Source organism: Cupriavidus sp. H19C3 (assembly GCF_049393815.1).
GTDB lineage: Bacteria > Pseudomonadota > Gammaproteobacteria > Burkholderiales > Burkholderiaceae > Cupriavidus.
In genome coordinates this window covers 226,886-341,033 of record NZ_CP184986.1, presented here as the reverse complement: position 1 = coordinate 341,033, position 114,148 = coordinate 226,886, and the positions used below count along the sequence as shown (strand labels likewise).

Below are 114,148 nucleotides of genomic sequence, written 5' to 3'. Positions count from 1 at the left end.
AGCGCGCGCTGAGGAACGTGGCGCCGGTGGAGTTTGCCTGGGCAGATGCACCGTCCGAAGGCTACGTATTACCTTACTACGTCGGACGCGCCCAGCTGAAGAATGGCGTGCCCGACAGCCCCACCTGGGGCCGCGATTTCGATCCCGCGCTGGCCTATCGCAAGACGATTGCGGAAGCCATCGAGCGTCAGGGCTACCGTGAGCCGCGCGGACTTGTCGAAGCCCCTTACGCCGCGCTACCGACGGCGCTGGACCCGCGCAGCGTTGCGCGCTTCAGCGCGGCACAGTATCGGCGCAAGGACTTTCCGCTGACGCCTTTCGATGCGTCCCAGCCCTCGATGTGGGCGAAGGGGGAGCGCGCGACGGATGGCGGCCTGGTGCACATCCTTTCGGACCTTGTCTATTCCGAGAATTCGCTGCGCGTCGCCCTTGGACAGCAGGCGTTCTACTGGCGCAGCAATTCTTCGGGATGCGCGGCGGGCGCGACCATGGCAGACGCCCGTCTGGCTGGCCTGCTCGAGCTGGTCGAGCGCGATGGGTTCATGCGGCACTGGCTGGCGCAGGCGCCTGGCGTAGAACTGATGCTCAACTCGCTTCCGCAATGGCTGGCCCGACGCGTGGCGTCGATCTCCGCGACCGGCTTTACGGTCTCGGTGCAAACCTTGCCGTCCCGATTTGGCCAGGTGGCGTACCTATCCGCCAGTCATGCCGAACGTCGCGTTACGTGCGTCAGTGCGGGAGCAAAACTAACGCTGGAGGGCGCATTGGATTCCGCGCTGGTCGAACTGGAATCGCGCGTGTTTTCGCTACTCAATGGCTATAACGCGGGCAATATGTCCCCGACGGCTGTCATCACTCCCGACGATCATTTCGCACTCTATGCCAATCCGCGTTACTACAAGCGCGCGGACAATCTCGCCAACCCCGTGAAGCGCACGCGCTTCTCAACCGCGGCGCGACACGATGTACACGGTGTACACGGCAGCGACGCGCTGCACGACAGGTTCCTGGATGCGGGCATCATCCCGATCTATGTGGATATCACGCCGGCACAGAGCGGCATTGGCGACGGCGGCGAGAGCTTGGCGGTGGCACGCGCTTTTGCGCCGGGCCTGCTGCCAATTTCCTTTGGCGCCGGGCTGGAACCACGTGGCATGGTCGATGCACCGCATCCGGCGTCCGCCTTCCCTCATCCCTTTGCCTGACCAATAAAAAAGGATCCGACATGAACTTGCCTAATGGCATTACGGTTCACGACGATTGGCTGACCGGACCGCTTCTGGAGAAATTGACGGGTGCGGCAAGCTGGCTACCGATGTACTTCCTCAATCGCGCCAGTCGTTTCGACACACACTCGCTCGATATCCACTGGTACTATCCGGTGGCCGTGACCGAGGAATCGCTGACGGGGCGCGTGGAAGATCAGCTCGACGCCCTCGAGGATCCGCTCGATGTGATTCGTGATGCATGGATGAAGATTGCCGACAAGACTGGCGGTGACCTGGGTGTGTACGAATGCATGGTCAGTGCAAATACGTTCGGCACGGAAGGCAGCCCGCACTACGACATGCTCAACCGTCAGGTTGCGCCCGCCCACCTGACATTCCTCGTCTACTGCAATACGCACTGGGAGAACACCTGGGCGGGCGAGACGCTGTTCTTCGACGAGCACGGCGAGATAAGCGGCGGCGTGATGCCCCGACCAGGCCGGGTAGTGATCATCCGTGGTGATCCCAATCACGTGGGACGCTCGGTTTCGCGCATCTGCCCGTGCGACCGTCGCGTTCTGGTGTTCAAGGCATGGGACGAGGCCATGCTGAAGTCGCTGAGCTAGGCCTCAGAGGAATAAGGTCTTCCGCATGACATTGCGCTGAAGACCCGTGTCTCGTCGATGCGGGCCAATACTTTTTCGGGCCGATGTTACTTACTTGCCCGCGGTCTTGATGGCCGTGCCCGTGTAGCTCAGCGAAAACAACTCTTCCTTGGCTTTCTCGGGCGTTTCGAGTTCGAGCACGACACGTCCCACCATCAGACCCAGCGACGGCGGGCTACGCACGTATTTCGTCTCGCCTGCATCGAGCACGAAGCTCAGCGCCTTTCGAGCAGGTAGGTCAGCACGCTCAGCAATTCGTCGGTAAAGGCCTCGCCAAGACCTGGCGCGGCATCGTCATACCAGTCCTGGGCCGTATCGGCGTCACCGCCGCAGCGGGACGTAGCTTCAGGCGCAACGCCACGGCTTAGCGCTTGCGGCTTTGCAGGCGGGCGCGGAACTCGGCAGCGAACTCGTCAACACGCGCGTACTCGGTCCCTTCGCCGCTGTTGAGCCCTTCCATGATGAGCTCATACAGGCGATGCTCCGCCTCGTTCTGCGGACCAACAGCATCGGCAGCACGCGGCAGCAGGTACTTTTGCGAGGAGGGAGGAGTCAAGCGGCCCATGCCGCATTCTACGAAGGGTGGGGTCAGTCTAGTCATCCTCTTCCTCGTCCAGTGCCAGTGCCTCCCACAGCACTTCATGGGCCTGTGCTGTGGCATCACCCTCCACCGGCTGTGCCCGCCGGGCATTGCCCAGCAGACGCTCGCCCATTTGTTAGCGCCGATGTAAAACTGACCCCCTAGCGCCGAAGTAAAACTGACCCACCTGAGCGAGGATGGCAGCTTTTTCAGGGCTGCCAATGCTGACTCAGGAGCAAGCAGTGGAGATACGAGTATTGGCCCGAAGGGGCGAGAGCGTCAGAGCGATCGCCAAGCAATTGGAGTGCTCTCGCAACACGGTACGCCGGTACCTTCGAGACGACGGGGCACAACGATATGGACCACGTGAGCCCCGTGCCTGTAAGCTCGACGAGTACAAGGGGTACCTGCAGGAGCGGATCGAGCAGGCTCGCCCCCGATGGATTCCGGCAACCGTGCTGCTGCGTGAGATTCGCGAGCGCGGATATACCGGCGGAATCAGCCAGCTCAAGGCATGGGTAGCGCCATTCAAGACGAGCGAGCCCGAACCCTTGGTCCGGTTCGAGACGGCGCCAGGCAAGCAGATGCAGGCCGACTTCACCTATGTCCGCCGTGGCCGTGACGCTCTGCTGGCGTTCGTTGCCACGATGGGCTACAGCCGAGCGAGCTTCGTAAAGTTCGTCGCCGCGTCCGGCGAGGATGCTGGCACGCTCTGCACAGGCTTGCGCGAAGCCTTCGACTACTTCGGTGGCGTGCCCGAGCACGTGTTGTTCGACAACACCAAGGCAGTGGTCATTGAGCGCGATGCATACGGCGAAGGCCTGCACCGATGGAACAGCGACTTGCTAGAGTTGGCCGAAGCCTGCGGCTTCACGCCGAGGCTGTGTCGGCCTTATCGCGCCAAGACCAAGGGCAAGGTGGAGCGCTTCAACGCTTACCTCAAGGGCAGCTTCGTGGTACCACTGGCGGCAACGGTGGAAGCCAGCGGACTTCGTCTGGATGCGAACCTGGCCAATGTGCACGTCCGCCGCTGGCTCGACGAAGTCGCGAACGCCCGCATCCACGCCACCACCAAGGCGGTGCCCGCCGTGATGCTGGAGCAGGAACGAGCGGTCATGCTTGCGGCGCCAGCTCTCAAGGCCGTTCCGCCAGAACGTCAGCGCGTGGCCGTGCCGGTGGAGAGCTTGCAGCACCCGTTGGCGGTGTACGACGCATTGCTGGAGTTGGCCCGATGAGCTTGCAACATGACCGTATCGTCGCGCTGTGCGACCAGCTCAAGTTGGCACGTCTCGCCAGTGACTGGGCAGCGCTGGCGCAGGATGCAGCGCGGCAGGAGAAGAGTTTCGCCGACTTCCTTGAAGCCGTGCTCACCGGCGAAGTGCAGGCACGCGAGGAGCGCAAGCGCACCACGCTGAGTCGGCTGGCAACGATGCCCGCCATCAAGACGCTGGAGCAGTTCGACTGGACGCAGGCCGCGGGAGCACCCAAAGCCCAAATTATGGAGTTGGGCCATCTGACGTTTGTCGAGCGTGCGGAGAACGTCGTGCTCTTAGGCCCCAGTGGCGTGGGCAAGACACACATTGCACTGGCCCTGTGTCAGCGCGCGGTGATGGCGGGACACAAGGCACGGTTCATCTCCGCGGCCGATCTGATGATGCAGTTGGCAGCAGCCAAGGCTCAGGGCCGGCTACGAGAGTACTTCAACCGAGCGGTGCTGGGGCCAAAGCTGTTGGTGATCGACGAGATCGGTTACCTGCCATTCGGGCGTGATGAGGCCAATCTGTTCTTCAACGTAGTGGCAAAGCGCTACGAGCGCGGATCGATGGTCCTGACGAGCAATCTGCCATTCACGCAATGGTCAGGTGCGTTCGCCGACGATCAGACCCTGACCGCTGCCATGCTTGATCGCCTGCTGCATCATGCGCACATCGTTCAGATCATGGGCGAGAGCTTCCGTCTCAAGGACAAGCGCAAGGCGGGTCAAACGACCAGGAGAGCCCCGCTGACTTAATAAACGGGGTCGCACTATGGTGCGGCCAGTGGCCTGGGTGGGTCAGATTTACTTCGGCGATCTCAGCCAAAGTGGGTCAGATTTAGATCGGCGTTGACACCCATTACGAGGGCGGCCGTCTGCGCCTACCCGTAGCTGCGCTTCTCGCTCTCGCCCAGGAGTTGCAGGTCAGCGTCACCGAACTGATCGGCGAAGCCGCCAACCTCCCCCACAAGCCCGGGCCCGTCTCGCGCCTGCAGCAGCAGGTCGAGCAGATCAGCCGATTGCCACGTGCGAAGCAGAAGCTCGCGTCCGATCTGCTCGATACCGTGCTGGCCCAGCACTGTACGCCGCACCTCTCTTTAGCGGCTTATGCAAAGACCCCGCATCGCGGGGTCTGGGGCAGCTATTTTTCTTTTTAAGATAGATTCCACACGCCAGAGCCAATCCGCTCGTAATACGCAGAATCCTTGATTTCATGCGGGTTTCCGGGCCTCGTGTGTTACACAATCGCCCACCGGAAACGCATCGATCAACCGCAAAGCCAAGCCTGGCGCGGGTTTCAGGCTCATCGAACGATGTGCGTATGGTGTGTAGGGAGCTTAGGACCAGGATTTGCGGCGGAATCGGACCGGGCTGAGTGCCTTTGCCAACCCCACCAACGCCGCTAAAGAGCGTATCCCATCCGGTTTACAGGGCCGGCGATGTCCCATGACAGTCCCACAACTGTCCCATTACTGTTACCTTTAAGTTGCCTTTCAGTACCCCTCAGGCCCGGACTGTTCTGCTGATGTTTAGAACAAGTTCTGTTTCTGTTTAGTTTTTGTTCTGTTGCCCCCGCCATGCTGCCACCCAAACCGATTCACCTGCTGTCGGACGACGAGCTGGAAGCCCTCTTCGCCGAGATGTTCAACGACGATGGCGCGGCCGCCCGCGAGCATCTCGCCCGGGGCAACCCCATCTATGTGTCAACGCCGGACACGCCCAAGGGGACCGTCGAGAAGCGCTTCCCGGACGGCACTCGGCAGTTCGTGCGCTTCGACCTCCAGGGCGAGCATGCTGTCAGCGGCATCATGCAGCCCGACGCATAGTCCACAAACGACAGCGCCCGCACAGGGCGGGCGCTAGATTGAGCAAGGTCAGGTCTCCTAGCCCCTTGTAATCGTAACTAACTGAATCGGGCCGTCTCCAATCGAATACTCGACGTGAATCTTAATTTTCCCGAGCCGGAAGCTGTCCCACGCAGGCTTCTTACCAAGTAGAAGGATTTCCCTCTCTTCACCCGATTCCGCTGGAACACCCAAGCATACCCGAGCATCCTTACGATTCATTTCAAACATCAGTTGACCAGGAAGCCGGCTGGCGTAACCCGCAAAGCCCTCATGCTCATTGGAATGCAACTGGACAGCGCCCACTGTCTCATTATCCGGAAGAACAAGCGAGATGCCGAGATCGGGGAAGCTGACGTAACTCTGATCAACAACTGTCTCTCGGAGGGGAATATCTACTCCGGTAAAAACAGGCAACTGTCCTAGATTTTCATATCGAACGCCCAGTAGTGATTCAATGTTTTCCATTTCAGTAAAGTCCGTCTGCCCGATTCATGCGATGTAGCCTCTCAAAGGCTTCATCGATTTGTTGCTGCGTATATCCCTCCTTGAGGAGACGCGGCTCCATCACTGCCTGATCTCGGCGAGCTGCAGCACCTAGATCGGATGCATCTTTAACGATCTGGGCTGGCGTATTCCGACCGCCATAGGTGCGAGATACCTCCTGGTGAGCATCTGTTCCGATAACAAGTGTGTTCGTACGGTTTCGCAACTGAGTCGCCTCTGTGGGCGTCAACGGGCGGCCAAGCTCCCCTTCAACCTTCGTCCTAACTGCGGCAAAGGATGGAATATGGTCTGGGCTGAGACCATCCCCCACGCTACGAGGAGCAAGATCCCCATATTTGCCGACATCTAATGCATTGACAGGACTCCGATTGCCACGCGTTCTAATTCTACTCGCTGCCGCCGCTTGTCCTGGCTGCGGAGCCTTTGGCATCTGGAACCCGCCCACACCACCGGCAATGCCCTCCAGAGCCGCACCCGTCTGCGACGCCGCGTAGATGCGCTCTGGCGATGCACCCGCCAACCGAGCGATACCGGCACCGATGGCGCCGAACGGGCTGCCAACCATATTATTCAGCGTCGCCGCGCCCACGCTCAACTGCGGCTGCATCTGCGCGATGCGCTGCTGCGCGTCCGGCACCGTGTAGTTCGCCAGGTCCCAGGTCCGGCCCAGCTTGGTGCCCAGCGAGTCGTTGGACCGCCAAATCTGTCCGAACTGCGTGCCCCAATCGAAGTTCGACGGCCCATTCAGCGGCTGCCCAAACTGGTCATAGGCCACGCTTTGACCGAAGCAGCCATTCACCGGAAGCGCCTTAGCGCCCACGGTGATTTGCGGCATCTGCCCGTTCTCCTCCCGTGGCCCGACATGCGGGTACGCAGGGTCATATTCAGTCGTTGCCCGCCGCAGAGCTTCCGCATCGGGGCTTGGCATGACATCGCTCATGATGCCACCGCTACTGGCCAGCAGAACTGGCACTGGCGCCTCTTGCGCAACGGTCAGCCCCTCAAACATCCCGCTCGTGGGCGTACTGCTCAGGTAACTCGGCCCATCAGCATTGCCGTACACGCTGCCGAAGCTCATCACGTTGCCCTGAGCCTGGGCAACCCTCTGCTCTTCTGTCAAGCGCAGCCCAAATCTGAGCCACTTCGCGCGCCCGCGCGCAAAGTAAATGTGAACCAGTTGATTAGTTCTTCGTGGCGGGCACGTGGCCGGCCTTGCGTTGCTGTTTCAGCCGATAACTATCTCCTTTGATTTGGACGATGTGCGCGTGATGCAGTATCCGGTCCAACATTGCCGCAGTCAGCGTGGTATTGCCGCCGAAGGTCTGATCCCATTGGGTGAAGGGAAGATTGCTGGTGAGGATCATGGAGCCGCGTTCATATCGCTTGGCGACGATCTGGAAGAAGTGGCTGGCTTGGTCGCCGGACAGGGGTAAGTAGCCGATCTCGTCAACGATTAGCAGGCGTGGGCCGAGGATGTTGTGTCGCAGGACGGCGTCGTATCGCTCCTGACGCCTGGCGGCCTCGAGTTGCAGCATGAGGTCGGCGGCGGTGATGAACTTGGTCTTGATCCCGGCTTGTGTGGCGGCGTATCCGATGGCAATCGCCAGATGAGTCTTGCCGACGCCGGAGGGACCAAGCAACACGGCGTTCTGACTGCGTTCGATGAACCGCAGCGTCGCCAGTTCGTCGATCAACTTCCGAGGCGCTCCCACAGCAAAGCCGTAGTCGTACTCGTCCAGCGTCTTGACCGCTGGGAACCCGGCCATGCGAACCAGCGTCTGGCGTGAGCGGACTTGGCGGGTATCACGCTCATGTTCCAGCACGTGCTCCAGATAGTCCATGAAGCTCCAGTCCTTGTTCACCGCGTCACTGGCCATTGCGCGGTATGCCTGCATCAAGCCCTCGAGCTTGAGCGTCTGGCAATGGGCATCAATTCGCTCCTGTTGCAGGTTCACGCTCGTACCTCAGTCAAAAGTTGCTGATAGACCGACAGGGGGTGTTGCAGCGTGGCGTCCAGCGACGGAGCAGCTTGTGTGACCTTCGTGAGCTGGGAGGGCTGGGAGAATGCTGGCAGCTCACGCAAGAACGCGCGCTCTCGCTGAGTGAACAACTCCGCTGGCGCGTATCCGGTTACCGGATGCACACGCTGGTTCGCCACGTCGCGCAGCCACTTGCCGACTTCGGCGTTAGCTGTATCGACGTCCAGCACCAGGCCCGACTGCTTCAACCAACTGGTCAACGGCACGTAGAAGTTGCCACGCAGGTACCGATGGAAGCGTTCGACTTTGCCTTTGGTTTGGGCACGATACGGACGACAGAGGCGGGGAATGAATCCATAACGCTTGGCAAGGTCCAGGAGGCCGGGATGCCAGCGGTGATGGCCCTCTGCGTAAGCATCGCGCGACGCGACGATAGTCTTGGCGTTGTCGTACAGGATCTCCCGCGGAACCCCGCCCAACGTCTCGAACAGTGCGTGATGGCAGGTCATCAGCGTTTCCGCCCGCTCGTTCGTGGTGAATCTGGCCCAGCGCCAGCGACTGAACCCCAGAGTCGCGGTAAAAGCGTAAAGCGGGTCAGCGCCACGGCGAAAGACGACGAAGTCGCATTGCATCTGATGACCCGGCGCGGTCTCGAACCGCACGATCGGATCAGCCGCTTGCAAAGGCTTATGCGCGTGCATGAAGGCTTGGAGACTGCGCAGCTGTCCCTGATAGCCTCGCGCTCTTAGCTCGCGCAATAGCGCGGGCGCCGCGATCCAATCCGGAAAGGCAGCTTGCATGCGCTCGCGGATGTAATCGTGAAACGGGTCGAGCTTGGTCGGGCGAGCCTCACGCTGCTTGTAACGGGGGACATCGTCCGCAGCCAAGTAGCGAGTTACGGTATTACGAGAGACGCCCAGCCGTCGCGCGATCTCGCGCAGCGACAGCCCTTGGGCCTTGAGCACATGGATCTGCATCCACTGTTCCTTCAAAAGCATCGTCGGCCTTCGCGCGGAAAAGGCAGACTGTACGGAAAAGTGGTTCAGATTTACCTTGCGCGAAGTGGCCCAGTTTTACTCTGCGCGCAACACTTCGGCGTTCATGCCACCGGTCGAGTTTTGGCTCGCGAGGCTCTGACCCAGCGCATTGCCAAACGCATCAGGTCCGAGTCGAAGTCGGACGCATATCGCCCGCCACGCCTTATGGGGCGCGGGTTTCCAGCGCGACGTACGATACCGAGTGGAGGTCTTTTGGGTCGAAGGCCCCGAAGTGCGTTTTTGGAGTCGCAAGGGGAGTGAGTACAGCGATGGTGGCTGACCTGCTCCCCGTGTTTAGTACCGTGACGATGTAGAGTCCGTTCCCAGGAGGAACGGTCATGAAGAAGCGATTCACAGAAGAACAGATTATCGGCGTACTGAAGGAAGCCGAAGCGGGCCTGAGGCCCGCGGAGCTTTGCCGCAAACACGGCATTTCGGAGGCCACCTACTACAATTGGAAGGCAAAATTCGGCGGTATGACTGTCTCCGACGCGCAGCGTCTGAAGGAGCTGGAGCAGGAGAACAACAAGCTCAAACGCCTGCTGGCCGATTCGATGCTCGACAACGCGGCGCTGAAGGATTTGCTGTCGCGAAAATAGTCAGCCCGCAGGCCAGGCGCGAAGCGGTCCGGATGTTGGTGATCGAACGCGCTATGGGTGTCACCCGCGCCTGCGGGCTGGTAGGGATTTCGCGTTCGCTGTTTCACTATGAATCGCGTCGCCGAATCGACGATGAGGTGCTGACCGAGCGGATGACGGCTATTGCCGCGCAGAAGCGCCGGTATGGCTATCGCCGGATTCACGTCCTGTTGAAGCGGGAAGGCTGCCTGGCCAATCACAAGCGCATCTGGCGCCTGTATAGCAAGGCTGGACTGAGCGTGCGCAGGCGTCGCCGCAAGCGTATTGCTGCCGTCGAACGCACGCGATTGCCGATCACAACCGGCCCGAATCAGAGCTGGTCGATGGACTTCGTCTTGGATGGACTGGCGCATGGTCGGCGATTCCGTTGCCTGAACGTGGTGGATGATTACACGCGCGAGTGCTTGGCGATCGAGGTGGACACCTCATTGCCGGGCATGAGAGTAATGCAGGTTCTCGAGCGGTTGAAGGAGGCGCGCGCGGCTTGCCGGCGTCCATCACGGTGGACAACGGTCCGGAGTTCGCTGGTAAGGTGCTGGATGCGTGGGCCTACGAGGCAGGCGTTACGCTCTCGTTCATTCGACCGGGCAAGCCTGTGGAGAATGCTTATATCGAGAGCTTCAACGATCGGTTCCGCGACGAATGCCTGAACGAACACGGACGTGTCAGGAATTTCGTGTGCTGAGGTCGGTTAAAAGATCTCAGCTGATGGCGGCGGTGAATCGCTCGCCGAACAGAATGGCGAACTGATTGACTGCTTGCCGCCAGGTGATAGGCGGCATCTTCCAATCCTTTTCGATGTTGCGCAAGGCCAGAAACAGCAGTTTGCTGGCGGCTTCGTCGCTCGGGAAGTGGCCGCGGTTCTTGACGATCTTGCGCAACTGCATGTGCATGCTCTCGATGGCGTTCGTCGTATATACGATTCGACGCACCTCGGGCGGATAGGCGAAGAAGGGGATCACCTGTTCCCATTGGCGCTGCCACATGGCCGCGACGGTAGGGAATTTGCGCCCCCACTCGCTCTGCGCAAAGGCGTCGAGCGCCGCTGCCGCCGCCTCGGCCGTGGCGGCCTGATAGATCGGCTTGATCGCGGCAGCCAGCGACTTGCGGTCCTTCCAGCTCGCCAGATTCAGCGAATTGCGGATCAGATGCACGATGCAGGTCTGGATTTGGGCGGCCGGATAGACCGCCTCGATCGCTTCGGGGAAGCCGCGCAAACCATCGACCACCGCGATCAGGATGTCGTGCAAGCCGCGGTTCTTCAACTCGTTGAAGACCTTCAGCCAGAACTTGGCGCCTTCCGTTTGCTCGATCCACAAACCCAGCACTTCCTTGCGGCCGTCGGCGCGGATGCCCAACGCCAGATAGACCGCCTTGTTCTTGACCGTGCCTTCGTCGCGGATCTTCAGCCGCAGCGCGTCAAAGTACACGATCGGATACATGGCCTCGAGCGGGCGTTGCTGCCATTGCTCGACGTCGGCCAGCACCTCGTCGGTGACCGTGGAAATCAGATCGGGCGACACCTGCAGCCCGTACAGTTCCAGCAGATGGCCCTGAATCTCGCGCACGCTCATGCCGCGCGCATACATGCTGATGACGTGGTCGTCGAAGCCCGGCAGCCGGCGTTGATACTTGCCGACCAACTGCGGCTCGAACGTCGCCTGCCGATCGCGTGGAATATCCAGCGTCAGTTCGCCGTTGGGCGTGAGGACCGTCTTGCGGCTTGTGCCGTTGCGGTGGTTGCCCGCCTTGCCTTGCTCGGCCTCGGTTTCCAGATGGTGGCTCAACTCGGCCGCGAGCATGCGCTCGGCCAGTTGCTTCTTGAGCTGGCCGGCCAAGCCCGATTCGCCCAGGATCGACTCGGCATCCTTGCTCTGCACCTGGGCAAGCAGTTGATCGATCAGCTCATCGGGGAACAGCTTCGGCGCCTTCGGGTTCTTGCTCTTCTTGGTCACGGTTGCATCGGTCATAGGACGTTATTTCCGTTATCGTCTCATGGCCTCGGCACACTAAAAATCTGACAGGCCCACGAACACTGGTTTGTTTCGATGCGTCACGCCAACACGCTGATTGAAGATTGGCGCAATGAGTACAACACCGAGCGGCCTCATAGCTCGCTCGGCTACCTAACCCCTGCGCAATTCGCTCAGGGGAAGGCAGCGTTTTTAACCCCGGACTCTAATCGCATGCCGTACTAAAACCGGGGGCGGGTCATGGCCCCTTATGCATCATGCCTAAGGGGCCACCATCGCGCCCCGGATCAGGATCACCAGGCGAGTAGCCCTACCCCTTGACGTTTGAAGAATATGGGTCAATGCCTGCCACAGCCAATCTTCTTTGTAATTCAAACAGAACTTTAGTCGCCTCAGCGGACCCAGACATTATCCGCCTAGCTTCTTTTTCAGATATCTCATCCTCGCGCATCGCGACCTGATGGGCGCCGGCATCGTACTTGACATAGTACTTGGCCCCATCCTTGGAGACCATCAAACCATCCCCATCAAAAATAATCTCGCTCATCTCAGCCCTCAAAAAACGGAAGAAACAACATACCTTTCTGGTGATACCGGGTTGATAACCGCCTCCGGTAGACCTCCCGGCCAAGTACGCCCACCCGGACGCCAGTACGAGCTCGCTCCAAATTCATTCCCCGTCGGAATTCTATATCCAGAAGGATTGGGAATATCAACCCGGACCGGGGCGCTTCCAAGATATCCCTCATCCAGTCCTAGCATTTTTTCAAGTACGCGGACATTGCCTTGGGCAGTGGCTATGGCGTCATCGGCCAGCGACTTAGGGAAGACCCAAGTTTCTGTTCTCCCAATGGTGCCAGTAGGTGCGGTAGGTTGGATGCGCACCGCCCCATCTTGGAAGAGCGCGGCATGAGCGTCCTGATAGGCCTGCGTGAGATACGTGGAAGGGTCTGGACGTTCACCCTTAGCGATAGACAAGATATCAGCCTCGGTGATGCCGGAAACGAACTCTGGCGCGAGGCTCTTTGTGCTGGCAACGCCACCAGTCGTTTGGCCCTCGCCGGCACCAAATCTCGGCCCAAACACTGCCGGGTAGCGACCGGCCAGCGCATCAACGGTTGGAGCCAATGCTTCGGCACCAGCCTTAATCGCTTCACCTACACGCGGTGCCACCGCGTCATATACTCCTCTCAGCTCAATCGCTGCTGCTTTCACCGCAGGCCCGGCTCCGGCCACATTCAGCCCCGCCGCAAGGAAACGCCCCGCCGCCATATCGACATTGCGGAGTGACTCCCCAACCGTACCAGCCTTCGACGACCGATCCAGATACTGCATGCCGCTCACAAGATCCGATGGGATGTTCATCATCCCTCGCCCCCCTTCTTCGAGCAGCATCATCGGGGCGATAGCTGTCGCCAACCCTAGCGCACCGGCCCGCTGGCCCAGCGATAGCGAGGGATCCACCATCATGGTCGTCGCCATCCCGTAGCGCTGCGCAAAAAAGCCCGGCGGCACTTCCAAACCATTGCTTGGCGCAGCAGAACGGTTGCCAACCCCAATGATCTCAATGTTCAGCCCAGATGCGATCTCAAAGTCCCCACGTGCGATCGCCGCGCGCTCGTTGCCTGCCGCCTGCTGCATGCGCGCAATTTCAGCTTGGTGGAAGCTTTCGGAGCCCGGAACAGCGTCGGCAATTGCGCTAACTGCGGGAGTATTCGCTACGGGCGAGGTCGCCCCAGCGAAGATCCCGGATGTTTGCGTGCCATCCAGATAGCTCGGTGCATCGGCCATGCCGTAGACGCTGCCGAAGCTCATCACGTTGCCCTGGGCCTGCGCGAGCTTCTGCTCGCCGGGGCTCAGGCCCACGCTCGAATTTTGGCTCGCCAATGCGCTACCCAGCGCATTGCCAAATACATCCGCTGCAATGAGGGCTGCATGAATCCGGCCACCACGTACCACTTGCGATGTGATGCCCGAAGCCGCTCCAGAGATGATCTGGGCCGCCCTCCCAGAATTGCTTCCAAAGGCGTCGGCAAATCCCTCGCTCTTCGAAAGGCGGGAAGAGACTTCCGCGCTCACGCCAGCTGCTGCGGCCGAGGCGGCTACCCCTCTCCAATCAAACTTCTGCTGCAGGCCAGTGACAACCCCAATGCCTTGGGTCAAGGTACTCGCCGACGCTCCACGCAGGACAGCACTGCCCACCTGTCCCAAAGTATCGACCGCCAGGTTCGACAAGCCGCCCGCTACCGCACCGCCTACTGCAGCCAGCGCCACCGCCTTGAAATCGAACCCTTTCTGCGCGCCAATGACGTTCCCTACGACCTGCGAGGCAATCGAACCCGCAGCACCTGCAACTGCGCCAGCCACCAGCGTGCCCATGTATGGCGCAGCCGCACCGTATGTAAGTACGCTGACGACCACTGCGACGATAACCATCACAACGGCGCCGATGATGCCGCAGCCACCCTTCGCCGCAGGCATCGGTAGGTTCGGCGTCGTATCCCCGACGATCTTGCTCGGGTCGTACGGCTTGAACACCCCACCGTCGTTGTGAACTCCCGTTACCTTGTTCGGGATGTTCAGCGTCTGGCCCACCCGCAGGTCACGGTCCGAGCTCAGGCCGTTGGCTTCCGCAATGCGGTACCACAGCGCGGAGTCACCATACGCGCTGCGCGCGATGCTCTGCAGCGAATCCCCGTTCTGCACCGTGTAGCTGCCCGGCGCCGCGTTCGGGTAGTTCGCCACGATCGACTGGTACCCGAAGTCGAAGTCCGCCCGGTACGAGAAGTTCGGGTTGCCCTGACCATCCTTCGGATTCACCGGGTTCAGCCCCACGCCGTGCTGGCCAATCACCTCGCCGTTCACCACAAGCTCGCGGTTCACGTTGCCGCCCTGGTTCACGTACAGCACGTGGCCTTCCAGGTCGTTCACGAAGGTGCGATTGTTCGCCGGCTTGGTCGAGTCGCTGACCGAGATCAGGTTGCCGTTGACGTCGTAGCTGCTGGTCGTCGTGCCTGGGTCGAACTTCGTGCTGGTGCCGGTGACCGAACCCTCCTTGTACCCGTCGAAGCGCTGCATCGCGTAGCGATACGTGTTCGTATAACCACCGTCGTAGTCCGTCATCGAGTACTGCAGCACGTTCCCCGCGGCATCGTAGCTGTCGTAGTTGACGTCGGACTTCAGCGCGCCATTGCTCTTGAGCGTGCGCTGATGCTGCAGGCGGCCGTTGGCGTCGTACTGGTTGACGCGCAACTCCATGCCGTTGGTCTGGTCCTGCGGTACGCCCTCGTTGAGCTTCGTGACATAGTCCACCGGCAGGTTGCTCGCACCGGCCACCGTGACCCGGCCCGCGCCATCGTAGTAGCGATGGTCGATCTGCACGCCATCGCGCACCACACTGGTCAGGCGGTCCAGATCGTCATAGCGGTATACCTCCTGAACCATGCCTTGCGTGCGGACGAACGAGGCCGGAGTCGTGCTGTAGATCGCCTCGCCGGACTCCTGATACCCGACGATGATCGTCTCGCCGCCAGCCGTGACCACCTTGTTGCCGTAGTACGTGTCGCTGACGCGATTGCCATTCAGGTCATAGGTGATCGCATGGCCCTGCGTACCGAGATTGCCATAGGCGTCCACCCCATCGACCACGATCTGGCGGTTCATCGCGTCGTACTGGAAGAACCGGCCGGTGTCCGCGCGATTACTGCCATCCACCGAATGTTGCTCGATATAGGTACGGTTGCCCGCCGCGTCGTACTGGAACGAGATGTGAACCTGCCCGTCGGCCACGTCACGCAAACGGTTCAGCGCGTCGTATGCGAGGAAGTTGTCCTGATACACGACGCCGCCCTGCGTCGTCTTCTCGCGCACGCGGTTGCCCGCCAGATCGTAGGCGTAAGTCGTGACCTGACCGATCGCGTTGTCGTTGACCTGCGTGACCTGCCCGGCGGCGTCGTAGTAATAGCTCAGCGACTGACCGCGCGTGTTTTGCTGCGCCACCAACTGGCGCGCGTTGTCGTACGTATAGGTATAAACCGCGCCACCGATGTCGGTGCGGCTCATTACCTTGCCAAAATAGTCATAGGTCCACTTGGACGCCATGCTGTTCGGGTCGACCTCCGCGATCTTGTTATTCAGCGCGTCATAGGCTGCGCTGGTCACCTGCCCCATCGGCTGCGTGGTCGTCAGCAGATTGCCGCGCATATCATAGCTGTAGCGCGTGATCTCGCCCGCGCCGTTCGACTGGCGAAGCAGTCGGCCGGCCTGATCGTAGGCATAGGTCTCGCTCACGTTCTGCCAGCCGGCACTCTGCAGCGAATAACCGGCGCCAATGTACGTGACTTCCACGAGCGCGTGCGCAACGGTCACCAGACGGTTCGCGCCGTCATAGCCATAACGCGTGGCCTTGCCCATCGCATCGACCATCAGGATCTTGGCTCCGAATGCGTCGTAGCGATAGTTGACGGCGCCGCCATCGGCGTGGAGTTCGGCCGTGACGTTGCCCGCCGCATCGTAAGTCTTGCCATTGACATGACCGTTGGCGTCGGTCACCGACACTTCACGGCCTAGTGCGTCATAGGTGTGGCGCGTGACGGGGCTCAGGCCGCTCTGGTTGCCATCCGCATCCGGTTTGCGCTCCTCGATGACCTGATTGTTGGCGTTGTAGCGGTACGTCGTCTTCCAGTACGGCGAGCGCGGATCGGAGATCTCCAGCACATTGCCCCAGCGGTCGAGCTTCTGCTGAACGTTCGGCCGCGCCCAATAGGCATCGCCATTGGTGATGATCGCCTGGCTTAGCGTCGCGCCAGCCTCGCTGGCGCTCAGGCTGATCGCACTGCTCGAACTGGTCGAGACACCGACGCTGTATTGCGCCGGAATCGCGCTGACAGCGTAGCCCGGCGTATAGGGCGGCGTGGTCGACTGCATCGTGGGCGGCGCCGTCGTGCCTGGCACCCAGACTTGCTGCTGCTGCGTCTGCCACTGGTAGACCGTATAGGGCACCGCCACAGCAACGTTGCCTTGCCATGCATAGTGCTCGCCGAGCGTCTGATTTCCGCTCTCATCGGTGAAGATCACCACCGGGTAGCCATAGGTCGTCCTGGGCGCCGCGGTCATGTAGGCATTCGGATCGGCCGGATAGATCGTCACCCAGCCGTATACCGGAACGGTGCGATAGCGCGTCTCGTTGACCCACACCGTGGTGTAGATGATGTTGCCGTTCTCATCGCGGGCGGGAACGGGGTTGCCCGACTCGTCAGTCGTCATGACCGGCGGACCTTGCGTCGGCACCTGAACCGTGTACGCCTCGGTTGCCCAGTCCACGATCTGGTACTGACCGTATGGAACCGACACGACGATATTGCCCTGCCAGGCGTAGTGCTCGTTCAGGATCTGATTGCCTGCCTCGTCGGTGCCGATGACGACTGGATAGGCGTACTTCGCCTTCGTCGCGCCGGTGACGTACAGCGAAGGATCCGGCGGATATGCTGTCACCGGAACCTGCACCTGCACGTTCTGCATCTCGTAGTGACCCGGACCCTGGGCGTTGAACGTGATCGTGCCAAGGCCCTGGGCAATGCGATTGCCCGATTGGTCGGTCTGTACGAGCTGGTACTCGTACGTGCCCACGGAAAGACCCGACACATCGACAAACTGCATGGCCTGGTTGCCGGCTTCGTCGGCCCAGCCCGAGTATATCTGCAGCGTCGACCACGTACTGCTGCCCTGCGGGCGATACATGAACTGCAGCGCGCCGGCGATAAGCGGCCAGCTCAGCAGTTTCGCCGCGTGACCATTGATGACGTTGCCATCCTCATCGATCGGATAGGTCAGGTAGCCAGCATTGTCGGACACCGGCTGCGTCCCCACCGTGCCGTCGATCAGGCTGACATTGATCGGCGGGTAGTTGACCTGCGGTACCCAGTAGCCAGGAATCTCCGCGATCTTCACGAACTGCCCGGTGGCATGCGCATACGGGCTGGTGTAGCCGTCCTGCGTCCACAGCAGTTCGAATTCGTACGTTCCGGCGCCCAGCGCGGAGGTATCCACGCCGTACAAACCATTCCCCCGCGGCGTGGCGGTCATGGTCTGCCAGCCACCACCGCCTGCCGGACGGTAACGGATGGTCTGCACGATGCCGTCACCCGGACTCTGCCACGACAGCACGCCAGCGCCAGCCACGTTCATAGCCAGCGGCGTGCCAACCGTCTGCAGTGCCGGCGAGGCGATGCTGATGTTGCCCGTGCCGGAAATATGGGTCACGCCGTCACGGCTGACCGTGATCACCTGATAGCGGTAGCTGCCCGGCGGCAGGCCATTGGCGTCATAGCGCAGCGTCTGACCGAACTTCTGCATCGGAAGCGCGCTACCCCACGAGCCGCTGCCGTCCGCCGGAGCGAGCTGCAGATACACCTGCTCCATCGGGTCGGCCGGTGCCTGCACCTCGATAGCATTGCCGCCCACACCGTTGGCGGCCTGGTTCTGGATTAGGATCCACTCGCCCTGCGAGTTCTGCTTGTAGACTCGAACGCTCGTTACCTTGCCGACGCCACCGGCGCCGCCGGGGCCATCCTGCCACGCGAATGTTGCGCCGTAGGCACCCTGCTCGGCCGTGAGGATCTGCGACCGCGTCGCGGCGGTGCCGGGCACGGTCACTGCGAGCGGATCGTCACCGCTTTCGTTGGCGCTCTCGTCCCGGCTCGTCGTGTAGCGATAGGAAGCGGTAACGTAGTCGACCTGCACGAGCACCTGCCCGCCGCCCAGATTCTGCAACCCCGACCATGCCAGGTTGATCTGGTTGGTACCCGCCCATACGGCATAGGCCGATTCATCCGTGGATGCCGTGGCGGACTGGATCGTGGTCGACAGCATCATCGCATTGGTGGCCACGCCACCCTGTGTCTGCAGCCGCTCCGGACCCGATTGCGCGATCTGGCGACCCAGTGCGTCGTACTGTGTGTCGGTGCGACGGACGTCCGTCAGCGAGCGCGCGACATCGGAGCTTCCCACTGCAGCGATGTTGACGTTGCCGCGGCCATTGCCGGCGCTGCGAATGTCCGCGGTGGCGTTGCCATTGACGTCGAACAGCGTGACGCGATCCGTGCCGTCGCCATTGTTGGTGCGCCACAGATGCCCGGCATTATCGTAGTCGAAGTACTCCTGACGTCCACCGTTCACGCCTTTGCGAACGACCTCGCCGAATGCGTTGTATTCCAGCGCTGTATCGGTCAGACCGGCCTGTGCCTGCGAAACCGTGGCCATCCCCGAGCCGGCGGCCTGCGCGGGGCTGCCCTCCCACTTGCTGACCCATTGGCCACCCTCGAGCTGCCACACTCGGATGTAGGTCAGCGACGAGAGACCGCCGTCGTCGGTGCCATTGTCGGTCCACGCAAGGCTGGCCCCACTCGCGACCTGCGCACCGTTGAAGTCCATCGTCCGGCTGGCGGCATGCGCGGCCACGCCACCGGTACCGATCGACTGTCCATCCTCGTCCACGCCGAGCGAATAACGCGTGTCCGCGGTGATGTAGTCAACCTGTACGCGCACCAGTCCGCCCTGTGCATTGATCAGCGACGACCACGTCAGATTGACCTGGTTCGTGCCGTAGAGGCCGATCTTGCCGACCAGATCGATCACGCGGTCCGACGAACCGCTTGCGCTGACATTCAGGCCGCCCTGCAGCACCGTCGTGGAAGCCGGATCGACCGTATGGGTCAGCTGGCCCAGCTTGTCGTATTGATATACCTCAAACTGCGTGTGGGTGACATTGTCATTGCCCGTCACGCCCTGCCACGCCTTGGCTACCTGTCCACGCTCGTTGTAGGAGGTGTACCGGCTCACGCCGGCGGCGTCGGTCGTCTGCGTGGCGTGCCCATGCACGTCGTATTGCGTGAACGCGTAACGATCGCCGGCGACACTAGTCACCGTGTAGCTGTTGACGGTCGCGGACGTCGCGCCGCCGATGTAATCGGCTTGCAGCACCACATTGCCGTAAGCATCGCGCCAGTACTCGGTCAACGGCGTCAGCGCACCCCCGGTACTGGTGCTGTTGCGCGTGGGAGTCGCGATCGCCCGCACGCGGCCGAGCGCGTCGTAATAGTTATAAGTGGTGGCACCGAGCGCGTCTTGCATGCTGGTCTGATTGCCGACCGCGTCGTAGGTGAAATAGGTCGTGAGGCTGCCGCGCGTGCTGCCACCGTTGGACGAAGTGCTATATTCGACTTGGAGCCGCGTCTCGCTGGTCTTGCGATTGGCGCGGTCGAAGACATAGGTCGTCGTGCGGTCATCCGCCGAACTGACAGGCGTATCGTAGCTCGATACCGACCACTTGCCGGCGGCAAGCGCCGTTGCGTACTCGGTGAGCGCCGTCATATTGCCAGCGGCGTCGAAATTCCGCGTCGTGAGGTACCCCAGTGCGTCGACGGTTGCCGACTGCTTGCCGTTGAGGTCGTAGTAGTTGGTAGTCGTGGTCCAGGAATTGGTCACGGCGTTACGCAACTGGCTCACCTGCACGATGTTGCCGAAGGCATCGTACGTGGTACGCGTGGTCTTGCCGGCATTGAAGTACTGGCTGCCCGCCGCCGCGCTGGAGTCGTAGACCAGCGCCTGCGGCTCCACCACCTCGACGGTACGACCCAGCCGGTCATAGCTCGAGGTGATCTGGCGGTCCAGACTATGATCGATGCCCGCGGCGTTGATGGCCGCCTCGATGGTGGCGCGTGTCGGCGCTCCGGACGCGCCGCTGAAGGGCGTACTCGAGAGACCGGTTCGCGTGGCGTAACGCACCAGACGCGTGACGTCGCCAAAGGCGTTGCGCGTGTAGCCCGTGACATAACCTTCGGCATCGAGGTCGTACAGAACCCTGCCAAGCGCGTCGTAGACCTTCGCGCTTGTATTGCCGGCCACATCCCTGCCGCCCACCGCGTTGCCCAGCGTGTCGTACCAGGTTTCGGTGGACAGGACGCGCACCGTGTCCCCACGCGTGGCGACGTCATTCTGCCCATTGGCCGCAACGCTATCGAGCGTTTCGCTGTAGACACCCACCGGCGGGAAGATGGTCTTGATCTGGCGACCCAGCGCATCGTATTCGTAGCGCGTCGTTCGCTCTTCCGTGCGACCGGCCGCTTCGGTGCGCGCCGTGAGATTGCCAAGCGCATCGTACTGGTTGCGCGTAACAATCGACCCATACGTATTCTGGGACAGCGTGAGGCTACCGTTGGCACCGTTCGGCGCCACGCCGGTCAACAGCACCTGAGGTGAAGACTCCTGAATCAGGCGACCGCTGGCGTCATAGTCGTACGACCAGACATTGCCGAGCTTATTGGTATAGGTAAGCTTTTCACCGAGGCCGTTGTACGTATAGCGTTCGGTAGCGCCCAGCGGATCGGTGCTGGCGACCAGATTCCCTGCCGCATCGTACGAGAACGTATTGACCTGATCCATCGTGGGGGTAGCCACGACCGCCGCACCGATCGCATCGGCAGTGCCCGCGACGGTCGACAGAATGGCCAGCCCGTACTGCGTGGTCTTCACCACGTGACCGATGCCGTCGTAGTCGGTCTTCCTGACGTAACCCATGGCGTCGACCGAATAGATCATCCGGTTGGCCGCGTCATAGGCGCGACGTTCAATACGGTCCTGCGCCGTGTTGCTGACCAGCCTGGCGCGCAGCGTGTCGAGCGTCGAGTTGGCCGTGAGGCCGCTGACGTCGACTGGCCTGGCGTAAATATGGACCGAGACGACATTGCCGGCCGCGTCGTAGACGTTCTCGGTGGCGACGTCCTGCGCATTGATGGCGATGACGGCGCGGTTGGCCACGTCATACCCATAGCGTTCCACGCGGTCCGCACTGGCGGGCTGAATCGCCGCGCGGATCGCCGTCAGCGTCGGATTGGCCAGCGCCTGGGTCAGGGCAGTTCCGGTGAGTGCCGTGGCGTAGCGCGTGCTAACCGTCACGTTGCCGTTGGCGTCGTAGCTGCGCTCGGTCACGCCGCCGAGTGCGTCGACCTGGAAGATCTGCCGGTTGGCGGCGTCGTACGCATACGACGTGACGACGTCGCCAGCGCCGGCGACGACCGTGCTGAAGGCGGCGCCCGGCGCAATCGGCCTGGCGTAGCGAACCGAGCGAATGAGGTTCCCGGCCTTGTCGTAGATGAACTGCGTGACGGCACCCACGCCGTCCACCGTCCAGATCGGGCGATTCGCGCCATCGTATTCGGTGCGAACGTGCGCGTCCTTCGCGGCATTGGCCACCAGCGCGACGGCGGCCTTGATCGCGGCCGCGGTCGCCGCGGTGTTGGCAGGTACCGGTGTGGCGTACGTGATCCTCTCGATGACGTTGCCCAACTCATCCCACGTCGTGCCGGTGACGATACCGCTCGCGTCGATCGTGTAGATCGGTCGATTGATATCGTCGTAGACCGTGCGGGTATGCAGGTCGTGCGTGGCGTCCGCCGTCACGACCGGCGTCGCCTTGCCATCCCAGCTGGCCAGATTGATGCGGTTCGCGTACGCGACGCGCTCGATCACGTTGCCATTGGGGTCGTACTTGTACTCGACCACCGCGCCCGTGCCGTCCACGGTGAAGCGCAGGCGACCGGTCGCATCGAACACGCTCGACGTTACGCCATCAGTGGCTGAGGCGACGGCAATCCTGGCCGAGATATCGGCAAGCGTCGGTGTCGCCGGCAGGCTGACCAGCGAAATCGGCGTGGCGTAGGTCACGGCGCGCACGACGTGGCCCTCCGCGTCGTACACCGACTGCTTCACGGTGCCATTGGCGGCGATGGTGTAAACCAGGCGGCCGTTCGCGTCATAGACAAAACTCGTGACATGACCGAGCGGATCGACGCTCGAGACCACGTTGTCGTTATTGTCGTACGTGTACGTGGTGATCAGATTCAGACCCGCGGGGTCCACCCGCTCACGCACGCGTCGACCGGCTTTGTCGTAGCTGTACGCCGTGACCGCACCGTTTGGCGTGGTCATCGTCAGCACGTGGCCGGCAGCGTCGTAGGCATACGTGGTCTGCAGATTGAGGCCGCCCGCGTCCACGGTCTGCTTGAGTACCTTACCCTTCTGGTCGTACTGGTAGCTCGTGATCGTGCCGCGCGGATCCTTGACGGTCAGGCGGTTTCCCTGCGCGTCGTAGGTGTAAGTCGTCGTCAGATTGACGCCGGTCGGGTCCAACTGCTGCGTGAGGACGCGCCCCGCGGCATCGTAGGTGTAGTTGGTCGTGTTGCCATTGCCATCGATCGTCTTGATCAGACGGCCGGCGCGATCGTACGACTGCTTGGTCTGCGTAAGGTTGGTGTCCGTTTGGATCAGGGCACCGTTCGGGTTGTACTTGTAGACCGTATCGAATCCGCGCGCGTCGGTAATCTTCAGCGTCTGGCCATATCGATTGTGCGTTGTCACCATCACCACGTTGCCCGGCAGCGTCACCGTCACCGTGCGGTTCTTGTCGGAATACGCGTATTTGGTGACGTTGCCCAGCTCGTCTGTCTGCGTCAGCACGCGATCGAATGCGTCGTACGAGCTGCCGCGCGTTCCCCCCATCGGATCCTTCGTCGACACCGTACGACCGAGGCGGTCGTAGCTGACTTCGCTGACGTTGCCGTTGCGATCCACCGAACGGATCTGACGACCGAACGCATCGTAGACCGCGCTGCTGATCTGATTCAGGCCAGTACGGTCCAGTACCGTCTGCAGCGCCAGCCCGCGATTGTCGTAGGCCGTCTCCTGCACGACGGTACGCCCGTCGCCCAGCGCGCTGGTACGCGAGATTTCCTCGCCGAACGCATCGTAGGTGAAGCTGGTCTGGTTGCCGGTTGCATCGGTCATGCTCGCCGCGACCCCGTTCGCCGCATAGGTATAGCTGACCCTGCTGTCCTGCGCCGCGTTGCGAACGGCGTCGATGGCGACCGTCAGCGCGCTGTTGGCAATGCCGCCCGCGTTGGCGCCGGTCAGATTGGTCAGATTGATGCGCGTGGCGTAGCGGATCGAGGCGGAAAGCAGCCCTTGCGCGTTGTACTGCTGTTCGGTGACTTCACCCAGCGCATTGACGGTATGGGTCAAGCGGCTGTCGGCATCGTAGAAATACAGCGTACGGAAGCCGTTGGCGTCCGTGCTGCTGGTGCGGCGGCCTGCCGCATCGTAGGTGTAGGTGGTCGCATATTGCGCCCAGACGGCATCGATCTGGGCCTGAGTCTGCCCCGCCACCAGTTTCGACGCGCCTTCGGCCGACAGCTCGGCCGCCACGCGGCCCTGGATGTCGTACCGGACATTGAACGTGCGCAGGTCCGTCGTGCCGGTCGCCACCGCCGTCGCGGTGCGGTTGCCCATCACATCGTAAGTGTAGGCCGTGACCGTGCCTTCCGCATTGGTCTCGCTCAGCACCCGGTTGAACAGATCGTAGGTGCGCTGCGTGGTCTGGTCCGCCGCGTTGGTTGCCGGACGGATCGAAGCAAGATCCGACGCGGACGTCACGGTGCCCACCGCCTTGTTGAGGTATCGCACCGTCTTGGTGAGATTGCCGGCGGCGTCGTAAGTATTCTCAGTGAGGTAGTTCTCCGCATCGACCGTCGCGACAAGCTGTCCCTTGCCGTTGTACAGATAGATCGAGCGGGCGTCGCTTGCGTTCGTGGCAGGCAGCAGTTGTGCCAGCGTACCGGCGGCGCGCAGCGAAACGGCCGTAGCCGTTGCGTACGTAATGCGATCGGTCAATTGTCCGGCCGCGTTGTAACGCAACTCCGACAGGTAGCCTTCACCATCGAGCGTGGCGCGCAGCAATCCATCGGCATCGTAGAAATTGCGCACGACGCGATCGGCCCCAGAGGTGGCCAGCGACACATTGTCCACGCCCGGATTGGCACCCAGCGCCGAAGTGTCGATCTTCGTGGCGTAGCGGACCACGGCAACCACGCGCGATGCTCCGTCGTAACGCGTTTCCGTCACGGCGCCTGCGGCGTCGATCGATTTGAACAACCGGCCGGCGCTGTCATAGATGCGCCAAGACTTGTTGTCTAGCGCGGAAGCCGCCGGACGAATGCTTGCGAGCGACGGATTGGTCGGAGCACCCTGCCCATCCACGAGTTGCGACGTCGCCACTGCAGTGGCATAGACAATGGTCTCAGTCAGCTGACCGGCCTTGTTGTAGACGAACTCGGTCAGCGTCCCGGTGCCATCGATCTCGGCGCTTCTGCGGCCGGCATCGTCATACAGGACCCAGCGACGCACGCCAGTCGGATCCTGGGTCATGACCAGGCGGCCATCGGCATCGTAACGGTAGGTCGACTGGCCAAGCTGCTGCGCCGACGCATTGGCTTGCGATACGCTGACCAGTTGCCCTGCCTTGTCGTAGACGCTCGTCGTCACCAGACCATTGGCCGACAGCACCGACACCTTGTTGCCGGCGTCGTCATAGTGCGTGGCGGTCAGCTGATTGGCCGGATCGAGCGTCGCCACCAGACGGCCGAGGCCGTCGTAGCTGTACTGCGTGACGGCCCCGGTGCCGGAGATGGTCTCGAGCAGCCAGCCATGCTGATCATAGACATACTGGACCGTGGCGGCACCCGTGGTGACGCCATTGCCCGAAGCATCGACCGTTGCATAGGTAACACTCGTCTGCAACTGGCCGCGGAAGTCGTAGGTCATGTCCGTCTGGAGGACCTTCCGCTTGTCCTGCGAGGCCGCCCACGCGGCGCCCTGAGATTCGGTCACCACCGAAGTCTCGGTCAGCGACGTCACGTTATAGGTGCCCGCCGTGTATTCGATGCTGCGGACGCGATTCCCGGCCGCATCGTAGCGATACTCGGTGACCCGGCCTTCCGGCGAGATGACGAAGCGCAGCAGACCCTTGCTGCCGGCATCGTAGATATAACGCGTCGTTTGCGGTGCGCCCGGCTGCCCGGTGCCGGCGCCGTCGGGATCGGCCACCAGGTAGACGGTCTCGCCGATCAGCCGGTTTTGCGCGTCGTAGACGCTGCGTACGGTATTCCCGGCGCTGTCTCGCTGCAGCGAGAGATTGCCTGCGCCGTCGTACTCCATGGTGACTGCGCGGCCTTCCGCGTCCGTCACGCTGACCAGCCGGCCCTGCGCGTTGTAGGCGTACGTCGTCACCAGACGCGTGCCGCCAGTACCCGGGGCGTCCACCACGAGCAACTGGCCATCGGCGTCGAAGGTGTAGCGCGAGACCAGACCCATCGGATCGGTCACCGTGGTACGACGGTTGGCAAAGTCGTAGCTATAGGACGTGGCCTTGCCCAGACCGTCGATAATGGTGGCGATGCGGTACTGGCCAGCTACCTGCACGTAGGTAAAGCTCAGGCTGGTGCCGTCGCTTTGCGTCGCCGAGGCGATACGATTGCTCGTGCCGTCGTAAGTGTAGGTCGTGCGATAGACGTTGCCGTCGGCAACCGATGCGTCATCTGGCGTCAGGTCGACCGTGACGGAAGTCAGTCGGTTGCTTGCGTCATAGCCATAGGTTACGGCGCTGACGGCCTTCAGCGTCCCGTTGACCAGCAGCATGCTGCGCGCGGTGATGACGTTGCCGCTGGCATCGTAGTCCAGTTGCATCGACTCGCCATTCTCGTTGGCGATGGCGGCAACGCCGTGTGGACTCCACGTATAGGTCAGCGTATGTCCCGCCATATCGGCGCTGGACAGCATGCGGCCCGACGCATCGTAGACGTCGCGACGCCCGGTGTCGCCGTCGACCCACGTATATCGGCCGGCGCCGGCGTCGTAGGTGATCGCGTCATTCGCCCCGCCGTTGGCCGACGTGATGTACAGATTGAGCTGGGCGTTGTAGGTGTAGAGCGCGGTCGATCCGTCGCGGTCGGTACGCAGGATGGTGCTGCCGGCCGTCTGCGGCGTACCAGTGATGACCAGCTTCGTATCGAAGCCGCTCCACCAGTTGTCACCGTTGTCGTCGTTGAGCAGGCCCTGGCTGTTATAGGTTCGAAGCAGGCTGGTTGCGCCTCCAACGCCCACGAGCCGGTCGTCGCGGTCCTGGAGCACCAGGTTGCCCGTGGCGATATTGACGAAGGCCTGTTCTCCGCTCCGCCCCTGCGCCGCGTTGCCGAGCACGCCTCGTTGTCCGAGCGTGTTGAGGGACGTGAGGTTCAGACCAAGGCTGTTGCCGCTGACGATCGCTACCATGGTGTTGTACGTGGCTCTGTATATGGTGGGTTCACGAGCAGTCGACCCAGGCAGCGCCCGGCAACATCGACAGTCTTCGAAGCAGTACATCCACAGGATTCGGCAAACGTTTAGCGTCCCGCGCCGCCCGAACGAGGCGGCTAAACCAATCGGATTCGGTGCGGATATACTTGAGATAGCCGTTCTGGCGCCTTGACCAACGCCGCCCGCGCCGGATCCCCGGCCGGGATGGAAGCGAGATAACCGATGCAAGCCAACGATCCCGATACGCTGCTGCGCGAAGCCGTCGCAGCCAGCCAGCGCAATGACACCGATACCGCGCTGAGCCTGCTGGAACGCGTCACCGCTCTGGCCCCCGGGGCGGCCGTCGCGCATCTGCTGATGGCCGGCGAGCTGGCGCAGGCCGGGCGGTACGAGGAGGCGGAGGCCGCCTTTGCGCGCGCTCTGTTGGCGGATCCCGGGCTGCATATCGCACGCTTCCAGCTCGGACTTCTGCAATTCACGTCCGGCAATGCCGCGGTGGCGCTATTGACATGGCAGCCGTTGACCGAGCTGGGCGAACAGCATGCACTATCGCTTTTCGCGAGGGGCTTCGCCGCGCTGGCTGGCGACGACATGCTGGAGGCCACCCGTCTGTTTCAGGCTGGCATTGCCGCCAACACGGAGAATGCGCCGTTGAATACGGACATCCGCATGGTGCTGCAACGCATGGGTGAAGTCGCTGGCACGCAGCCCGCACCCGCCACACCGGCGCCGGCGGCGACCGAGGCACACGGCTCCGATACCCACGTTCTGTTGTCGAACTACGGATCGCTCAATTGAAGCTGGAGGTGGGCAGCCGATGACACAGATCGATCAGGCAAGCCGGCTGGCTGCCATGATTCGCGCGCAGGTCGCCTCGCTGGGCGGCCGCCGTGCGGGTGGATTGACGTCGCGCAAGGAATCGACGAAGAAGGAAGGCACGCCGCACGCGGCGACCGAGCAGGACCTGGCCAGCGTCGTGGCCCGTCGGGTGGCCGCCATCGACCCCAATGCACCGGACCGCCGGCGCAGAGCGTTTCGCGTCTTTCTCGAAACCGTGTTGCTGGCCGAGTTCGGCGAGCCGTTGATGAACGACGCGCGCTTTCAACAACTCGTGGAAGACGTCCACAGGCAAATGGAGGCGGAACCGGAGGTTGCCGCCGCCATGGAAGAAGCCGCCCGCTTACTGGTCTGACCCGATCGTACTTTCGCCCGCGCTACCGGCGATGACGCTGGTGGTCGCTGCCTGAATCCAGTCGGCCATCGGCTCGCCGGTGGGCCCCTGGCGGCGCGCCAGCAATCGTGCCGCGAGACGCTGCATCGTTTCCACGTCACGCACATCGCCGTTCAGTACGGCCCTCGCGTAATGGCTGGCCAGATTGGCTTTGTCGAGGCCGTCCGCGCGCGCGATTTCCTGCTCGGCCTCATCGCGCCTGCCCTGAAACGCGTACGCCACCGCGAGGCCGCCGTGGCTTTCGCCAAAATTGCGGTCCAGCGCGATCGCGCGTTCAAAGGCCTGCTGCGCCGCGACCATATCGCGCCGGACGATATTGGTCCAGCCCAGCCCATTCCACGTCCCCACATGACCCGGCATGAACTGCACTGCGCGATGGAAATCGAACAAGGCATCGTCCAGCCGCTGCGTCAGCAGATGGACGAATCCAAGCGCCGACCACGCACGCCCGTCTTCGCCATGCACGCTCAGCGCGTCGCGCAGCAGCGCTTCTGCGCGCGACGGATCCTGTTCGGCCAGGGCCAGCGTGCCGAGCGTCACCAGTGGCTCCATCTGCGAACGATTCGCCTGCAGCGCGGCCATCGCCCATGGCTTCGCGACAGCGAGGTCGCCCTGATCGAGCGCCGCGAGACTTGCCACGCCCGCGGCCTCGGGTGCCAGCGCCTGCGCGGCGGCACGTTCGCGCGCCCATGCCACGGCGCTGTCGAGGTCGCCCGCGTGATGCAACACGCGTAGCCAGAGCACCTGAAAAGCAGCCGGGGACGAAGCGGAAGCGCCGGTCATGCGGGTCGCAAGAAGATCGCGCGCGCGTGACAGATCCCCGCGCCGGAATGCTGTATACGCGAGATCGTGGTCTACCGCATCGAGCGCTTCGGGCGACAGGCCCTCCATCCCGCGCAACGTCTGTAGCCGCTGCTGCGCATCGGCCCATTGGTGAGTTGCCAGATCCAGCTGGCATTCGCGAAACATCACGGCGGGCCCGGATACCCCTAGGGCCGATGCGTGGCGCAGGTGAAAGCGTGCACGGTTCCATTCGCCAGCAGCACAGGCAGTCTGGAACGCGTCTTCGAGCAGCGTCAGGTTGTTGGGGTCTTCCCGCAGGTACTGCTCGAGCCGGGTCAGACGTTCAACGGCGTTAGTGTCCTTGTTCATGGGTCGGTGATCCGATTGTCTTGTGGCACTACCACGCCACGTCCAATGATTGATGCGACTTCAGCGATTGGCGCAGCTTGTCGAGGGCGGCCCGGTGGATCTGCGCGATACGTCCCTTCGTCACTCCCAGCATCGTGCCGATCTCCTGAAAGGGAACGTCTTGCAGGTAATGCGAGCGGATGACGGTCTGCTCCTGCGCGGTCAGCGTGCCGATGAAATGCCGTAGCCGCTGCTGCAACTGTCTGTACTCGAGACTGCCATAGTAATGGGATGCGGGCGCGGTGGCGAGCGAGTCGTGCTCGACCAGGCCGGTCCCTTCGAGCAGAAAGGTCAGGGCCACGCCTATGCCGACTTCGGCCAGATAGCGAAATGGCTCGTCCGCGGCGAGAGCGTCCCCGTCTTCCGCGGCGACCGTGCGTGCCGCCGCCCTGATCTCCTTCATGCGCTCCTGACGCAGCCGCATGCGCAATGCTATCTGCTGCTGCTTCTCCGTCAGACGTTCCAGCCCATTCAGGATCGCGCCGTGCATGCGCCGCGACGCGAACGTCTTGAACTGTGCGCCGCGATCGTCGGCGAAGCGGTCCACGGATTCCACGAGGCCAACCATTGCAAACTGCAGATACTCGTCGAACTCGATCTCGTCGTGGATGCGACGGCGGTAATAGGTCGCGGCCACCGTTCGTGCATACGGCAGATAGTGACGAATCAAGGCCTCCCGGTCCTCCTGCGTGCCGCACTCGCGAAAGCTGCGCCATAGCGCCGCTTCAGCCTCCCGTGCCGAAGCCTCGGCGGATGGCGGGTCATTGTCCTCGTCCCGGGTGTCGCCCTGGGTGTCGAAATCGTCTGACATGGCGAACGTCAATGGAACGAGCCGACGAGGGCCTTTAACAGAACACTCCACCCATCGACCAGGATGAACATCAGAATCTTGAGCGGCAACGCAATGGTCATCGGCGGCATCATCATCATGCCGAGTGCCATGAGGATGCTCGAAACGATCAGATCGATCAGCAGGAACGGCAAAAAGACCACGAAGCCGATCTGGAACGCCGCGCGCAGCTCCGATAGCATGAACGCGGGAATCAGCTGTACGTTGCTGATGTCGTCCATGGTTTCCGGCTTCTTCGTCTTGGACAGCTCCACCATCAGCGCCAGATCCTGCTCGCGAGTCTGCCGCACCATGAACTCGCGCATCGGGCCGCTCGCCCGCACATAGGCCTGCTCCATCGTGATACGCCCTTGCATGAAGGGCTGCATCGATTCGGTATTGACGGTCTGCAAGACCGGGGACATCGTGAACAGCGTCAGAAACAACGCCAGTCCGATCAATGCGGTATTGGGCGGCGTCTCTGGCATGCCGATGGCATGACGCAGCATGGAGAGCACGATGATGATGCGCAGGAACGCCGTGAGGCAGACCAGCATGGCCGGCAGAACGGCGAGCACCGTGAGGCCGATGACCGCGCGCAGCGCGAACGAGGTCTCGCCCGGTGAGATCCGCACATCCTGCGCGCGTACGGGCTCGCTCGCGCGCACCGGCGCCGTGGAGGTCCGGTTGGGAGACCGTGCGGACGCGGGCTCGCCGTGGCGCTCGAGGCCAATGGATGGCGATGGATATATCGGCGCGGCACGCAGCCCGTCTACCGCATCCGCCGGCGGTATGGCACGCTCGATCGCGATACGGCCGCCCGCTTCGCCGTTGTCGGGCGGCGCGCCGTCGTCGTCGTCGAGCAGCGTGACGACCGTCTTGGGCTCCGCCTGCGGCGCCGATGCAGTCGAGACGCTTTGGCCAGCCGCCTGCCCCGCCGCGAGCGCGGCACACATCATGACGCAGGACGCGATCGACTGAAGCCAGCCGCGCCACCGCCTGAACGATACGATCATGACGCCGTGCCTCCGCCATTCTCATCCGGCTTGTCTGAACATCTGTCCAGCACGGTCACCTGCCCGGCCGCGCTTACCGCGGCCAATACGCGACGTCCCTGCCAGTGGATGACATGCAGCCGGACGCCCGCATTCAAAGGTGTCTGGGCCATCAACTCGATGGCTGCGCCGATCGGGGCAGACGGTGCGCGCTTGCCCGCGATGCGGTCGAGCCACGTGCCGCGCGGCCGCTGGCGTCCCGCGATCCATAGCACGACGATCGCGGCGATCAGTAGTAGCGCGATCGAGATGCCCGCGGGACCCGAGACGAGGTCTTCGTCCTGCCGGAACGGCAGGGGCGCGGCAACGGCGGAAGCCGACATGCTGACGCCGGCTTCCGACGCGGCCGGATAACGTTCTTGCTGCGACATGTCACGCAATCAGCGGCGCCGGTAGCTCGGTCAGCCTCACCGCGAAACTGTCGCCCACGGCAACCAACACGCCGCGCGCGACGACCTTTCCATCGAGCCGCACATCCACGGCCTGATCGACCTGACGATCGAGCTTCAGGACATGCCCTTCCCGTGCCGCCATCAGTTCGCCGACAGTGGTATGCGTCTCGCCGACGCATACTTCCAGACGCGTCTTGACCGCGAGCAGCGGGCTCGTCGAAGCGATGGCGGACGCGCCGGTCGAGGGTTTCAGCTCGGCGAGCGGTTCATAGGACAGCGGCTGGGCTACGGCCGGAGATTGTGAATCCACGCTGGTGGTGGATTCCGAAGATGCAAGGGTCGACATGATGCTTACGATTGACGCGTAGTGGTGTTGGATGAGACGTGCGGCAGCAGCTGGATTGCCTTGGTTGCCTGCACCGCGCCGAGATGGCCCGACAGCAATGGCGCGGGACCGGCGGCACGGTCGACTCCGGATTCGGGGCTGAGCTCGGTATTGAGGTAAAGCGTCACCGGCTGATCGAGCCCGTGTCCGGTCGTCACGACATCGCCCGGCTGCAAGGCCAGTAGTGCGCCGAGATCGAGTTCGATATCGGCAAGACGCGCCGTCAGGCGCAGCGACTGGCGACGCATGGCATGTATGACCGGCGTCAGCGGCGCAGCCGGTCGCGGGGCCCCCGGCTGCCGCGGCGGAATCCAGCCCCGCGCGCGCTCTGGCTCGATATGGCAACCCACGATCGCACGCGTGACGCCCTCGAGCGTGATGACGCAGCGAATGGCGCCAGACCACGGCAATTGCTGGGCAGCGGAAAAGCCGGTTGCGGACGCGAGCGCGTCGCCATGCTCGGGAACACCGGTCAGCGCGATGCAGAATCGCAGCAATGCTTCCGCTGCCACCGTGGCCGCAAGCGACGGCTCGGCATCGTGGTGCGCTCGCGATGCCGCCGTGTGCGTACCGCCAAACAGCGCTTGTGCCACGGTGGTCGGCGGCGTCTCGGCGCTCGAAAGCCAGACGCCCTTGCACGCGGCAACGACCTCGGCGGCATGCCACCATGCTTCGGGCCTGCGCATCGAAGCCGGCATCTCGGCCTCGCTGGCATTCGAGAGCGCGGATAGGCGGACGTCCACCCCCCAGTCCCGCGAGAAGTCGCCCAGCCGCGCTTCCAGGCTCGCGCGCAACGCGCCCAGTTCCGCATCGCTCCACCACGTCAACGCGCGCGCCGCGGGTCCTGTCGCCGCGCGACGCTGCCTCTGCTCTGTCATCATGCCTGGCTCTTCATCGAGAAGAGTTCCTGAATCATGTCGTTGGCGGTGGACACGACTTGCGACGATGCCTGGTAGCCACGCTGCATGATCACCAGTTCACTGAACTGCTGAGACAGGTCGACGTTGGAAATCTCCACGCTCGTCGGCTTGATCGAACCAAACGCCTCGCTGTTGGCGACACCGATGTGCCACAACCTGTCGTCGGTGGAGCGGAACAGATTGTTGCCAACGGATTCGACGGCATCGCTGGACTCGAAACGCCCCAGCAGCAACTGGTCGCCACGCGCGGATTTGCCGTTGGAGTACGTGAGCGCGACAAAGCCATCCTCGTCGAAGGTGATATTGGAGAGCGTCCCGGCGGCCACGCCATCCTGCTTCGTGGCTGCTAGCGTCGAAAGATTGCCCGATGCGAACGACGTCACGTCCTTGCTGAAATCGAGCGCCACCGACATGGGCGACTCGCCCGGCGGCGTATACGCGAACGTCAGAATGGCGGACACCGGGTCGGGCTTGCCATCCTTGAACAGCAGCGTGGCCTTGGCGACCTCGGTCGTGCCATCGAGGATGGTCACGGTCCAGCTACCGGGAACCGTCGCACTGCCGTTAGTGAACTTGGCCGACAGCGTGTGCTGGACACCCGCGACGTCGAACACATTGATATTGCCGACGGTCTGCTCTGTCGCCGTGCTCGACAGATTGCCGGTCATCGAGATCCCGCTCGTCGGCTGTGCCGGCGAAGTCCGATAGCCATCTAGCGACACGACACCCGTCACGCCATCCTTGTCGATGCCCAGGACCTTGTAGCCGCCCGTGCGCGTGATCAGCAGGCCCTGATCGTCGAAGTCGAACTGGCCGGCACGGGTGTACCGGATGTTCCCGTCCGCGTCCTGAACGAGGAACATCCCGAGTCCGTCCACCGCGACATCGAGGGCATTGCCGGTATTACGCAACTCCCCGGTGTTGAAGTTGAGTGTGGTGCCATAGGTAGCGAGACCGAAGCCCTGGCCACGTTGCGCGCCGTAGAGACCGTTGCCCGGCGCGTTCGTGTTCATATAGACGAGGTCGCCGAACTGCAGCGTCGAGCTCTTGAAGCCAGGGGTGTTCATGTTGGCCGTGTTGTCCGCAATGACTTTCAGCGCCTGGGAATATCCCATCAGGCCAGTCATGCCGAGATAGATCGAATCAAGCATCGTCAGCTCCGGAGGCGTTTCGATTAGCGGATCGTCTGGATCTGCGACAGGCTGATGCCCGGCAACGTCGCCCCGGCCGTCGTCGTGATCGTCAGTTGCGGAGACCCGCTCGCGAGGGACAGCGAGGACACCGTGCCGACAGTGGTGCCGGACTGCGTGCTGACCTCGACGGTCTTTCCAATCAGGCCGACGGACTGCAGAGATGACTGGCTCGACAGCATCGTGTCGAGCTTGGTATTGATCTGCTGCGTCTGTTCGAGCGACGTGAACTGCGCGATCTGCGCCATGAACTCCTGGTTGTCCATTGGCTTGAGCGGATCCTGGTAGGTCAGTTGCGTCAGCAGGATCTTAAGGAAGTCCTGCAAGCCGATGCTGCCGGATTGCAGACTCGTGCTGCCAACGCTATCGATCGATGCCATCGTGTGCTCCCTCCATGAAATCGGGATGGTCTTGCCTCTGCGCAATCCGCGCGCCCGCGGCGGTTTGGTTGTCATGCCACGGCTTGCCGTTGCATGTGATACGAGTCAGCGCGATACCGCGCTCGTCCAGACGTCGCCGTACCTCGGCGATCGCCTGCAGGATCTGATCCGTGGCGCCCGTGTTCGCGCCAATCCAGAGGTGCGCGCCCCCGGCGCCGGTTTCCAGATGGATGCGAACCGGTCGCAGAACCCCGGCAGCCTTCGCGGCGACTTCGGGCACACTCGCCAGCGCGGCCACGTCGCCGGGCGCGGCCAATGGCATCCCGCCTCGCCCCGGCACGCCGAGGCGCGACTGCTGAGCGAACGCCGGATCGAGCGCGACCTGGGTTGATTCCAGCGGATGCGACGCAGGGGCGTCGGCACGCGCGGCGGTTACATCGGCGAGATCGAGCGCCAGTCGCACACTCTCTATGGCGAGTCCCTGCGTCGCGCGTCCGGGATCGAGCCTGACTTCGGCAGCGGCGGGCCGGCCGTCTGGCTTTGCCGGCAACGCGGCCATTGCGGTAGCGGCATGCTGGCGATAGTTCAATGCCGGCTTGAACCACTGCTGCGCCTGCGCGCGCTCCATTTCGCTCTGCCACGCCTCCTTGCTCACACGTGCAGCGGCGGCGTTCGACGTGCCTGCGAGCGGCCCTTCGGGCGGAGCCAGCAGATCGAGTCGGGTCGTCATGAAGGTTCTCCCTCGCCCGGCTGTTCTGTTTCGGGTGAGGACTGCTTCCATCCCTGACGTGCGGTCCAGTCGTCGTCGGCCGCCAGCGAGGCGCGTCGGGCGGCCTCGGCTGCATAGTCCTCGCGACTATCCTGTTTGTGCTGCGTCAGCAGTTCCATCGCACGATGTGCATCGGCAAGCGCGCGCAGCGCCGTCTGCCGCACTGTCGCGCATGCATCGAGCTCGCCGGCACTGCGCGCGAGCCGCACGCGTGTCTGCCCGAGATAGCGCAGTGCCTGCCCACGCTGCACGACATCGATCGGCGCACCGAGCGAGGCATCCAGCGTCGACAGCACGGCATCGTGCTCGGCAGTCAGCGCGGCATGACGATCGCGCTGCGCCATCCAGGCCGCCGTCGCTTCCGCGAGTTCGCGCGTGGCACGATCAACGCGCCAGTCGAATCGCTTCAACGCCGGTTCGAGCCCATAGCGAAATCCACGGCTATCCATGCGCCGCCTCCACCGCCGTCCGTAATTGCTCCAGCGCCGCGACGCGGTCCTCGCCGCCCTCGGTCTGGGCAAGGAAGGCGCGCAGCGCGGGCGCGCGTGCCAGCGCCGCGTCCAGTTCCGGGTTGCTGCCCGCCTCATACGCACCGATATCCACGAGCTGGCGATTCCGCTCGAGCAGGGCCAGCTTGCGGACCGCCTCGGTCGCCAGCATCTGGGCCTGCCGATCGACCAGATCCGACATCAGCCGACTCGCACTTTGCAGCACGTCGATAGCCGGGTATTGCCCCTGATGCGCCAGCGCGCGCGACAGCACGATATGGCCATCGAGCGTGGCGCGCAGCGTATCGGCAATGGGCTCGTTCATATCGTCGCCCTCGACGAGCACCGTCATGAGCGCCGTGATGCTTCCACCGCTGGCCGCCGTGCCACAACGCTCGCAAAGCTGGGGTAATTCGGCGAATACCGAAGGGGTATAGCCGCGGGCGGTGGGCGGCTCACCTGCCGAGAGACCGATCTCGCGACGCGCCATCGCCAGGCGCGTCACGGAGTCCATCGTCAGCAGCACCTGCTTGCCGGCATCGCGAAATGACTCGGCAATGGCCACCGCCGCATAGGCCGCATGCACACGCGCCAGCGCGGGCTGATCCGACGTTGCCACGACTACCACCGAGCGCCGCATCCCCTCGGGGCCGAGTTGCTTGTCGATGAATTCGCGCACCTCGCGTCCGCGCTCGCCGATGAGCGCGATCACGTTGATATCAGCTTTAACGTGCCGCGCGATCATGCCGAGCAGCGTGCTCTTACCCACGCCGCTTCCCGCAAAAATGCCGACGCGTTGCCCCCGACCAAGCGTGAGCAGCGTGTCGATCGTGCGCACGCCGGTTTCGAGCACATGCTCGATGCGCGGGCGCTGCATCGGATTGAGCGGGCTCGCATGCAGCGGCCGGCGCCGGGTACACGACGGTGCCTCGCCGGAATCGAGCGGATTGCCGAAACCATCGATGACGCGGCCGAGCAAGCTGTCGCCCACGGCGATACTTGCCGTGCGTCCTGTCGCCACGACGCGGCTGCCGACGCCGAGTCCGTGCACGGGGGCATACGGCATCAGGGTGACGGCCCCCGGACGCACGCCGACGATCTCCGCCATGACCGGCGGACCGTCGCGCTGCGTCGAGATCGCACACACTTCGCCGATCACCGCATCGGGACCCGCGGCTTCGATCGTCAGGCCCGCGAGCCGGGTCACCGCGCCGACACGCTCGGTCAGCACCGCCGTGGCGGTGGTGGCACGCACGGCGTCCATGAGTGCCGTCATGACGCGCGCGCCTTCGTGATGGCGTCCCGCCAGGATTGGCCAAGCGCGCGCAGTTGTACCTCGAAGCGTGCGTCGAGCGTGCCGGCCGCTGTATCGACCATGCAACCGCCAATGGCGACGTTATCGTCCGCGGTCCAGCTTACCTTGGGGAACCCCTGCAGCACGGCCTGTGCATCCGGGCCGGCCTGCAATGTCGCGAGGTCCTGAGGATGGAGCCGGACGCGCAGCGCGGGCTTACCACGCAATTCGCCAAACGCGCCGCGAATCGCCGCGCGGACCGCGTCCACACCCGGAGCCGCTTCCGCAACCAGCCGACATACCGCTTCGTAGGCGATCGCAACGGCCTGTTCCTCGATCTGTCCGAGCGCGGCTTCCACATGCTGCTGGACATGCTCCAGCACGCGTCGCGTCATCGCCGCGTGCTCGGCCAGCGCATCGTCGATCCGCTGGCGCTCCGCATCGCGCGCCGTCTTCGCCTCGACCTCGGCGGTCTCCACCGCACAGCGCGTCGCCTCCTCGACTCGCTGCTCGGCGTCGGTCAGGCCTTCTCGCTGTCCCTGCGCATAGCCCGCTTTATAGCCTGCTTCATAGCCGAGCGTTTCTGCCGCCCTCGAAGACTGGGTCGCTGCCTCGCCGTCGGCTGCGGAGAACGCCGGCTGATGTTCGAGCGGCCCCGCGACTGACGCCGCAGGCACCACGACCGCGGGCGGCGCCCGCCGGATGCCGATCGCGCGTGTTTCGACGTCGACCGTCACCGTCTTCAGAACGCGAGATGGCGTGACGCGCATCATGCGGCAACCTTGCGCGAGAAGAACTCCCACAGGCCGGCCACGTACGAGACGTACTGGTGACCACGCCGCCGGGTCGCGCGCACGGCTGGATGCCGCTCGGCATGCGATGCGCGCGACGACGATGCCGCACGCTTGATCAGCGTGCGCATGAGCATCGCGTCACGGGCCGGTGCCGAACGCAGCATGGCCGTCAATGCATACTCTTGGATATGTCGCGCCTGACTGGCGCCGAGCCGCTGCAACACCGCCTGCCGCCACGGCCAATCCTGAATCGCGAGCAGCGACGCGACCAGGCTCGCCGGTTCTTCGCGCAATGCTTCGGCGACCCGCTCCGCTGGCAGCGCGGCCGCGCGCACCGCGAGAGAAGCGTTGCTGTTGCAATCGGGCCCCGCGCCCTCGTCGGGCGGCTCGACGTCCGTGACATCGAGCAGTGAACTGTCGCGCGGCACGCCAAGTGCCTGCAGCTCCCGCAGATGTCCGCGCAGCGTACCAAGCGAAGCTGCCGGAAGGCGACCGAGCATCCAGGCACGGTCGACGGCACTCATCGCGTGCAGGGCCAGTGCCGCGCGCCGTAGATCGCCACCGGTGGCCTCCTCCGTTATCGACATCGCGGTCATGCCTGACCTCCATGACGAGGGCCGCGAGATGTCTCCGACGCCTCCAGCCATCCCTGCAGTCGCGCGAGCATGGCGTCCCGCTGCGCGGGCGTCATATTCGCGCCATCGAGGCTCATCGACCTGCGCGATCGTCCCAGCCCCCATCCGACGGCGGCACCGATGACCAGCACCAGAAGCGCGCCGAGGGCCGGTACCAGCCCGCCGCGCAGGGCCGTAGTTCGTGAGGCCGATGCCGTGCGCGCGGACTCCGCCATGTCGGTGGCGACACGGGTGTCGACGCCGGCCGTTGCGTCCTGCGCCGAAGCCGACGCGCCAGTTGCCGCGCCATATGTGCCAGACGTCTGCACCAGCACGGCATCGCCGCGTTCCACAACGATGCCAGCTGCCATGGCCACCAGCGCTTTTGCCTGCTCCAGCTGTTCTGCGGAGAGCGGCCGTCTGACGATCGCGACCACCTGCATGCGTTTGATCGAGCCGGGCTGGCTGATGACCTGCTCCACGCGCTTGCCGACCTGATACTCGATCTCGCGCTGCGTGCTGCCCCCGGATGCATCGCGAACGCCTAGCGGCAGCCCGCCGTCGTGGCTGCTTTCGCGCTCGCGTACCACCACGCCCGTCAGCGCCTGATTACCGCGACCGGGCGTGCCCGTGACATCCTCCGTGGTGATGCGCACCGCATCCATGTTGAGCGTCACGTCGACACTTGCCATGGCTTGCCCCGCGCCGAAGGTGCGCTCGAGCACTTCGGTCGCTTTTCGCGCCAATGCCTGCTCCGTATCCCGCTTCAGATCGAGACGCAGCCCGCCCTCGCCACCGGCCTCCGGCTGGCTAGAACGTGTCAGCGCCACGCCCTGCTCGTTGAGGATCGTCACATCCTGACTGACCAGACCCGGAATCGATGCAGCGACGAGGCGCTGAATCCCCGCCGTCTGGTCGGTGGCGAGCGATTTGCCGTCCTTCATGCCGACGGTCACGGAGGCCTTCGCCTTGTTGTCCGCGCGTTTGAACAACCCCTCTTCCGGCAACGCGATATGGACGCGCGCCGACTTCACATCCGCGATCGAGAGGATCGTCCGCGTAAGCTCTCCCTGCAGCGCGCGCTGGTAGTTGACCTTCTGCGCGAACTCCGTCATGCCGAAGTCGCCCGCGTTGAACAGCTCGAAGCCCACCCCGCCGTGAAGCGGCAACTCCTTGCCCATCAGCTTGAGCCGGGTCTTGTGTACGAGGTCGGCGTCCGTCAGGATCGTCGCGCCTTCGTCGGCCAGACGATATGGCACTTTCATGCGATCGAGCTCGGCGGTCATCACGCCGGCATCCTGCGGCGATAGACCGGAGAACAAGACCTGCTCGTCCGTGCGCAGCAGCCAGAAGCCGCCCAGCACCGTCGCACCGACGATGAGGAACACACCTATCAACAGACTGAGCCGGCGCGCGCCGGAGAGCCCATTCCATAAATCCTTCAGCACATCATCCCCTGCTCATGCTCATCGATTGCCGTTCTTCAATTGCGCCCTGGCGCATGAAAGCCGCGTTCATACCTGCATCCGCATCACATCCTGATACGACTCGAGCAGGCGATTGCGCACCTGCATCATCAACTGGAACGCGATCTTGCTTTCTTCGAGGCGAATCATCACCTGATGCAGGCTTTGCACATTCCCCACGGCGAGATTCTGCATGTCCTGCTGGCTGGTCAGCAGCGATTGGTTGACCTGTTCGAGGCCGGTGCTCACCATGCCGCCGAACGATGGCGTGCCCGTGCGCGACGTCGCGGATGTGGCCACAGCGTCCGGCGCCGTGACCGCGGGTGTGGGTGTGATGGCGCCTATGGCGGCGGCCGCGACTTCAGCCAGAACGGGAATTGTCATACGTTGCCTCCGATTTCGAGAGCCTTCATGGCCATGCCACGCGCCATGGTCAGCGCGGCGACGTTAGCCTCATAAGCGCGGGTGGCGGACATCATCGTCATCATCTCCGTTGCGGTATCGACCCCGGGGTATGACACGAAGCCCTGCGCATCGGCATACGGGTGGCCAGGTTCGTAGGTCCGCCGCATCGGGGTGGCGCTCGGCTCCAGCCACGCGGCGGGGGCTGACAGCGCGCGATCGATCATGGCGGTAAAGGCGCCGCCTTCCGAGGCGGCCGACGCCGATGTGGATGTCAGCGGCGTGCGCGCGTACGACACCACGCGCATCGGTTGATAAGCGGCACCGTTGGCACCAATAACGGAGCTGGCATTGGCGAGATTGAGCGTCGACACATCAACGCGCATGCGCTCAAGGCTCATTCCCAGGGCACTAACGGCAAAAGACTGCTGATAATCCATATGACCTCGCTCAGCGCTTGCCGTCGGAGGCGGCGCTCGAAAGAATGGAGAGATGCTTGTCCAGCGCGGTCGCCAGCGCCTGATAGTGCAGCGCGTTCTCCGACATGGCCGCCACTTCCTGATCCGGTTGCACGGTAGCCGCGGCTCCGCTTGGGTCGAACGCGGGCTGTAGCGACATCCGCACCGAAAACAGCGATGCCGGATCTGCCAACGACGTTGCCCGGCGCGACGCACTGCCATTGATCTGCGCGGCGAAGCGCAGCCGCATCGGCACATATCCGGGCGTGTTGACGTTGGCAACATTGGCCGCCAGCACCCGGTGCTGCAACGATGCCGCATCCAGTGCCAGCGACAATGCCGCCGTGGTGACGCCTTCGATTCCTGAAATCATTGTCGATCCCTCTGATTGATCCTGCCGCCGTCGAATTCCGTTGCACTCGTGTCTATCACTGCACCACCAGCTCGGCGTGCAACGCTCCCGCCGCCTTCACCGCGCGCAGAATCGAGATGATGTCGCGCGTATTGGTTTTCATCTGCGCGAGCGCCTGCACCAGATCTGCCACCGTGTTGTTCGTCGCCGCGACGAATGCCGGCGAATTGCGCTCGTCCACATCGACCCGCGAATTGGTCACGATCGCGGTGCGCACGCCCTGGCCGCCATACCCCACGAACAGCGGTTGCGATGCCGTATGGTCCGTGACGATGGAAATCTTGAGGTCGCCATGCGAAATGGCAACGCGCGCCAGCCTCACATCGCCACCGGTCACCACCGTACCGGTGCGCTCGTTGATCACCACCTTGGCGCGACGATCCGGTTCAACGGTTACGTTCTCCAGACGCGCAAAAAAACGTACGGCGTGGTCGCGCTGGGCGTCCGGAATGCTGATCTCGATGCCCGACGCATCGCGCGCTTCCGCCAGTGGCGCGCCAAGCTGCGCGTTGATCGCGTTCGCGACCCGATTGGCCGTGGTGTAGTCGGGCTCAGACAGCACAAAGGTGATTTGCTGCCGCGCGTCGACCATGCTGGCACCCGTACCCACTTCCACCGTCGCCCCGGCTGGAATCGAGCCGACCGTCGGATGGTTCTTCTGCACGACGTTGCCGTTGGCGTCGTAGCGATATCCGCCGACCGACAGGGGCCCCTGCGCGAGCGCATAGATGCGTCCGTTGGGCGCCTTCATCGGCGTCAGCAGCAGTGTGCCGCCTACCAGGCTTCTGGCATCGCCGGCGGACGTCACAGTGACGTCCACGGTGTCGCCTTCGCGCGCGAACGTCGGCAGCGAAGCGGTGACCATGACCACCGCGACGTTGCGGCTCTGCACCTGCTCCGGCGGGACGGTCATGTTGAACTGCGAAAAGACGTTGGCCAGCGCCTGTTTGGTCGAACGATTGGTGGGGGCGTCGCCAGTGCCCGCGAGACCCGTCACGACGCCGTATCCGACGAGCGCGTTCTCACGCCACCCCTGCAGCTTGCCGAGGTCCTTCACACGCACCGGCCCCTCGGTCGCCGCGATTGCCATGCCTGCCGGCAGCATGAACAGCAAAGCGACGAGCGCGACGGCGCCGCCAAGGATGCGGAAGCCATGATTCATTGCGATCGTCATCACAGCCCCAGAAAATCGAGAGCCTTGCGCCACCAGGCTCGTGTCTGCCGCTCTGACAGATCGCCTTCGCCGACGTACGTGATACGGGCATCGGCAATGCGCGTCGACAGGACTACGTTGCCGTCCGAGATATCGAGCGGTCTGACGCGGCCTTCCAGATTGATGCGCTGCTGCTCCCCGTTGATCACCAGCAGTTGCTCGCCGGCGACGCGCAGATCGCCGTTCGGCAGAATGTCCTGGACGCGCACGGTCAACAGCGCCAGCACCTTTCCCGCACGGCTCGTGCGACCGCCGCCGTCGAAATCGCCTGCAACGTTGAGATTCGCTGCAAACGGCGGTGTGCGCGTCACCGTGAGATTTCCGCCGACATCGTTCTTGCGCCGGGTCGCCGTGTCCGCGTTGGCCGCCGCCGAGGCGTTTTCGTAGACCTGCACCGTGATCACGTCGTCGATGCGAAAGGCCTTGTTATCCGCCGTGAGCGGGCGGAACTGTCGTTCGCTATAAAGACTTTCGGCCAGCGCAGGCGTCACCATGACTTGCGCCGCGACCACCAGCAATCCCAGCAACCCATATGCCGCAAGCGTCTTCTTCATTCTGACTCCAGTCACTGCACGACCTCTACGCTACCGTCTTCCATCACGCGGGCCACGACCGGCGCGCGCGCCGCGAGCATGCGCACCTGTACGCGCGCACCGGGCCACCCATCCTGCAATACTTCCGCCCGGCCCTCCAGTGCGATCGCGCCGATCTGGCTGCGCAGCGTCACGATCTGCCCACGCATGACGGCGGGCACCGCCTGAACCGCCGACCGCAGCAACGGCGTGCCGGCCAGCACGTTGTGACGCATCTGCGAGCCGCTGGGCAGGCTCGTCACGGGCACCGCCCCCAGCCTGGCGATGTCGATCTCCTTGTGATCGAAATCGTCCGCCTGCAACACCGCGCCGGCACGGACGTCGCGCTTCGCTACCCAGGCGTCCTGGTAGACGTTGACATCGAATGGCACCGCCACCGTCCGAATGAAGTCGCCGGACACATAAACGTCCACCCACATCAGCATGCGACGCGTCGCCAGCTGGTTGTCCGGTACGTCGCGGACACGGAGCTCGAGTTTGCCCGCCGGAATCGAGAGCGCCTGCAGTTCCTGCGCGGTGGTCAACGCAAAACGATCGTGATGCGCGCGGAGCCATGTCTCCAGCTGGTGCCGCGCGACCCGCTGCAATTGCTCTCCGGTCAACGGCTGCATGGCGCGTTCGATGCGGACCCGCCGCGCCCCTTCCCAGCTCACCGCGCCTTCCGGAAGCCTCAGATGCATCTTCACGAAGCGCGCGAGCGTGCGTGACTCCAGCACGATGGCCTCACCCGTGCGCGGTGCCGGACCAATCGACAACGCCATCAGCTGACGCAGGGTGTCGAGGTCCCTCGCCCGCAGTTGCGCGACGTCGCCGAGCACAACCTCAGCGCGCCTCACCTGCACGCGCTCGGGCAACGCGACGTGCGCGCCGGGATCGGCGCTCACCACGCCCGCGCCCGTGCACAGCACCATGAGCACGCACGCGCGCCAGCGATGGGTTGCATTCATATGCAAGGCTCAGCGGCGAAGATTGTTGATCATGCCCAGCATCTCGTCCGAGGCCTGGGCAATCTTGACGTTGGCCTGATACGCGCGCTGCGCGACCATCAGACTGACCATCTCGTCAATCAGCTTCACGTTGGACGACTCGACAAACCCTTGCTGGATCTGCGAGGTGCCGTCATCGCCCGCGCGCATGGCGATGGGCTCGCCCGCCGTATCGTTGGTGCGATAGAGGTTGTCGCCCATCGGCGTGATCGCGCCCGCATTGGGAAACTTCACGAGTTCCAGCTGGCCCGCGTCGGTCGCCGTGGCTTGCCCGGCAACGCGCACCATCACATGGCCGTCAGCGGTGATCGACATGTCGGTCGCGTTCTCGGGAATGGCGATGCCGGGCTTCAGCGGATAGCCAGACTGGGTGGACAGCATGCCGTCCGGGTTCACCTTGAGCGTGCCGCCACGCGTGAATGCGCGACTGCCGTCAGGCATCTGCACCTCGAGGAAGCCCTGACCGGCAATGGCGACGTCGTACGGCGAATCAGTCTTCTTCATATCGCCGACGTCCAGCACGCGGCCCATGCTCGCGATCCCGACTCCGACCCCGGTCCGCGCTGCGGCCGCGAGATTGATGACGAGGTCTGCGCTGCCGGTCGATACCGGCGTAGTGTCCTGCGACACGAGGTCCGAAAAGCTGACTCGTCCCTTCTTGAATCCTGGCGTGTTGACGTTCGCCAGGTTGTTGGCAATCGTGTCGACGTTGGTCTGCTGGGACTGCATGCCGGTGGCGGCAATATAGAGAGCGTCAAGCATGGTGGTATGCGTAGAGTGTTTGGACGTGCTCGAAATGCAAATAAACGAAACGCTTGAAATCAGCCCTCGCCGAGTTTGCGGATGGCCTGGCCAACCATGTCGTCGTAAGCCTGTGTCATGCGCTGCAACGATTCGAAGTGCCGCATGGTTTCCACCAGTTGCAGCATCTCCACGAGCGGGCTGACGTTGCTGTTCTCTAGATAGCCCTGACGCACGCTCTGCGATGTGTCGGGCAGAAGCGTCATCCCTTCGCCCGGTGCCCATAATCCATCGCCGAGGCGCCGCAGCGACTTCGGGTCGGTAAAGGTGACGAGCTTTAGCTGGCCCACGATGTTGGCGCCATCGCGAATCACGCCGGCAGCGTCGATGGTGGGATTCGGACTGGTCAACACGATCTCGCCGCCGCGACCCATCACAGCGTTGCCGCTGGCCGTAACCAGCCGGCCGCGCGTGTCAAGCCGAAAGTCGCCATTGCGGGTATAGGCAGGCCCCGAGTTGGTGGCCACCTCGAAAAACTCCTGCCCCGCGAGCGCGAGCTGTAGGCTCTGCCCGGTGGCACGCAGGGTACCGGCACGGGTGTCCGACACCGTGGTCGCGCCCGCGCGATGGGTGAGTCCCACTTCCACCTGCGATGCGAACTGAGGTGCCGACGTACGCTGCAGGCCGGCGACTTGGCGCCGGTAGGCGGGCGTCGAGGCGTTGGCCAGATTCAACGCAATACGATCGAGCCGGTCTGCATCCATCTGCAAACCGGTCAGGGCCACGGCAAGGGTCTGTTGCACGATTCTGTCCTTAACGCTAGAGACTAACGACACCGAACGACTTCAACTCCACGGCGTGCGGTACTTCCGCCATCGAGATCACACGCAAATGCGGAAGCACACGCTCCGACAGGCTGCGGATATGCCTGCGCAGTTCGGGCGCACAAAGCACCACCGGCAGCAGATTACTCTTCATCATCTTCTCGGCCTGCATGACCAGACGCTGAATGAACTGCTCCGCCAGACGCGGGTCCATCGCGATCTGCGCCACGCCGTCGGCCGTATGCAGGTTCTGCAGGAAGCCCGCCTCCATGCCCGCATCGAGCGTCAGTACCTGCAACGCGCCGGCGTCGCCGACGAGCGCCTGACAGATGGCGGAGCCGAGCCGTTGCCGCACCGCTTCCGTCAGCGCGATCGGGTCCTTGGTTACCCGCCCGGCATCGGCAAGCGTCTCCAGAATGGCCTCTATATGTCGAATGCTGACCTTCTCGCGCAACAGATGCTGGAGCACCTTCTGCACGTCGCCAAGTGAAAGCACGGTCGGTATCAACTCTTCCACGAGACCGGGATGGCTTTCGCGAACGCGCGCGAGCAGACGTTCGGTGTCGGCACGCGTCAGCAGCGTGGCCGACTCGCGGCGCAGGATCTCCGTCAGATGCGTCAGGAATACCGTTTGCGCATCTACGAGCGTGAAGCGCGCGGCAACCGCTTCGTCGCGCTGAGCGGCCTCGATCCATAGCGCGGGCAACCCATAGGTGGGATCTTTGGTCGGCTCGCCCGGGATCGCGCGCGTATCCCCCGACGGATGAATCGCCAGAATGCGTTCCATGCGGACGTCGGCCTTGGCACGCGCGACGCCGTCGATCTGGATTTCATACTGGTTCGGCGCCAGCCGGGCGCCTTCCCGGAAGCGCACCGGCGGCAGAACCAGGCCCAGTTCATGCGCATGCTGCTTGCGGAACAGCGCGATGCGATCCATAAACATGCCACCTCCCTGACTCACCAGCGGCAACCATGCCGATCCCACATGAACCTCGATCGGCTCCACCGCGAGGTTCGCGTAGCTGGCATCGTCCCCGGCCTTCGGTGCTTGCGTATCGCCGGCGTCGGCCGTCGCCTCCGGCTTGTCCCCGGCTTGCCGGACCCGACGTGCGATGAGCGCGACGGTGGTCACCAATGCCAGCAACACGAGCACCGGCACCGCCGGAATACCCGGCAGCAAGACGAGGCCGGCAAGCGCGCAGGCCACCAGCAGCAAGGTCTTCGGGAATGACGTGATCTGACGCAGCACTTCGTTGCTGAGGTTAGCGTCCGATGCCGAGCGCGTAACGATGATGCCGGTGCCGACAGCGATCACGAGCGCCGGCACCTGCGTCACGATGCCATCGCCAATCGTCAACAGCGTGTAGGTCTGCAGCGCCTCCGACCAACGCATACCAAACTGCATGGTGCCAATGACCAGCCCGCCGACGATGTTGATCAACATGATGATGATGCCGGCGATGGCGTCGCCCTTCACGAACTTGCTGGCGCCATCCATCGCGCCGTAGAACGCGGCTTCCTTCTCCAGGTTCTTGCGGCGACGCTGCGCTTCCTCCTGATCGATGAAGCCCATGTTCAGATCCGCATCGATGCTCATCTGCTGGCCCGGCATGCTGTCGAGCGTGAAGCGCGCCGCCACTTCCGAGACCCGCTGCGCGCCGCTGGTCACCACCACGTACTGCACGACGATCAGAATCAGGAAGACGATCAACCCGATCACATAGTTGCCGCCGACTACATAGGAGCCAATTGCCGCGATCACCTTGCCGGCATCGGCATCCGCGAGAATCAGCCGGGTTGCCGCCACGTTGAGCGACAGACGAAAGAGCGTCGCAATCAACAGCAGCGACGGAAATGTCGAGAACTCCACTGGACGTGCCATATAGAACGTCAGCAGCAGAATCAGGAACGCGAACGAAAAGTTGGTCAGGATCAGAAAGTCGAGCAGCCCGCGCGGAATCGGCGCGAACAAGACGAGCAGAATGCCCAGCACGAGGCCAACCAGCAGCACATCGCCCTGACTCGAAAGAAGAGTGTGCCACTGTTTCATGACATTCCCCCTGCCTTCGCCACCGACTGGGCACCCTGCCGCGCGCGCCGCATCGCGAGTACCCAGACCATGATGCGCGCCACATCGGCATAGAGTGCCGGCGGCACGTGCTGACCGATCTCCGCCTGCCGAAACAGCGCGCGCGCCAGCGGCCGGTTCTCGACGATGGGGACGGCATGGTTGCGTCCGATCTTGCGAATCGCGAACGCCAGCGCGCCGGCACCCTTGGCGACAATGCGCGGCGAATCCATCTGGCCATGGCGATATTCGAGCGCGATGGCGAGGTGCGTCGGATTCGCGATAATCACATCGGCGTCGGCCGCCTTGCCGATCGCACCGACCTTCCGGGCCATCGAGTGGCGCAGTTCGCGCTGACGCTGTCGGATCCGCGGATCTCCTTCACGCTGCTTGTGCTCGTCCTTCACTTCGCGCTTGCTCATGCGCATGCGCTTCGAGAACTGCCGGCGCATAAACAGCAGATCGATCGCTGCAATCAGCGTCAGGATGATGGTCACGCGCAACCCGATCGCGCCGATGTCGTTCAGTACCGTGTCGATATAGCGCCGCGGCGGCAATGCGGCCAGCCGGTGGAACTGCGGCAGCAGATCCAGCAGCGCATACCAGACCACGAGCGTTAGCAGCACCAGCTTCACGCAGGCACGAAATGCCTGGAACAACGTGCGCACCGAGAGCAACTGCCTGAGACCGGTCACCGGGTTGAGTCGCGTCCAGTCGGGCTTCAGCGCCTTGGGAGCAAAGAGCACGCCTGTCTGCAGAACATTGCCGGCAATGGCCGCGATCACCACGGTGATCAGGAATGGCATGAGGGACCACACCAAGTGGTCGAGCGTGGCGCCGAGCAGGCGCAGCACCGTCGCGCTGTTGCCATCGGCGGCAACCCGTTGCAGCAGCGCCGCGTCGAAGCGGAACTCCCGCATGATTCCATCGAGCCCGCGAGCGTGCAGCAATGCCACCGCGACGGCCATCATGAGCATGCTCGTCACCTCCTGACTCTTGGCAACCTGGCCCTGCTCGCGCGCGCGCTTCAGCTTGTAGGCGGAAGCGGCTTCGCTCTTGTCGAGATCTTCGTCCGCCATTATCGGAACAATGCCTCCCAGCTATGAAAGATCGCGTCGAAGATGCGCGACACATGCACGCCGGCTACGCCGATCCAGACCACGAGCGCCCCCACGCCGACGATGACCTTGATGGGCATGCCGAGCACGAACATGTTCATTTGCGGGAGATTGCGCGACAGTACGGAGAGTCCAAGCTCGACCAGCAGCAACGCCGTCACGACCGGCGCGACAAGCGCGAAGGCCAGCATGAACATGCTGCCCGCATGCCGGATGACGACGGGCAGACTCTGCGCGATCGCCCACGGTTCGCCAGCAGGAAAGACGTCGTAGCTGTAGGCCAGCGCCCGCAGCAAGGTGTGATGAACGTCCATCGCGAACAGGCAGAGCACCCCGAGTTGGGTCATGACGCCCGTGAGCAGCGGGACGTTCTGGCGAGTCGCGGGATCTAACAGCTGGGCGATGCCAAACCCGATCTGGATATCGAGCAAGCGACCCGCCACCGAAAAGGTGGCGAAGGCGAAGAGCACACCGAGCCCTAGCATGGCGCCAACGGCCACCTCGATCGCGGCGGCGCCCATGATTGCCATCAGGTCTATATCGCCGCGATATCGCGTAACGGGCAACGCGAGCGTCATCGCCGCGGCGATACCGAGCGGAATCAGCACGCGCAGGACAGCCGGAATCGACATGGCGCCCAGAATGGGTGTCATGGCCAATACCATGCCGATACGGATGCTCACGAGTAGCAGCGATACGGCCCACAAGCCGAAGAAGTTCATCACTTCCAATTCCTTCTAGGAAGTTCAGAACAGTGTGGGGATACTAGTCCAGAGTTGCGTACAGAAGCCGGTGAGCTTACGCAGCATCCATGGCCCAAGCGCGATAAGCATGATGCCTGTCGCAATGAGCTTCGGTACGAATGTTAGAGACATTTCCTGGACTTGCGTGACTACCTGCAAAAGGCTGATGGCAAGCCCAACTGCCATAATGACCGCAAGTATCGGTAGACAGATTGTAAGTCCTGTCCACAAAAGCCCCGACATCATGCGTAACGCGAGATCCGCGTGCATAACCGACCCTACCCTTCTTATTTTTCTACAATGTATAGCCGCTCTTGCTTCAGGAAACCTGCGATCGCAGCTCGCGTCTTCTCTACTCGTCGCACCGTGGTATGGATCGAATCCCCTTGATCTTCTTCAGCAGTGCGCGTCGCTTCGTGTGAGCGACGCAATTTTGCTACCGGCTTTTTCTGCCGACAAGCCCAACTTGAATGGGGTTCACGCCTCATGCTTGCCAATGTGCCGCTAGGCGCACTATAGCGCATCTTTGCATCGCATAAATGATCGCGGCATTACCTTATCGTTGTAAGCAATCGAGGCGATTTTGCCACAACTCACAATTCGGAGTGTTCTCAATGGCCTCCTCAGTGGCGCGTGTGGAGCGGCGATATTTACTCCAGTCACGCGGACTCGCCATAAACAAGCACTGGAATGGGGCAATCTCAGAATGCTCCGTCGTGTCACCCATGTAGTTTCGGGGTGCGGCCGAAAACTTGGACTACCTGGAGGTAGTTCATGTACTCGTATGAAGACCGTCTGCACGCGGTTCGGCTGTATTTGAAGTTAGGCAAGCGCATCGGAGCGACTATTCGACAGTTGGGATACTCGACGAAGAACGCCCTCAAAGCCTGGTATCGCGAGTACGAACAGTGTCATGATTTGCGGGCTGGCTATGTGCGTCTACGGCCAAGGTACTCGGCCGAACACAAGCAGGCGGCCGTCGATCACTATCTAAGCCACGGGCGCTGTGCTGCTGCAACCTTGAAGGCGTTGGGATACCCGTGTCGGGCGACGCTGGCAGCCTGCCGGGCCATCATCAGCATGGCGCATGCCCTGCGCATCCGCGTGATTGCGGAGGGGATCGAGACCGAGTCGCAGCGTGACATTTTGCTGGCCGCCGGCTGCGACTACGGGGAAGGCTACTTTTTCTGCCCGCCGGTCGACCCCAGCGCGTTTGAGGCCTTTGTGAGCACCGTGACTTGAGGTGGGCGGCGTCCAGGTTCCTCGGCGACCGGCCAGAAAAATTGGAACGGGCCGCGACCAAAGCGGCGGGCAAGACCCGGCTCGGTGGAGAGCTATGCCTCGATGCAGCGGGGGGCTTCCCAGGTGTGGCGGAGGAACGCCGCCAGTACCAGCACGGCAACCGCCAGCGCCAGATACCAGGCGAACACTGGGAGGATCGCGCCTAGCCATCCCATGGCAGTCGGCACAACCACGGCGGACAGCGCGAGCAGAGTAGGCAGCACGCTGAGATTGGATGCCGCCGACGCCGTTGGCGACTGCGCGCAGACCGCGTCCGAAATGCAGGGCTTGATCAGCCCAAGCCCCACTCCGCTCAGGGCAACCGCGGCGACCAGCGCAGGCCCCGTCACGCTTAAGCCGATTGCGGCCGTTCCGCTCGCGACTGTTGCCAGGCACAGTAGTATTCGCGTACGGACTGAGGCGCCGGTGATCAACCGGTTCATGCAGAGGCGGCTGAATGCGGCAGCGCCGGCGAATACCGATAGGCAAGCCCCGAGTAATGCCGTGCCGCCGATGGATTGCGTCATGAATGGCAGTCCGAACAGAATGGCGTCCCACGCGACGCCCGCCAGCAACATGGCCACGTAGAGGCTCCGCAGGACGGTCGTTCGCGGCTGCTGCGGCGGCAATGTCGTTTCCTCCGCAGCACCGGACTTTTCCGCTGACGGTTTGGCGAAAAAAGGTGCTAGCCACACGGCGAGAATCGCCGCGCCGGACAACACCCCGGCCAATAAACCCATCACCATTGCCCGCCATCCGTGCAGGTCGAGTGTGCTGACAAGCGCCCCCGAAAGCAACGATGAGAGCGCGAATGAAAGCGAGAGGCGGCTGAAGTTGGTCAGCCGGGCAGCATTGCCGGATTGCAGGCCGATACAGGCATTGACGGTCACGTACCAGATGCAATATCCGGTGCCGATCAGCGTGGCCGAGACGGGGAAAACGTAAGGCATGGGCAATGCTGCTAGCAACGCCAGCCCGAGGGTGAGGAAGGCCACGGCGACACGCGAGGGCGTGCCCGTGCCGGCGCGCGCTGTCCATTTGCCGACGGGGACCGCGCAGAGAAGCATAGGCAGCGCGAACAGTGCGCTGACCATGCCAATCTCCAGGCCTCCGCCACCGGCGCGCAGCATAAGTACCTGGATTGTGGCGCGGCCAGCGTTGTAGGGTAGGTGAAACAGAATATTGGCCAGCAGCAGACACGCGAGACTTCGTGCAGGGATTGACATATTTCTGGCCTCCGCCGGCACGCGTCAGCCTGCTACGCTGGTGCACCGGGGCATCGTGCGCCACAGGGTGGCCGGATCGGTGACGTCACCTGATTCGACGATGGCGCGGACCCCTTCCCGATTGTCCTGGAGCAGCGGGGCACATGCCGCCACACGGCGCCACGCCTCATCTCTCGCTTCACACCCGGCGTGTGCAAATTCGGGCGAGCAGAGCTCGGTGTAGCCGTTCATGACAACGGAGGCCGCTGCGTCGCGCTCGCCGGCGAGCGAGTTGGGCGGCACTGCGTGCGGTGTCCATGGCAGGCCGAACCGGGTCTGCATGGCGAGCATGCGCGTGCGCAAGGCCGGCTCGCAATATTCGCCGGGCCGGTTCCCGGCGATGACGTTGACCATTGCCGGTGTACCGAGCAGCCATGCAAGCTCTCGGACCACATCGGCAGGCTCGTCGGGCACGTGAACGTAGCCAAAGTAGCGCCCGCTTACATCGAGCACGGAGCGCAGGCGGTCTGGCGAACGGCCAGCCGCGGAGGCGGAGCCCTTCAGCGACCAGAGCCGTGGTGCCGCGGGCGGGGCGTCGCCCGCCGCGTGACTTCCGTTTAGCACCACCAGGATCGACGGACCCAGCAGGCCGATCGATAGCGACGCCGTCATGCGGGCCGGCGTTGCCCGGTTCCACTGGTAGCGCCAAAGACCCAGCATCTGTGCTTCCGTCAACTGGAGAACGTGGTAGGACGTCACGGTGAAGCTGTGCGCCAGAAGGTAGTCAAGTGCCGGCTCGGCTTTGCCGAATGCGAATGCATCGGGCTTGATCAGGGCATAGGTGGTCGTTTGCAGCCCATGCGCTGCGTTGGTGCCATCAGTGGCCTGCAGTGCGGCGGCTGCGCAGAGGAATCCGGCGTCCTGGCGATAGACATCGATCTTGCCAGGCACCCGGCTCCATGTGTCGGTGTTTTCGATGTTCAGCATGGTCATGACTGGATACAGAGGTCTAGAAGGCGGGCCGACGCGCTTGGATCGGCATCCAGCATCTGTGGCTTGGCGTGAGTACGCCGCGGTGGCTACCGCAGCAGCGCGGTGAGCCCGGCTACCGTTTCGTAGGAGTGGGCGTCGTCGAGGTAGCCAAACTCCGAAAGCGTCGGATAGCGTTGCTGGAGTTGGGTCAGGGCGGCGGAGCGGTAGCAGATGCATGGCACGCCCAAGGCATGGGCTTCGACGGCGGCCGTGGAATGGTCTGTAATGACCAGGTCGCTGTGCTGAACGATCAGCGCAGTAGGGCAATCCCCCAAATCCCGCACGCCGGGAGGCAGGGTGCGCTTGCCCAGATACCCGTGAAGCTTTACCCCAAGATCGAGATCGGCCGGCTGCATCCGTGCGATATCGTCCAGCAGATGTACAGAGCCGAACTCGCCATGCGTGCACAGCACGGCCACGCGCAGCCGGCGACCGTTGTCGCCCCAAGCGTGCAACGCTTCCAGCCAGTGCTGCAATGGCGTTTCCGCTACAAGCCAGTCAAAGGGCGGATGACCCGTGATTCTGACCTTGGCGCGGGTGCGCACAGGCATGTCGAGTTCCCGTTCGGGCAACGGCAGACATAGCATGTTGGCGAAGGCGAATGGCCGGAACGGCTCATGACCCCGAAACACCAATCCCTTGCCAACCAGCGAATGGTGGACGTACACGACGGTGCGCGCGCATGCCCGTGCCGCAATCATCGACCATACATCGAAAGCAATGGCAACCCGGGCGCGCCGGTAGGGGCGCAGCGTGCCGGGCCGCACGAACGAGGGGTCGTCGCCGAAGGCGCCCTTCAGCGCCACAGCCGTGACGGGCTCTTCGAAGCGGCGACGGAATTCCCGGGCCACCGGTGCGAGGTAGCTCCAGTAGTAGGCCGGCTTGCCTACGAGCAGGATCGATCTGGGGTCCGTCATGCCGCCGCTCCGTGCGGGGCTTGACGGGAACGTATTGCCTGCAGCGTCAGCGCGATTCCCTCGTCTCGGCCCGTTGCCGAGCCATGCCGACTGGCGAAGGCGGCCAGTGCAAGGATGTATTGCTCGCGCATCGCCCGTGCAGGCGCCATATTCAGGCGTGCCAGGAGCGATTCCTTCAGGTCGTTCAACGCGGCCGGATCATTTACCTGGATGGCCTCGCCAGGCGGCGCCGCGATGCGGAAGTCCGTGGCCCCGTCCCAATCCAGCGTGGTGGGAAATCCGGCATCGGCCAGTGTATGAGACCAGGTCACGTCGATCTTCAGCGGGCCGGACGCCGTCTCGATTTCCAGGTAGTTGTGGACATCCCAGATGCCATGGCCCACATAGGACTGAGTCACGGCGCGGGGCAACGCATCCTGTGCGTCATCGAGGCGATAGGATTGACAATACAGGCGCGATGCCACCCCCATGATGTCGAGCACGCGAGCAGCCAGCAAGTGCTTGCCAGAGCAAGTGCCCCGCCAGTCCGCGAGGACGGACAGCGGATCGCGTGGCAATGCAGGGCGGCCGTAGGGAATATCCCGGATACAGAACAGCATCTCGCGCAGTCCGCAAGGCTGGCCGCTTGCGTTGCATGCGCGTGCCACGTCATCGATAAAGGCGCGAATAGGTGCGTCGGTCTCGTCTGTTGTCATGACATCCTGTTTGCGATCAAAGTACACAGCATATGAATCTCAGGCAACGACGAGGCAACCGGCAATGACTGCCGGAACAAAGGCATCGAGCCGATCCATGAAACCGCCATGCGGGCCCAGGCACGTGCCATAGTCCTTGACTTGCAGCACGCGCTTGACAAAAGCGGTCGCTCATGTGGCCCGAGCCTCACCGTCTCAGTTCCGCCGCTTTCGCTCATCCTCCAAGGGTATGAGGTCAAACTCACCGAGCAGTGCATCGGCTGGCAACTCGTCGTGCCGACGCCGTTCTTCTGCGTGCATACCTAATACGAGGTAAATCAAGGCAGCGCGGACAAGGCGAAGTAGCCGAAGTGTGCGGCTCTCGAGTTCGTCGACGGTGAGCGAGTACGCAAAGTCATCGAACCACATATCCGATGTATCTGATTCCGGTAATGCGAATGAGTGCACCTTCACGTACTTGTGCTCCAGATGGTTCCGGAGCTTGCTGAGTCCTTGCGCATCCGGATCAATAACGTCCGCAAACGCGGGCTCGAACAGGTCCTTGCTTAGCCAATAAAGGCCGCGCAGGGGCCAGTTCTTGGATGCGGCGAATTCCGGCCGAACCGAGGTGGACTTCTTCCGCTTCCAGATGCTGCGAAATGACACATCGAATTCTGCGATGCCGAGTTCAAGGTATCGATTTAGGAAGTACGCGATCTTGTCCAGGATCGAGTAAGCCATGCGGAACGAGATCTTGAGCTTCTCTACGGATAGACCATACGCGGGGTAATCCAGCGTGTTATAGAGATACACCCCTAAGTCCGAGTCATGGATCTCGTCGGAATTTACCGCTTCGAAATACAACCAGCGGGCAGAGACAAACTCCTGTTTAAGCTGGTTAAAAAAACCAACCACGACGGGTGCCTTGCCGAGCTTCGTGACCATGTTGGGTAAATCGAGGTCGTCGTGCGCCGCCAACTCGAACGGCCCAATGTCGTTCAAGGTGTTCAAATACAGCCCACTCAACAGGCACCAGCGCCGGTATTCATCGTCGACATTCAGCTTGCTTTCCGACGCATCCAACGAGAACGCCTCATTGATCGTTTCCAAATTGTAGTAACGCTCAATTTGGTCGATTTTGAGTGCAAAATGTGAGCGCAGGCCCTGATCGCCCAGAGTTGGCTCGTCATCTAGGTCCTTAAGCATTTGCTTGAGTTCACGATGGGCGAACCACATGAGAATTGGGCCATGCGGACCGTCGTTGTGCAAACGGGCGTAGTCCATCAAGGAGCTGCCGCGATTGCCTCTAGCCATCCAGAATTTTGGATTTTTGCGCAAGGCCTCGCCCCACACTGCGCTTGCTTCTACGAATCGCCCGCAACGGCTCAGAGCGCTCGCTAAATTCGTCAAGACTTGACATTGCATCAGAAGATCTAATTTTTCGTATTCTGGATGCCTAGTTGCGCGCCTCAAAAAGTAGATCTGCTGTTGCAGTTCTTGCTGGTCCCACTCCCAGGCAGAATCTCCCTCGGAGCGGCGACGAGCACCCGCAAACGCCAATGCATTTGCCCGGAAGTAGTCGAGCATTACGGCGTGTTCGCCGCTCAGGGGCCGCGCGTCAATCTGTTCACACCACGCCAGCGCACGAGCGTTCAGGGTTGCGTCATTGTCGTCGCCGGCCTTATCTATGGCTGTGCCAATGATGCGCAGGCAATCGACGTCGGGCAAAGAATCTAGTTTGAGATCGTCGTAGAACGCGTCCATAGCGTATCCAATTTTTGGCCAGTATGTGACTCAACAGCGCTGATAAGTCCGCTTCGGCACCTTGCTTCGACACCTCAGAAGATCGCTGAGATCGGCGAAGCTAACGTACACGTGGCTCCACCGTACGATGCTGTGAGCGCGAATTGTCGACGATTCAGGCAACCATGTCGACTGACCGTTCATGGCCGCTAGCGGACTTCGGCGCATGCGCTTCGCAAATTTCCAAGCCAGATGAATTTTTGCTCGCAGAATTCCATCTTGAATGACCGCGCCAGTTCCGGATTTGATTGCGCCTTTTTCCTAAGCAATTGATTCATAAGTGGTGGCGGTTCCAGCTACGGTGAGCTTCGACAGGTGCCAGGCCATGCTGATCGTTCAACTGCCGCTACGAGCCAACCGTGGATATGGACAGATCGCATTCCGCCTTTGCGGGGTCCACGATCTGTCTATTCTCTCCGTCCCTTGCCGGGCAGCATCGACTGCAAAACCTCGTCGTGCATATGGAAGTAATGGAAAAGCGCCGCGGTGGCATGAGCTCCCGCGATCCAAAGAAGGAACTGAACAAGAAAGGAGTGGGTCGCCATGGCAAGCTGCCCCATGCCACGCGCCGCTCTCATCCACGGATGAATATCGAGTCCGATCAGCGTGATGGGAATGCCTTCGAGCCAGGTACCTAGCACCGCCGTCATCGGGATCATGACGAGGAGCATGTAAAGCGCGACTTTGACCACCGTTGCCGACGCTGCCAGCCACCGCGGCATAGATTTCACCGCCTGCGGATGGGTGACCATTCCGGTGCGCCAGGCCCAAGGCAACCGCAGCATGACGACGGCCAGCAGCAGTATGCCGGCTGTCTCGTGGCACCTGCGCAGTCCGTCGGCCTCCGCCGAGTAGAGGGAATAGCGATCTCCCTTGCTCAGCGTGTAGGCCAACAGCACAAGGACGACCGCAAGCCAATGGAACGTCCGGACGCCGCCGGCGCGGCGACGGGACCCTGCCGCGCAACCCGGTCTATCTGGCTTCGACGTAAGCACCGCCGCCCGATCCGCTACCACGCCTGGCTTCATGTCATCCCCTCATGTGGAGTGGTCGTCCGCAGTGGATCTTATCGTTGGCCCGGCGCCCGATGGTCTCCAAACCGTGCCGAATCGTCCAGATATCGATACGAGCGCGCCGGATCCTGACACCGGCGTTTTACGTGGCGCTGCGCACACGCTGCTCGCCACGCCGCCATAAAGAATCGTAAACCGACCATCACATTCTCATAATTTACTTATCGCCCCGCGCTCCCTAGAGTCGTGTCACACGACTGCAACGGAGCTGCCAATGGGCTACACCGCAATAGAGAAGGTCATGGGTCGCGTCAGTCGCGATCCCGCGCACCGTGACGGCGTCGCGGCCGATACGCTGCTGTTTCCAGATCCCGACATGGTCATGATCCATGACGGTCTGCTGCGCGAGGCCAAGCAGACGCTCGATGCGATCGGGATTGACCGCATTCATGCCCCCGAGAAGACAATGGTCGTGAGCGACCACGACGTACTCTATGGCAGCGCACGTGCCGCCGAACGTGGCGCCTACAACCGCAAGGCGGTAAAAAGCTGGAAGATCCACAACTTCTATGACGCCGGCCGGGGCGGGCATGGGCACATCTTTCCGATGGAAGAAGGCGTGGTGCTGCCCGGCATGTTCTATTTCGACAATGACACCCACGCGACCAACGCCGGCGCGGTGGGTGCGGTCGGTCTGCGTGTGGGCAACGAGATCGCCCGGGTGCTGGCGACAGGCACGACGTGGATGACAGTGCCGCGCACGGTCAGGCTCGTGTTGCGTGGCCGCCTGGCCCCGGGTGTATATGCCCGCGATGTGGGCTTCTATCTGGCACGCGAAATCAAGGCCGGGCGCATCCCCTTCGATCTCGATTATCGGGTGCTGGAGCTGGTGGGTGACCTCGACCAGTTCGGTCTCGGCGCACGTGTGGCGCTGTGCAGTACGCCCACCGAGATGCGAGCCGCAGGTGTGTTCGTCCCGCCTTCGGAGGAGGTTCTGCGCTATTGCGCATCGCGCGCGCAGCGCCCGTTCACGCCGGTCTATCCCGATGCGGATGCGCGGTACGAGGCGGAAGCCACCATCGACCTCGCGCACGTCGGCCCGCAAGTGGTGCCGCCGGGCGACGTCACCAACGCTGCCGACATTGCGGCCTCGATCGGTACGCCGGTGGACCACGCCTTTATCGGCTCGTGCGGCTCGGGCATGTATGACGACATGATCATCGCGGCCAGTATCCTCAAGGGACGCAAGCTGGCCGAAGGCTTGCGCCTGTTTGTGGTGCCCGGCTCCGAGCGCTCGACCAGACGCCTGGTCGCGGATGGACTCATGCAGGTCTTCCTGGATGCCGGAGCGATCGTGCTGCCGGCCGGATGCGGACCGTGCAACGACGCCGTGGTCGGGCCGCTGGCGTCCGGCGAAGTTTCCATTTCCACTGCAACCAACAGCAACAAGGGGCGATTCGGTCCACGGGATGCCAGCCTCTATCTCGGCAGCCCGGCTACCGTTGCCGCGTCCGCGGTAGCCGGACGCATCGCGGACCCGCGCGCCGCAGCCGCCGATGCCGCCCTGCTCGCGCGCCTGGAGACCAGCTATGTCTAAGTTCGATTGGGTAATGCGTGGCCGGTGCCACAAGTTCGGTGACGATGTGCCGCATGCCGGCGGCATCGTGCCAGCGCACTTCGTCACGGCGCGCGAGACGGATCCGGATGTGCTCAAGCCGCACCTGTTTGCAGAGCTCCGTCCCGGCTTCAGCGAGCAATGCCGCCCCGGCGACATCATCGTGGCGGGCCAGCGCTTCGGCATGGGTCCCAAGGTTCCCGGCTACATTGCCATGAGAGCCCACGGGCTCGGACTCGTGTGCGAATCGATGCCAGTGCAGGCCTACCGCGCCGCGCTGGGCGAGGGCCTGCCGGTATTGGCGCCCAATCCCGGCATCCTGCACCTGTGCGACGACGGGGACATGCTGGAGGTTGACTTCTCCACCGGCGTCTTCCTGAATCAGACACGGGGCCTGCGCGCCCAGCTCAACCCGGTTCCCGAGGTACTGCGTGACCTGGTCACCCGCGGCGGCACCGCTGGCTGGCTCACCCACTGGTGGCAGCACCAGCGCGAGTCGGCAGCCGTTTAAGCCGATCCGCATCGGCGCAATCCATTCTCCATCACGCGTAGGTCAGGAGGTTCCGTGTCACCCCTCACAAAGCTTGGCCAATTGCTGGCCACCTGTGCTGCCGCTCTTACCGCTACCTGCGCCATGGCGCAGGATCCCTCGCCGAGGTACCCGGCGCCAGGCCAGACCATCCGCGTCATCGTGCCGGCATCCGCTGGCGGCACTACCGACATTCTGGCGCGCGTGCTGGCGCGACACCTGCAGGAAGCCTGGAAGGTGCCCGTCATCGTCGAGAACAAGGCCGGCGCGGGCGGTGTGGTCGGCGCGACCGCATTGCTCGCCGCCAAGCCCGATGGCCAGACGGTGATGATGGTGCCCAGCGCGTTCGGCGTCCATTCCGCGCTGGATCGCGGCCTGGCGTACGACCCGTTGCGCGACATTGCGGGGGTCGGCCTGATCGGCCGCTCACCGGCCTTCCTCGTGGTGTCGCCCAAGCGGAAGATCAGCAGTCTCGCGCAGCTGATCGCAGTGGGCAAGGACGCCCCCGATGGCGCGAACTACGGCTCGGCGGGCGTGGGCAGTACCGCGCATCTCCACGGCGCCATGCTGGCGCGCGTGAGCGGGTTCCCGGCCACGCATATTCCGTACCGCGGCACCCCGGAAGCCATCAATGACGTGATTGGCGGCCGGCTCCTCTACGCCTTCGCGCCGGCACCGAATGTCATCAGCCTGGCCAAGGCCGGGCAGGTAGTCGTGCTCGGCAGCAGTTCGCCGCAGGGTGCGAAGTTCATTCCGGGCACCCCCACGCTGCCGCAGGCAAGCACGCCTGGCTATGACGGCGCGGACTGGTTTGGCACCGTGGTCTCGTCAAAGGTACCCAAGGCGGTGCGCGAGAAGCTCGGCAGGGAGCTGGCGCGCATCCTGGATCTGTCAGATGTGCGCGAAGTGTTCGCGGGCGTCGGGGCGGAACCCGTATCGAGTTCGCCCGACCAGATGGACGCGATGCTCAAGCGCTACATCAGCGATGTCAGAAAGCTTGCCAGCGATATGCGGATCACCCTCGAGTAACCCCGCGCGGTGTGTGCCCCGCCGTCTGTGCCCCGCCGTCTGTGCCCCGCCGTCTGTGCCCCGCCGTCTGTGCCCGCCGCCGGGCGCGCGCGGCTACATGAATTCGATCGAACCCACTGGCGTCCCGATGAGAGGCGCCTCATTCAAGGAAGAGACCCATGAACGCGACAGCAACTCAAGCAGTAGCCCCCGGCTCCCGGCAGCGACCGAACGTGCAATGGACGGGCGGAGAAGAACATTGGACCAGCCGCGACGGCGACGTCAGGCTCTTCATGTGGCGCAAACCGGCCGCTGGCGGCCAGAAGCCGGTCGGCACGATCCTGTTCGTTCACGGCTCGTCGATGGCAGCGCAGCCGACCTTCGACCTGCATGTGCCCGGTCGGCCCGATTCCTCGGTCATGGACTGGTTTGCCGCGCAAGGCTTCGATACCTGGTGCGTGGACAGTGAAGGCTACGGTCGGTCCAGCAAGCACCGGAACATCAATTTCGATATCGCGAACGGCGCGGCCGACCTCGCGGCAGCCACCGAGTACATGACGCAGCATACGGGTGCCACGCAATTCCTCGTCTACGGCATCTCTTCGGGCGCGCTCAAGGCGGCGTTGTTCGCGCAGCAGCATCCGGAGCGGGTGGCGCGCCTGGCACTGGACGCCTTCGTGTGGACCGGCGAGGGCAGCCCGACGCTCGAGGCGCGGCGCAAGCGTCTCGACGAGTGGCTCAGCATGAACCGCCGCCCCATCGACAATGCGTTCGTGCACAGCATTTTCAATCGCGATCATCCCGGCACCGCGGACGACACCACCGTCGACGCGTTTGCCGATGCGATTCTGACGCTCGACGACTCGGTTCCCACCGGCACGTACGTCGACATGTGCTCGAAATTGCCCGTCGTCGACCCGGCCAGGATGCCCATGCCGACCATCGTGATGCGCGGCGAGTACGACGGCATCGCCAGCGAGGAAGATCTCCTGAAGTTCTTCCAGCTGCTGCCCAACAGCGACAAGCAGTTCGCTGTCATGTCCGGCATCGCTCATGCGAGCTTCCAGCAGAAGAACTACAAGATGGTCTATCACATCCTGCGTTCGTTCTTCACGCAGCCCGCACCGGTTTATCAAGCGAATCACTCAACCTCGGGGAAGTAAACATGCGTATTGGCGTATTTCTCAAAGACGGCGTGCGTTACGTCGGGCTCGTGTCCAAGGATGCGAAATCGGTGCGACCGTTCGCGCTTGCCGCGGAACTGGCTCATCGCGGCGCGCTGCCGGTGATCGAACATGCGATCCGGACCAACGGCGAGCTGCCGCCGCTCGAGGCCCACAGCTTCGACCTGAGCGAGGTCACGCTGGAGGCACCACTGCCGGTCCCGCGGCGAAATCTCTGGTGCGTGGGTCGCAACTACCGCGCCCATGCCAAGGAACTGCAGACGACGGTGTTCAAGGACAACGCACCGGATCCGGCCGCATGGCCGATCTTCTTCACCAAGGCGCCCGAGACCGTCATCGGCCCCGGCGCCACCGTGAAGCTGCCGGGGCCGCTATCGGCGCAGATCGATTACGAAGCGGAACTGACCATCGTGATCGGCAAGGGCGGCAAGAACATTACCCGCGAAGATGCCATGCGGCACGTCTACGGCTACACCATCATCAATGACGTGACGGCCCGCGACGTGCAGATGCGCCACCAGCAATGGGACCTCGGCAAGTCCTTCGATACGTTCTGCCCGATGGGCCCGTGGATTGTCACGGCCGACGAGCTCGATGGCAGCAACACGCGCGTGCGCTGCTGGGTGACCACGGCAGCGGGGAAGACCGAGTTGCGCCAGGATGCGCATACCTCCGACCTGATCTTCGACATTCCGACGCTGATCGAGACTTGCTCGCGCGGTATCACGCTCTACCCCGGCGACGTCATCGCGACGGGCTCTCCCGCCGGTGTCGGCATGGGCATGACGCCACCGCAATATCTGCAGGAAGGGGATAGCGTACGTATCGAAGTGGACGGCCTCGGCGTGATCGACAACCGGTTCGCGTGACCGCAATGCGAATGGAGGTTCTGGCCGCACGGCCAGCCTCCTCACTCCCTCCGGCTCCATGGCGGGCGCGTGCGGCCGGCAGGGCCACGATCGTCAGGATGACTTTCGCACGCGCGGCGTGGTCGTCCTGGCGGATACCTTCTGCGTCGCAGCGGTACCGAACAGCGCGAGAAACGCCTCGGCCGGTTCCGTCAGTGGCGAGCCGCGTCGCTTGAGCACCTGAATCGACCGCATGATCTGCGGGCCGATCAACGGACGTACCATCGCGTTCATCGACGGCGCCAGCCCCTGCACGGTCGACGAGACGATGGCCACGCCAAGCCCTTCTCCCGCCAGTACGACGGAAGTCATGTGATTGCCGGTCTCAAACGCGGGCTGCAACGATTCGTGCATGCTGGCAAAGGCATCTTCGGCTAACGCGCGCGCCACGCTACCCGGTGTGTTGACGATGATGGGCAGGCCCACGAGATCCGCCCAGCGCACGCGCTGCAACCGTGCCAGCGCATGATCTGGCGCGTGGGCCACACATAGCTGGTCGCGCCCGAGCGGCAGGCACTCCAGTTCGGTGTTCTCGATGGGTTCGAACGTCATCGCCAGATCGACGCTGCGCGTGTACACATGGTGGGCCAGCTCGTCGCCGACGCACTCGCGGAAACTGACATCCACCGCGGGATGGGAGGCGCGGAACTGGGATAGCACACGAGGCAATACCGTCGATGCCAGCAGCGGTGGCAGCGCGATGTGAATGCGGCGGATGACCTGTTCGGCGAGCTGCTGGCTGTTGTTCAGGATCGATTGGGCGTCCTGCAACATCCGTTCCGCAATGGGCAGCAGGCCTCTTCCGGATGCCGTCAACGTGACGCCACGGGAATTCCGTTCGAAGAGTTGCACGGACAGGCGTGTCTCGAGCTTGCGGATCAGGATGCTCAGCCCGGCCTGGCTCAGGTGCATCTGCTCGGCCGCGCGGGAGAAGCCGCCGAGCCGGGCTACACGTGCAAACGCATCCAGCTGATGAAGATTCAGGTGCATGGCTATACCACGTTGAACGCCGACGCATACGCCCGGAATTCGGCGGACAGGTTGGCGGAGTGGTTCACCAGCCCGCGTATGTACGGCAAGCGGGCCGTTTCGTATTGCTTGAGCAGGACATCCATCGGCAACGCCGGGTCCGCCTTCGACAGCAGTTCAGACAGGTAGAAGGCGTCCTCGACGCCCGAAGCGTAGCCGCTCCCGGTCATCGGGGACAGCACGTGCGCCGCGTCGCCGACGATCGCCAGCCGCCCACGCGCCAGGCGGTCGGGCCGATACTCGGCGATCGGCGCGCCGCGCATCGCATCGGGCGAGCGCACGCCCACGGTCACCGCTTCTGCCCAGGTCTCCGGCCAGAGCTGGGGGATCAGCGCGGCAAGGTCGTCCCGGATGTCGGAGCCGATGGCCGCAGCACCGAGCGTGCCCACGATATGGCCGTCCTCGGTCAGGCAGCCGGTCTCGCGCAGCAGGGCTTCCCTGCCGGCATCGAACCACGCGAAGGTGACCTGGCGCTGGCCAGGCTCCAGCGAGCCATCGCGACCGGGCAGCACGGCGGCAACCAGCCGGTATCCCTGCTCGAATTCGATCCATAGTCCTCCGTTGGACGGCCAGTTCACCGGCGCCGACAGGGAGCTCTCCTCGATCAGGCCGCGCCACACGAGGTAGCCGGCGTACCTGGCATAGGGCAACTCGGGCGCGACTGCGCGGCGAACGGTGCTGTGGTAGCCGTCAGCACCGATCACGGCGTCCGCTACGGCGGTGGTGCCATTGTCAAAGACAAGCATCGCCTTGTCTTGATCGGCCAGCACCGAAACGACGGTGCGGTTTTCCTCCAGCGTCACGCCCGGCGCTTCCCCGGCCCGATCGCGCAACCACTGGTACAAGGCCGGCCAGCTCGTCAGATGCCGATCCCGATAGGCACGTACCACGGGCAACGCTGGTGCCGCGCGCGGGTCGCAGCCGACGGCGGCCGCGATCGACGCGAGACTGACGCTGAGGTTGTCGCCACCATGGGCCTTGCGCTCCGTACGTTCGACCACCCGTACCGGCACGCCGCGCGTTGCGCAGGCGAGCGATAAGGTCAGCCCCGCCAGGGAGGCGCCAACGATGACGATGTCTCGATGGGAAGATGCCATGCTCTAACGTGTGTGTGCGTGCGTGTGCGTGTGCGTCGTCGAAGTCAACCGGGCATCCGGTCCGGCTTCGAACATCCACGACGGCCAGCCACTGGAATCGCGTTCACTGATTCAACAGGTCGAAATGCCCGGGTGTGTAATACAGATACACCGGCATGGCACCGGCGTTGGCGACATAGGTGGCCAGGCCGTCCGGGGTCTGGGTGACGATATGGATCTGCGGGTCGAAGCCGTTGAGCAGTTGCGCCAGCACGCGGCGGACCTCGGCCGCGACCAGCCCCCCCGCGTCGATGGCCTGGCCCTGCTGCCGCAAGCCCACGCTGCCCAGGTGATCCTGCACGGTATCGACCATCGCCTCGACTTCGTGCGCCGGCAGGAGGTTGTAGCGCACCGCGGCCGCGGTGACCAGGCTACGGATATAGCAGGCAAAACCGTTGCCGGAAATGGGGACGACGTTGTCAGGCGCGCCACCGCCCTGCTTGACCGCGGTCCTTTTCATCTTGCCGATCAGTAATCCCGCCAGGGCCTTCCAGTCCGGCGTGGCATCGGACGACGTCCCGCTGAGCGGCGACGGTTCGAAACCCAGCGAGTTGGGCCCGGTCCGGTAGACCAGCCGCGCGCCCTGCCCGGTCGCCAGCTCGTGGGCAGTCTCGACGGCCTTCAGTTCGGCGTGCATGGCCAGGTAATTCGATAGCAGGGCTTCGACGAAGATGCGCCGGTCGCTGCCTGGCTCGGTGCCGCGCATGGCCTTGCGGAACGCGTTGAACAAAGCGCGGGAGAGTCCGTACTTTGCCGCGTAGACCGCCTTGTAGGGCTTGCGCAGGTCCGGGAATTTGGCCGCCATCCGATGCTTGACGCGGCCAGGGCCGAGCAGCCCTTCGAAAGGCGTTTCCCGTTCAGGCAGGATGACCTGCGCGATATTGATGCGCAGCTGGCGCTGCAGTTCGACCAGCTGGTCGGGACCGTCGCGATCGTAGTCGGACAACGGATGGATCGAGACGTACATCTGGCCCGAGTAGGGATGGCGCGGCGTGCCGTCTTCCGCGTATTCGGGGTCGAGCACCTCGTCCTCGTGACCCTCGTAAGGTTTCAGGCCATAGGCATAGCGTGCCGCATGGGTAGGTACGTCACCGGTGGACACCTTGGGGTTGCCCTTGCTGGTCAGGCCCGCGAACAAGGGGTCGAGCGGCGAAGGCTCGTGACCGGGACGCAACGATCTGGCCAGGGCGTTGTGATACGCGTCGTAGTCCTGGCTGTAGAAATGGGTGCCGATGTCGGCCAGCGAAGTCGGCTTGAAGTTATCGGTAGCACGGCCGACCGCCTTGCGCGCGGCCTCGCTCGGTGGCTGCGAACGCAAGCGCAACAGGGCCTGACGGATCTGTTGCGCATGCTCGTCGACCAGGCGCAGATAGGCGTTGAGCGCGCCCTGCCGGGCGCCGGCCCCGTACAGGTAATAAAAGCCGGCGATGCCAAGCGGACTGCTTTCCAGCGCGCCCGATGCAAAGACTGGCCGGTTGGTCTCATCGAGACCGCGATGGCGGGCGCGCTTGCGCCCGGTAAAGGTCTTGCGGGAATAGAACAGGCCGCGGTACTGTGCCACGACGAAGCGCGACTCCACCAGTTGCTCGGCCATGGCAATGGGTACGCCGAGCTGCAGCAGTGCGTTCAGCTGGGCCAGGTCGTCCATCTGCGCCTCGGTCGGCTTGGCCGGCACCTTGGCACGGTCGCCAACGCTGACAGACGGATGGCGGAACTTGGCGGTCTTCCGGAACAAACGAGGCGGCCGCGTGGCCTTCTCGAACATCACCTTGCGCAAAGCCGCATCCTGCGCTTCGGGATCGTCGATACGCCCGGCCTCGCCCAGCTCATCCAGCCGCTTGAGGGTCAACTGCGGCTTCAGCAGGTCGGATGTCCGCGTGACGTGAGGCTCGTTGGTGGGATCGTCCGCGTCGTAGGCTTCGTCGTCCTCGGTATCGCTGCCGCCGGTGTCCGTGCCATCGCTGTCGTCGTCGCTGTCGGAAAAGATGGCGCGCCGGAACGCCCCGCCGTCGCGATGCGCGCTATGCTCGACGATCAGTTCGCGCCGCTCCCGGTCGCGCGGTGCGTCGCGCAATCGCAGCAGATGGTGCATGCGCACGAGTTCACCCGCACTGTATTCCCCCTCCTCGAGGCCGATGCGGAATTCGTCGATTTCATCGTCGGAGTCAGAGGCGATGTCGCGGCTGCCGCGGACTTCCTCGCCACCAAGCCGAACTGGTTGGCCGCGCACGATGCCATCGTCCCAATCGTAGACGTCGTGCATCGTCACGCCCATATTGGCCCGCAGCCAGTCATACAGATCGGTTTCCGTGCGCGGGTCGCGGTCTACCCGGTTGAACGCGGACACCAGATCCGGCCGCAAGGCAGCGACATATCTGCGGGCGAGGGCGAGTTCCGACGGATGCGGCGCGTCGAAAGCGCGCTGCACTGGCGCACCGGCTGGCGTGCGCCCCGTCGGAGGCGAATGCGGTGTCAGCATGCCCTGCCCGGCGGACAACTGGCTTGCCCGTGCCCCCATCGCATCGGCCTCGCGTTCGAGGTCGGGGCTGGTATTCAGCGCAACGCCCGCGTACTGGCGCGTGGGGGCGACGCGGCCCTGCATCTGCTGTACGGCGTGCCACGCCTCGTGCGGCAGATGCCGCTCCTGGCCGGGTGCGAGGTGGATCTCGCTCCCTTGCGCATAGGCATGCGCGTGCAACTGTGCGGGCTGGGGAGAGTTGTAGTGAACCTTGACGTGGTCCAGCGACATGCCGGACAACCGCTCGATGCCGCGCTTGAGAGGATCGGGCAAACCCGTGTGGTTGGCGTTGACCGACGCTTTGTCGGACACGTTGTCGGACGCCTTGTCAGGCGCTTGGTCAGACGCTTGGTCAGACGCCTTGTCCCGCGCCGTCATGCGCGCGCCGTGATCGACCATGTCGATGACCCGCCGCTGCGCCACTGCCCGCGCACTGGCTTCCGAAAGGGTCTGGAGTTGCGCGATCCGGCGACTGCGCGGGGAGGCGATGGCATTGCCATGGGGCGAACGCCCTGACGGTTCCGTTTGCTCCGGACTGCGTGGCACTCTAATCCTGGTCATGATCGTCGTCCCCCTGGGCCGCAGGCATTCTAGCAGCTCGTTCTGGCGAAAGTTGGCTACCGTCGCGGCCTTACCGCTCGCGCGTGTTCCCCGTCAGCGCTTCCCACCCCGCCAGCGCGGTCCGCGCCGTCTTGATCAGCGTCGCGCGGCTGGCGCCGTCGCGCGCCTGGAGCGACATGCCTTGCTGGACCGTCATCAGATAGACGGCGAGCGCGTCGACGTCGGTCGTCGGGGCAATCTCGCCCGTTTCCATCCCTTCGGCCAGTTTGCGCGCGAGGAACCTGGTGCACTCCTTGCGCCTGCCGACGAGATCGTCACGGATCGCGGGACTGCCCGCCGCAAACACTGCCGACAGGATGACCATGCACCCGGTCGGCTTGTTCTTGCGCGTGAACGCGCGGGCGCTCTCCATCAAAAGCCCCTCCGCGGCGTCATAGGCTGTATTGGCTGCAGCGACCACCTGCCAGACGGACGCGCCGTCGGTATCGACGTAGCGTCCGACGGCATCATGGAACAGGGCCTCCTTCGAGCCGAACGCGGCATACAGGCTTGGCGACGCGATGCCCATCGCCGTCGTCAGGTCGTTCATCGAGGCGCCTTCGAAGCCCTTTGCCCAGAATACGTCGATCGCATGGCCAAGCGCCACATCGCGGTCGAAGCCGCGCGGTCTTCCACGTTCCGCCATCGTTCCCTCCATTTATGTGTCGATCATTATAGAAATCTCTTGACGATCCGCCAAGCGCCGTCTATTTTTGTGTCGTTCATTACATAAATAGGAGTTCGATCATGTTGTCTCTGGAAGGAAAGCGCGCATTCGTCACCGGTGGCAGCCGCGGCATCGGCGCGGCGGTGGTACGCCGGTTTGCCGCCGAAGGCGCGGCGGTGGCCATTGGATATGAGCGTTCGGCCAGTCAGGCGGAAGCGCTGGTGGAACAGATCAAGGCGAGCGGCGGGCGCGCCGTGGCCGTGCAGATGGACGCGGCCGACCCGGCATCGGTCCGGCGCGCCGTGGATCGCGCGGCCGCGGCATGGGGTGGACTTGACATCCTGGTGAACAATGCCGGCATCATCCGCGCCGGCAATATCGACGAGATGTCGCTCGAAGACGTCGATACGACGCTGGCGGTCAACGTTCGCGCGGTGATCGTCGCGTCGCAGGCTGCCCTGCGCCATATGGGCGACGGTGGACGCATCATCAACACCGGCAGCAACCTTGCCGAGCGCGTCCCCGATGCCGGCACCAGTCTCTACTCTGCCAGCAAGGCGGCATTGATCGGCTGGACCAAGGGTCTTGCGCGGGATCTCGGCCCCCGTGGCATTACCGTCAACGTGGTGCACCCCGGCTCGACCGACACCGACATGAATCCCGCCAGCAGCCCGCGCGCCGATGCGCAACGCGCCCGCATGGCCATCCAGCGCTACGGCGACGCGGACGACGTGGCGGCGATGATCGCATTCGTCGCCAGCCCCGCTGCGCGCTCGGTGAACGGCACCGGGCTGACGGTGGACGGCGGAGCCAACGCATGAACCCGGCCGGCGACCGTCCCGACGCCATCCTGCAGCGCGTGCTCCTGCTGCTCGCGCCGGCCATCGCCATGGTGGTGGGCACCGAGTTCATCGTGGTCGGCCTGCTGCCCCGCATGGCCGCCGACCTCGATCTGCCGCTTGCCACGGCGGGCCAGTTGACCGCATGGTTTGCATTGGCGGCGGCGGTTGCCGGCCCGTTCGTAACGCTGGTGGCCAGCCGGCGTGCGCCCCGTGCGGTGTTGATCGTCGTGCTGTTGCTGTACGCCGCCGGCAATGCCGTCGTGGCTATCACGTCAAGCTTTGTGTGGATGCTGGTGGCGCGGATCGCGCAGGGGGCGATGTTGCCTGCCTTTATCAGCGTGGGCGCGGCGGAAGTGGCGCGACTGGCAGCGCCGGACGCGCGTGGGCAGGCGTTGGCCCGAGCCAATCTGGGCTTTGTGCTTGGCGTTCTGATGGCATTGCCCGCCGGCATCGCGCTCGCGCAACGCGTGGACTGGCGTCTGCCGTTCGGTGTGCTTGCCGTTGCGCCGGTGCTCATGGCGGGCGGCATCGCGGCGCTCTTTCCGCGCTCGCACACCCAGGCGTCCGCCCCTGCGGCACATGCGCCTGGTCTCCTGCGCAATGGCGTCTTCGTTGCGCACCTGCTCCTGTCCGTGGTGCTGTTCGCGGCGATGTTCTCGGCCTACACGTTCCTGGGCGTCTGGCTGGAGCGCGTCATGGGGCTCGATGGCGATGGCGTCGCCCTGGCCCTGCTGGTGTTCGGCGCGGTCGGGCTTGCAGGCAACTCACTGGCGGGGCGCGTGGCAGATCGCGCGCCGTTACGGGCGACCGTCGTTGCCGTGCTCGTCCTGGCGGTGTCGGTCAATGCAGCCACATGGTCGCATGGCCTGCTGGCCGCGGCGGTGCCGCTTGCGCTCTGGAGCCTTACACACACTGCGGGCGTGACGCTGAGCCAGGTGCGCGTGACCCTCGCGGGTGCCGGCGCACCCGCCTTTGCCATGACGCTCAACGTCTCCGCGGCAAACCTGGGCATCTCGCTGGGTGCGCTGGCAGGAGGCTGGGCAATCGACCGCTGGAGTCTGTCCGCATTAGGCGTGATACCGGCGATACTGGCCGTGCTTGTCGGGACGCTCGCGTATGGCATCGATACCGCCCGCAACCTGCGCATGCGTGGGGAACCGTGCCGGCGCTGATGTTGCGCCGGCCAGCCCCGATGGCGCTTGCCTCCCCGTTGCCGGCCACAGTCACCCATACCCTGCCGGGGCGACTGTCGGGCGACTGTCGGGCAACTGTCGCCCGACTTGCGGCCGGCTGAACGGTGGGTGACGCAGAGAGAACCGCTTCGACTCAGTTCACCCACGACGTGCCGGTGCGAACCGACGCAGGCGCCTGGCTCTCCGCCACCACGCGTTGCACGTCTTCCTTGAACAGGTAGAACGAAGCCGCCAGCAGGACCACGTCCTTCATCAGGAAGGCTACGGGACCCACCATCGCGGGGAAACCGCCGGCCGATTCGGCCCAGCCATTGGGCATGAACGGAATGATGGTAACGGTGCCGATAAAGGTCGCGATCGAGCCCAGCGCACCGAGCGCGCCCAGCTTGCGGTTCCAGAAACCAGCCAGGATCAGCGCGCCGAACGTCCATTCCGCGACGCCGAGAAACCAGCTGGCGCCGCGAATGCCGAAGACCGGGTACATCCACGAAATCAGCGGTCCGTTGCTGATGTACGGTATCAGCACGTCGGCTTCGTACTGGAACCACTTCTGGTAGCCGAACAACAGGAAGATGATGACCATCGACGTACGCACGAGGTGGTAGTCCAGGTCCTTGCGGAACAGCGACGTAGCGGAGATCTTGCGGAAGATGTCGTTCATGGTGGCTCTCATTTGGGTTGGTGCCAGGCGTGGCGTGGATGCCGTCCTGATGGAAGCCAGTGTAGGGCGCCACCATGATTCCCTAAATACCGTTATGACTCGAAAATATGTGAAATCGTCTCACCGACGGCCGTCTCGCTGTTTGTGACCGTGCAAAACAAAACGCCCGCTTCCATGGAAGCGGGCGTGCAGGTCGGAGCGAGTCCGATCAGAGACGGGCGCCGTCGGTAAAGACATCGCGCGGGCCGTTGACGTTGTTGCGGGCGCCATCGACGAACGGATTGCGCGGGCCGTTGGCGTCGTAGCGGGCACCGTCGACGAACGGGTTGCGCGGGCCGTTGGCGTCGTAACGCGCGCCGTCCAGATACGGATCGGCACTGCGCGATACCTTGCCGTCGGGGGTGTAGCCATCGCGGTTGCTGATGCGCGCTTCGGCGGCACCGGCCACGAACACGGATGCGAGGGCGAGAGCGGAAACAATGGTCTTGACGTTCATGATGTCACTCCTTGAATGGTTTAACTTGGCTGCCAGGCTCGGCGTCGTTGCCGTCCTGATGTAAGACAGTGTAGGGCCCGACCCTGATACCGTGAATGCTGTGATGGCTTAAAAAAGTATCTGATCGTCTCACGTTAAATAAGGCTGGTTCCACGGCCCTTACACGTGCCCACCTCGCTTACCCTCGCCTCACTGCGTGGCCCCCAGGCCGCGCAGCACGGCCTCGGCCTGCGTGTTGCGCTGGGCCTGCGCGGTACGCAACGGCGTATTGCCGCGCGCGCTCAGGTGGTTCGGATCGGCGCCGTGGCTAACCATCGCCGGCATCAGGTCGTAACGGCCGAACAGCGTGGCAAAGGTCAACGCGGTTTCGCCGGCGTTGTTCTCCTGGTTGAGATCGCAGGGCGCATCGATCAGCACGCGCGCCGACGCCGTCTCGCCCTTGAACAGCGCGCCCATCAGCGCCGTATTGCCGCTGCGCTCGCCCACGCATGCATTGGCCCCCGCCTTGAGCAGGGCGCGTAGCGTGTCGGGATGGCCGTTGTAGGCCGCGAGAATCGTTGCGGTAAAGCCGCGGCTGTTGGCACGGTCGATCGGATAACCCGCTTGCAGCAGGCTCTCGAGAATGTCCCAGCGGCCCTGGCGCGCGGCAGCGAACCAGTAGTCGTCGAATTCGCTCGCACTGACTCGCTGCCCTTCCGCCAGCGGCGGCATCGTGACTGGGGCCCGGCTGGCACAGGCGCTCAATAGCAGCACGGCGGCGAGGACGAGGCCGGAGATGGCGTGGCGGGTGCGGAAAGCATGCATGATCGTGCGGCAGGAATGGAGGAAAGCGATAACACCCCGGAGGGTCAGGCAAAAGCGGTGGAGAAAAGCGGGTATGGACGCGCCAGCCGAGACGGATGGGCCGGCGCCATCGCATGCCTGGCAGGGCGCACCGCGGGGATCTGCCAGGCATCGGCACTTCAGTCGTCGGAGAGCTTGTCCGACAGCGCCTTCACCTTGGCGCCATCCGCCCCCAGCGCCTTGACGAGCCGGCCACCGAGTCCGCTGTCGGCCTTGTTGAAGTACGACAGCATGGTGTAGCGGTTGTCGTCGTTGCGCACCTTGCGCAGATCGCCGGACAGGGCCGTCACGAGGTCAACCTTGTCGCGCTCGGGGAGCGAACGGAAATAGATGCCCGCCTGCCTGAACGGCTGCTTGCGATCGATCGCCCGCTGCTGCGTGGTGCCGGCGAGCGGCAGGTTCGAACCCTTGTAGCGCGGATCCTGTGCGATTTCGGCGATACCGGACGGCTCGTAGTTGACCTCGCCGCTGCGGCCGCTGCCGTTCATCTTGCCGTCCTGGTTGTGATTGACCACCGGCACCACGGGCCGGTTGATCGGCAGCGCGTTGAAGTTCGCGCCCAGGCGATACATCTGTGTGTCGGCATAGGCGAACGAACGGCCCTGCAGCATGCGGTCTTCGGACACCTCGATACCCGGCACCAGGCGCGACGGTGCAAAGGCCGACTCCTCGGTGCTCTCGAAGTAATTGTCCGGAATCCGGTTCAGTACCATGGTGCCGATCTTGCGCTCCGGCACACCGAGCCACTCCTTGGTGTCGTCGAGCGGGTCGAAATCGAACTGCTGCAGTTCGGCCGGCGTGAGCACCTGCACGTACAGGTCCCACTTGGGGAAGTCGCCGCGCTTGATGGCGTTATAGAGATCGTTGGTGCTCAGGTTCCAGTCCTTGCCGATCGAGGCTTCGATCTCGTTGGGGCGCAGGCCCTTGACGCCCTGCAGGCTCTTCCAGTGGAACTTGACGTAGTGCACCTCGCCGCGCGCATTGACAAACTTGAACGCGTGCACGGCAAAGCCATCCATATGGCGATAGGAGTCCGGCATGCCCTCGTTGCTGTACAGGTGCGTCAGCATGTTGGTGGCTTCCGGCGAATGCGCGAAGAAGTCGAAGGCGAGGTCCGCATCCTGCACGCCCGTTACCGCGCTCGGCTTGTTGGCATGCACGAAGTCCGGGAACTTGATGGCATCGCGGATAAAGAACATGGGCCAGTTGATGCCGACCATGTCCCAGTTACCCTGCTGCGTATAGAACTTGATGGCAAAGCCGCGCGGGTCGCGGGCCTGCTCGGGCGAGCCACGATAGCCCATCACGGTGGAGAAGCGCACGAACACCGGCGTCTTGATGCCCGGCCCAAAAACGCTCGCGACCGTCAGGTCGGAGATATCGGTGCTGGCGACGAATTCACCGAATGCGCCGGTGCCGCGCGCATGCACCACACGCTCGGGAATGCGCTCGCGGTCGAAGCGTTGCAGCTTCTCGATCAGGTGGGAGTCCTGCAGCAGAACCGGTCCGTTGGGGCCGGCGGTCTGCGAGTTCTGGTTATCGCCGACCGGCGAGCCATTGTCGCGCGTCATCTGCGCGGCATGGGCCAGTTGCAGCGATGCGGCAAGAAGAAGGGGGAGCGCGGCACGCGTGAATGTTATTGGTTGAATTCGCATGGGAATCAGGTATCGACGTTTGAGGGAGCTCGCATCGGTGGCGATGCAGAGCGAATGTAACTGTCGACAGGCGTTTCATTCCAATACCGATTCGTAATCGCCGCGATAGGTCACCACGCGGGTATGTCAGATTTAAATCCCGCGCGCCTCAGCGTCGATGCATTGCAATAAAAATCATGCAAAGCCGCAGTGTTTGATTGTGACAAATACGATTAATTCGGCCACTCGCCACCGCCCTGTTCACGTAGAACTGCGGCCTGGCGGGTGACAGCGCGTCACGCGCGGCATCTCATGCTGAATGGCGGCGGCGCAAGGCCGGGAGTCAGCATCTTATGCTGCCACGCGAACGTTAGAGTGCGAGCATCGCTATCAGCGACCCCGCGCTCGCCAGGCACCGGCACCACCCCGCCGGTATCGCCGGAGCGCCCCAGGCTTTCATTGCCGCGGTCCCGCGGCGCGGCAGATGCCTGAGTGAAAACCCCATCATCGTTAAAAAAAAGAACCGCGTTCCTCCACGGAAACAACGGAGACATTCCATGAACCTACTACGTCGTACGCTAGTCATCGCGCCGCTCGCGCTCGCCTGTGCCCTGGCAACGGCACAGCCGGCCACCGGCTATCCGAACAAACCGATCAGGATCATCGTGCCCTTTGCACCCGGGGGTACTACCGACGTGCTCGCGCGCATCCTGGCGCAACGCATGACGCTCGCATGGGGACAGCCCGTGGTGGTCGAGAATCGTCCCGGCGTCGGCGGCACCATCGGTGCAGCCATGGTGGCGCGAGCGCCGGCCGATGGCTACACGCTGCTACTCGGCACCGTGCATCACACCATCGCGCAGGCGGTCTACAAGAAGCTCTCGTACAACTTCGGGCGCGACTTTGAACCTGTCAGCGTGATGGCCCTGGTGCCGAACGTCGTGGTCGTCAACAACGACGTGCCGGCCAAGACCATCCAGGAGTTCGTGGCGCTCGCCAGGTTGCAACCGGGCAAGCTCAACTACGGTACGGCCGGGGCCGGCACGGCGCACCACCTGATCGGCGAGATGTTCAAGCTGCGCGCGGGCGTCGACCTCGTACACGTGCCATACAAGGGCAGCGGCCCCGCGGTGGCCGATCTGATGGGCGGCCAGGTACAGGTGATGTTCGACACGGTCACGTCGGCCTTGCCGCAGGTCAAGGCCCACAAGACGCGCGCGCTGGCGGTCACTACGGCCAAGCGCTCGTCGGCACTGCCAGACCTGCCCACGCTGTCGGAAACCGTGCTGCCGGGCTTCGACGTCGGCACGTGGTTCGGCATCGTCGCGCCCGCCGGCACACCGGCCGCGGTGGTGGAAAAGATCCATGGCGAGATCGCCCACATGGTCAAGGTGCCCGAGGTACGCCGGCAGTTGCTCGACATCGGCGCGGAACCGGTCGGGAACACGCCCGCGCAGATGGGCGCACAGATCAAGACCGAACTCACTACGTACGAAGCGCTGGCGCGACAGATCAGGCTGGTCGTCGAGTAAGCCGGTCATCCAGTCAGCCGGCCATCCAACCAATGGCGCGAATCGGCCGGCCGCACAGGCCGTCCGGGGTTTTTATCCGCATTCTCCCTATCCGCAAGTTCACCATGCAAACCGCAATGGCACCCCGCACGCTTTACGACAAGCTGTGGCAGCGTCATCTCGTCGATACCAATGAAGATGGCGAGGCCCTGCTCTATATCGATCGTCACCTCGTCTACGAGGTGACCAGTCCGCAGGCCTTCGAGGGCATGCGCGTTGCCGGCCGCCAGCCTTGGCGGCCACAGACGGTCCTTGCCACCGTCGATCACAATGTGCCGACCACCCGTGCCGAACGCGCCAGCGTCGACAGCATCGCCGACCCGCTGTCGCGCCAGCAGATCCGCCAGCTCGAGGCGAACTGCCGCGAGTTCGGCATTACGCAGTTCGATATCTTCAGCAACCGCCAGGGCATCATTCACGTGGTCGGCCCCGAGCAGGGCGCGACCTTGCCCGGCATGACGGTGGTGGCCGGCGATTCGCACACCAGCACCCATGGCGCCTCTGCAGCCATGGCCTTTGGCGTGGGCACGTCTGAAGTCGAGCACGTGCTGGCCACGCAATGCCTTGCCATGCGGCCGATGCAGACCATGCTGATACAGGTGGACGGCGCGCTGCCCAAGGGCGTGACGGCAAAGGACCTGGTCCTTGCCATCATCGGCCGCATCGGCACGGCGGGCGGTACGGGCTTTGCCATCGAATTCGCCGGCAGCACCATTCGTTCGCTTTCGATGGAAGGCCGCATGACGCTGTGCAACATGGCTATCGAAGCCGGCGCGCGCGTGGGCCTGGTCGCCGTCGACGAAACCACCATCGCGTATCTGCGCGACCGGCCGTACAGCCCGCGCGCCGAACACTGGGACGCGGCGGTGGCCTACTGGCGTACGCTGGTCAGCGATGCCGGTGCGCGCTTCGACCGCACGGTAGAGATCGATGCGACGACGCTGCGGCCGATGGTGACGTGGGGTACCTCGCCGGAAATGGTCGTCACGGCAGATGGGTGCGTGCCAGATCCCGCGCACGAACCCGACCCGGTACGGCGTGCTGGCCTGCAACGTGCGCTCGACTATATGGCGCTGCAACCCAACACGGCGATACGCGATATCCGCATCGACAAGGTCTTTATCGGATCGTGCACCAACTCCCGTATCGAAGACCTGCGCGCCGCGGCGGCCGTCGTGGTGGGCAAGCGCAAGGCCGCGTCCGTGCTCCAGGCATTGGTGGTGCCGGGGTCGGGCCTGGTGAAGGCGCAGGCCGAGGCCGAAGGGCTGCATCGGGTGTTTCTCGACGCCGGCCTGGAATGGCGCGAGCCCGGCTGCTCGATGTGCCTGGCCATGAACGATGACCGGCTGGCTCCCGGCGAACGCTGCGCCTCCACGTCCAACCGCAACTTCGAGGGGCGCCAGGGCCCGGGCGGACGCAGCCACCTTGTCAGTCCCGCCATGGCGGCCGCCGCGGCGATTGCCGGGCACTTTGTCGATATTTCGCAGGAGGCAGTCTGATGGAACCGTTTACCAGTCTCGATGCCGTGGTGGCGCCGCTCGACCGGCCCAACATCGACACCGATGCCATCATCCCCAAGCAGTACATGAAGGCCATCTCGCGCACCGGCTTTGGCGACTACCTGTTCGACGAATGGCGCTACCTCGATCAAGGCCGGCTCGGCCAGGATGCCTCCACGCGGCCACGCAATCCGGATTTCGTGCTGAACCAGTCCTCCTACGCGAGTGCCCGCATCCTGCTGGCGCGCGAAAACTTCGGCTGCGGATCGAGCCGCGAGCATGCGCCGTGGGCACTGCGCGATTTCGGTATCCGCGCGCTGGTCGCCCCGAGCTTTGCCGATATCTTTTATGGGAACTGCTTCAAGAATGGCATCCTGCCGATCGTCCTGGCGCCGGATGTGGTCGGCCATCTGTTCACGCTGGTGTGGCAGCGCCCCGGCATGACGCTCCATATCGACCTCCCCTCGCAGCAGATCCGTGCGCCGGGTGGCCAGACGATCGCGTTCGACCTTCAAGCCAGCCGCAAGATGCGGCTGCTCAACGGTCTTGACGACATCAGCCTGACGCTGCACAGAACGGACACCATCCGTTCGTACGAGGCGATCCGGCAAGCGCAGGAGCCGTGGCTGTTTGCCTGAGCGGCGCCGTGCGGAAACTTTCGTGCTATCGCCATCGTCCTATCGACTTCGATGGCATCGCACGAAAGGAATCCGACATGAAAGGCAGGTGGAGAAGAGCGACCCGTAGCGCGTTTGGGCTGACGCTGTTGCTGGGCATGGCCGCCGGATGTGCGGGCGGGCCGGGCGCGAGCAACGGTCAGTCGGGCGTCACGGCCTACGGCACGGTGGACAGCGGCATCAGCGTAACCCGTGAGCGATAGGCGTTTCCCATGAAAAAACCCCAGGCTGCGCGGGACACAGCCTGGGGTGGCAGTTCAGCTTGTTCGCGGATCCGATAGCCGCTACCGTAATCATTGCAACGCACGTGCCAGCGTCAACTGGTGTCCCGCGAGGGCGCCGATCACCTCCCGCGCTCCGAGACATTTCCATTTAAATCAATAACTTACATGCAATCCATGGGGGCCGGATGCCGCCACCGCAAGCTGTGGCACCCCATGCAGGGCGTTACGCGTTACGTAACAAATACCGGGGAAAGTTACAACGCGCGGAACTTGCGAGTGACGGCGATGGGTCGTCGCGTGCGGATGACACCGCAGGCAAGGGGCTATTCCTCCGGCCTGGTCACAGCCAAATCCTGGCCGAACATCATTCGATGCCCATCAGGCGTCGCCACGACGAACTCTCGCATCCCGTGAGGTTTATCGGCGGGAGGCTGCAAAATAATGGCGCCGTTGCTCAGAAATTCTTCGTGAAGGGCATTGGCGTCGTCGACGTGGAAATAGCCAAAATAGCTGTGATCGCCCATTGCCGATGGCGCAAGTGCATCCGGGCAATGGCCCATCATAATGCGCACTTCCCCTCTCGCTGCGAGTTGCCAGCCGGAACCTTCCGGCCATTCGAGGCGAAAGCCCAGTGCGTCGCGAAAGTATGACGCGCTGCGCTCAAGGTCGGGTACTGCGAGGACGAAAGAAAACGAACGCAAATCGACGGCGGATTTATCCATATCGAGAACTCCTTTTGGCCTGATGGCGGGCACACCTAAGTAACATGAGCGTGATAACTATCCCTGCCGTAGATCCTCGGCTTCTCATTATCCATTCTCGAATCCACACGCCGTCAAATTACAATCCGGCTCTGGCTGACCCTTATCTCCCGTGGCACTTCTTGAACTTCTTGCCGCTGCCGCAATGGCATGGGTCGTTGCGGCCGGGCTGGTCGCCCCTCACCACGGTCTCCACGCGCGGGCCCAGGCTCTTCCAGATCTGGCGCAGGTCGTAGACCGCCCAGATCGCCTCGCCGAAGGCTTCCACGCGCGCCTGGCTGGTGCTGGGCGGGCCATCCTCGCTGTACATGGAGATCTCGGGCTGGCCGGTGTCGTCCTCGGTCAGCGCGACAATGGCGTCGAGCGCGTCGTCCAGCCACTGGGCGGCTTCCTTGTCGCGTGGGGCGGCCCATTCCTCGGGCCAGTTCTCCACCGCGAACATGAAGCCGAGCGCCCACACCTGGCCGAATGACGGGATTTCCCGCCCGTCCATCTCCGCGCGCTCTTCCTCGGGCAGGCTCAAGATGGCGCCGCGCATGTCCATGGCTTCGGGATGGAAGGTGCGTTCGTCCTCCAGCGTCTCCACGGGCTGGTCGAGCTGATGCTCCACCTCGTCCCATCGACGCTGCCACAGCGCCATGAAGCGGGTCTGCTGGGCCGCGTCATGGAACGCGGGCAGCAACGGAAGCGGGGTGCCCTCGGCAACGTCGAGCGCCGCGCCGTCGCCCAGCAGCATGGGCAGGTAGTCGGCAGCCGGAATGCGGCGGCGCGTGCAGACCAGGGCCGTAAGAAAGCCGTCGCAGAACTCCCATTGCGGGATTTCCTCAGCGCGCTGGCGGAGGTCGTCCAGCAGATCGTCAAGCTCCTGGAGTTCGTCGGGCGTCAGGGCGGTGGCTTCGGTCATGAGACAGGTTTTCGCGGTGCGGAGTGGGTGGGGATGCGCTAGACGCGTCGCCGCGAAGGCATCCCCGCGAAGTATAGCGCGCCCCCCGTGCAGACCTGCCTCGTACGACCTGCGAGACCGTGACGTTCCGGTACGGCGCGCCATGCCGGGCGCGAGCCCGTCAAACCACTCAGTTCAGCGGATACCGCTTCGCCAGCGCCGTGAAGCGCGCGTCTTCCTTCCGGACCTGCGCCGCGAACTCGTCGGGCGTGTTCACCAGCGGCTCCGCGCCCGCCGCCGTGATCGCGGTCTGCAGTTCGGGACTGCGCATGGCTTCACGCACAGCCGCGTAGATGCTCTGCGTGACCGCCGGTGGCGTGCCCTTCGGCGCGAACAGGCCGAACCACGTCGTGTACTCGTACTGCGGCAGCCCGGTTTCGACCACCGTGCGGACCTCGGGCGCGCCGGCAAAGCGGTGCGTGCCCTGGTTGGCCACGATCTTCAGCGTGCCAGCCTTCTGATGCGGCAGCGCGGACGCCACGCCGGTGACGGCGAAGTTGACGTTGTTGGCGATCATGTCGGAAATGATGGCCGCCGTGCCCTTGTAGTTGACGACGATCAGGTTGGGCAGCACCTCGGCCTTCAACTGCTGGCCGAACAGCTTGGCCACGTTTTCGCCGGTACCCATCGAGCATGGCGTCGGCGCCGTCTTGCAGTACTGGATCAACTCGGGCAGCGAGGTGGCGGGGAACTTGCCATTGGCGACGATCACGCCCGGCGACTGCGCGATGTTGGTCACCGGAACGAGGTTGGCCAACGGGTCCGTGCCGGTGAACGACGGCGCGTGCTTGGTCAGCACGATGGCTGGCGTCTGCAACAGCAGCGTGTAGCCATCAGGTTTGGCTTCGGTGACCTTGCGCGTGCCGATCAGACCGTCGGCGCCGGGCTGGTTGACCACCAGCACCGGCTGGCCCCATTGCTCGCCGAGCAGTTTGGCGGTGGCGCGCGCCGAGGCATCGGTGCCGCCGCCGGGGACGTAAGGCACGACGATGGTGACGGGACGATCGGGCTTCCATGCGGGCTGGGCCTGCGTGGACGTCGCCACGGCCAGCGTGGCGAAGGCCAGCGCCGTGACAGGGAACTTGGTGTTGATGAGCGACATGTCGGTCTCCTCCGTGAATTTTCTAGTTGGTAGCCATGCTCAGCGTGCCCAGCGCTTCTCGAAGTCCCAGACTTCCTCAAAGCCGATCAGCCGGCAGAATTCGTTGAAATCGGCCATAGGGATGTCCGGCGACAGGCTGGTGCCGGCTTCCTTGAGATGGCGCAGCGACTTCTCCATTGCCGCCGCGGCCACGAGGCTGGTCATGGCGGGGAAGATCGCCAGCGCATAGCCGATCTCCTCAAGCACCTTGGCCGGCAGGATCGGCGTCTTGCCACCATCGGCCATGTTGGCCATCATCGGCAGGTCGAACGCCTCGCACGCGCGGCGCATTTCGTCTTCCGATTGCGGCGCTTCGAAGAACAGGATGTCGGCGCCGGCCTTGGCGTACGCTTCCATGCGCCGCATCGCGTCATCCACGCCGAGGCTCGCGCGCGCATCGGTACGGGCGATGATCAGGAAGTTCTCCTTGTCCTCGCGCGCTTCCGAGGCAACCTTGATCTTCTCGACCATGTCCTCCACCGGCACGCAACGCTTGAACGGCGTATGGCCGCACTTCTTGGGAAATTCCTGATCCTCGATCTGGATCGCCGTCACGCCGGCTTCCTCGTAGCCGCGCACCGTGTGGTGCACATTGAGCAGACCGCCATATCCGGTGTCCGCATCGGCGATCAGCGCGGCCTTCGAGGTACGTGTGATGGTGCGCATGCGATCGACCATCTGCGTATAGGTCGCGATGCCGGCATCCGGCAGACCGAGGCTGGATGCCGTGAGCCAGTAGCCCGAACCGTAGATGATGTCGAAGCCGACCTTGCTGGTCATCACGGTGGCGATCATGTCCTGCACGCCGGGGATGGTGATGAACTCGCCGGCTGCGAGCTTTTGACGAAGAATGGGATTGGCCATGGCGGCTCCTGTACTTGAATAGGGGGTAAGGCGGTTCAGCCGATCGAGGCCAGCCACGGCTGTTCGTGCCGCACACGTTCCTCGTACGCGCGCAGGGCGGCATCGTGCGCGAGCGTGCGGTCGACTTCGTCCTCGGCCGAGAGCAACTGCTCGGCATGACCGGCCGCGAGCGCGATGGGGATCACGCTGCCATCTGGCAGTTGCAGCGTGCGCTCGGACACCCGCAGGTGCAGCGACGCATTCTTGTCCGCAGCGAGAGCCCGCAAGACGCGTGCGTGATCGTCAGGCGTCACGGTCGCCGCCACCACGCCGTTCTTTACGCAGTTGTTGCGGAAGATGTCGCCAAACGACAGTGCGATGACGGCCCTCACGCCGTAGTCGGACAACGCCCACACCGCATGCTCGCGCGAGGAGCCGCAGCCGAAGTTCTGCAACGCGACCACCATGCGCGGTGGCGTCGCGTCGGCCATGAAGGCTACCTCCGGCCGGCGCTCGGCACGCCAGTCGGCAAACAGATGCGCGCCCATGCCGGTGCGTTGCACCAGGCGCAGAAAGCGCCCCGGAAAGATCGCATCGGTGTCGATGTCGTCGCGCGGCATGACCGCGGCGCGGCCCTGGACTTCTGCAATGACGGCTTTCATGCGAGGTACTCCCGGGGATCGGTCAGCCGCCCCTGCAATGCGGATGCGGCCACGGCGGCCGGACTCATCAGGTGCGTGCGGCCGCCTTGCCCCTGCCGGTTCTCGAAATTGCGATTGGAGGTGGACGCCGAGCGCTGGCCCGGGGCGAGGCTGTCGCCGTTCATGCCGATGCACATCGAGCAGCCCGGCTCGCGCCACTCGAAGCCGGCATCGACGAACACCTGCGCGAGCCCTTCGGCTTCCGCGGCGCGCTTGACACTGCCCGAGCCGGGCACCACCAGCGCACGCACGGTCGATGCCACGCGGCGGCCGCGCACAACGGCAGCCGCCGCACGCAGATCCTCGAGACGGCCATTGGTGCAGGAGCCGATGAAGGCCACGTCGATCGGTACCGACGACAGCGGCTGGCCGACCTTGAGGCCCATGTAGGCAAGGTTCTCTTCGATCCGCGCGCGCTCGGTGGCATCGTTCAGCGCTGCGCCGTCGCCCACGTGGCCCGAGAACGCGGCGCTGTCCGCCGGCGTGGTACCCCACGTCACGAGCGGTGCGACGGTGGCGGCATCGAAGGCGACGCTGCGATCGAAGTCGGCGGCATCATCGGTACGCAGCGTGCTCCAGACTTCCGCCGCCGCATCAAAGTGCTCGCGCGCGGCACCCTCGACGCGCTCGCGCAGATAAGCGAGGGTGGTCGCGTCCGGCGCAATCAGACCAAAACGCGAACCGGCCTCGATCGTCATGTTGCACAGCGTGAGCCGCGCTTCCATCGACAGCGCCTGCACGGTCGGGCCAAAGTACTCGACGCCATAGCCATTGCCGCCGCTGGTGCCGATATGGTGAATGATCGCCAGCGCCAGATCCTTGGCGTAGACACCGTTGGCGAGCGCGCCGGAGACGCGGATGCCAAGCGTGCGCGGCTTGCGCATCCACAGGCTCTGGGTGCTCATCACGTGCGCGACTTCCGACGTCCCGATGCCCCAGGCGAGCGCGCCCAGCGCACCCAGCGTGGCGCTATGCGAATCGCCGCAGACCACGGTACTGCCCGGCAGCACATAGCCGAGCTCGGGCGCGATCACGTGGACGATACCCTGCAGCGGATGGTCGAGATCAAGCAGCCGCATGCCCGTCGCCTGCGTATTGCGCCGCAGCGTGGCAATCTGCTCGCGGCTCTCGGCGTTGGGAATGTTGGTGAGCCGGTCGGCGGTGGTCGGAACGTTATGGTCCTGCACCGCGATATGACGTGGCGACGAACGCAGCGTGTGGCCGGACTCGGCCATGCTCGCGAATGCCTGCGGGCTGGAGACCTCCTGCACGAGGTGCCGATCGATATAGACCAGGTCCTCGCCCGCCTCGTTGCGAGCCACCGCATGGGCAGCCCAGATCTTGTCGAATAAGGTGGTCATGGTGTGGGCTCCATGCGATCTCAATTGTCGAGACTGATGTGAGCGGCCTTGGTGATGGCCTTGTTCTTTTCGAGGTCGCGCACGATCTCGCGGCCGTACGCGTCGGGCGTACCCGGCGTGGCGACGATACCGAGCGAGGCCAGTCGTTCACGCATGGCCGGATCGCTCAGCACCTTCTGCAGCGCCGTGCTGAGCTTGTCGAGCACCGGCTTGGGCGTCCTGGCGGGCGCGAGCAGGCCCACCCACGAGTTGATTTCGAAGTCCTTGAGGCCGGCTTCGATCAGCGTCGGCACATTGGGCAGGGACGGCGCGCGCTCGCGCGAGGTCACCGCCAGGGCTTCGACCTGACCGCTCTTGACGAACGGCATGGCGCCGGTGACCGCCGCGAACGTGATCGGCAACGTGCCCCCCACCACGTCGAGCAGCGCCTGGCCACCGCCCTTGTACGGCACGTGCGTCATCGCCATGCCGGTGCGTTGATGGAACATCTCGCCTGCCAGATGCGTGGTGCTGCCGTTGCCGGCGCTGCCGTAGGACACCCCGCCCGGCAGCGTCCTGGCGTACTTCTGCAGGTCGGCGACGTTCTTGACGCCCAGCTTCGGATTGGCCGCGATCAGCAGCAGCGCGTCACCGATCTTGCCGATCGGCGCGAAATCCTTGACCGGATCGAACGGCACCTTGGCGTAGACGTTGGGATTGATCACCAGCGTGCCGTCGTAGCCGAGCAGCAGCGTGTAGCCATCGGGTTCGGCCCTGGCCACCATCTGGGTGCCGATGTTGCCGCCCGCGCCGGGCTTGTTGTCGACGACGATCTGCTGGCCCAGTTGCTGCCCGAGTTTTTCCGCGACGATGCGCGCGCTGGTGTCGGTCACGCCGGCACTGGCAAACGGTACGATCAGGCGGATCGGCTTGTTGGGGTAATCGCTTTGCGCATGCGCCGCGGGCAGGCCGCAGACGGTCAGGGCGAAGGCGGCGCCCAGCAGCTGGCGGCGGATGTTGGCGTGAGGCTGGTTCACGAAGTCTCCTGTCATTTTGTATGTGGGGGAAGGCATCTGCGTGCCTTTCATTGCGGTGAGTCGCGATTCAGCCGCGCGGAGCGCCTGGGCGGCGGGCGGCGGCAAACTCCATCAATCGTTCGTCGCGCCATGCGCGGCGCGACGCAAGGTCGTCATGGGACAGATGCTCGCGGCGTTGCGCCTCCACCTGCCCGATCAGTTCGGCATCCCAGGGCTGGTCGTGGGCGCGCGCGCTGGCGATACGCTGATACAGCGGACCGAGCCGCACGGCATAGTCGGCGACGCCGCCCGGGGCATTGAGGTCGATGGTCTCGAACGGGCCCATGAACGACCAGCGCCAGCCAAGGCCGTCGCGAACCGTCTTGTCCACGTCCTCGCAGCTGGCCACGCCTTCCTGCACGAGCGCCCACGCTTCGCGCAGCAGCACGGCCTGGAGGCGGTTCAGCACAAAGCCCTCGATCTCCTTGTGGACGTGAACGACCTCCTGGCCGGCCGCGCGCATCAGCGCGCCGGCGAAGTCGGTCGCCGCCGCCGACGTCTCGGGCGACGGCACCAGTTCCACCACGGGAACGAGGTACGGCGGATTGACAGGATGCGCGATCAGCACGCGCGGCGAGATCGGCAAGCCCAGTGCGAACGCCGAACCGGGAATGCCCGAGGTCGAGCTGCCGACGATCGTGTCGAGCGCGATCAGCGCATCGAGGTCCACCATCAGCTGGCGTTTGACCTCGACACGTTCGAGCACCGACTCCTGCACGTAGATGGCGTCGCCGACGGCCTGCGCCAGCGTGGACACGGGCGTGATGCGGGCCAGCACGGTAGCCGGGTCTTCGTCGATCAGGCCGTGCCGGCGCAGTCCGTCGAGTTGCGCGGCGATCAGCGGCACCGCCTGGCGCGTGATCTCCGGATTGGCATCGAACATCTTCACGCGCAGTCCGGCACGCGCGAAGACGATGGCCCAGCCAGCGCCGACCAGGCCAGCACCGACTACCGCCACGGGACGGCCCGCGCACAACTGGTGAAGGTCGTGTTTGTCGATCATGTTGTCTCGTGAGTGTTGTCGTGCGAATGCGGCATGCGCGCGCGCACGGTGCCGCGTTCGACCAGCACGCAAGGCACGGTGACGCTGCGCGCCCTCACCTGCCCGCCGATCTGCTCGAACAGCAGCGTGCGCGTGGCATCGACCATCTGTTCGATGTTCTGCTGCACGGTGGTGAGGTTGAACGAGGGCCACGCGGTCTGCGGCACGTTGTCGAAGCCGACCACGGACACATCGTGCGGTACCTGCATGCCGAGTTCGCTGCGCAGTGTCTCCAGCGCGGCGATGGCCATGTGGTCGTTGGCAGCGAACAGCGCGTCGGGGCGTCGGGCCGGGTCACTGAACAGTGCAAGCACCGCTCGCCGCGCTTCGGCAAAGTCGTAATGACCGACGCCGCGCGCATACAGGGGCAGGCCGGCGTCGGCCAGTGCGTCGCACAGGCCGGCTCCGCGGTCGCGGCTGGTGGAAGCGTTCTCCGCGCCCGCCAGCCATGCAATGCGGCGATGGCCCGTGCGCACCAGCAGTTCGCCGACGAGCCGTCCGCCTTCGCGGTTTTGTGAAGTCACGGAGCTGGTCGAATCGCCGCCCAGCGCGCTGGGCTGCGCCACGCGGTTGAACAGCACCACCGGAATGCCAGCCTGCACGCAGTCATTGGCAAGCGCCGACGACAGCGTGGTGGAAGCCATCACGATGCCGTCGACCTGATATTGCAGGATGTCGGTGAGCACGTCGTCGGCATCCTCGGTCTCGCTGATGAACAGCAGCACGTGATAGCCGTCCTGTTGCAACGCCTGGCACAACCGCTCGATCACCACTGGATAGAACTGGTTTTCGAGATAGCTCATGACCAGCCCGATGATGCGGCTGCGGCGCGTGATCAGGCTGCGCGCGATCGCGTTGGGACGATAGCCGAGCTTGCGCGCGGCCGCCTCGATGCGCTCGCGCGTCTCGGGCGCGACACTTGCGCCGGGGGTGAATGCGCGGCTGACGGCCGACTGCGAGACGCCCGCGAGCCGGGCCACGTCATGCGCGGTAACCTTGGCCTTCATGCTGCGGTCCACCCGCCGTCGAGCATCAGCGCGCTGCCGGTCATCAGGCTCGAGGCGTCGCTGGCGAGAAACACCACCGGCCCCATCACTTCGTCGATGGTGCCGACCCGGCCGAGCGCGATCTTGTCGACCACGAAACGGCGGAACGCGGCGTCTTCGAACATCGGCGCCGTGAACGCGGTTTCGATAAAGGTCGGACACAGCGTGTTGACGCGAATGCCGGCCGGGCCGAGTTCCCACGCCAGTGCCTTGCTCATGCCTTCCACCGCGTGCTTGCTCGCGCAATAGAGCGTACGGCGCGGGCTTCCCACGTGTCCCATCTGCGAGGACACATTGATGATCGAGCCAGGCAGGCCGGCCGCCTGCAGGCTGCGGGCCACCTCGCGCGCAACGTAGAAGGTGGCCTTCACGTTGAGGGCGAACACCGCGTCGATATCCTCGTCGGGCGTCTCGGTCAGCAGCTTGGGCCGGTTCATGCCGGCGTTGTTGACGAGAATCTGGTACGGCGGACGGCTGTCGATGGCACGGCGGACGGCGGCGGCGTCCGTGACATCGAGCACCAGCGCATCGGCGCTGCCGCCCTGTTCACGAATCGCGGCACAGGCGGCGTCGAGCTCGTCCCGGGAACGGGCAGCGAGCGTGACCCTGGCACCGGCCTGCGCCAGTGCCACGCCCGCCGCCAGACCGAGGCCGCGGCCCCCGCCGGTGACGAGCGCGCGCTTGCCGTCGAGACGGAAGCCGCCAAACTTGGGCAGCGTCGTCACGACGGTCAGCCCTCCAGCGCCGGAACCGGCTCGTACCACGGCACTTCCGGGCGATTGCCGTAACGGCGCACGCGCAGGTTGGCCTGTTCGCCATGGCCGGCGAAGTTTTCCATATGGCACAGGCGCGAGCAGTATTCGCCGATCTCGGCGCTGGCCGCATCGGTGGTCACGCGCTGGAACGTGCAGGTCTTCAGGAACTTGCCGACCCACAGCCCACCGGTGTAGCGCGCCGCCTTGTTGGTGGGCAGCGTGTGGTTGGTGCCGATGCACTTGTCGCCGAAGGCGACGTTGGTGCGCGGGCCAAGGAACAGCGCACCGTAGTTACTCATGTTGTCGAGGAACCAGTCCGGGTCGCGCGTCATCACCTGCACGTGCTCGGAAGCCAGCTCGTCCGCCTTCTGCAGCATTTCTTCGCGGGTGTCGCAGACAATCACTTCGCCGAACTCGGCCCACGACCTGGCGGCGATCGCGGCGGTCGGCAGGATCTTGAGCTGCCGCTCGACCTCGGCCATGGTGGCGTGCGCGAGCGCTTCGCTATCGGTCAGCAGCACGGCCGGCGAGGTCGGGCCGTGTTCGGCCTGACCCAGCAGGTCCACCGCGCACATCTCGCCGTCCACCGAATCGTCGGCGATTACCAGCGTTTCGGTCGGTCCCGCGAACAGGTCGATGCCGACCCGGCCAAACAACTGGCGCTTGGCTTCCGCCACGAACATGTTGCCGGGGCCGACCAGCATGTCCACCGGGGCGATGCTGTTGGTGCCGACGGCCATGGCCACCACGGCCTGCACGCCGCCGAGCACGAGGATTTCATCGGCGCCGGCCATGTGCATGGCGGCGACGATGGCGGGGTGGGGTTCGCCCTGGAACGGCGGCGCGGTGGCGACCACGCGCTTGACGCCGGCGACCTTGGCGGTCAGCACGCTCATATGGGCCGAGGCCAGCAGCGGGTACTTGCCGCCGGGGATATAGCAGCCGACCGCGCTGATCGGCACGTGGCGGTGGCCGAGGAACACGCCGGGACGGGTCTCCACTTCGACGTCGAGCATCGAGTCGCGCTGGATCTGCGCAAAGTTGCGCACCTGCGTCTGGGCAAAGCGAATGTCTTCGAGCTCGCGCGCCGACAGGCGCTTGATGGCCTTTTCGATCGCGGCCTGGGAGAGACGGAAGTCCTGTGGGTCCCAGTTGTCGAACTTCTTGCTGTAGTCGCGCACCGCTTCGTCGCCGCGGGTTTCGATGTCGCGGATGATGCTTTCAACGGTGTTGCGGACGGCGGTGTCGTCCTCGGCGCGAGCCTGCAGGTCACGGCCACGCTTGAGATAGCGAATCATGGGGTCTCCGTTTTCTTGGGAACGTCGGGCTGTGCATACGTATGCACCACCCGGCCAGAATAGGGGCCTTGCATTCGTATGCAAACTCGGTATTTACCCTAGGAAGGAGCTGGCAATGAGATGACGCGCCCGATCAGTCGGGCAGCGATGCGGGTATGCCCGCGCGAATGCGTCGAAGTCCGCCTTGTTGAGCCACGCGGGGTGGCTTGGCGTGATCGGGGCGCGATCCGATACGGGCGACTCTCTACAGAAAGGATCGCGCGCGGCGCGTATCAACCCTTGCGCGCGGCCTCGATGGCGGCGACATCGATCTTGCCCATGGTCATCATCGCTTCGAAAACGCGCTTGGCCACGGCGGGGTCCGGGTCGGCGATGCCGGCGGTCAGCACGCGCGGCGTGATCTGCCAGGAGATGCCCCAGCGATCCTTGCACCAGCCGCACACGCTTGCCTGGCCGCCGTTGTTGACGATGGCGTCCCACAGGCGGTCGGTTTCGGCCTGGTCGTCGGTGGCGATCTGGAACGAAAACGCTTCGCTGTGCTTGATGCCCGCGCCGCCGTTGAGCCCAATGCACGGAATGCCGGCGACGGTGAATTCGACCGTCAGCACGTCGCCCTGCTTGCCGGCCGGATAGTCGCTCGGTGCGTGGAAGATGGCGCCCACGGCGCTATCCGGAAAGGTCCTGGCATAGAAGTTGGCTGCCTCGAGCGCATCCTTCTCGTACCACACGCAGATCGTGTTCTTGGCTGGCATATCGTGGCTCCTCTGAGTGGTGCACCGGCATCCGCCTGCTTGCCTGCCAACTCACACCCACGCGCGTCTCGCACCGTGGACGGTGGCGGTGACGACGCCGCTGCCGTGGTCGGGAGCCGACAATATCGCACACTCCGCTGGCATGACCAAACGCGTCGCCGTCTGCTGCGGCGCAATATCGATCATCGCGCCTCGCCGCCGGTCGCGAGCAGTCGCTCGACGAACGCGGCGAACTCTCGGGCCTTCGCCGTCGGCATGCGGCCGGTGGGAAACACCGCCCAGAGATCGAGCTCGGGCAAGTCCCAGTCCTCCAGTACGCGCACCACCGCACCGCTCCTCAACTCGTGCCAGAACATCCAGCGCGAGGCCACCGCCAGTCCCATATCCGCGAGCACGGCGGCACGCACACCCTCCGCCGCCGTCACGCGGATGCGGCCGGACACATCGACCGCCGCCTCCGTGCTGCCACGCCGGAACGTCCACGCCGCGCCGCCGCCCTGCCGCTCGTAAACCACGGCCTGATGCGCACTCAGGTCCGCCGGCGACGCCGGCACGCCGGCCCGGGCCAGGTAGGCGGGGCTCGCGACCACGAGGCGATCGGTGCGGGCAATGCGACGTGCAGTCATGGACGAATCCGCGAGCTCGCCCATGCGCAGCGCCACGTCGATGCCGTTGGTGGTGAGGTCGAGATTGCCGTCGTCGAGCAGCACGTCGATCGACAACTGCGGGTGCGGCGCCAGGAATTCCGCGAGATGCGGAATCACATGCAGGCTCGCGAAGGTCACGGCGGCGCTGATGCGCATGCGGCCGGACAGCGTGCCGCCCGAACCGCGCGCGGCCTGCTCGGCCTCGGCCGCTGCTTCGAGCGCGCGCCTGGCATGCTCGTAGTAGCGGATGCCGGCCTCGGTCGGCGAGAGGCCGCGCGTCGAACGCAGCAGCAGGCGCACGCCGAGGCGGTCTTCTAGCTGCGCCACGGTCTTCGATACCGATGGTTGGCCGACGTCGAGCATGCGCGCGGCGCCGGAAAAAGATCCCGCCTCGACCACGGCCACCAGCGTTTCCATCGCAATCATCTTGTCCACGAACGTCCCCGGGGTTGCGTGTGAAGGTCGGCTCACCGGAGCCGTACGCCGGCAAGCCGCCGCACCTCAGCAAGCCGGTTCCATGGCTTGCAAGCATACCTTCCCGAACGCCCGGATGCGGCCAGCGACGCGTGCGCCGGTCCGCGCTCATGATCGAGCCGTGTCATGGGGAGAACCCACGCGCGAGACATGGCGCCGTCGCGACAGCGCTACCGCCGACTACGGCCCAGCACGGCCCCGCGCGGGTCCACCCCGGCGTGGCCTTACTGCAGCGACACGCCGGACTGCTTGACGAGTTTCTCGGTACGCGGAATCTCGGCGTTGACCATCGCGGTGAAGTCGCTGACGCTGCCCCCGCGTGGCTCGGCGCCGGTCACAGCCAGCTTCTCGCGGAAATCGGGCGTGGCCAGCAGCTTGTTGATCGACATATTGAGCTTGGTTACCACCTCGGTGGGCGTGCCCTTGGGCGCGACGATGCCGTACCACGGCGCGATATCGAAGCCGGGATAGCCCTGCTCGGCGATGGTCGGGATCTCGGGCGCCTGCGGCGAACGGCGCGCCGTCGACATGCCCAGCGCGCGCAGCTTGCCGCTCTTCACAAAGGGCAGCCCGGTTATGATGGTGTCGAAGTACATCGACACCTGCCCCGCCAGCAGCGCGGGAATCGCTTCGCCCGCCCCCTTGTACGGCACGTGCACGATGTCGATGCCGGCCGCGGCCTTCAGCATTTCGCCGGCGATGTGCGAGGTCGTGCCGGTACCGAACGACGCGTAGGTGAGCTTGCCCGGATTGGCCTTGGCATATGCCACCATTTCCGGCAGCGTCCTGAACGGCAGCGACGGATTGGCCAGCAGGATGTTGGGCGTCACGGCCACCACGGCCACCTTCTCGAACGCATCGGGATCGTAGCTGAGCTTCTTGTAGAGGAAGCGGTTCGTCACCATCGATGCAGGGCCGGACATCAGCAACGTGTAGCCGTCTCCCGGCGCACGCGCGGCCGCCTCGCTGCCGATCATCGCGGCCGCGCCCGGGCGGTTTTCCACGACGAACGTCTGGCCATACTCCTTGCCCAGTCCGGCGCCAAGCTGGCGCGTGATGAGATCGGTGGCGGAGCCGGCCTGGAACGGCACCACGATGCGCACCGGCTGTGTGGGCCAGTCGCGCGCCTGCGCCAGCGCCACCGACGACGCGGCCAGCATGGTGATGGAAAGCAGTGCGCGCAGCGGTAGCGCCCGGAAAGAAAACAAATGCATGTCTGTACCCTCGATGATTCGAACATTGGCCATGCGCGCCGATGCGCAACGTGGCCGTGATGCATTCCGCAATATGCGTGCCACTGGCATCGCGGCAGCTTCGACACGAGCCCCGTCCGCCCCCTTCAAAACCATGAAGTTGGCGGGTATGGCGCACCGGTTGGATGAATGTTCCTGCCGGTGCGGCCGCGGCTGGTGCTGTTTCATGGTGCCTGGCACTTGATCGGTGCCTGGCACACACCTTCGATATGTTGGCGTGAGCGCGCTAGGCGGTCAGCGCCGTGGCCAGCACGGCCAATGCCGCGTCAAACTGCGCCTGGGGAATCGTGAGCGGATACAGGAACCGGATGACGTTGCCATGCGTTCCGCACGTGAGCAGGATCAGGCCGGCATCCATCGCGCGCGCCTGCACGCGCCGGGCAAACCCGGCATCGGGCTGGCCGCTGACGGGGTCGCAGAACTCGGCCGCGATCATCGAGCCGATGCCGCGCACTTCGGCCATGGCCGGACATTGCGCACGCAGGGCATCGAGCCGTGCGCGCAACTGCGCGCCCAGGTCGGCGGCGCGTTCGCACAGGTTTTCCTCGGCAATGGTGTCGAGCACGGCGTGCGCCGCGGCCACGGCCAGCGGGTTGCCCGCATACGTGCCACCGAGGCCGCCCGGCAGCGGCGCGTCCATGATCTCCGCACGCCCGCACACCGCGGAGAGCGGCATGCCACCCGCCAGGCTCTTGGCCATCGTGATCAGGTCCGGCTGCACATCGTGATGCGCCATCGCAAACAGCTTGCCGGTACGGCCGAAGCCGGTCTGCACCTCGTCGGCGATCAACACGATGCCGTGCCGGTCGCACACCGCGCGCAATCCCCGCATGAAGTCGGCGGGCGCGGGCTGGAAGCCGCCCTCCCCCTGCACCGGCTCGACGATGATCGCGGCCACGCGTTGCGGGTCGATATCGCTCTTGAAGAGGTGCTCCAGCGCCTGCAAGGCCTGCTCGGTGCCGATGCCGTGCAGCGCGTTGGGGAACGGCGCGTGATAGATGTCCGACGGGAACGGCCCGAAGCCTACCTTGTACGGCACCACCTTGCCGGTCAGCGCCATGCCCAGCAACGTGCGGCCGTGGAAGGCGCCGGAGAATGCAATCACGCCGGGCCGGCCGGTATGCGCGCGCGCGATCTTGATGGCGTTTTCCACGGCTTCGGCACCGGTGGTGAACAGCGCCGTCTTGTTGAGGCCGGCGATCGGCACCAGCGTATTGATGCGCTCGGCCAGCGACACATAACTTTCGTACGGCACCACCTGGTACGCGGTATGGGTGAAGCATTCCAGCTGCGCGGCCACGGCCTGCATCACGCGCGGGTGGCGGTGGCCGGTATTCAGTACTGCAATGCCGGCGGCGAAGTCGGTATAGGCGCGGCCCTCGACGTCCCAGAGCGTCGCATTCTCGGCGCGCTTGGCATACATGTCGCACATCACGCCGACACCACGGGGCGTGGCAAGGCTGCGACGTTGATTCAGTTCAATGTTCTTCATGGCACAGAATGGGGCGAAGTGGCAGGTTGGCGCCGACAGCGGCGTTGTTGCCCATTTCAATCAGATTTGGCCCCACATGCCAGCGCCACTTCCTGAAATTCGATGGGGCCAATTTCACCCGGCGCGTGGTGACGTCGCTGTTTCGCAGCGACCGTGGTGTCCGCGGGGACTATTCCACCCGGGCATGAGTGATATGCGGCGTACCCGGCTACCGGCGCCGGGCGCGGTATCGCAACATTGCGCCACGACCAACCACCACCGGGGCTCATCTCATGGCACTCCAGGACAAACTCGACGCCTTCAAGGCCGACTTCAAGGCCGGCAAGCCGCCCTATCACGCGCCGCCGGAAATCCATCCGATCATGGCACGCGCCACCGCCGAACTGATTGCCAGCGGCCAGGCGTCGCGCGCGGTCAAGGCCGGCGAGCGCGCCCCCGCGTTCGCGCTGCTCGACCAGGAAGGCAACACCGTGTCATCGGCCGCACGACTCGCCCAGGGGCCGCTCATCGTCAGCTTCTATCGCGGCGTCTGGTGTCCGTACTGCAATATCGAGCTGCAGGCGCTGAACGAGGCGCTGCCGCGATTCCAGGCGCTGGGCGCCAACGTGGTCGCCATCTCGCCGCAAACGGCCGTCAACAGTCGCAAGTCGGTACGCACCAACGCACTCGGCTTTCCGGTGCTGAGCGACGTCGGCAACGATGTGGCCGCGGCGTTCGGCCTGCGCTTTGCGCTGCCCGACTACCTCGTCGATCTGTACAAGACGCTCAAGAACGACCTGCCGGCCTTCAACGGTGACCCGAGCTGGACGTTGCCGATGCCGGCGCGCTACGTGATTGGCCAGGACGGCACGGTGCTGTATTCGGAGATCAACCCGGACTACACGCGTCGCCCCGACCCGTCGGAGATTCTCCCCGTGCTCGAGCGGGCCGGGCGATAAAAGCCAACGAGGGCCATCGAGGACCATCGAGGGCCGGCGTGGGCCAAGAGGGCTCCAGACCGACCCGGGCAGCACTGGCCGGCGCGGCAATGACGCCACGCTTGCGGACGCCGGGGAACATACGTATCGTGGCAGCATCTTTGACCTGGGCCCTCCCCCGGCCCCTTTCCTCGACCCTTTCCTCGACCCTTTCCTCGACCCTTTCCTCGACCCTTTCCTCGACCCGTTCCTCGACCCTTTCCTCGACCCCTTTCCCGGCGGACTGCAACGATGGCCAGCGACGCGTACTCAGCCTTGATCCCCTTCGCCAACGAACTGGCGGACCTCGCGCGTGCGCGCGCGCGGCGCTATTTCCGCTCGGAACTGGAAGTTTCCATCAAGGCCGATGCCTCGCCGGTCACGCAGGCCGACCAGGAAATCGAACGGGAAATCCGCCAGGCCATTGCGGCCCGCCATCCCGATCACGCCTGTTATGGCGAGGAAGACGGCGGCACGGTCGGCAACGGACTCACATGGGTGGTCGATCCGATCGATGGCACCAGGAGCTTTATCTGCGGCGTGCCATTGTTCGGCTCGCTGATCGCGCTGCTCGACGCGGGCGTACCGGTACTTGGCGTGCTGGAGATGCCCATGCTCGGCGAGCGCTGGGTCGGGCATGCGGGCGGCACCACGCTCAACGGCAAGCCCGTGCGCGTCAGCGGTTGTGCCACGCTGGGCGAGGCGCGGCTGTTCGCCACCTCGCCCGAGATGTTCACCGGCACGGATGCGGAGGCCTTTGCCGCCGTCAGCCGGCAGGTGCGCGTGCGCCGCTTTGGCACCGACTGCTATGCGTATGGCCTGCTCGCCACCGGCTGCTGCGACCTCGTGATCGAGGCGAGCCTGCAGCCGTACGACGTGATGGCACTGGTCCCGGTCATCGAGCATGCCGGCGGTATCGTGACCGACTGGCACGGCGCGCCGATCGGGCCAGGCTTCGATGGCCGCATCGTCGCCGCCGCCAGCCGCGCGCTGCATGCGCAGGCGCTTGCCGTGCTCAATGGCATCGGTAACGGTAACGACAACGGCAGCGGTAACAGCAACAGCAACGGCTGAGGCAACCATGGCGGCAGCCGTGGCGACAACGGGCCGCCGCCGCAGCACCGCCTATCGCGCCCGCGCGCTCTCGGTCAGCGCGCCATACACCATGGTGCGCAACTGCCGTCGCACCGGATACGCCGACGATGGCAGCAGTTGGGTCAGGAACAGCGCGATGAGGTCTTCCTGCGGATCCACCCAGAAGAACGTGCTGGCGGCCCCGCCCCAGAAAAAATCGCCCGCGCTGCCTGGAATCAGCGTGGCCGCTGGCGCGATCGTGGTGGCGAAGCCGAGCCCGAAGCCCACGCCGTCGTACGTCGCTTCACTGAACAGCGAGCGCGACATGCGCGGCAGGTCGACGCCGCCCGGCAGATGATTGGCCGTCATCAGCGCCAGCGTCCTGGGGCCGAGCAACCGTACGCCATCGAGTTCGCCGCCCTGCAGCAGCATGCGCGAAAAGCGCATGTAGTCCGCCGCCGTCGAGACCAGCCCACCGCCGCCTGACGCCAGTGTGGGTGGCTTCAGGTAGGGGCTCTCCTGCGGATCGTCCTGCAGCATCGGCCCATGCCGCGAGATGACCTTGGAGCCCAGCGTCCCCACCGCGTAGCATGCGCAGAAACGCGACACCTTGTCGGCCGGCACATGAAAGCCGGTATCGACCATGCCGAGCGGGTCGAAGATGCGTTGCTGCAGGAAGGTTTCGAACGGCATGCCGCTGATCTTGCCGACCAGATACCCGAGCACGTCGGTGGACACCGAGTAGTTCCATGCCTCGCCCGGCGAAAACTCCAGCGGCAACGTGGAGAGCTGCTCGATCATGTCGTCGAGCGTGCCGCCCTCGGTGGTGCGGTCGGCCACCTTGTGCTTGCGGTACGCCGCGTCGACGTTGGTGTTCTGCTGGAAGCCGTAGGTCAGGCCCGAGGTATGACGCAACAGGTCCACCACCTGCATCGGGCGCCGCACGGGGCGGGTCTGGAAGCTTTCCATATAGCCGCCGGCGTAGACGCCGAGATTCTCCCACGACGGAATGTACTTGCTGACCGGATCGTCGAGGGCGATCTTGCATTCCTCGAACAGCATCATGATCGCCACCGAGGTGATCGGCTTGGTCATCGAGTAGATACGGAAGATCGAATCCTCCGCCAGCGGGGTCTTGCGCTCGCGGTCGGCCATGCCCAGCACCGAATTGCACACGAGTTCACCGCGCCGCCACACCTGCGTCAGCGCACCCGGCAGCTTGCCGGTTGCCACATAGTTGTCATCGAGGAACCGCTCGATCCGTGCCAGCCGGTCGCGGCACATCCCTTGCACTGCCTTGCCTTGCATAACCGTTTCTCCTGGTAGCCACCATGAAACGCGTGGGATCCGCCAGAGTACAGACGGCGGCTGGCGGATTCAATCCCTACGTGGGGCGAGACAGGCGGAACGGGGGCACCACGGCCGGCGCCGGGCTTTCAGGCCATGATATTGACGCCGCCGTCCACATACAGCGTGGCGCCGGACAGGCGGCGGGCATACTGCGTGGCCAGGAAGGCGCAGGTATAGCCGACGTCCATGATGTCGACCAGTTCGCCGAGCGGCGCGCGCTGCGCGGCTTCCGCCAGCAGCAGGTCGAAGTCCTTCAGGCCCGAGGCGGCCCGGGTCTGCAGCGGACCGGGCGAGATGGCATGCACGCGGATGCCGCGCGGCCCCAGTTCGTAGGCGAGATAACGGGCCGCGGCTTCCAGCGCGGCCTTGACCGGGCCCATGACGTTGTAGTTGGGCACGACCTTGTTGGCGCCGTGATAGCTCATGGTGAACATGACGCCGCCGTCCGTCATCAGCGGTACGGACAGCCGCGCCATGCGCACGAACGAATGGCACGAGATATCCATCGCCCTGGCAAAGCCCTCGGCGGAGCACTCCAGCAGCCCGGCCTGCAAATCCTCCCTGGGCGCCCATGCCACCGAGTGCACGAGGATATCGAGCCGTCCCCAGGTGTCCCGGATGCGCGCGAACAGCGCTTCCATCTGCTCCGCGCTGGCGACATCGAGCGGCAGGAAGATCGGCGCACCCAGCTCCTGCGCCACCGGCTCGACGTAAGGCCGCGCCTTCTCGTTGGCATAGGTGATGGCAACCTCCGCGCCAAGCGTGCGGAATGCCTTGGCGCAGCCGTAGGCGATGGAATGCTCGTTGGCGATGCCGCATACGAGTGCCCTGGCACCCGCAAGCACGGGCTGATGGTCCGTCATGTCGCTCTCCCAGTGATGTCGCGCTTTCCCCCGCTCCCCCCGCTCCCCCCTGCCTGATCCCCTTCGCCCCCCTTCGCCCCCCTTCGCCCCCCTTCGCCCCCCTTCGCCCCCTTCGCCCCCCTTCGCCCCCCTTCGCCCTCTCCGCCCTCTCCGCCCGCAGGCCGGCACCCGCGGGCATCGTCAGCGCGCGCCGGCTTCGATGACCGCCAGCGTATGGCGCGCGATCATCAGTTCCTCGTCGGTCGGAATGACCCACACCGCCACCGGGCTCGTGAGGTCGCTGATGCACCGCCCGCCGGCCTCGTTGGCGGCCGCATCGAGCGTGACGCCGAGCCATCCGGCCTGCTGGCATACCCGCGCCCGGATCGCCGGCGCATGCTCACCGATGCCGGCGGTGAACACCAGTGCGTCGAGTCCGCCCGCCGCCGCGGCCAGCGAGCCGAGCTCGCGGCCGATCCGGTACGTGAACAGCTCGACGGCAAAGCGCGCCATCGGATCGTCGCTGTCGAGCAGCGCGCGCATATCGCTCGAGATGCCCGATACCCCGAGCAGCCCCGACTTGCGGTAGATCAGGTCTTCGACGGCCTTGGCGTCCATGCCGGCCTCCTGCATCAGGTACAGGATGACGCCCGGATCCAGGCTGCCGCAACGCGTGCCCATCGGCAGCCCATCCACCGCGGTAAAGCCCATGGTGCTGGCCACGCTGCGCCCGCCCACCAACGCACACATGCTGCTGCCGTTGCCGAGATGCGCCACCACGGTGCGTCCGGTGGCGGCGCGGCCGTCCACCGCCGGCAGTACGCTCGCGATGTATTCGTAGGACAGGCCATGGAAGCCGTAGCGCCTGACGCCCAGCCCGGTAATCGCGCGTGGCAATGCAAACGCCTGTGCCACCTCGGGCTGGCCGCGATGAAACGCGGTATCGAAGCACGCGACCTGCGGCAGCTCGGGACGCTGCGTCGCCACGATGCGGATCGGCGCGAGGTTGTGCGGCTGGTGCAGCGGCGCGAGCGGGCATAGCCGTTCCAGTTCCGCCACGATCCCCGGCGTCACCCGCACCGGCTGCGTAAAATGCATGCCGCCATGCACCACGCGATGCCCGACCGCGGCGAGCGTATGGCCCTCGCCGTGGCTGCGCAGGAAGTCCGCGAGAAAGCCGATGGCGCCGGCATGCCCCAGTTCGACGCCCTCGCCCCACTGCCGGGTACCGACCTCTTCGCCGCTGGCGTCGACGGCGCGAAAGCGCGGGCTGGTGTAGATACCATCGAGACTGCCACGCAGTACCAGCCGCAATTCGCCCGATTGCGCGTCGTACGCGCAGTACTTCAGGCTCGACGATCCCGCGTTCAATACGAGGATGACTTCAGCCATCGCGTTACCCCGTGATCTGGCCGGATGTCCGGCGTGCTTCGGCCACCAGCGCGGCCACCGCGCACGACGCCAGGCGCGTCATCAGCGAGTCGGCACGGCTGGTCAGGATGATCGGCACGCGCGCGCCGAGCACGATGCCCGCGGCGTCGGCACCGGCCAGGAACGACAGGCTCTTGGCCAGCATATTGCCGGCGTCGAGATCGGGCACCAGCAGCACATTGGCGCGTCCGGCCACCGGCGATTCGATTTTCTTGATGCGCGCCGCCTCGAGGTCGATCGCGTTGTCCAGCGCCAGCGGGCCGTCCACCACCGCGCCGCTGATCTGGTGGCGATCGACCATCTTGCACAGCGCCGCGGCTTCCACCGTGGAGGGCACCTTAGGATTGACGGTCTCCATCGCCGACAGGATCGCCACCCTGACCTCCTTGAGCTTCATCGCATGCGCAAGGTCGATGGCGTTCTGCAGGATATCCGCCTTCTCCATCAACGTGGGCGCGATATTGACCGCCGCATCGGTGATGATCAGGGGCTCGGCGCGGCCGGGCACGTCCATCACGAAGCAATGACTGACACGCCGCGCGGTACGCAGGCCGCTGTCGCTCCTGACAACCGCGCTCATCAGCTCGTCGGTATGCAGGCTGCCCTTCATCAGGGCCTCCGCCTTGCCCTCGCGCACCAGCTGGACCGCGGCGGCCGCGGAAGCGTGGCTATGGGGCGCGTCGACGATCGGGTAGCGGCCGAGATCGAGCCCCGCCTCGCGTGCCACCTGCTCGATGCGGGCGCTTGGCCCGACCAGGATGGGGTCGATCAGGCCCGCCTGGGCCGCGTCGACGGCGCCTTCGAGCGAACTGCGGTCGCACGGATGCGCAACCGCGGTCGGCGTCGGCGGCAGCGACTTGCAGTATTCGAGCAACCGCTGGTATTTCTCGTGCTTGCCGTTCATCGGCGTCTCCTTTGCGAGCCCTGGGCCATCACGATGCGCGCACCAGCGGCAACTCCCGCCGCGTCCGCGCCGGCCTCGGCGACAGCACCGCCTGGATCCGTTCCAGCATGGCGGACTGTTCCGCGGTCGGCGCCAGGCCCATCATGCGTTCGTCGGCAACCAGCCGGGCAAACAGCGTCTGCAGCCGTTCGCGATCGGCGCGCGCCGCCAGCAGTTGCGGCAAGGTCGCCAGCGCCTGCGTGGGCGCGTAGCGGGCGATCAGTTCCTGCTGTCCACGGATCTGGCGCCACTGCTCCATCGGCAGGTCGGGCAACAGGTCGGCGTAATCGGCCGCGAGGTCGCGCCGCAGTTCCAGCCGCGACAGCGGCAATGGTTCGCCCTGGCGCTGCAACAGGCAGGCCAGGCGTGCGATCGCTTCCGGGTATCCGCCCTCCCCGATCGCGGCCAGCGCCGCCTTGACTTCGGGAAGCTCCATCGGCGCCGTGATCCTTGGCGCGGCCCGTGTCCCCGCTTCCTCCTTGGCGATAAACGCGAACAGGTTGGCGTAGACGCCGAAGAACGATGCCTCGGTCATGGCATCGCGGACCGCGCGCCATGCATCGAGACCGGCGCTGACCATTTCCGCGCCGGCGCGTTCCTGCGCGCGCAGCGGATGATCGTCGTCCACCGGCTGCCGGCCGGCGCGCACCGCCTCGGCGGCCGGTGCCAGCCAGGCCAGCCACGGATTGAGGTCGGAGCACGCCCAGTTCTGCATCCGCAAGGGATGACAGGTCCGCATGGCATAGGCCGACGCGTCGTTGGCCATGGCCTGTACGAATGGCTGGGCAAACAGTTCGTAGGCACGCTGATTGAAGTCGGACACGGCGGTGACCGCCTCGAACGGCTTCTCGTCGACGCGCTGGAAGCGGTTGAGCCGGCCCGAGACATCCTCGAGCGACTGCTCGCGGAACTCCACCTCGTACTCCACGCCGTCCTTGCCCGGACGCTCGTTGATGACCATGCCATACAGACCCGGCGGCAGCATCTCGATGCTGCCCAGTACCGAGACGATCTGCGCATGCTCCTTCTGCGCGACCTTGCCCGAGACAAAGATGCCAAGATGGCCGACGCTCTGGTGCATCATGCCGACGATGACCTGACCGCGCGCCTTGATCTCCTCGGTGCTGCCATACACGTCGACGACCCAGTTGAAAGCCTGCTGCGGCGGCGTGATGTTGTCTCCCATCGAGGCGAACAGGATGATCGGCGCGCGGATGTCGCGCAGGTCGAAGGCCCTGCCCGCGGCGTTCTTGACGTCGCCGCTCCAGAGCTTGTTGCCGACAAACAGGTTGCGCGTGATCCATTCGATCTCTTCGCGGTTCATCAGGTAGTAACCGCCCCACCAGTGTTCGAATTCGAGAAAGCGCGGCGGCTCGGTATCGATCTTGCGGTACAGGTTGTAGTACTTGTCCCACAGGCTGTTGGCCGGGTTCAGGTTCTCGAAGTTCTGCACCAGCCAGGCGCCATCGAATTTGCCGTTGCCGAGATCGGCGGTCAGCGAGGCGAGCCACGTCCCGCCCAGCAGCCCGCCCGCATAGCGCATCGGGTTATCGCCCTCGCCTTCGCTCCAGGCGCCGCTCCAGTACGACATTGGCGCGCCGTTGATGACGATGGGCCCGGTATCTTCCGGCGACGAGGCCGCCAGCATCATCGCCGCCCAGCCGCCCTGGCAATTGCCCACAATGGCCGGCCGCGAGCTGTCCGGATGCAGTGCGCGGACCTTGCGGACGAACTGCTGCTCGGCCTCGCACACGTCGAGCAGCGTCTGTCCGGGTTCGGGATCGCGAAAGAAGATGACGAAATACACGGGATGCCCGGCGCGCAATGCCACCCCGACCTGCGAGTCGTCCTTGAAACCGCCGATGCCCGGACCGTGACCCGCACGCGGATCGATGATGACGTAGGGCCGGCGCGTATCGTCGATCACCACGCCGTCGGGTGGCCTGATGCGCAGCAGCGCATAGTTCACCGGGCGCGCGAACTGCCGCCCGTCCAGCACCATGTCGTAGTCGAAGTGCAGGACGGGCTTGAGACCCTGCACGGCACTCTCGACAAAGTGGTTGCCCCGCTGCCGCAGCGTGTCCCAGAACAGGATCGCGCGCTGCATGCCGTCGACCGCGTAGGCATAGCCATCGAGCGGATTCATGGCCGATGTCCATGCCGAGGTCCATGCGGACAGGGCGGCGGCACGCTCGGTGCCCGTCTGCCCCTCCCCTGCGGACCAGCCGCTCATCCGGGCCGCCTCGGTGACGCGCTGTCCATATGCGTCACGCGCGTGTGCAAGACGCCTCTGCAGTACGCGACCGCTCTTGACGCCCACCTCGAATGATTTGACCACCTGCTTTGCGACGTCCATGCCGACCTCCCGTGACGTGAGCGCGCCCTGCCATCGCCGCCCGATCGCGACCGCCGGGCCGCGACATGGACAAGCATGGCGAAAGCGCGCCGCGAACCGTTGATCTTTATCAAGCTGGAAACGTATCCACGGCAAGCCGGCGCTGTGGCCGGCTCTGCAATGCCGAATGGCGACTACTATCGATGTCGAAGCATCCCCGACCACTGTAGAACCATTTCAGCGCCATGCGGGAGATCGATCATGAAATGCATGCGATGGCTGCGCCGCCGGCGGCCGCCCGGAGACGGTCACAGCACGCGCGAGATGGCGGAGCTGGTGGAACGCGTGACCCGGCTCGACCCGCGCCTGCGGCTGATATCGCACTATGCGCGCCAGTTGCGCCCCGCATTGGAAGCCGCGCACCGGCATGTGCGGCAAGTGGTCACGAACCTTCCCGAGGCGCACGATGCCAATGCCCAGGCGTGGGGCACGGATCCCTATATCCACGCGTTCTTCGCCACGCCGCGTGATGTGGAACTGACGTTCAGCCGGGCGCCGTCATTGCGGGAATTCTTCGACGCCGCGCCGGCCGCGCAGACGGCCCATGCGGTACTCGGCATGAGCATGAGCGAACGGCACGCCTTCGGCGTGGCGCTTGAAGGCGATGTCATGCGAACGGAGGTGCCGCAGACGCTGGTCAACTTCAGCGATCATCAGGTCCGGATCATTGCTGGCTCCGATACCGACCTGCGCGAGGAAATCGTGCGGCGCATGTTCGACCAGCTGGCACTGGAAGCACTGGCCCGCTTTACCGCGGGCCCGGCGCGGGAGGCAGCGGCCGCGCCGGAACAGACGCTGCTGGTATCGCAGTTGCACCTGCTCGAACGCGAGGGCACCGGCCTGCGCGCGGTGGTCGGCAGTGCCGACGCACCGGATCCCGCCGAACAGGCCGAACTGCGCAGCCGCATCGACCGCAACACGACGATGCTGTCGCAGCAGGCCGATCGTACCGGCGCGCTCGAGCGCCATCTGGCGTGCCTGGTCGAGACCCTGCACGACGCGCCGGCCCGCTTTGCACTGACGCGCCGGCGCTTGCGGCTGAGTGCGACCAATGTCCTGCTCGATGCCGACACGCCGGGCGCGGCGCACGAGCTCGAAGTGATGACGGCACACGTGCCCGGCGATCCGCCGCTGGTACGCACCTTCATGCTGGTGCGCTTTGCGCGCGCCGACATGGTGCCGGCGCGCACGCTGCTGGAGGAAGCGGAACGGCTGCTGTGATGGCGCCGGGCGTGAGCGTGCCCCGCCTGGCGCTTACCGGCCGGTGAAGCGGGCCGGACGACGTTCGATGAAATGCGCGACGCCCTCCGTGAAGTCCTCGCTCTGGATGCTGTCGAACATCTCGGCGTTGGCCAGCTGCGTGGCCTCGGCGAGCGTCTGGAACGGGGTCTCCCAGAGCTGCCGCTTCATTACGCGGATGGAGCGCGGCGAAACGTTCTCCGCGAGCTCGGCCGCGTAGGCGAGCGTGCTCGTCATCAGGTCCTCCGGCGCGTATACGCGATCGACCAGCCCCATGCGCAGGGCTTCCTCGGCCGGTACCTTGCGCGCGGAATACAGCAGGTCCGCGGCGTGGCCCGGACCAACCACACGCGGCAGCAGCCACGAGATGCCATGCTCGGCAATCAGCCCGCGCCGCGCGAATGCGGTGCTGAAGGCGGCCGCGCTGCTGGCAAAGCGCATATCGCTATACAGCGCGAAAACGAGTCCGAGGCCGGCGGCGGCGCCGTTGATGGCGGCAATGACCGGCTTGCGCAGCGCCGGAAAATAGCCGTAGCGGCTCTGGTAGTCGGCGCGGCGGTTCATGTCGTACGGCCGCATCCATTGCGCCGCGCGGATATCGTCGGGCGGCAGCACCTCGAGCGCGTTGATGTCCATGCCGGCGCAGAAGCCCTTGCCGGCGCCGGTCAGCACCACCACACGGATGCTGTCGTCGCGGTCGGCGGCCTCCATGGCGTCGCGCAATTCGGCCTCCATGACCTTGGTCAGCGCGTTGAGCTTGTCGGGACGGTTCATCGTCACGATGGCGACCTGCGCGTTCTGTGCCGCGCGCGCGACTGCAATTTCCTGATACATGCCTGGTTTCCTTTGAATTCAGCGGGGAAGCTGCACGGCGCGCGGTTCGAGGAACTCCTCGAGCCCATGCACACCGCCTTCGCGTCCTACTCCGGACAGGCCAAAGCCGCCGAAAGGCGCGGCCGCATTGAAGCGCGCACCGTTGACATCGACCTGTCCGGCGCGCAAGGCGCCGGCCACCTGCTCGGCCTGCGCGTCATCCGCGGCCCACACTGCTGCCGCCAGTCCGTAGGGCGTGCCGTTGGCAAGGGCAATGGCATCCTCCACCGTGTCGTAGCAAAGCACCGCCAGTACCGGGCCGAAGACCTCCTCGTTGGCCAGACGGCTGTCCGGCGCCACGTTGCCGTAGATCGTCGGCGCGACAAAGTAGCCCGGCGTCGGTACCGGCGCGCCCGGGCCGCCTGCAATGCGGTCAAACCCGGCTTGCTCCGCCGCGGCGATATGCGCGCGCACGCGCTCGCGCTGCAACGCGGACAGCAACGGGCCGACGCGCGTCGATGCCTCGGCGGGATCGCCCATGGTCATGCCGGCCGCGGCCTCGGCCAACAGCGCACGGCATGGCGCATAGTCGGCGCGCGCCACGATCAGCCGCGTCAGCGCGCTGCAGGTCTGCCCGGAGTTGAGAAAGCACGAGGCCACGGTGGCCTTGACCGCGCGCGCGAGGTCCGCGCCGGGCAGCACCACGGCCGCGGACTTGCCGCCAAGTTCCATCGAGATACGCTTCATGTCGCCAGCGGCGAGCGCGGCAACCTTGCGGCCCACCGCGGTAGAACCGGTGAACGACACCATCTGCACGTCGGCATGCGTCGCCAGCGCCTGGCCCACCTCCGCATCGCCCAGCACGATATTGAGCACGCCCGGTGGCAGGCCGGCACGTTCGCACGCCGTCATCAGCGCGGCAGTCGCCGCCGGCGCCAGCTCCGATGGCTTCAGCACCACCGTACAGCCGGCCAGCAGCGCCGGCGCGAGCTTGCCGGTGATCTGGTGCAACGGATAGTTCCACGGCGTGATCGCCGCCACTACGCCCACCGGCACCAGCGTGATGCGCGAATTGCCGACTTCACTGACGAAGGGGAAGGTCTCCGCCAGCGCAGCCGTGGCCCGCCATGCCGCGACCGGCGCATCGACCTGGATGCGCTGCGACAGCTTCAGGGGCATGCCGACTTCACGCGAGATGGCACGGGCCAGCGCCTGTCCTTCGCCCTCCAGCGCGTCGGCCACCGCGCGCAGCATGGCCGCACGTACCTGCACGCCCAGCCGCTGCCATGCCGGCAGCGCGGCGCGTGCCGCCGCGACGGCCCGATCGGTATCGGCGGCGCTGCCGAGGTGGACCTCGCCGAGCGGCACTTCGGTGGCCGCATCGTGGATCCGCACCGTGCGGCTGGCGCGCACTGTCTGCCGCGCGCCGTCGATAAAGTGTTCGTTCCACTGGATCATTGGGACTCCCTTGCCTTCCGTTTGCTGAGAAATTCGGCCATGACGCGCTGCGGCTCGCCATCGGCATAGCATTCGAGCTGCGCGCGGATGCCCGCCACGCAGGCGTCGTCGAAGCCCGGCTGCGTCATCGCGCGCAGGCGCTGCTTGGACAGACGCACCGAGGTCGGCGGCAGCGCCGCCAGCGTATGGGCGCGCGCGCGCGCCGCCGCCATCAATCCGGCCTCGTCGTCCAGTGCCGTCACCAGGCCCATCTCATACGCGCGCTGGCCGGATACGAGTTCGCCCGACAGCGACATCTGCACGTTGTGGGTATGCCCGACGTGCAGCGTCATCAGGTACGAGCCGACGATGCTGGCCAGCCCTGCCTTGACCTCGGGCTGGCCCCAGCGGCTGTCGGCCGTGGTCACGCGCCAGTCCGCACACAGCGCAAGCTGGAAGCCCGCTCCCGCGGCCACGCCTCGCACAGCCGCCACACAGGGCTTGTCGAGATCGCGTACGGCCTGGTACATGGCGCGCTGCCGGTTGAGCCAGGGCACGATCTGCTGCCACGTCACCGCGGCAGCTTCGTCGAGGTCCTGGCCGGCGCAGAACGCACGGGTGCCGGCCCCGGTGAGCACGACCGCGCGCACTGCGGCATTGGCATTGATCCAGGCCAGGGTCTCGATCAGCGCGCCGCGCAGCGCATCGTTGACGGCATTCATGCGCTCGGGACGGTTGAGCGTGACGATGGCGATAGCGCCATCGCGTTCCACCAGCACGGGTTCCATATCAGTCCTTTTGCAGTTCCACTACCGCGTCTACCGCCAGCGCGCCCTTGCCGGCCGCCATCACCATCAGCGGATTGATATCGACCGATACCAGCGCGGTGCCCTGACGCAGCGCCCAGTCGCCGAGCGCGACCGCAGCGGTCGCCAGCGCATCGAGGTCGAGCGGCGGGATATCGCGATAACCGTCGAACAGCGGCGCCAGCCGCAGCCGCCCGCACGCGGCCTTGGCCGCCTCCACATCGAACGGTGCCAGCAGCGTGACGACGTCCTTGCGCAGCTCAAGCAGCGTGCCGCCCTCGCCGATCATCACGAGCGGGCCGAAGGCGGGGTCGACCGAGACACCGAGCGCAAACTCGTGGCGCCCCTTGATCATGGCCGCTACCACCACACGGGGATCGGCCACACCGAGCGCGCGCAGCCTGTGCAGGCAATCCGCGGCTGCCTGGGCCACCCCCTCCGCATCGGCAAGGCGCAGGTGAACGAGACCGTGTTCGCTCTTGTGCGGCACCTCGGCCGCGCACCCCTTGACCACCACCACGCCGCCGCCCAGCGCGGCGAAGGCGGCCACCGCCTCGTCGGCGCTGGCGCAGATGCGATGCGGCACCACCGGCACGCCGGCTGCGGCCAACAGCGCCAGGCTGCGCGCTTCGTCCTGCAGGCCATGGCCGCCGGCGGGCGTAAGGATCCGGCACGACGACACAGAGGACGACGGCGCGGGGGACGACGGCATGAGCGCCGGCGGCGCCCCCGCTGCCGCCACCCCGGCGGCAGCCTCCAGACTGGCATGGGCCGCGTATTGCGCCAGCGCCGCGACGGCCTCGGCTTCCGTCACGAAGGTCGGCACGCCATGGCGCACGAACACGTCGCGCACCCCCTGTTGCGGTGCGCTGGCCACCAGCGGCTTGCCAAGGCGACTGCTGAAGCTGGCCGCATCGCGCGCCAGCGCCTCGACGTCATAGCCTGGACCCGCGACGGGAATGCCGACCATGATCATGTCGGCCTGCGGATCGGCGCCAAGCGCGTCGAGCACGCGCGGAAACATGTCGCCCTTGCCCATCAGCGCCGCCGTCATGTCGAGCGGATTGCTGGCGGTGCCGAACTCGGGCAGGATCGCGCCGAGCCGGTCCACGGTGGACGGCTGCAATTCGGTAAGCGGCAGCGCATGGCGTTCCGCCAGGTCCGCCGCCATCACGCCGACCGCGCCGCTATGGCTCATCACCACGGTGCGACCCTGGCCCGGCGCGCGGTTCTGCAGGTACAGCGGCACCGCGCGCACGAGCTCGCCAATATCGTTGGCGCGCCAGATCCCATGGCGCGCGAGAAACGCGTCGATGGCGGCATCGTTGCCCACCAGCGCACCGGTATGCGACGTTGCCGCGCGCGCGCCGCGCGCGCTGTTGCCAGCCTTGATCGCCACGATGCTGGCGCCACGGCCGCGGGCCAGCGCCGCGGCATGCGCCAGCGCCTGCGGATCGGAGATCGATTCGAGGTACACCAGCACCAGCCGCACTTCGGGATCGGCGGCCACCGCGCAGGTCATCGCGCAGGCATCGAGGTCGGCGTCGTTGCCGGTAGCCACCAGATAACGCACGCCAAACCCGGCCTGGCGCAACAATGCATAGGGCATGACGCTGGCCGCCCCGCTCTGGCTGACGATCGCGATCGGGCCGTCCTGCGGCGCGACTTCCATGAACATCGTCGAGAAGTTGAGCACCGCACCGGTGGCGAAGTTGGCCGTGCCCTGCGCGTTGGGTCCCACCAGCCGCATGCCGCCAGCATGGGCCAGCGCCACCAGCTGCTGCTGGCGCGCGCGGCCGGCAGCGCCGGTCTCGGCAAAACCCGACGCCATGATCACCGCGGCCTTCACCCCGGCGTCGGCGCACAGGCGCACCTGTTCCAGCGTGGCATCGCCCGAGACTGCGATCACCACCGCGTCCGGCGTCTTGCCGATGTCCTGCAGACTCGGCCATGCGCGATAGCCCTGGATGGTGTCGCGGCCCGGATTCACGGGAAAAACCTCGCCCGCGTAGCCGAACTGGCGCAGGTAGTGAATGGGTCGGCCACCGACCTTGTTGGGATTGTCGGAGGCGCCGATCACGGCCACCGATGCCGGCGCGAACAGGGAAGCGAAGATCTCAGTCAAGGGTGGCTCCGGAAGCCTTCACCACGGGCGTCCACTTGGCCACGTCGTGCTGGATCAGCCTGGCGAAATCGCCGGGCGTGCCCGGCAGGGGGGTGGCGCCGAGCGCGGCCAGCTGCTGCTTGACGTCGGCCTGCGCCAGTACCTTCTGCAGTTCGCCGTTGAGCCGCTGCACGGCTTCCGGCGGCGTGCCCTTGGGCGCGGACAGGCCAAACCAGATCGTCACGTCGAAGCCCGGCAGACCGGACTCGGCGATGGTCGGCACCTTCGGCAGCGCCTCCGAGCGCGCCGGCCCGGTCACGCCCAGCGCCTTGACCTTGCCGCTGCCGATGTACTGCACCTGGCTCGACACCGTATCGAACATCATCGAGATGCGGCCGCCGAGCAGGTCGGTGAAGGCGGCTGCCGAGCCCTTGTAGGGCACGTGGACGATATCGATGCCGGCCATCGACTTGAACAGTTCGCCGGACAGGTGGTTCGAGCTGCCGTTGCCGGCGGAGCCAAACGTCAGCGTGCCAGGCTTCTGCCTGGCAAGCGCAACCAGTTCCTTGACGTTGGCCACCGGCAGGCTGTTGGGCACGACCAGCACATTGACGGTGGACGCGACCGATCCTACGGCGTCGAGGGCCTTGACCGGATCGATCTTGAGCGAGCGGTACAGCGACGGGTTGATCGCCATGGTGCCCGTGGTCGAGAAGAACAGCGTGTAGCCATCGGGCGTGGCGCTCGCGACGGCTTCGGTCGCGATGGTGCCGCCCGCGCCGCCGCGGTTGTCCACCACCACCGGTTGTCCGAGCCGCTGCGACAGGTGCTGGCCGATCAGGCGCGCCATGGCATCGGTGGGACCGCCGGCCGGAAACGGCACGATCAGCCGGATCGGCTTGGCGGGATAGGTTGCGGCGGTGGTGGCCATGGCACTGCCGGGTGCGCCGCCCAGCGCGAGTGCGGCCGCGGCCAGGCTGAGCGCGGCGAGGCTGGCGGCGAGGAAGGCGCGGCGCGGGCGGTGGGTGCTGGTTCGCGGCCGGACCGGCGCGACCGTCGGAAAGCGTTGCATGTTGTCTCCGTATCGTTGCATGCCCTTCTCTCGGCGGAAGGGATGCATGCAGTGTAAGGAGACTTATGCCAACGCAATAGCGTATATTCTGCGATACCTGCTATCCAGTTTTTCGATCGATGGCACGGGTCAGCCGGATGTCGCCCGTGCGTCGCCCCGATGTCGCCCCGATGTGAGCAAGCCGTGAACCTCAAACAGCTGGAAACCGTGGCCCTGGTGGCCGAACTGGGCTCGCTGTCGCGCGCGGCGCGCGCGCTGGGCACTGCGCAGTCGCTGGTCAGCCGCGCGATTGCACAGATCGAAACGGAATGGGGCGACCGCCTGTTCGAGCGCACCGGCCGTGGCGTGGTGCTGTCCGAATTCGGCAAGCGCATCTTTCCCGAGATCCAGCTGCTGCTGGCGCAGTCGGCCCGGCTGCACGACGAGGTGCGCAATGCGGCCGGCGTACCGGCGGGTCTGGTCAGGCTTGGCGTATTGCCGTCCATGACGCGCCGGCTGGTGCCAGCGCTGTTCGCCGATCTGCGCCAGGCCGCGCCGGGTCTGCGGCTGCGCGTCAGCGAAGGCTTCAGCGGCCAGCTCGATGCGCAGCTCGACTCCGGTCACCTCGACCTGGCGGTGATCAACCGCTATGGGCCGAGCCCGCGCCAGGACGAGGATGTGGTGGCGACGGTGGCGACTTACCTGGTCGGCAAGCCGGACCATCCGCTGGCGCGCCGCGCGACGGTCGACTTCCGGCGCATGGACGGCGTGCCGCTGGTGTTGCCGCCCGCGCCCAATGGCCTGCGCTCGGTGCTCGACCAGCATGCGCGCCAGCAGGGTGTGACGCTCGACGTGGCGCTCGAGGTCGAGTCCCTGAACACGATGAAGGAAGTGGCGCTGTCCGGCCATGCGCTGACGATCCTGCCCCGGCTCGCGGTCGACCACGAGATCGCCGCCGGCCAGCTTGCCGCCGCCGAGATCGTCAAACCGCGTCTGCCGCGCTCGATCAGCCTGGGCGTGACGCACCACCATCCGCTTTCACGCGCCGCACGACTGGTGCTGTCGCGTCTGCATACGCTGGTACCGCAGCTGACGCGCGACGACTGAGCCACGGTGCACGCCGCCGCGCGCTGGCATCAGGCGCTACAGGCCGGCGTAAACCATCCGCGTGAACTGGGCCCCATCGAAAACGAAGTTGCCCCAGCTCGCATCGAAAGCCGCGGTCGGCCGCGCCGCCACGATCTCGTCGAGCGATTTTCCCTGCGCCTTCAGCGCAGCCACGTTGTTGCGCACCGTGACCAGCATGTCGCGAAACGCGATCAGGTCGGCGCGCGTGCCGACCGCGCCATGGCCGGGAATCACGATGGTGTGGTCGGTGGTGCGTGCCACCGCCTGATTGGCCCATCGGATCGCACCGTCGATGTTGCCGCCGTCTTCATTGTCGATATAGGGATAGAAGCCGTTCCAGAAGGTATCACCGAGCGCCAGCACATCGGCGTCGCGGAAATAGACCCACAGGTCGCCGTCGGTATGGCCATGGCCGAAGTTTTCCACCTCGACCCGCGTTCCGGCGAAGTCGAAGACCTTTTCGTCCTTGACCAGCAACGTCGGGCGCGCGTCCGGCGGGACCGGCGCAAAGGTCCAGTTCCAGGCATTGACGTGCGTGGTCCGGGTCAGGTGCCGGAAGGTATTCTCCTGGGCCACGATGGTGGCACCCGCGGCGTGCATCCCCGCGTTGCCATCGGTGTGGTCCCAGTGCCAATGCGTATTCACGACGTACCTCGGCGGTGCGTCGCTGATCCGCGCCAGCGCGGCCTGGATCTTCTCGCGCGACTTGGCGATGCCGGCATCGACGAGGAATTTTCCTTCGGGGCCGGACAGCACCGTAATGTTGCCGCCGGAACCCATCAGCACAGTAATGCTGCCGCGCAATGGCTGCACGACGAGGTCGCTGTCGGCACGGCGCAGGTAACGTGCCCCGGCACCGGTGTGGAAATAGTCGTCGGGGGTAGCCGCCTGCTGGCGCCCGGCAGAGGCGACATCGGGAGCGACTGCGCGGGCGACAGCGGGGACGGCGCCGACCGCGAGGACGGGCAAGGGGCTCGCCACCAGGAGAGCCGAAAGTACCAATGGTTTGAACATGATGGGGGGGCGTGCTGTGGAGAAAAGCGGCGCGGCCCGACGGGCGCGCGTGACGCCCAGTATGGCCATGCCGAGCGCAGGGAGGAATGGCCGGCGACATGCGATTCCTGCCAGACCGCGTTGCTTTTCTGCCAGGCTCAGCGCGCCGGCGCGTCAGGACCCGTGGCGGGCGCCGCGAAGTTGGCGCGGTACTGCTGCGGCGATACGCCGAACCGCTTCCTGAAGATCTGCCGCATATTGTGGGGGTCGCCAAACCCGCATTCGTAGGCGATACGCTTGAGCGGTACGATGCCGTTCTCCAGCATGACGCGCGCCGCATCCACACGGGCGCTTTCGACGAACGCCGCCGGTGTCATGCGGGCTTCGCGGGCAAAGATGCGGGCGAAGTTGCGCAGGCTCATGCGCGCGACCCCGGCCAGCACCCCGACGCTCAGGTCCTCCGCGAGGTGCGCCAGCACGTATTCCTGTACCTGCGCCACCGGCGACGTCGGTTCCGCACAGGGCGTCAGGTACGGACTGAACTGCGACTGGCCGCCAGCACGCCGCATGAATACCACGAGCCGCCTGGCAACGTTGAGCGCGACCTCGTCGCCATGATCCTGCGCCAGCAGATACAGCGACAGATCGATGCCTGCCGTCACGCCAGCCGATGTATAGAGCTCGCCGTCGCGCATGAAGATCCGGTCCGCCTCCACGCGCGCCGACGGGCACAGATCAGCCAACGCGTCGGCATCGTTCCAGTGCGTGGTCACGGCGCGCTGGTCGAGCAGGCCGGCCCGCGCGAGTGCGAAGGCGCCATTGCAGATAGATCCATGGCGTCGCGAGGCTACGCAGATGCGCCGCAACCAGTCGTAGACGCGCGCATCCCAGAGGGCTTGCGGCAGTCCGGGACCACCCGCCACCAGGATCAGGTCGTACGCGCCCTGTGCGGGATCAACCTCGGTATAGACGCGATGCGGCTGGAGCAGCAGGCCATTGGAACATGCGATCAGGCCATCGCAGATGGCAATTACCTCCAGCTCGTAGCGCGCGTCCTTCGGCACCAGGCGGTTGGCCTCGGCAAAGGCATCCATCGGGCCACTGACATCGAGGGCCTGGACCCCAGGAAACACCAGCAGGGCAATGGTTCGGGTCATGACTCGGATGCCGGAAGCAAAGACGGAAAGCGGCAGTGTATCGTCTGGGAGGTTCGTCTACGATGGAGCCCGTGGCGTCCGCCTCCCCGGACTCGCGCCCGGCACGCGCTGGCGCGAGTCCGGGGGAGTGGGGCCGGTCCGGATTGCGGCCCGGCAAGGACGCGTTTGTAATGATTGCAATCGGCTAACCCAGGAACCCATGGACCCCTTGATCATCATCGGCGCCGGACATGGCGCCTTTGCCTTCGCCGGCGCATACCGCAAGCTCGATACCACGCGGCGCATCCTCCTGATCACCGCCGATGGCGGCGACGCGTACAGCAAGCCCATGCTCTCCAATGCCTTCGCGCAGAACAAGGCATTCGACGACCTCGTCACCGGCACGTACGGCACGATGACGGAGCGGCTGAACCTGACGCTGTTGCGTCAGACCGCCGCAACAAGCATCGATACCGCCGCGCGCTGCGTGCACACGGAGGCTGGCGCCCATGCCTACAGCGACCTGGTGCTTGCGCTCGGGGCCACGCCGGTCAGGCTGCCGGTGGAGGGCGACGGCGCCGAAGATGCGGTCTCGGTCAACACGATCGACGACTACCGTGCCTTCCGCGCGCGCCTCGAAGGCGCGCGGCGCGTGCTGATCATGGGCGCGGGGCTGATCGGCTGCGAGTTTGCGAACGACCT

The 114,148-nt window shown here is 64.7% G+C and carries 103 protein-coding genes and 4 pseudogenes (2 of these 107 cut by a window edge); 30 read left to right on the top strand and 77 right to left on the bottom strand.

Annotation, left to right across the window (positions count from 1 at the left end; translation table 11 throughout):
* Together DFLDMN_RS21070 and DFLDMN_RS21065 are read left to right on the top strand one after the other, a co-directional pair.
* Positions 1–1,205 carry the 3' portion of a YcaO-like family protein gene (locus DFLDMN_RS21070; protein WP_423199813.1) on the top strand. Its footprint begins 1,063 nt before the window's first position, so 1,205 of the gene's 2,268 nt are visible here — the last part of the coding sequence; its start codon lies off the left edge, out of view; its stop codon occupies positions 1,203–1,205.
* Positions 1,206–1,225: 20 nt separating this feature from the next.
* Positions 1,226–1,834, top strand: a complete 609-nt coding sequence (locus DFLDMN_RS21065; protein ID WP_423199812.1) for a 2OG-Fe(II) oxygenase — start codon at positions 1,226–1,228, stop codon at positions 1,832–1,834.
* 90 nt (positions 1,835–1,924) lie between these two features.
* On the opposite strand, the gene DFLDMN_RS21060 is transcribed toward DFLDMN_RS21065, so the two are convergent.
* Together DFLDMN_RS21060 and DFLDMN_RS21055 are read right to left on the bottom strand one after the other, a co-directional pair.
* On the bottom strand, positions 1,925–2,056 hold the full coding sequence (locus DFLDMN_RS21060; protein WP_423199811.1) for a hypothetical protein: 132 nt from the start codon (positions 2,054–2,056) through the stop codon (positions 1,925–1,927).
* 181 nt (positions 2,057–2,237) lie between these two features.
* Complete coding sequence (locus DFLDMN_RS21055) at positions 2,238–2,474, bottom strand: hypothetical protein (RefSeq protein ID WP_423199810.1); 237 nt, start codon at positions 2,472–2,474, stop codon at positions 2,238–2,240.
* A 200-nt stretch (positions 2,475–2,674) separates the two neighbouring features.
* On the opposite strand from DFLDMN_RS21055, the gene istA (DFLDMN_RS21050) reads away from it, so the two are divergent.
* From istA (DFLDMN_RS21050) to DFLDMN_RS21035, 4 genes are all read left to right on the top strand, one after another.
* Positions 2,675–3,688 carry an IS21 family transposase gene (istA, locus tag DFLDMN_RS21050; RefSeq protein WP_423198292.1) on the top strand — a complete coding sequence of 338 codons (1,014 nt, stop codon included), beginning with the start codon at positions 2,675–2,677 and terminating at the stop codon, positions 3,686–3,688.
* Positions 3,685–4,464, top strand: a complete 780-nt coding sequence (gene istB, locus DFLDMN_RS21045) for an IS21-like element helper ATPase IstB (protein WP_423196338.1) — start codon at positions 3,685–3,687, stop codon at positions 4,462–4,464. The genes istA (DFLDMN_RS21050) and istB (DFLDMN_RS21045) overlap by 4 nt, the downstream gene beginning before the upstream one ends.
* A 161-nt stretch (positions 4,465–4,625) precedes the next feature.
* The gene (locus DFLDMN_RS21040; protein ID WP_423199809.1) at positions 4,626–4,865 is read left to right on the top strand and encodes a hypothetical protein; all 240 of its coding nucleotides are present in this window, start codon (positions 4,626–4,628) and stop codon (positions 4,863–4,865) included.
* Between the two features lie 420 nt (positions 4,866–5,285).
* Complete coding sequence (locus DFLDMN_RS21035) at positions 5,286–5,534, top strand: hypothetical protein (RefSeq protein ID WP_423199808.1); 249 nt, start codon at positions 5,286–5,288, stop codon at positions 5,532–5,534.
* Between the two features lie 57 nt (positions 5,535–5,591).
* On the opposite strand, the gene DFLDMN_RS21030 is transcribed toward DFLDMN_RS21035, so the two are convergent.
* The 4 genes from DFLDMN_RS21030 to istA (DFLDMN_RS21015) all read right to left on the bottom strand — a co-directional run bounded on the left by DFLDMN_RS21030 (position 5,592) and on the right by istA (DFLDMN_RS21015) (position 9,036).
* Positions 5,592–6,020, bottom strand: a complete 429-nt coding sequence (locus DFLDMN_RS21030; RefSeq protein WP_423199807.1) for a hypothetical protein — start codon at positions 6,018–6,020, stop codon at positions 5,592–5,594.
* Position 6,021: 1 nt separating this feature from the next.
* The gene (locus DFLDMN_RS21025; RefSeq protein WP_423199806.1) at positions 6,022–7,137 is read right to left on the bottom strand and encodes a hypothetical protein; all 1,116 of its coding nucleotides are present in this window, start codon (positions 7,135–7,137) and stop codon (positions 6,022–6,024) included.
* A gap of 103 nt (positions 7,138–7,240) precedes the next feature.
* Positions 7,241–8,014 carry an IS21-like element ISOcsp1 family helper ATPase IstB gene (gene istB, locus DFLDMN_RS21020; protein ID WP_144817098.1) on the bottom strand — a complete coding sequence of 258 codons (774 nt, stop codon included), beginning with the start codon at positions 8,012–8,014 and terminating at the stop codon, positions 7,241–7,243.
* Complete coding sequence (istA, locus tag DFLDMN_RS21015) at positions 8,011–9,036, bottom strand: IS21-like element ISOcsp1 family transposase (protein WP_423195247.1); 1,026 nt, start codon at positions 9,034–9,036, stop codon at positions 8,011–8,013. The genes istB (DFLDMN_RS21020) and istA (DFLDMN_RS21015) overlap by 4 nt, the downstream gene beginning before the upstream one ends.
* A 377-nt stretch (positions 9,037–9,413) precedes the next feature.
* Here istA (DFLDMN_RS21015) and DFLDMN_RS21010 point away from each other — a divergent pair, with 377 nt between their 5' ends.
* The 3 genes and pseudogenes from DFLDMN_RS21010 to DFLDMN_RS21000 all read left to right on the top strand — a co-directional run bounded on the left by DFLDMN_RS21010 (position 9,414) and on the right by DFLDMN_RS21000 (position 10,398).
* Positions 9,414–9,674, top strand: a complete 261-nt coding sequence (locus tag DFLDMN_RS21010) for a transposase (protein WP_423199805.1) — start codon at positions 9,414–9,416, stop codon at positions 9,672–9,674.
* A gap of 32 nt (positions 9,675–9,706) precedes the next feature.
* Positions 9,707–10,192 (top strand): annotated as a pseudogene (locus DFLDMN_RS21005) (IS3 family transposase); the annotation flags it as partial.
* Positions 10,114–10,398, top strand: coding sequence for an integrase core domain-containing protein (locus DFLDMN_RS21000; protein ID WP_423200525.1), 285 nt, complete (start codon positions 10,114–10,116; stop codon positions 10,396–10,398). The pseudogene DFLDMN_RS21005 and the gene DFLDMN_RS21000, both read left to right, overlap by 79 nt.
* A 16-nt stretch (positions 10,399–10,414) precedes the next feature.
* Here the strand turns inward: DFLDMN_RS21000 and DFLDMN_RS20995 are convergent, their stop codons facing one another.
* Entirely contained in the window at positions 10,415–11,683 is a 1,269-nt protein-coding gene (locus tag DFLDMN_RS20995) for an IS256 family transposase (RefSeq protein WP_025647994.1), read from the bottom strand.
* Positions 11,684–11,740: 57 nt separating this feature from the next.
* Between DFLDMN_RS20995 and DFLDMN_RS20990 the strand changes: the two are divergent.
* A pseudogene (locus DFLDMN_RS20990) lies at positions 11,741–11,911 on the top strand (integrase core domain-containing protein); the annotation flags it as partial.
* An 85-nt stretch (positions 11,912–11,996) separates the two neighbouring features.
* Here the strand turns inward: DFLDMN_RS20990 and DFLDMN_RS20985 are convergent.
* Positions 11,997–12,233, bottom strand: a complete 237-nt coding sequence (locus DFLDMN_RS20985) for a hypothetical protein (protein ID WP_423199804.1) — start codon at positions 12,231–12,233, stop codon at positions 11,997–11,999.
* Between the two features lie 8 nt (positions 12,234–12,241).
* Positions 12,242–27,097: a LysM peptidoglycan-binding domain-containing protein gene (locus DFLDMN_RS20980; RefSeq protein ID WP_423199803.1), complete on the bottom strand. Its 14,856-nt coding sequence runs from the start codon at positions 27,095–27,097 to the stop codon at positions 12,242–12,244.
* Here DFLDMN_RS20980 and DFLDMN_RS20975 point away from each other — a divergent pair.
* Positions 27,092–27,667, top strand: coding sequence for a tetratricopeptide repeat protein (locus tag DFLDMN_RS20975; RefSeq protein WP_423199802.1), 576 nt, complete (start codon positions 27,092–27,094; stop codon positions 27,665–27,667). The two genes, DFLDMN_RS20980 and DFLDMN_RS20975, sit on opposite strands and share 6 nt — an antisense overlap.
* 55 nt (positions 27,668–27,722) lie before the next feature.
* On the top strand, positions 27,723–28,061 hold the full coding sequence (locus DFLDMN_RS20970) for a hypothetical protein (RefSeq protein WP_423199801.1): 339 nt from the start codon (positions 27,723–27,725) through the stop codon (positions 28,059–28,061).
* Here the strand turns inward: DFLDMN_RS20970 and DFLDMN_RS20965 are convergent.
* The 26 genes from DFLDMN_RS20965 to DFLDMN_RS20840 all read right to left on the bottom strand — a co-directional run bounded on the left by DFLDMN_RS20965 (position 28,050) and on the right by DFLDMN_RS20840 (position 49,668).
* Positions 28,050–29,252: a tetratricopeptide repeat protein gene (locus tag DFLDMN_RS20965; protein WP_423199800.1), complete on the bottom strand. Its 1,203-nt coding sequence runs from the start codon at positions 29,250–29,252 to the stop codon at positions 28,050–28,052. The genes DFLDMN_RS20970 and DFLDMN_RS20965 overlap by 12 nt on opposite strands.
* A gap of 28 nt (positions 29,253–29,280) precedes the next feature.
* Entirely contained in the window at positions 29,281–30,102 is an 822-nt protein-coding gene (locus tag DFLDMN_RS20960) for a sigma-70 family RNA polymerase sigma factor (protein WP_423199799.1), read from the bottom strand.
* Positions 30,103–30,110: 8 nt separating this feature from the next.
* A complete protein-coding gene (fliP, locus tag DFLDMN_RS20955) occupies positions 30,111–31,136 on the bottom strand; it encodes a flagellar type III secretion system pore protein FliP (RefSeq protein ID WP_423199798.1) in 1,026 nt (341 codons plus the stop codon).
* Positions 31,133–31,546: a hypothetical protein gene (locus tag DFLDMN_RS20950; protein ID WP_423199797.1), complete on the bottom strand. Its 414-nt coding sequence runs from the start codon at positions 31,544–31,546 to the stop codon at positions 31,133–31,135. Before DFLDMN_RS20950 ends, fliP begins: the two co-directional genes overlap by 4 nt.
* A 1-nt stretch (position 31,547) precedes the next feature.
* Complete coding sequence (locus DFLDMN_RS20945; RefSeq protein WP_423199796.1) at positions 31,548–31,913, bottom strand: FliM/FliN family flagellar motor switch protein; 366 nt, start codon at positions 31,911–31,913, stop codon at positions 31,548–31,550.
* Positions 31,914–31,918: 5 nt separating this feature from the next.
* Positions 31,919–32,833 (bottom strand): FliM/FliN family flagellar motor C-terminal domain-containing protein, encoded by a 915-nt coding sequence (locus tag DFLDMN_RS20940; RefSeq protein ID WP_423199795.1) that lies wholly within the window; start codon positions 32,831–32,833, stop codon positions 31,919–31,921.
* The gene (locus DFLDMN_RS20935) at positions 32,830–34,023 is read right to left on the bottom strand and encodes a flagellar hook protein FlgE (RefSeq protein WP_423199794.1); all 1,194 of its coding nucleotides are present in this window, start codon (positions 34,021–34,023) and stop codon (positions 32,830–32,832) included. The genes DFLDMN_RS20940 and DFLDMN_RS20935 overlap by 4 nt, the downstream gene beginning before the upstream one ends.
* Positions 34,024–34,046: 23 nt before the next feature.
* Positions 34,047–34,442, bottom strand: coding sequence for a flagellar hook capping FlgD N-terminal domain-containing protein (locus DFLDMN_RS20930; RefSeq protein ID WP_423199793.1), 396 nt, complete (start codon positions 34,440–34,442; stop codon positions 34,047–34,049).
* Positions 34,426–35,172, bottom strand: a complete 747-nt coding sequence (locus tag DFLDMN_RS20925) for a hypothetical protein (RefSeq protein WP_423199792.1) — start codon at positions 35,170–35,172, stop codon at positions 34,426–34,428. Before DFLDMN_RS20925 ends, DFLDMN_RS20930 begins: the two co-directional genes overlap by 17 nt.
* Positions 35,169–35,660, bottom strand: coding sequence for a hypothetical protein (locus DFLDMN_RS20920; protein WP_423199791.1), 492 nt, complete (start codon positions 35,658–35,660; stop codon positions 35,169–35,171). The genes DFLDMN_RS20925 and DFLDMN_RS20920 overlap by 4 nt, the downstream gene beginning before the upstream one ends.
* Positions 35,653–36,975 carry a FliI/YscN family ATPase gene (locus DFLDMN_RS20915; protein WP_423199790.1) on the bottom strand — a complete coding sequence of 441 codons (1,323 nt, stop codon included), beginning with the start codon at positions 36,973–36,975 and terminating at the stop codon, positions 35,653–35,655. Before DFLDMN_RS20915 ends, DFLDMN_RS20920 begins: the two co-directional genes overlap by 8 nt.
* The gene (locus tag DFLDMN_RS20910) at positions 36,972–37,766 is read right to left on the bottom strand and encodes a FliH/SctL family protein (RefSeq protein WP_423199789.1); all 795 of its coding nucleotides are present in this window, start codon (positions 37,764–37,766) and stop codon (positions 36,972–36,974) included. Before DFLDMN_RS20910 ends, DFLDMN_RS20915 begins: the two co-directional genes overlap by 4 nt.
* Positions 37,763–38,383, bottom strand: coding sequence for a hypothetical protein (locus DFLDMN_RS20905; RefSeq protein WP_423199788.1), 621 nt, complete (start codon positions 38,381–38,383; stop codon positions 37,763–37,765). Before DFLDMN_RS20905 ends, DFLDMN_RS20910 begins: the two co-directional genes overlap by 4 nt.
* Positions 38,380–39,849, bottom strand: coding sequence for a flagellar basal-body MS-ring/collar protein FliF (gene fliF, locus DFLDMN_RS20900; RefSeq protein ID WP_423199787.1), 1,470 nt, complete (start codon positions 39,847–39,849; stop codon positions 38,380–38,382). Before fliF ends, DFLDMN_RS20905 begins: the two co-directional genes overlap by 4 nt.
* A gap of 66 nt (positions 39,850–39,915) precedes the next feature.
* Positions 39,916–40,251, bottom strand: a complete 336-nt coding sequence (gene fliE / locus DFLDMN_RS20895) for a flagellar hook-basal body complex protein FliE (protein ID WP_423199786.1) — start codon at positions 40,249–40,251, stop codon at positions 39,916–39,918.
* Entirely contained in the window at positions 40,248–40,709 is a 462-nt protein-coding gene (gene flgC, locus DFLDMN_RS20890; RefSeq protein ID WP_423199785.1) for a flagellar basal body rod protein FlgC, read from the bottom strand. Before flgC ends, fliE begins: the two co-directional genes overlap by 4 nt.
* 10 nt (positions 40,710–40,719) lie before the next feature.
* The gene (locus DFLDMN_RS20885) at positions 40,720–41,064 is read right to left on the bottom strand and encodes a flagellar basal body rod protein FlgB (protein ID WP_423199784.1); all 345 of its coding nucleotides are present in this window, start codon (positions 41,062–41,064) and stop codon (positions 40,720–40,722) included.
* Positions 41,065–41,155: 91 nt separating this feature from the next.
* Positions 41,156–42,313, bottom strand: coding sequence for a flagellar basal body P-ring protein FlgI (locus DFLDMN_RS20880; RefSeq protein ID WP_423199783.1), 1,158 nt, complete (start codon positions 42,311–42,313; stop codon positions 41,156–41,158).
* On the bottom strand, positions 42,313–42,906 hold the full coding sequence (locus tag DFLDMN_RS20875) for a flagellar basal body L-ring protein FlgH (RefSeq protein ID WP_423199782.1): 594 nt from the start codon (positions 42,904–42,906) through the stop codon (positions 42,313–42,315). Before DFLDMN_RS20875 ends, DFLDMN_RS20880 begins: the two co-directional genes overlap by 1 nt.
* An 11-nt stretch (positions 42,907–42,917) precedes the next feature.
* The gene (flgA, locus tag DFLDMN_RS20870) at positions 42,918–43,856 is read right to left on the bottom strand and encodes a flagellar basal body P-ring formation chaperone FlgA (protein ID WP_423200524.1); all 939 of its coding nucleotides are present in this window, start codon (positions 43,854–43,856) and stop codon (positions 42,918–42,920) included.
* Between the two features lie 45 nt (positions 43,857–43,901).
* Positions 43,902–44,693, bottom strand: coding sequence for a flagellar basal-body rod protein FlgG (flgG, locus tag DFLDMN_RS20865; protein ID WP_423199781.1), 792 nt, complete (start codon positions 44,691–44,693; stop codon positions 43,902–43,904).
* 59 nt (positions 44,694–44,752) lie between these two features.
* Positions 44,753–45,475, bottom strand: a complete 723-nt coding sequence (locus DFLDMN_RS20860; protein ID WP_423199780.1) for a flagellar hook-basal body protein — start codon at positions 45,473–45,475, stop codon at positions 44,753–44,755.
* Between the two features lie 16 nt (positions 45,476–45,491).
* Positions 45,492–47,546 carry a flagellar biosynthesis protein FlhA gene (locus tag DFLDMN_RS20855; protein WP_423199779.1) on the bottom strand — a complete coding sequence of 685 codons (2,055 nt, stop codon included), beginning with the start codon at positions 47,544–47,546 and terminating at the stop codon, positions 45,492–45,494.
* Positions 47,543–48,643 (bottom strand): EscU/YscU/HrcU family type III secretion system export apparatus switch protein, encoded by a 1,101-nt coding sequence (locus tag DFLDMN_RS20850; protein ID WP_423199778.1) that lies wholly within the window; start codon positions 48,641–48,643, stop codon positions 47,543–47,545. Before DFLDMN_RS20850 ends, DFLDMN_RS20855 begins: the two co-directional genes overlap by 4 nt.
* Positions 48,643–49,404, bottom strand: a complete 762-nt coding sequence (locus DFLDMN_RS20845) for a flagellar biosynthetic protein FliR (protein ID WP_423199777.1) — start codon at positions 49,402–49,404, stop codon at positions 48,643–48,645. The genes DFLDMN_RS20850 and DFLDMN_RS20845 overlap by 1 nt, the downstream gene beginning before the upstream one ends.
* Positions 49,405–49,428: 24 nt before the next feature.
* Positions 49,429–49,668 carry a flagellar biosynthetic protein FliQ gene (locus DFLDMN_RS20840; RefSeq protein ID WP_423200523.1) on the bottom strand — a complete coding sequence of 80 codons (240 nt, stop codon included), beginning with the start codon at positions 49,666–49,668 and terminating at the stop codon, positions 49,429–49,431.
* Positions 49,669–50,199: 531 nt separating this feature from the next.
* Between DFLDMN_RS20840 and DFLDMN_RS20835 the strand changes: the two are divergent.
* Positions 50,200–50,487: pseudogene (locus DFLDMN_RS20835) on the top strand (IS3 family transposase); the annotation flags it as partial.
* Positions 50,479–50,667 (top strand): annotated as a pseudogene (locus tag DFLDMN_RS20830) (EAL domain-containing protein); the annotation flags it as partial. The pseudogenes DFLDMN_RS20835 and DFLDMN_RS20830, both read left to right, overlap by 9 nt.
* Before the next feature lie 92 nt (positions 50,668–50,759).
* Here the strand turns inward: DFLDMN_RS20830 and DFLDMN_RS20825 are convergent.
* From DFLDMN_RS20825 to DFLDMN_RS20795, 7 genes are all read right to left on the bottom strand, one after another.
* The gene (locus DFLDMN_RS20825; RefSeq protein WP_423199776.1) at positions 50,760–51,932 is read right to left on the bottom strand and encodes an MFS transporter; all 1,173 of its coding nucleotides are present in this window, start codon (positions 51,930–51,932) and stop codon (positions 50,760–50,762) included.
* A gap of 24 nt (positions 51,933–51,956) precedes the next feature.
* Positions 51,957–52,898 (bottom strand): hypothetical protein, encoded by a 942-nt coding sequence (locus DFLDMN_RS20820; protein WP_423199775.1) that lies wholly within the window; start codon positions 52,896–52,898, stop codon positions 51,957–51,959.
* Positions 52,899–52,990: 92 nt separating this feature from the next.
* Positions 52,991–53,860 (bottom strand): hypothetical protein, encoded by an 870-nt coding sequence (locus DFLDMN_RS20815; RefSeq protein WP_423199774.1) that lies wholly within the window; start codon positions 53,858–53,860, stop codon positions 52,991–52,993.
* A complete protein-coding gene (locus DFLDMN_RS20810) occupies positions 53,857–54,582 on the bottom strand; it encodes a hypothetical protein (protein WP_423199773.1) in 726 nt (241 codons plus the stop codon). Before DFLDMN_RS20810 ends, DFLDMN_RS20815 begins: the two co-directional genes overlap by 4 nt.
* A 12-nt stretch (positions 54,583–54,594) precedes the next feature.
* A complete protein-coding gene (locus DFLDMN_RS20805; protein WP_423199772.1) occupies positions 54,595–54,705 on the bottom strand; it encodes a phosphatidate cytidylyltransferase in 111 nt (36 codons plus the stop codon).
* A gap of 45 nt (positions 54,706–54,750) precedes the next feature.
* Positions 54,751–56,298, bottom strand: coding sequence for an LA2681 family HEPN domain-containing protein (locus DFLDMN_RS20800; protein WP_423199771.1), 1,548 nt, complete (start codon positions 56,296–56,298; stop codon positions 54,751–54,753).
* A 446-nt stretch (positions 56,299–56,744) separates the two neighbouring features.
* Entirely contained in the window at positions 56,745–57,365 is a 621-nt protein-coding gene (locus DFLDMN_RS20795) for a cytochrome b (protein ID WP_423199770.1), read from the bottom strand.
* 259 nt (positions 57,366–57,624) lie between these two features.
* Between DFLDMN_RS20795 and DFLDMN_RS20790 the strand changes: the two genes are divergently transcribed.
* The 5 genes from DFLDMN_RS20790 (at position 57,625) to DFLDMN_RS20770 (ending at position 62,555) form a co-directional block, all read left to right on the top strand.
* Positions 57,625–58,947, top strand: a complete 1,323-nt coding sequence (locus tag DFLDMN_RS20790) for a 3-isopropylmalate dehydratase large subunit (protein WP_423199769.1) — start codon at positions 57,625–57,627, stop codon at positions 58,945–58,947.
* On the top strand, positions 58,940–59,476 hold the full coding sequence (locus tag DFLDMN_RS20785; RefSeq protein WP_423199768.1) for a hypothetical protein: 537 nt from the start codon (positions 58,940–58,942) through the stop codon (positions 59,474–59,476). Before DFLDMN_RS20790 ends, DFLDMN_RS20785 begins: the two co-directional genes overlap by 8 nt.
* A 54-nt stretch (positions 59,477–59,530) precedes the next feature.
* Complete coding sequence (locus tag DFLDMN_RS20780) at positions 59,531–60,523, top strand: Bug family tripartite tricarboxylate transporter substrate binding protein (RefSeq protein ID WP_423199767.1); 993 nt, start codon at positions 59,531–59,533, stop codon at positions 60,521–60,523.
* 272 nt (positions 60,524–60,795) lie between these two features.
* Complete coding sequence (locus DFLDMN_RS20775; RefSeq protein ID WP_423199766.1) at positions 60,796–61,665, top strand: alpha/beta fold hydrolase; 870 nt, start codon at positions 60,796–60,798, stop codon at positions 61,663–61,665.
* A gap of 2 nt (positions 61,666–61,667) precedes the next feature.
* Positions 61,668–62,555 carry a fumarylacetoacetate hydrolase family protein gene (locus DFLDMN_RS20770; protein WP_423199765.1) on the top strand — a complete coding sequence of 296 codons (888 nt, stop codon included), beginning with the start codon at positions 61,668–61,670 and terminating at the stop codon, positions 62,553–62,555.
* 93 nt (positions 62,556–62,648) lie between these two features.
* On the opposite strand, the gene DFLDMN_RS20765 is transcribed toward DFLDMN_RS20770, so the two are convergent.
* From DFLDMN_RS20765 to DFLDMN_RS20750, 4 genes are all read right to left on the bottom strand, one after another.
* Positions 62,649–63,584 carry a LysR family transcriptional regulator gene (locus DFLDMN_RS20765; protein WP_423199764.1) on the bottom strand — a complete coding sequence of 312 codons (936 nt, stop codon included), beginning with the start codon at positions 63,582–63,584 and terminating at the stop codon, positions 62,649–62,651.
* A 2-nt stretch (positions 63,585–63,586) separates the two neighbouring features.
* Positions 63,587–64,720, bottom strand: coding sequence for an FAD-dependent monooxygenase (locus DFLDMN_RS20760; RefSeq protein WP_423199763.1), 1,134 nt, complete (start codon positions 64,718–64,720; stop codon positions 63,587–63,589).
* Positions 64,721–64,823: 103 nt separating this feature from the next.
* A complete protein-coding gene (locus DFLDMN_RS20755) occupies positions 64,824–67,589 on the bottom strand; it encodes a DUF4157 domain-containing protein (RefSeq protein WP_423199762.1) in 2,766 nt (921 codons plus the stop codon).
* A 319-nt stretch (positions 67,590–67,908) separates the two neighbouring features.
* Positions 67,909–68,523 (bottom strand): TetR/AcrR family transcriptional regulator, encoded by a 615-nt coding sequence (locus tag DFLDMN_RS20750; protein WP_423199761.1) that lies wholly within the window; start codon positions 68,521–68,523, stop codon positions 67,909–67,911.
* Positions 68,524–68,624: 101 nt separating this feature from the next.
* Between DFLDMN_RS20750 and DFLDMN_RS20745 the strand changes: the two genes are divergently transcribed.
* Together DFLDMN_RS20745 and DFLDMN_RS20740 are read left to right on the top strand one after the other, a co-directional pair.
* Positions 68,625–69,365, top strand: coding sequence for a 3-oxoacyl-ACP reductase family protein (locus DFLDMN_RS20745; protein WP_423199760.1), 741 nt, complete (start codon positions 68,625–68,627; stop codon positions 69,363–69,365).
* Positions 69,362–70,558: an MFS transporter gene (locus DFLDMN_RS20740; RefSeq protein WP_423199759.1), complete on the top strand. Its 1,197-nt coding sequence runs from the start codon at positions 69,362–69,364 to the stop codon at positions 70,556–70,558. The genes DFLDMN_RS20745 and DFLDMN_RS20740 overlap by 4 nt, the downstream gene beginning before the upstream one ends.
* 154 nt (positions 70,559–70,712) lie before the next feature.
* Here the strand turns inward: DFLDMN_RS20740 and DFLDMN_RS20735 are convergent, their stop codons facing one another.
* The 4 genes from DFLDMN_RS20735 to DFLDMN_RS20720 all read right to left on the bottom strand — a co-directional run bounded on the left by DFLDMN_RS20735 (position 70,713) and on the right by DFLDMN_RS20720 (position 74,150).
* Positions 70,713–71,240 (bottom strand): YkgB family protein, encoded by a 528-nt coding sequence (locus DFLDMN_RS20735; protein WP_423199758.1) that lies wholly within the window; start codon positions 71,238–71,240, stop codon positions 70,713–70,715.
* Positions 71,241–71,448: 208 nt separating this feature from the next.
* Positions 71,449–71,736, bottom strand: a complete 288-nt coding sequence (locus DFLDMN_RS20730) for a hypothetical protein (protein WP_423199757.1) — start codon at positions 71,734–71,736, stop codon at positions 71,449–71,451.
* Positions 71,737–71,925: 189 nt separating this feature from the next.
* Positions 71,926–72,540: an ankyrin repeat domain-containing protein gene (locus tag DFLDMN_RS20725; RefSeq protein ID WP_423199756.1), complete on the bottom strand. Its 615-nt coding sequence runs from the start codon at positions 72,538–72,540 to the stop codon at positions 71,926–71,928.
* Positions 72,541–72,698: 158 nt separating this feature from the next.
* On the bottom strand, positions 72,699–74,150 hold the full coding sequence (locus DFLDMN_RS20720) for a catalase (RefSeq protein ID WP_423200522.1): 1,452 nt from the start codon (positions 74,148–74,150) through the stop codon (positions 72,699–72,701).
* A 620-nt stretch (positions 74,151–74,770) separates the two neighbouring features.
* On the opposite strand from DFLDMN_RS20720, the gene DFLDMN_RS20715 reads away from it, so the two are divergent.
* The 4 genes from DFLDMN_RS20715 to DFLDMN_RS20700 all read left to right on the top strand — a co-directional run bounded on the left by DFLDMN_RS20715 (position 74,771) and on the right by DFLDMN_RS20700 (position 78,163).
* Positions 74,771–75,745 carry a tripartite tricarboxylate transporter substrate binding protein gene (locus DFLDMN_RS20715; protein ID WP_423199755.1) on the top strand — a complete coding sequence of 325 codons (975 nt, stop codon included), beginning with the start codon at positions 74,771–74,773 and terminating at the stop codon, positions 75,743–75,745.
* A 104-nt stretch (positions 75,746–75,849) separates the two neighbouring features.
* Positions 75,850–77,283, top strand: coding sequence for a 3-isopropylmalate dehydratase large subunit (leuC, locus tag DFLDMN_RS20710; protein ID WP_423199754.1), 1,434 nt, complete (start codon positions 75,850–75,852; stop codon positions 77,281–77,283).
* Positions 77,283–77,921: a 3-isopropylmalate dehydratase small subunit gene (leuD, locus tag DFLDMN_RS20705; RefSeq protein ID WP_423199753.1), complete on the top strand. Its 639-nt coding sequence runs from the start codon at positions 77,283–77,285 to the stop codon at positions 77,919–77,921. The genes leuC (DFLDMN_RS20710) and leuD (DFLDMN_RS20705) overlap by 1 nt, the downstream gene beginning before the upstream one ends.
* A 77-nt stretch (positions 77,922–77,998) precedes the next feature.
* Positions 77,999–78,163 carry a hypothetical protein gene (locus DFLDMN_RS20700; RefSeq protein ID WP_423199752.1) on the top strand — a complete coding sequence of 55 codons (165 nt, stop codon included), beginning with the start codon at positions 77,999–78,001 and terminating at the stop codon, positions 78,161–78,163.
* 344 nt (positions 78,164–78,507) lie between these two features.
* On the opposite strand, the gene DFLDMN_RS20695 is transcribed toward DFLDMN_RS20700, so the two are convergent.
* The 15 genes from DFLDMN_RS20695 to DFLDMN_RS20625 form a co-directional block, all read right to left on the bottom strand.
* Positions 78,508–78,906, bottom strand: a complete 399-nt coding sequence (locus tag DFLDMN_RS20695) for a VOC family protein (RefSeq protein ID WP_423199751.1) — start codon at positions 78,904–78,906, stop codon at positions 78,508–78,510.
* Between the two features lie 142 nt (positions 78,907–79,048).
* On the bottom strand, positions 79,049–79,849 hold the full coding sequence (locus DFLDMN_RS20690) for a UPF0149 family protein (RefSeq protein ID WP_423199750.1): 801 nt from the start codon (positions 79,847–79,849) through the stop codon (positions 79,049–79,051).
* A 169-nt stretch (positions 79,850–80,018) separates the two neighbouring features.
* The gene (locus DFLDMN_RS20685) at positions 80,019–80,990 is read right to left on the bottom strand and encodes a tripartite tricarboxylate transporter substrate binding protein (protein WP_423199749.1); all 972 of its coding nucleotides are present in this window, start codon (positions 80,988–80,990) and stop codon (positions 80,019–80,021) included.
* 39 nt (positions 80,991–81,029) lie between these two features.
* On the bottom strand, positions 81,030–81,893 hold the full coding sequence (locus DFLDMN_RS20680) for an isocitrate lyase/PEP mutase family protein (RefSeq protein WP_423199748.1): 864 nt from the start codon (positions 81,891–81,893) through the stop codon (positions 81,030–81,032).
* Between the two features lie 35 nt (positions 81,894–81,928).
* Positions 81,929–82,534, bottom strand: coding sequence for a 3-isopropylmalate dehydratase small subunit (gene leuD / locus DFLDMN_RS20675; RefSeq protein ID WP_423199747.1), 606 nt, complete (start codon positions 82,532–82,534; stop codon positions 81,929–81,931).
* A complete protein-coding gene (leuC, locus tag DFLDMN_RS20670; RefSeq protein ID WP_423199746.1) occupies positions 82,531–83,934 on the bottom strand; it encodes a 3-isopropylmalate dehydratase large subunit in 1,404 nt (467 codons plus the stop codon). Before leuC (DFLDMN_RS20670) ends, leuD (DFLDMN_RS20675) begins: the two co-directional genes overlap by 4 nt.
* 20 nt (positions 83,935–83,954) lie before the next feature.
* A complete protein-coding gene (locus tag DFLDMN_RS20665) occupies positions 83,955–84,950 on the bottom strand; it encodes a Bug family tripartite tricarboxylate transporter substrate binding protein (protein ID WP_423199745.1) in 996 nt (331 codons plus the stop codon).
* Positions 84,951–85,017: 67 nt separating this feature from the next.
* The gene (locus DFLDMN_RS20660; protein ID WP_423199744.1) at positions 85,018–85,992 is read right to left on the bottom strand and encodes a 3-hydroxyacyl-CoA dehydrogenase; all 975 of its coding nucleotides are present in this window, start codon (positions 85,990–85,992) and stop codon (positions 85,018–85,020) included.
* A complete protein-coding gene (locus tag DFLDMN_RS20655) occupies positions 85,989–87,038 on the bottom strand; it encodes a LacI family DNA-binding transcriptional regulator (protein WP_423199743.1) in 1,050 nt (349 codons plus the stop codon). Before DFLDMN_RS20655 ends, DFLDMN_RS20660 begins: the two co-directional genes overlap by 4 nt.
* The gene (locus DFLDMN_RS20650; protein ID WP_423199742.1) at positions 87,035–87,802 is read right to left on the bottom strand and encodes an SDR family NAD(P)-dependent oxidoreductase; all 768 of its coding nucleotides are present in this window, start codon (positions 87,800–87,802) and stop codon (positions 87,035–87,037) included. The genes DFLDMN_RS20655 and DFLDMN_RS20650 overlap by 4 nt, the downstream gene beginning before the upstream one ends.
* Before the next feature lie 5 nt (positions 87,803–87,807).
* On the bottom strand, positions 87,808–89,130 hold the full coding sequence (gene hisD / locus DFLDMN_RS20645; protein ID WP_423199741.1) for a histidinol dehydrogenase: 1,323 nt from the start codon (positions 89,128–89,130) through the stop codon (positions 87,808–87,810).
* Between the two features lie 272 nt (positions 89,131–89,402).
* Positions 89,403–89,882 carry a VOC family protein gene (locus DFLDMN_RS20640; RefSeq protein ID WP_423199740.1) on the bottom strand — a complete coding sequence of 160 codons (480 nt, stop codon included), beginning with the start codon at positions 89,880–89,882 and terminating at the stop codon, positions 89,403–89,405.
* 182 nt (positions 89,883–90,064) lie between these two features.
* On the bottom strand, positions 90,065–90,964 hold the full coding sequence (locus DFLDMN_RS20635; RefSeq protein WP_423199739.1) for a LysR family transcriptional regulator: 900 nt from the start codon (positions 90,962–90,964) through the stop codon (positions 90,065–90,067).
* Between the two features lie 263 nt (positions 90,965–91,227).
* The gene (locus DFLDMN_RS20630) at positions 91,228–92,217 is read right to left on the bottom strand and encodes a Bug family tripartite tricarboxylate transporter substrate binding protein (RefSeq protein ID WP_423199738.1); all 990 of its coding nucleotides are present in this window, start codon (positions 92,215–92,217) and stop codon (positions 91,228–91,230) included.
* A gap of 265 nt (positions 92,218–92,482) precedes the next feature.
* Positions 92,483–93,748, bottom strand: a complete 1,266-nt coding sequence (locus DFLDMN_RS20625) for a 4-aminobutyrate--2-oxoglutarate transaminase (protein WP_423199737.1) — start codon at positions 93,746–93,748, stop codon at positions 92,483–92,485.
* 272 nt (positions 93,749–94,020) lie between these two features.
* On the opposite strand from DFLDMN_RS20625, the gene DFLDMN_RS20620 reads away from it, so the two are divergent.
* Positions 94,021–94,686, top strand: coding sequence for a peroxiredoxin-like family protein (locus DFLDMN_RS20620; RefSeq protein ID WP_423199736.1), 666 nt, complete (start codon positions 94,021–94,023; stop codon positions 94,684–94,686).
* A 294-nt stretch (positions 94,687–94,980) separates the two neighbouring features.
* Positions 94,981–95,778, top strand: coding sequence for a histidinol-phosphatase (hisN, locus tag DFLDMN_RS20615; protein WP_423199735.1), 798 nt, complete (start codon positions 94,981–94,983; stop codon positions 95,776–95,778).
* Between the two features lie 51 nt (positions 95,779–95,829).
* Here the strand turns inward: hisN and DFLDMN_RS20610 are convergent, their stop codons facing one another.
* The 5 genes from DFLDMN_RS20610 to DFLDMN_RS20590 all read right to left on the bottom strand — a co-directional run bounded on the left by DFLDMN_RS20610 (position 95,830) and on the right by DFLDMN_RS20590 (position 102,700).
* On the bottom strand, positions 95,830–97,086 hold the full coding sequence (locus DFLDMN_RS20610) for a serine hydrolase domain-containing protein (RefSeq protein WP_423199734.1): 1,257 nt from the start codon (positions 97,084–97,086) through the stop codon (positions 95,830–95,832).
* Between the two features lie 128 nt (positions 97,087–97,214).
* Positions 97,215–97,991, bottom strand: coding sequence for an enoyl-ACP reductase (gene fabI / locus DFLDMN_RS20605; protein ID WP_423199733.1), 777 nt, complete (start codon positions 97,989–97,991; stop codon positions 97,215–97,217).
* Positions 97,992–98,171: 180 nt separating this feature from the next.
* On the bottom strand, positions 98,172–99,362 hold the full coding sequence (locus DFLDMN_RS20600; protein ID WP_423199732.1) for an acetate/propionate family kinase: 1,191 nt from the start codon (positions 99,360–99,362) through the stop codon (positions 98,172–98,174).
* A gap of 4 nt (positions 99,363–99,366) precedes the next feature.
* Positions 99,367–100,305, bottom strand: coding sequence for a phosphate acetyltransferase (locus DFLDMN_RS20595; protein WP_423199731.1), 939 nt, complete (start codon positions 100,303–100,305; stop codon positions 99,367–99,369).
* Between the two features lie 28 nt (positions 100,306–100,333).
* Positions 100,334–102,700: a DUF3141 domain-containing protein gene (locus DFLDMN_RS20590; RefSeq protein ID WP_423199730.1), complete on the bottom strand. Its 2,367-nt coding sequence runs from the start codon at positions 102,698–102,700 to the stop codon at positions 100,334–100,336.
* A gap of 240 nt (positions 102,701–102,940) precedes the next feature.
* Between DFLDMN_RS20590 and DFLDMN_RS20585 the strand changes: the two genes are divergently transcribed.
* Entirely contained in the window at positions 102,941–103,960 is a 1,020-nt protein-coding gene (locus tag DFLDMN_RS20585) for a hypothetical protein (protein WP_423199729.1), read from the top strand.
* 33 nt (positions 103,961–103,993) lie between these two features.
* On the opposite strand, the gene DFLDMN_RS20580 is transcribed toward DFLDMN_RS20585, so the two are convergent.
* From DFLDMN_RS20580 to DFLDMN_RS20560, 5 genes are read right to left on the bottom strand one after another with little or no spacing between them, the layout of a single operon-like run.
* Positions 103,994–104,812: an enoyl-CoA hydratase gene (locus tag DFLDMN_RS20580; protein ID WP_423199728.1), complete on the bottom strand. Its 819-nt coding sequence runs from the start codon at positions 104,810–104,812 to the stop codon at positions 103,994–103,996.
* An 18-nt stretch (positions 104,813–104,830) separates the two neighbouring features.
* Positions 104,831–106,249, bottom strand: a complete 1,419-nt coding sequence (locus tag DFLDMN_RS20575; RefSeq protein ID WP_423199727.1) for an aldehyde dehydrogenase family protein — start codon at positions 106,247–106,249, stop codon at positions 104,831–104,833.
* On the bottom strand, positions 106,246–107,016 hold the full coding sequence (locus DFLDMN_RS20570) for an enoyl-CoA hydratase/isomerase family protein (protein ID WP_423199726.1): 771 nt from the start codon (positions 107,014–107,016) through the stop codon (positions 106,246–106,248). Before DFLDMN_RS20570 ends, DFLDMN_RS20575 begins: the two co-directional genes overlap by 4 nt.
* Position 107,017: 1 nt before the next feature.
* A complete protein-coding gene (locus tag DFLDMN_RS20565) occupies positions 107,018–109,159 on the bottom strand; it encodes an acetate--CoA ligase family protein (RefSeq protein ID WP_423199725.1) in 2,142 nt (713 codons plus the stop codon).
* Complete coding sequence (locus DFLDMN_RS20560; RefSeq protein WP_423199724.1) at positions 109,152–110,210, bottom strand: Bug family tripartite tricarboxylate transporter substrate binding protein; 1,059 nt, start codon at positions 110,208–110,210, stop codon at positions 109,152–109,154. Before DFLDMN_RS20560 ends, DFLDMN_RS20565 begins: the two co-directional genes overlap by 8 nt.
* A 183-nt stretch (positions 110,211–110,393) precedes the next feature.
* Here DFLDMN_RS20560 and DFLDMN_RS20555 point away from each other — a divergent pair, with 183 nt between their 5' ends.
* Positions 110,394–111,296, top strand: a complete 903-nt coding sequence (locus tag DFLDMN_RS20555; protein ID WP_423199723.1) for a LysR family transcriptional regulator — start codon at positions 110,394–110,396, stop codon at positions 111,294–111,296.
* Positions 111,297–111,332: 36 nt separating this feature from the next.
* Here DFLDMN_RS20555 and DFLDMN_RS20550 read toward each other — a convergent pair whose 3' ends face one another.
* Both DFLDMN_RS20550 and DFLDMN_RS20545 read right to left on the bottom strand, forming a co-directional pair.
* Complete coding sequence (locus DFLDMN_RS20550) at positions 111,333–112,286, bottom strand: MBL fold metallo-hydrolase (RefSeq protein WP_423199722.1); 954 nt, start codon at positions 112,284–112,286, stop codon at positions 111,333–111,335.
* 182 nt (positions 112,287–112,468) lie between these two features.
* Positions 112,469–113,467 (bottom strand): GlxA family transcriptional regulator, encoded by a 999-nt coding sequence (locus DFLDMN_RS20545; protein ID WP_423199721.1) that lies wholly within the window; start codon positions 113,465–113,467, stop codon positions 112,469–112,471.
* A 199-nt stretch (positions 113,468–113,666) separates the two neighbouring features.
* Here DFLDMN_RS20545 and DFLDMN_RS20540 point away from each other — a divergent pair, with 199 nt between their 5' ends.
* A protein-coding gene (locus DFLDMN_RS20540; RefSeq protein WP_423199720.1) for an FAD-dependent oxidoreductase crosses the window boundary here: on the top strand, positions 113,667–114,148 show its 5' end (the start). The gene runs 715 nt beyond the window's last position; only the first 482 of its 1,197 coding nucleotides appear in the window; its start codon is at positions 113,667–113,669; the stop codon falls past the right edge of the window.

Excerpts from the sequence above, each read along its gene's own strand:
- DFLDMN_RS20945 (WP_423199796.1), bottom strand. The coding sequence starts at position 31,913 with ATGTCGACCCTTGCATCTTCGGAATCCACCACCAGCGTGGATTCACAA.
- DFLDMN_RS20655 (WP_423199743.1), bottom strand. The coding sequence starts at position 87,038 with ATGAAGGCCAAGGTTACCGCGCATGACGTGGCCCGGCTCGCGGGCGTC.
- DFLDMN_RS21035 (WP_423199808.1), top strand. The coding sequence starts at position 5,286 with ATGCTGCCACCCAAACCGATTCACCTGCTGTCGGACGACGAGCTGGAA.
- DFLDMN_RS20950 (WP_423199797.1), bottom strand. The coding sequence starts at position 31,546 with ATGTCGCAGCAAGAACGTTATCCGGCCGCGTCGGAAGCCGGCGTCAGC.
- leuC (WP_423199746.1), bottom strand. The coding sequence starts at position 83,934 with ATGACCACCTTATTCGACAAGATCTGGGCTGCCCATGCGGTGGCTCGC.
- DFLDMN_RS20690 (WP_423199750.1), bottom strand. The coding sequence starts at position 79,849 with ATGACCGAAGCCACCGCCCTGACGCCCGACGAACTCCAGGAGCTTGAC.
- DFLDMN_RS20700 (WP_423199752.1), top strand. The coding sequence starts at position 77,999 with ATGAAAGGCAGGTGGAGAAGAGCGACCCGTAGCGCGTTTGGGCTGACG.
- DFLDMN_RS20725 (WP_423199756.1), bottom strand. The coding sequence starts at position 72,540 with ATGCATGCTTTCCGCACCCGCCACGCCATCTCCGGCCTCGTCCTCGCC.
- DFLDMN_RS20765 (WP_423199764.1), bottom strand. The coding sequence starts at position 63,584 with ATGCACCTGAATCTTCATCAGCTGGATGCGTTTGCACGTGTAGCCCGG.
- DFLDMN_RS20905 (WP_423199788.1), bottom strand. The coding sequence starts at position 38,383 with ATGACCGCGATGTCGATAACGGAGGAGGCCACCGGTGGCGATCTACGG.
- DFLDMN_RS20920 (WP_423199791.1), bottom strand. The coding sequence starts at position 35,660 with ATGGATAGCCGTGGATTTCGCTATGGGCTCGAACCGGCGTTGAAGCGA.
- DFLDMN_RS20695 (WP_423199751.1), bottom strand. The coding sequence starts at position 78,906 with ATGGATAAATCCGCCGTCGATTTGCGTTCGTTTTCTTTCGTCCTCGCA.
- DFLDMN_RS20875 (WP_423199782.1), bottom strand. The coding sequence starts at position 42,906 with ATGAAGAAGACGCTTGCGGCATATGGGTTGCTGGGATTGCTGGTGGTC.
- DFLDMN_RS20600 (WP_423199732.1), bottom strand. The coding sequence starts at position 99,362 with ATGGCTGAAGTCATCCTCGTATTGAACGCGGGATCGTCGAGCCTGAAG.
- DFLDMN_RS20775 (WP_423199766.1), top strand. The coding sequence starts at position 60,796 with ATGTGGCGCAAACCGGCCGCTGGCGGCCAGAAGCCGGTCGGCACGATC.
- DFLDMN_RS20680 (WP_423199748.1), bottom strand. The coding sequence starts at position 81,893 with ATGGCCAATCCCATTCTTCGTCAAAAGCTCGCAGCCGGCGAGTTCATC.
- DFLDMN_RS20745 (WP_423199760.1), top strand. The coding sequence starts at position 68,625 with ATGTTGTCTCTGGAAGGAAAGCGCGCATTCGTCACCGGTGGCAGCCGC.
- leuD (WP_423199747.1), bottom strand. The coding sequence starts at position 82,534 with ATGAAAGCCGTCATTGCAGAAGTCCAGGGCCGCGCCGCGGTCATGCCG.
- istB (WP_423196338.1), top strand. The coding sequence starts at position 3,685 with ATGAGCTTGCAACATGACCGTATCGTCGCGCTGTGCGACCAGCTCAAG.
- DFLDMN_RS20880 (WP_423199783.1), bottom strand. The coding sequence starts at position 42,313 with ATGACGATCGCAATGAATCATGGCTTCCGCATCCTTGGCGGCGCCGTC.
- DFLDMN_RS21025 (WP_423199806.1), bottom strand. The coding sequence starts at position 7,137 with ATGAGCTTCGGCAGCGTGTACGGCAATGCTGATGGGCCGAGTTACCTG.
- DFLDMN_RS20785 (WP_423199768.1), top strand. The coding sequence starts at position 58,940 with ATGTCTAAGTTCGATTGGGTAATGCGTGGCCGGTGCCACAAGTTCGGT.
- flgA (WP_423200524.1), bottom strand. The coding sequence starts at position 43,856 with ATGGTGCTGTGCACGGGCGCGGGCGTGGTGAGCGCCGATCCCGGCGCG.
- DFLDMN_RS20750 (WP_423199761.1), bottom strand. The coding sequence starts at position 68,523 with ATGGCGGAACGTGGAAGACCGCGCGGCTTCGACCGCGATGTGGCGCTT.
- istA (WP_423198292.1), top strand. The coding sequence starts at position 2,675 with ATGCTGACTCAGGAGCAAGCAGTGGAGATACGAGTATTGGCCCGAAGG.
- DFLDMN_RS20845 (WP_423199777.1), bottom strand. The coding sequence starts at position 49,404 with ATGAACTTCTTCGGCTTGTGGGCCGTATCGCTGCTACTCGTGAGCATC.
- DFLDMN_RS20975 (WP_423199802.1), top strand. The coding sequence starts at position 27,092 with ATGCAAGCCAACGATCCCGATACGCTGCTGCGCGAAGCCGTCGCAGCC.
- DFLDMN_RS20625 (WP_423199737.1), bottom strand. The coding sequence starts at position 93,748 with ATGAAGAACATTGAACTGAATCAACGTCGCAGCCTTGCCACGCCCCGT.
- DFLDMN_RS21055 (WP_423199810.1), bottom strand. The coding sequence starts at position 2,474 with ATGACTAGACTGACCCCACCCTTCGTAGAATGCGGCATGGGCCGCTTG.
- DFLDMN_RS20815 (WP_423199774.1), bottom strand. The coding sequence starts at position 53,860 with ATGACGGACCCCAGATCGATCCTGCTCGTAGGCAAGCCGGCCTACTAC.
- fabI (WP_423199733.1), bottom strand. The coding sequence starts at position 97,991 with ATGACGGACCATCAGCCCGTGCTTGCGGGTGCCAGGGCACTCGTATGC.
- DFLDMN_RS20720 (WP_423200522.1), bottom strand. The coding sequence starts at position 74,150 with ATGACGCGCGACAATGGCTCGCCGGTCGGCGATAACCAGAACTCGCAG.
- DFLDMN_RS20730 (WP_423199757.1), bottom strand. The coding sequence starts at position 71,736 with ATGAACGTCAAGACCATTGTTTCCGCTCTCGCCCTCGCATCCGTGTTC.
- DFLDMN_RS20935 (WP_423199794.1), bottom strand. The coding sequence starts at position 34,023 with ATGCTTGATTCGATCTATCTCGGCATGACTGGCCTGATGGGATATTCC.
- DFLDMN_RS21030 (WP_423199807.1), bottom strand. The coding sequence starts at position 6,020 with ATGGAAAACATTGAATCACTACTGGGCGTTCGATATGAAAATCTAGGA.
- DFLDMN_RS20735 (WP_423199758.1), bottom strand. The coding sequence starts at position 71,240 with ATGAACGACATCTTCCGCAAGATCTCCGCTACGTCGCTGTTCCGCAAG.
- DFLDMN_RS20760 (WP_423199763.1), bottom strand. The coding sequence starts at position 64,720 with ATGGCATCTTCCCATCGAGACATCGTCATCGTTGGCGCCTCCCTGGCG.
- DFLDMN_RS20570 (WP_423199726.1), bottom strand. The coding sequence starts at position 107,016 with ATGGAACCCGTGCTGGTGGAACGCGATGGCGCTATCGCCATCGTCACG.
- DFLDMN_RS20940 (WP_423199795.1), bottom strand. The coding sequence starts at position 32,833 with ATGATGACAGAGCAGAGGCAGCGTCGCGCGGCGACAGGACCCGCGGCG.
- DFLDMN_RS20770 (WP_423199765.1), top strand. The coding sequence starts at position 61,668 with ATGCGTATTGGCGTATTTCTCAAAGACGGCGTGCGTTACGTCGGGCTC.
- DFLDMN_RS20840 (WP_423200523.1), bottom strand. The coding sequence starts at position 49,668 with ATGTCGGGGCTTTTGTGGACAGGACTTACAATCTGTCTACCGATACTT.
- DFLDMN_RS20970 (WP_423199801.1), top strand. The coding sequence starts at position 27,723 with ATGATTCGCGCGCAGGTCGCCTCGCTGGGCGGCCGCCGTGCGGGTGGA.
- DFLDMN_RS20580 (WP_423199728.1), bottom strand. The coding sequence starts at position 104,812 with ATGTATCAGGAAATTGCAGTCGCGCGCGCGGCACAGAACGCGCAGGTC.
- DFLDMN_RS20825 (WP_423199776.1), bottom strand. The coding sequence starts at position 51,932 with ATGTCAATCCCTGCACGAAGTCTCGCGTGTCTGCTGCTGGCCAATATT.
- DFLDMN_RS20545 (WP_423199721.1), bottom strand. The coding sequence starts at position 113,467 with ATGACCCGAACCATTGCCCTGCTGGTGTTTCCTGGGGTCCAGGCCCTC.
- DFLDMN_RS20965 (WP_423199800.1), bottom strand. The coding sequence starts at position 29,252 with ATGAACAAGGACACTAACGCCGTTGAACGTCTGACCCGGCTCGAGCAG.
- DFLDMN_RS20595 (WP_423199731.1), bottom strand. The coding sequence starts at position 100,305 with ATGAACGGCAAGCACGAGAAATACCAGCGGTTGCTCGAATACTGCAAG.
- DFLDMN_RS21065 (WP_423199812.1), top strand. The coding sequence starts at position 1,226 with ATGAACTTGCCTAATGGCATTACGGTTCACGACGATTGGCTGACCGGA.
- hisD (WP_423199741.1), bottom strand. The coding sequence starts at position 89,130 with ATGATTCGCTATCTCAAGCGTGGCCGTGACCTGCAGGCTCGCGCCGAG.
- DFLDMN_RS20960 (WP_423199799.1), bottom strand. The coding sequence starts at position 30,102 with ATGTCAGACGATTTCGACACCCAGGGCGACACCCGGGACGAGGACAAT.
- DFLDMN_RS20685 (WP_423199749.1), bottom strand. The coding sequence starts at position 80,990 with ATGTCGCTCATCAACACCAAGTTCCCTGTCACGGCGCTGGCCTTCGCC.
- DFLDMN_RS20820 (WP_423199775.1), bottom strand. The coding sequence starts at position 52,898 with ATGCTGAACATCGAAAACACCGACACATGGAGCCGGGTGCCTGGCAAG.
- DFLDMN_RS20585 (WP_423199729.1), top strand. The coding sequence starts at position 102,941 with ATGAAATGCATGCGATGGCTGCGCCGCCGGCGGCCGCCCGGAGACGGT.
- DFLDMN_RS20740 (WP_423199759.1), top strand. The coding sequence starts at position 69,362 with ATGAACCCGGCCGGCGACCGTCCCGACGCCATCCTGCAGCGCGTGCTC.
- DFLDMN_RS20915 (WP_423199790.1), bottom strand. The coding sequence starts at position 36,975 with ATGACGGCACTCATGGACGCCGTGCGTGCCACCACCGCCACGGCGGTG.
- DFLDMN_RS20910 (WP_423199789.1), bottom strand. The coding sequence starts at position 37,766 with ATGATGCGCGTCACGCCATCTCGCGTTCTGAAGACGGTGACGGTCGAC.
- flgG (WP_423199781.1), bottom strand. The coding sequence starts at position 44,693 with ATGCTTGACGCTCTCTATATTGCCGCCACCGGCATGCAGTCCCAGCAG.
- DFLDMN_RS20790 (WP_423199769.1), top strand. The coding sequence starts at position 57,625 with ATGGGCTACACCGCAATAGAGAAGGTCATGGGTCGCGTCAGTCGCGAT.
- DFLDMN_RS20575 (WP_423199727.1), bottom strand. The coding sequence starts at position 106,249 with ATGATCCAGTGGAACGAACACTTTATCGACGGCGCGCGGCAGACAGTG.
- DFLDMN_RS20850 (WP_423199778.1), bottom strand. The coding sequence starts at position 48,643 with ATGGCGGACGAAGATCTCGACAAGAGCGAAGCCGCTTCCGCCTACAAG.
- DFLDMN_RS20560 (WP_423199724.1), bottom strand. The coding sequence starts at position 110,210 with ATGCAACGCTTTCCGACGGTCGCGCCGGTCCGGCCGCGAACCAGCACC.
- DFLDMN_RS20985 (WP_423199804.1), bottom strand. The coding sequence starts at position 12,233 with ATGAGCGAGATTATTTTTGATGGGGATGGTTTGATGGTCTCCAAGGAT.
- DFLDMN_RS20995 (WP_025647994.1), bottom strand. The coding sequence starts at position 11,683 with ATGACCGATGCAACCGTGACCAAGAAGAGCAAGAACCCGAAGGCGCCG.
- DFLDMN_RS20795 (WP_423199770.1), bottom strand. The coding sequence starts at position 57,365 with ATGAAGCCAGGCGTGGTAGCGGATCGGGCGGCGGTGCTTACGTCGAAG.
- istA (WP_423195247.1), bottom strand. The coding sequence starts at position 9,036 with ATGCTTTTGAAGGAACAGTGGATGCAGATCCATGTGCTCAAGGCCCAA.
- flgC (WP_423199785.1), bottom strand. The coding sequence starts at position 40,709 with ATGGATTATCAGCAGTCTTTTGCCGTTAGTGCCCTGGGAATGAGCCTT.
- DFLDMN_RS21010 (WP_423199805.1), top strand. The coding sequence starts at position 9,414 with ATGAAGAAGCGATTCACAGAAGAACAGATTATCGGCGTACTGAAGGAA.
- DFLDMN_RS20640 (WP_423199740.1), bottom strand. The coding sequence starts at position 89,882 with ATGCCAGCCAAGAACACGATCTGCGTGTGGTACGAGAAGGATGCGCTC.
- DFLDMN_RS20855 (WP_423199779.1), bottom strand. The coding sequence starts at position 47,546 with ATGAAACAGTGGCACACTCTTCTTTCGAGTCAGGGCGATGTGCTGCTG.
- fliP (WP_423199798.1), bottom strand. The coding sequence starts at position 31,136 with ATGATCGTATCGTTCAGGCGGTGGCGCGGCTGGCTTCAGTCGATCGCG.
- DFLDMN_RS20715 (WP_423199755.1), top strand. The coding sequence starts at position 74,771 with ATGAACCTACTACGTCGTACGCTAGTCATCGCGCCGCTCGCGCTCGCC.
- leuC (WP_423199754.1), top strand. The coding sequence starts at position 75,850 with ATGCAAACCGCAATGGCACCCCGCACGCTTTACGACAAGCTGTGGCAG.
- DFLDMN_RS20610 (WP_423199734.1), bottom strand. The coding sequence starts at position 97,086 with ATGCAAGGCAAGGCAGTGCAAGGGATGTGCCGCGACCGGCTGGCACGG.
- leuD (WP_423199753.1), top strand. The coding sequence starts at position 77,283 with ATGGAACCGTTTACCAGTCTCGATGCCGTGGTGGCGCCGCTCGACCGG.
- DFLDMN_RS20800 (WP_423199771.1), bottom strand. The coding sequence starts at position 56,298 with ATGGACGCGTTCTACGACGATCTCAAACTAGATTCTTTGCCCGACGTC.
- DFLDMN_RS20925 (WP_423199792.1), bottom strand. The coding sequence starts at position 35,172 with ATGACGACCCGACTCGATCTGCTGGCTCCGCCCGAAGGGCCGCTCGCA.
- DFLDMN_RS20620 (WP_423199736.1), top strand. The coding sequence starts at position 94,021 with ATGGCACTCCAGGACAAACTCGACGCCTTCAAGGCCGACTTCAAGGCC.
- fliE (WP_423199786.1), bottom strand. The coding sequence starts at position 40,251 with ATGACAATTCCCGTTCTGGCTGAAGTCGCGGCCGCCGCCATAGGCGCC.
- DFLDMN_RS20630 (WP_423199738.1), bottom strand. The coding sequence starts at position 92,217 with ATGCATTTGTTTTCTTTCCGGGCGCTACCGCTGCGCGCACTGCTTTCC.
- DFLDMN_RS20660 (WP_423199744.1), bottom strand. The coding sequence starts at position 85,992 with ATGATCGACAAACACGACCTTCACCAGTTGTGCGCGGGCCGTCCCGTG.
- DFLDMN_RS20930 (WP_423199793.1), bottom strand. The coding sequence starts at position 34,442 with ATGGCATCGATCGATAGCGTTGGCAGCACGAGTCTGCAATCCGGCAGC.
- DFLDMN_RS20590 (WP_423199730.1), bottom strand. The coding sequence starts at position 102,700 with ATGGACGTCGCAAAGCAGGTGGTCAAATCATTCGAGGTGGGCGTCAAG.